Annotated in this window: 111 protein-coding genes (2 of these 111 only partly in view); 55 read left to right on the top strand and 56 right to left on the bottom strand. The window is 60.0% G+C overall.

Annotated elements, in window-relative coordinates:
• On the top strand, positions 1-140 hold the 3' end of the coding sequence (gene dinB / locus FFH90_RS24525; RefSeq protein ID WP_138866238.1) for a DNA polymerase IV. Its footprint begins 922 nt before the window's first position; the window shows 140 of its 1,062 coding nt (coding positions 923-1,062); its start codon lies off the left edge, out of view; the stop codon is at positions 138-140.
• A 97-nt stretch (positions 141-237) separates the two neighbouring features.
• Here the strand turns inward: dinB and FFH90_RS24520 are convergent, their stop codons facing one another.
• The 4 genes from FFH90_RS24520 to FFH90_RS24505 form a co-directional block, all read right to left on the bottom strand.
• Positions 238-1,191 carry a hypothetical protein gene (locus tag FFH90_RS24520; protein WP_018926941.1) on the bottom strand — a complete coding sequence of 318 codons (954 nt, stop codon included), beginning with the start codon at positions 1,189-1,191 and terminating at the stop codon, positions 238-240.
• A gap of 17 nt (positions 1,192-1,208) precedes the next feature.
• Positions 1,209-2,924 (bottom strand): proline--tRNA ligase, encoded by a 1,716-nt coding sequence (locus tag FFH90_RS24515; RefSeq protein ID WP_018926940.1) that lies wholly within the window; start codon positions 2,922-2,924, stop codon positions 1,209-1,211.
• 130 nt (positions 2,925-3,054) lie between these two features.
• Complete coding sequence (locus tag FFH90_RS24510; protein WP_018926939.1) at positions 3,055-4,623, bottom strand: AmpG family muropeptide MFS transporter; 1,569 nt, start codon at positions 4,621-4,623, stop codon at positions 3,055-3,057.
• 44 nt (positions 4,624-4,667) lie between these two features.
• Positions 4,668-5,048, bottom strand: coding sequence for an MGMT family protein (locus tag FFH90_RS24505; protein ID WP_219731186.1), 381 nt, complete (start codon positions 5,046-5,048; stop codon positions 4,668-4,670).
• Positions 5,049-5,186: 138 nt separating this feature from the next.
• On the opposite strand from FFH90_RS24505, the gene FFH90_RS24500 reads away from it, so the two are divergent.
• On the top strand, positions 5,187-6,194 hold the full coding sequence (locus FFH90_RS24500) for a DUF481 domain-containing protein (RefSeq protein ID WP_138866237.1): 1,008 nt from the start codon (positions 5,187-5,189) through the stop codon (positions 6,192-6,194).
• Between the two features lie 150 nt (positions 6,195-6,344).
• On the opposite strand, the gene FFH90_RS24495 is transcribed toward FFH90_RS24500, so the two are convergent.
• Entirely contained in the window at positions 6,345-6,554 is a 210-nt protein-coding gene (locus FFH90_RS24495) for a cold-shock protein (protein WP_002554837.1), read from the bottom strand.
• Between the two features lie 354 nt (positions 6,555-6,908).
• Here FFH90_RS24495 and dcd point away from each other — a divergent pair, with 354 nt between their 5' ends.
• Together dcd and FFH90_RS24485 are read left to right on the top strand one after the other, a co-directional pair.
• A complete protein-coding gene (dcd, locus tag FFH90_RS24490) occupies positions 6,909-7,475 on the top strand; it encodes a dCTP deaminase (RefSeq protein ID WP_007904652.1) in 567 nt (188 codons plus the stop codon).
• A gap of 107 nt (positions 7,476-7,582) precedes the next feature.
• A complete protein-coding gene (locus tag FFH90_RS24485; RefSeq protein ID WP_019580966.1) occupies positions 7,583-7,792 on the top strand; it encodes a hypothetical protein in 210 nt (69 codons plus the stop codon).
• A 52-nt stretch (positions 7,793-7,844) separates the two neighbouring features.
• Here the strand turns inward: FFH90_RS24485 and FFH90_RS24480 are convergent, their stop codons facing one another.
• The 8 genes from FFH90_RS24480 to FFH90_RS24445 form a co-directional block, all read right to left on the bottom strand.
• Positions 7,845-8,609 carry an ABC transporter ATP-binding protein gene (locus tag FFH90_RS24480; RefSeq protein ID WP_018926934.1) on the bottom strand — a complete coding sequence of 255 codons (765 nt, stop codon included), beginning with the start codon at positions 8,607-8,609 and terminating at the stop codon, positions 7,845-7,847.
• A 13-nt stretch (positions 8,610-8,622) separates the two neighbouring features.
• Positions 8,623-9,741 carry a succinylglutamate desuccinylase/aspartoacylase family protein gene (locus tag FFH90_RS24475; protein ID WP_138866236.1) on the bottom strand — a complete coding sequence of 373 codons (1,119 nt, stop codon included), beginning with the start codon at positions 9,739-9,741 and terminating at the stop codon, positions 8,623-8,625.
• A 12-nt stretch (positions 9,742-9,753) separates the two neighbouring features.
• Complete coding sequence (locus tag FFH90_RS24470; protein ID WP_018926932.1) at positions 9,754-10,464, bottom strand: ABC transporter permease; 711 nt, start codon at positions 10,462-10,464, stop codon at positions 9,754-9,756.
• On the bottom strand, positions 10,461-11,189 hold the full coding sequence (locus FFH90_RS24465; protein WP_018926931.1) for an ABC transporter permease: 729 nt from the start codon (positions 11,187-11,189) through the stop codon (positions 10,461-10,463). Before FFH90_RS24465 ends, FFH90_RS24470 begins: the two co-directional genes overlap by 4 nt.
• A gap of 56 nt (positions 11,190-11,245) precedes the next feature.
• On the bottom strand, positions 11,246-12,028 hold the full coding sequence (locus FFH90_RS24460; protein ID WP_018926930.1) for a transporter substrate-binding domain-containing protein: 783 nt from the start codon (positions 12,026-12,028) through the stop codon (positions 11,246-11,248).
• A 396-nt stretch (positions 12,029-12,424) separates the two neighbouring features.
• The gene (locus FFH90_RS24455; RefSeq protein ID WP_138866235.1) at positions 12,425-14,113 is read right to left on the bottom strand and encodes an ATP-dependent DNA ligase; all 1,689 of its coding nucleotides are present in this window, start codon (positions 14,111-14,113) and stop codon (positions 12,425-12,427) included.
• A complete protein-coding gene (locus FFH90_RS24450) occupies positions 14,110-15,141 on the bottom strand; it encodes a ligase-associated DNA damage response exonuclease (protein ID WP_138866234.1) in 1,032 nt (343 codons plus the stop codon). Before FFH90_RS24450 ends, FFH90_RS24455 begins: the two co-directional genes overlap by 4 nt.
• A gap of 165 nt (positions 15,142-15,306) precedes the next feature.
• A complete protein-coding gene (locus tag FFH90_RS24445; protein ID WP_138866233.1) occupies positions 15,307-17,757 on the bottom strand; it encodes a penicillin acylase family protein in 2,451 nt (816 codons plus the stop codon).
• A gap of 201 nt (positions 17,758-17,958) precedes the next feature.
• On the opposite strand from FFH90_RS24445, the gene FFH90_RS24440 reads away from it, so the two are divergent.
• Positions 17,959-18,516, top strand: coding sequence for a cysteine hydrolase family protein (locus FFH90_RS24440; protein ID WP_018926925.1), 558 nt, complete (start codon positions 17,959-17,961; stop codon positions 18,514-18,516).
• Between the two features lie 193 nt (positions 18,517-18,709).
• Here the strand turns inward: FFH90_RS24440 and FFH90_RS24430 are convergent, their stop codons facing one another.
• The 4 genes from FFH90_RS24430 to FFH90_RS24415 all read right to left on the bottom strand — a co-directional run bounded on the left by FFH90_RS24430 (position 18,710) and on the right by FFH90_RS24415 (position 20,480).
• Positions 18,710-18,919 carry an SEC-C metal-binding domain-containing protein gene (locus FFH90_RS24430; protein ID WP_007906737.1) on the bottom strand — a complete coding sequence of 70 codons (210 nt, stop codon included), beginning with the start codon at positions 18,917-18,919 and terminating at the stop codon, positions 18,710-18,712.
• A 5-nt stretch (positions 18,920-18,924) separates the two neighbouring features.
• Complete coding sequence (locus FFH90_RS24425; protein ID WP_064619955.1) at positions 18,925-19,413, bottom strand: LEA type 2 family protein; 489 nt, start codon at positions 19,411-19,413, stop codon at positions 18,925-18,927.
• A gap of 88 nt (positions 19,414-19,501) precedes the next feature.
• Complete coding sequence (locus FFH90_RS24420; protein ID WP_018926923.1) at positions 19,502-19,978, bottom strand: YchJ family protein; 477 nt, start codon at positions 19,976-19,978, stop codon at positions 19,502-19,504.
• Positions 19,979-19,982: 4 nt separating this feature from the next.
• Positions 19,983-20,480: a DUF6231 family protein gene (locus tag FFH90_RS24415; protein ID WP_064619952.1), complete on the bottom strand. Its 498-nt coding sequence runs from the start codon at positions 20,478-20,480 to the stop codon at positions 19,983-19,985.
• A gap of 179 nt (positions 20,481-20,659) precedes the next feature.
• Between FFH90_RS24415 and FFH90_RS24410 the strand changes: the two genes are divergently transcribed.
• The 4 genes from FFH90_RS24410 to FFH90_RS24395 all read left to right on the top strand — a co-directional run bounded on the left by FFH90_RS24410 (position 20,660) and on the right by FFH90_RS24395 (position 23,351).
• On the top strand, positions 20,660-21,355 hold the full coding sequence (locus FFH90_RS24410) for an OmpA family protein (RefSeq protein WP_026286483.1): 696 nt from the start codon (positions 20,660-20,662) through the stop codon (positions 21,353-21,355).
• A gap of 90 nt (positions 21,356-21,445) precedes the next feature.
• Positions 21,446-22,159: an OmpA family protein gene (locus FFH90_RS24405; RefSeq protein WP_138866232.1), complete on the top strand. Its 714-nt coding sequence runs from the start codon at positions 21,446-21,448 to the stop codon at positions 22,157-22,159.
• 162 nt (positions 22,160-22,321) lie between these two features.
• The gene (locus tag FFH90_RS24400; protein WP_138866231.1) at positions 22,322-22,600 is read left to right on the top strand and encodes a DUF1145 domain-containing protein; all 279 of its coding nucleotides are present in this window, start codon (positions 22,322-22,324) and stop codon (positions 22,598-22,600) included.
• Complete coding sequence (locus tag FFH90_RS24395; RefSeq protein ID WP_064619944.1) at positions 22,593-23,351, top strand: collagen-like protein; 759 nt, start codon at positions 22,593-22,595, stop codon at positions 23,349-23,351. The genes FFH90_RS24400 and FFH90_RS24395 overlap by 8 nt, the downstream gene beginning before the upstream one ends.
• 163 nt (positions 23,352-23,514) lie before the next feature.
• On the opposite strand, the gene FFH90_RS24390 is transcribed toward FFH90_RS24395, so the two are convergent.
• Positions 23,515-23,979, bottom strand: a complete 465-nt coding sequence (locus FFH90_RS24390; RefSeq protein WP_064619942.1) for a CopD family protein — start codon at positions 23,977-23,979, stop codon at positions 23,515-23,517.
• Positions 23,980-24,078: 99 nt separating this feature from the next.
• Here FFH90_RS24390 and dinG point away from each other — a divergent pair, with 99 nt between their 5' ends.
• The 5 genes from dinG (at position 24,079) to pdxH (ending at position 32,012) form a co-directional block, all read left to right on the top strand.
• Complete coding sequence (gene dinG, locus FFH90_RS24385) at positions 24,079-26,223, top strand: ATP-dependent DNA helicase DinG (protein ID WP_007935913.1); 2,145 nt, start codon at positions 24,079-24,081, stop codon at positions 26,221-26,223.
• Between the two features lie 96 nt (positions 26,224-26,319).
• Positions 26,320-28,824, top strand: coding sequence for a beta-galactosidase (locus FFH90_RS24380; protein WP_111455052.1), 2,505 nt, complete (start codon positions 26,320-26,322; stop codon positions 28,822-28,824).
• Between the two features lie 264 nt (positions 28,825-29,088).
• Positions 29,089-30,234 (top strand): serine hydrolase domain-containing protein, encoded by a 1,146-nt coding sequence (locus FFH90_RS24375; RefSeq protein WP_138866230.1) that lies wholly within the window; start codon positions 29,089-29,091, stop codon positions 30,232-30,234.
• A gap of 113 nt (positions 30,235-30,347) precedes the next feature.
• Positions 30,348-31,340, top strand: coding sequence for an OmpA family protein (locus FFH90_RS24370; protein ID WP_138866229.1), 993 nt, complete (start codon positions 30,348-30,350; stop codon positions 31,338-31,340).
• 24 nt (positions 31,341-31,364) lie between these two features.
• A complete protein-coding gene (gene pdxH / locus FFH90_RS24365) occupies positions 31,365-32,012 on the top strand; it encodes a pyridoxamine 5'-phosphate oxidase (RefSeq protein WP_018926913.1) in 648 nt (215 codons plus the stop codon).
• Positions 32,013-32,017: 5 nt separating this feature from the next.
• Here the strand turns inward: pdxH and FFH90_RS24360 are convergent, their stop codons facing one another.
• Positions 32,018-32,254 carry a hypothetical protein gene (locus FFH90_RS24360; protein WP_064619929.1) on the bottom strand — a complete coding sequence of 79 codons (237 nt, stop codon included), beginning with the start codon at positions 32,252-32,254 and terminating at the stop codon, positions 32,018-32,020.
• Positions 32,255-32,422: 168 nt separating this feature from the next.
• Here FFH90_RS24360 and FFH90_RS24355 point away from each other — a divergent pair, with 168 nt between their 5' ends.
• On the top strand, positions 32,423-32,887 hold the full coding sequence (locus tag FFH90_RS24355; RefSeq protein WP_018926911.1) for a glycine zipper 2TM domain-containing protein: 465 nt from the start codon (positions 32,423-32,425) through the stop codon (positions 32,885-32,887).
• 83 nt (positions 32,888-32,970) lie between these two features.
• On the opposite strand, the gene FFH90_RS24350 is transcribed toward FFH90_RS24355, so the two are convergent.
• The 3 genes from FFH90_RS24350 to nhaA all read right to left on the bottom strand — a co-directional run bounded on the left by FFH90_RS24350 (position 32,971) and on the right by nhaA (position 35,694).
• Complete coding sequence (locus tag FFH90_RS24350; protein ID WP_018926910.1) at positions 32,971-33,207, bottom strand: hypothetical protein; 237 nt, start codon at positions 33,205-33,207, stop codon at positions 32,971-32,973.
• Complete coding sequence (locus FFH90_RS24345; RefSeq protein WP_138866228.1) at positions 33,204-34,385, bottom strand: S-type pyocin domain-containing protein; 1,182 nt, start codon at positions 34,383-34,385, stop codon at positions 33,204-33,206. The genes FFH90_RS24350 and FFH90_RS24345 overlap by 4 nt, the downstream gene beginning before the upstream one ends.
• Positions 34,386-34,506: 121 nt before the next feature.
• Complete coding sequence (gene nhaA / locus FFH90_RS24340; protein WP_138866227.1) at positions 34,507-35,694, bottom strand: Na+/H+ antiporter NhaA; 1,188 nt, start codon at positions 35,692-35,694, stop codon at positions 34,507-34,509.
• A gap of 247 nt (positions 35,695-35,941) precedes the next feature.
• On the opposite strand from nhaA, the gene FFH90_RS24335 reads away from it, so the two are divergent.
• A complete protein-coding gene (locus tag FFH90_RS24335; RefSeq protein ID WP_173861174.1) occupies positions 35,942-37,039 on the top strand; it encodes a PLP-dependent cysteine synthase family protein in 1,098 nt (365 codons plus the stop codon).
• A gap of 45 nt (positions 37,040-37,084) precedes the next feature.
• Here the strand turns inward: FFH90_RS24335 and FFH90_RS24330 are convergent, their stop codons facing one another.
• From FFH90_RS24330 to FFH90_RS24320, 3 genes are all read right to left on the bottom strand, one after another.
• Entirely contained in the window at positions 37,085-38,698 is a 1,614-nt protein-coding gene (locus tag FFH90_RS24330) for an NAD(P)/FAD-dependent oxidoreductase (RefSeq protein ID WP_018926906.1), read from the bottom strand.
• 95 nt (positions 38,699-38,793) lie between these two features.
• Entirely contained in the window at positions 38,794-39,459 is a 666-nt protein-coding gene (locus FFH90_RS24325; RefSeq protein ID WP_018926905.1) for a COG3650 family protein, read from the bottom strand.
• 92 nt (positions 39,460-39,551) lie between these two features.
• A complete protein-coding gene (locus FFH90_RS24320) occupies positions 39,552-40,151 on the bottom strand; it encodes a short chain dehydrogenase (protein ID WP_018926904.1) in 600 nt (199 codons plus the stop codon).
• A gap of 106 nt (positions 40,152-40,257) precedes the next feature.
• On the opposite strand from FFH90_RS24320, the gene FFH90_RS24315 reads away from it, so the two are divergent.
• Complete coding sequence (locus FFH90_RS24315; protein ID WP_064619915.1) at positions 40,258-41,172, top strand: LysR family transcriptional regulator; 915 nt, start codon at positions 40,258-40,260, stop codon at positions 41,170-41,172.
• Between the two features lie 41 nt (positions 41,173-41,213).
• Here the strand turns inward: FFH90_RS24315 and FFH90_RS24310 are convergent, their stop codons facing one another.
• From FFH90_RS24310 to FFH90_RS24260, 11 genes are all read right to left on the bottom strand, one after another.
• Entirely contained in the window at positions 41,214-41,699 is a 486-nt protein-coding gene (locus tag FFH90_RS24310) for a DoxX family protein (RefSeq protein ID WP_138866226.1), read from the bottom strand.
• The gene (locus tag FFH90_RS24305) at positions 41,696-42,457 is read right to left on the bottom strand and encodes a DUF2063 domain-containing protein (protein WP_138866225.1); all 762 of its coding nucleotides are present in this window, start codon (positions 42,455-42,457) and stop codon (positions 41,696-41,698) included. The genes FFH90_RS24310 and FFH90_RS24305 overlap by 4 nt, the downstream gene beginning before the upstream one ends.
• Positions 42,454-43,308, bottom strand: a complete 855-nt coding sequence (locus FFH90_RS24300) for a DUF692 domain-containing protein (RefSeq protein WP_138866224.1) — start codon at positions 43,306-43,308, stop codon at positions 42,454-42,456. Before FFH90_RS24300 ends, FFH90_RS24305 begins: the two co-directional genes overlap by 4 nt.
• A gap of 26 nt (positions 43,309-43,334) precedes the next feature.
• On the bottom strand, positions 43,335-43,640 hold the full coding sequence (locus FFH90_RS24295) for a DUF2282 domain-containing protein (protein WP_018926899.1): 306 nt from the start codon (positions 43,638-43,640) through the stop codon (positions 43,335-43,337).
• A gap of 155 nt (positions 43,641-43,795) precedes the next feature.
• The gene (locus tag FFH90_RS24290) at positions 43,796-44,488 is read right to left on the bottom strand and encodes an RES family NAD+ phosphorylase (RefSeq protein WP_138866223.1); all 693 of its coding nucleotides are present in this window, start codon (positions 44,486-44,488) and stop codon (positions 43,796-43,798) included.
• The gene (locus FFH90_RS24285) at positions 44,482-44,886 is read right to left on the bottom strand and encodes an antitoxin Xre-like helix-turn-helix domain-containing protein (RefSeq protein ID WP_019647893.1); all 405 of its coding nucleotides are present in this window, start codon (positions 44,884-44,886) and stop codon (positions 44,482-44,484) included. The genes FFH90_RS24290 and FFH90_RS24285 overlap by 7 nt, the downstream gene beginning before the upstream one ends.
• 214 nt (positions 44,887-45,100) lie before the next feature.
• Positions 45,101-45,802, bottom strand: coding sequence for an ABC transporter ATP-binding protein (locus tag FFH90_RS24280; RefSeq protein WP_018926896.1), 702 nt, complete (start codon positions 45,800-45,802; stop codon positions 45,101-45,103).
• Positions 45,803-46,570, bottom strand: coding sequence for a high-affinity branched-chain amino acid ABC transporter ATP-binding protein LivG (gene livG, locus FFH90_RS24275; RefSeq protein ID WP_138866222.1), 768 nt, complete (start codon positions 46,568-46,570; stop codon positions 45,803-45,805).
• Positions 46,567-47,823: a high-affinity branched-chain amino acid ABC transporter permease LivM gene (locus tag FFH90_RS24270; protein ID WP_064619898.1), complete on the bottom strand. Its 1,257-nt coding sequence runs from the start codon at positions 47,821-47,823 to the stop codon at positions 46,567-46,569. The genes livG and FFH90_RS24270 overlap by 4 nt, the downstream gene beginning before the upstream one ends.
• Positions 47,820-48,743: a high-affinity branched-chain amino acid ABC transporter permease LivH gene (gene livH / locus FFH90_RS24265; protein WP_018926893.1), complete on the bottom strand. Its 924-nt coding sequence runs from the start codon at positions 48,741-48,743 to the stop codon at positions 47,820-47,822. The genes FFH90_RS24270 and livH overlap by 4 nt, the downstream gene beginning before the upstream one ends.
• A 227-nt stretch (positions 48,744-48,970) precedes the next feature.
• The gene (locus tag FFH90_RS24260) at positions 48,971-50,098 is read right to left on the bottom strand and encodes a branched-chain amino acid ABC transporter substrate-binding protein (protein WP_019580926.1); all 1,128 of its coding nucleotides are present in this window, start codon (positions 50,096-50,098) and stop codon (positions 48,971-48,973) included.
• Between the two features lie 350 nt (positions 50,099-50,448).
• On the opposite strand from FFH90_RS24260, the gene FFH90_RS24255 reads away from it, so the two are divergent.
• Entirely contained in the window at positions 50,449-50,754 is a 306-nt protein-coding gene (locus tag FFH90_RS24255; RefSeq protein WP_064621344.1) for a DUF2288 domain-containing protein, read from the top strand.
• A gap of 274 nt (positions 50,755-51,028) precedes the next feature.
• Here the strand turns inward: FFH90_RS24255 and FFH90_RS24250 are convergent, their stop codons facing one another.
• Complete coding sequence (locus FFH90_RS24250) at positions 51,029-53,227, bottom strand: hypothetical protein (protein WP_019647896.1); 2,199 nt, start codon at positions 53,225-53,227, stop codon at positions 51,029-51,031.
• Positions 53,228-53,424: 197 nt separating this feature from the next.
• Between FFH90_RS24250 and FFH90_RS24245 the strand changes: the two genes are divergently transcribed.
• Positions 53,425-54,321, top strand: a complete 897-nt coding sequence (locus FFH90_RS24245) for an NAD(P)-dependent oxidoreductase (protein ID WP_168206183.1) — start codon at positions 53,425-53,427, stop codon at positions 54,319-54,321.
• Here the strand turns inward: FFH90_RS24245 and FFH90_RS24240 are convergent.
• Together FFH90_RS24240 and FFH90_RS24235 are read right to left on the bottom strand one after the other, a co-directional pair.
• On the bottom strand, positions 54,212-56,488 hold the full coding sequence (locus FFH90_RS24240) for a bifunctional diguanylate cyclase/phosphodiesterase (protein WP_138866221.1): 2,277 nt from the start codon (positions 56,486-56,488) through the stop codon (positions 54,212-54,214). The two genes, FFH90_RS24245 and FFH90_RS24240, sit on opposite strands and share 110 nt — an antisense overlap.
• 148 nt (positions 56,489-56,636) lie before the next feature.
• Positions 56,637-57,002, bottom strand: coding sequence for a YkgJ family cysteine cluster protein (locus FFH90_RS24235; protein WP_018926887.1), 366 nt, complete (start codon positions 57,000-57,002; stop codon positions 56,637-56,639).
• 262 nt (positions 57,003-57,264) lie between these two features.
• Here FFH90_RS24235 and FFH90_RS24230 point away from each other — a divergent pair, with 262 nt between their 5' ends.
• Entirely contained in the window at positions 57,265-58,632 is a 1,368-nt protein-coding gene (locus tag FFH90_RS24230; RefSeq protein ID WP_256663708.1) for an MFS transporter, read from the top strand.
• 112 nt (positions 58,633-58,744) lie between these two features.
• On the opposite strand, the gene rapA is transcribed toward FFH90_RS24230, so the two are convergent.
• Complete coding sequence (gene rapA, locus FFH90_RS24225; protein WP_138866219.1) at positions 58,745-61,591, bottom strand: RNA polymerase-associated protein RapA; 2,847 nt, start codon at positions 61,589-61,591, stop codon at positions 58,745-58,747.
• A gap of 229 nt (positions 61,592-61,820) precedes the next feature.
• Here rapA and FFH90_RS24220 point away from each other — a divergent pair, with 229 nt between their 5' ends.
• From FFH90_RS24220 to ccoM, 3 genes are all read left to right on the top strand, one after another.
• A complete protein-coding gene (locus FFH90_RS24220) occupies positions 61,821-62,162 on the top strand; it encodes an aspartate-semialdehyde dehydrogenase (RefSeq protein ID WP_138866218.1) in 342 nt (113 codons plus the stop codon).
• 104 nt (positions 62,163-62,266) lie between these two features.
• Positions 62,267-62,428, top strand: a complete 162-nt coding sequence (locus tag FFH90_RS30065) for a hypothetical protein (RefSeq protein WP_007935839.1) — start codon at positions 62,267-62,269, stop codon at positions 62,426-62,428.
• A 144-nt stretch (positions 62,429-62,572) separates the two neighbouring features.
• Positions 62,573-62,689 carry a cytochrome c oxidase subunit CcoM gene (ccoM, locus tag FFH90_RS30535; RefSeq protein WP_018926882.1) on the top strand — a complete coding sequence of 39 codons (117 nt, stop codon included), beginning with the start codon at positions 62,573-62,575 and terminating at the stop codon, positions 62,687-62,689.
• A gap of 192 nt (positions 62,690-62,881) precedes the next feature.
• On the opposite strand, the gene FFH90_RS24215 is transcribed toward ccoM, so the two are convergent.
• Together FFH90_RS24215 and FFH90_RS24210 are read right to left on the bottom strand one after the other, a co-directional pair.
• Positions 62,882-64,357, bottom strand: coding sequence for an inorganic phosphate transporter (locus FFH90_RS24215; protein ID WP_018926881.1), 1,476 nt, complete (start codon positions 64,355-64,357; stop codon positions 62,882-62,884).
• A gap of 377 nt (positions 64,358-64,734) precedes the next feature.
• Positions 64,735-64,935: a hypothetical protein gene (locus tag FFH90_RS24210; RefSeq protein WP_018926880.1), complete on the bottom strand. Its 201-nt coding sequence runs from the start codon at positions 64,933-64,935 to the stop codon at positions 64,735-64,737.
• Positions 64,936-65,145: 210 nt separating this feature from the next.
• Here FFH90_RS24210 and FFH90_RS24205 point away from each other — a divergent pair, with 210 nt between their 5' ends.
• The 12 genes from FFH90_RS24205 (at position 65,146) to pcaC (ending at position 76,609) form a co-directional block, all read left to right on the top strand.
• The gene (locus tag FFH90_RS24205) at positions 65,146-65,331 is read left to right on the top strand and encodes a hypothetical protein (protein ID WP_138866217.1); all 186 of its coding nucleotides are present in this window, start codon (positions 65,146-65,148) and stop codon (positions 65,329-65,331) included.
• A gap of 261 nt (positions 65,332-65,592) precedes the next feature.
• Positions 65,593-66,435 (top strand): pca regulon transcriptional regulator PcaR, encoded by an 843-nt coding sequence (gene pcaR, locus FFH90_RS24200; protein WP_007935836.1) that lies wholly within the window; start codon positions 65,593-65,595, stop codon positions 66,433-66,435.
• A 288-nt stretch (positions 66,436-66,723) separates the two neighbouring features.
• Positions 66,724-68,070, top strand: a complete 1,347-nt coding sequence (locus FFH90_RS24195) for an MFS transporter (protein WP_019647901.1) — start codon at positions 66,724-66,726, stop codon at positions 68,068-68,070.
• 220 nt (positions 68,071-68,290) lie between these two features.
• Entirely contained in the window at positions 68,291-69,148 is an 858-nt protein-coding gene (locus FFH90_RS24190) for a CoA transferase subunit A (protein WP_111455064.1), read from the top strand.
• The gene (locus FFH90_RS24185) at positions 69,148-69,927 is read left to right on the top strand and encodes a CoA-transferase subunit beta (RefSeq protein ID WP_018926876.1); all 780 of its coding nucleotides are present in this window, start codon (positions 69,148-69,150) and stop codon (positions 69,925-69,927) included. Before FFH90_RS24190 ends, FFH90_RS24185 begins: the two co-directional genes overlap by 1 nt.
• Complete coding sequence (pcaF, locus tag FFH90_RS24180) at positions 69,924-71,129, top strand: 3-oxoadipyl-CoA thiolase (protein WP_178114264.1); 1,206 nt, start codon at positions 69,924-69,926, stop codon at positions 71,127-71,129. The genes FFH90_RS24185 and pcaF overlap by 4 nt, the downstream gene beginning before the upstream one ends.
• A gap of 37 nt (positions 71,130-71,166) precedes the next feature.
• A complete protein-coding gene (pcaH, locus tag FFH90_RS24175; RefSeq protein WP_111455066.1) occupies positions 71,167-71,871 on the top strand; it encodes a protocatechuate 3,4-dioxygenase subunit beta in 705 nt (234 codons plus the stop codon).
• 1 nt (position 71,872) lies between these two features.
• Positions 71,873-72,439 (top strand): protocatechuate 3,4-dioxygenase subunit alpha, encoded by a 567-nt coding sequence (pcaG, locus tag FFH90_RS24170; protein ID WP_018926873.1) that lies wholly within the window; start codon positions 71,873-71,875, stop codon positions 72,437-72,439.
• A 243-nt stretch (positions 72,440-72,682) separates the two neighbouring features.
• Positions 72,683-73,978, top strand: coding sequence for an MFS family transporter (locus tag FFH90_RS24165; protein WP_018926872.1), 1,296 nt, complete (start codon positions 72,683-72,685; stop codon positions 73,976-73,978).
• Between the two features lie 45 nt (positions 73,979-74,023).
• Positions 74,024-75,388 carry a 3-carboxy-cis,cis-muconate cycloisomerase gene (locus tag FFH90_RS24160; protein ID WP_086944796.1) on the top strand — a complete coding sequence of 455 codons (1,365 nt, stop codon included), beginning with the start codon at positions 74,024-74,026 and terminating at the stop codon, positions 75,386-75,388.
• 11 nt (positions 75,389-75,399) lie between these two features.
• Complete coding sequence (pcaD, locus tag FFH90_RS24155) at positions 75,400-76,206, top strand: 3-oxoadipate enol-lactonase (RefSeq protein WP_111455067.1); 807 nt, start codon at positions 75,400-75,402, stop codon at positions 76,204-76,206.
• 10 nt (positions 76,207-76,216) lie between these two features.
• Positions 76,217-76,609, top strand: coding sequence for a 4-carboxymuconolactone decarboxylase (gene pcaC, locus FFH90_RS24150; protein WP_018926869.1), 393 nt, complete (start codon positions 76,217-76,219; stop codon positions 76,607-76,609).
• A gap of 108 nt (positions 76,610-76,717) precedes the next feature.
• Here the strand turns inward: pcaC and FFH90_RS24145 are convergent, their stop codons facing one another.
• Positions 76,718-77,977: an OprD family porin gene (locus FFH90_RS24145; protein WP_064619875.1), complete on the bottom strand. Its 1,260-nt coding sequence runs from the start codon at positions 77,975-77,977 to the stop codon at positions 76,718-76,720.
• 620 nt (positions 77,978-78,597) lie between these two features.
• Here FFH90_RS24145 and FFH90_RS24140 point away from each other — a divergent pair.
• The 4 genes from FFH90_RS24140 (at position 78,598) to FFH90_RS24125 (ending at position 82,611) form a co-directional block, all read left to right on the top strand.
• Positions 78,598-78,861, top strand: a complete 264-nt coding sequence (locus FFH90_RS24140; protein ID WP_018926867.1) for an Os1348 family RiPP precursor — start codon at positions 78,598-78,600, stop codon at positions 78,859-78,861.
• Between the two features lie 111 nt (positions 78,862-78,972).
• Positions 78,973-79,449 carry a GNAT family N-acetyltransferase gene (locus FFH90_RS24135; RefSeq protein ID WP_026286480.1) on the top strand — a complete coding sequence of 159 codons (477 nt, stop codon included), beginning with the start codon at positions 78,973-78,975 and terminating at the stop codon, positions 79,447-79,449.
• Positions 79,450-79,463: 14 nt separating this feature from the next.
• Positions 79,464-80,624, top strand: coding sequence for an HEXXH motif-containing putative peptide modification protein (locus tag FFH90_RS24130; protein WP_019580907.1), 1,161 nt, complete (start codon positions 79,464-79,466; stop codon positions 80,622-80,624).
• Between the two features lie 16 nt (positions 80,625-80,640).
• Positions 80,641-82,611 carry a DUF692 family multinuclear iron-containing protein gene (locus FFH90_RS24125; protein ID WP_138866215.1) on the top strand — a complete coding sequence of 657 codons (1,971 nt, stop codon included), beginning with the start codon at positions 80,641-80,643 and terminating at the stop codon, positions 82,609-82,611.
• Positions 82,612-82,683: 72 nt separating this feature from the next.
• Here FFH90_RS24125 and emhC read toward each other — a convergent pair whose 3' ends face one another.
• From emhC to FFH90_RS24110, 3 genes are read right to left on the bottom strand one after another with little or no spacing between them, the layout of a single operon-like run.
• Complete coding sequence (emhC, locus tag FFH90_RS24120; RefSeq protein WP_018926863.1) at positions 82,684-84,144, bottom strand: efflux RND transporter outer membrane subunit EmhC; 1,461 nt, start codon at positions 84,142-84,144, stop codon at positions 82,684-82,686.
• Positions 84,144-87,305 (bottom strand): efflux RND transporter permease subunit EmhB, encoded by a 3,162-nt coding sequence (gene emhB, locus FFH90_RS24115; RefSeq protein ID WP_018926862.1) that lies wholly within the window; start codon positions 87,303-87,305, stop codon positions 84,144-84,146. Before emhB ends, emhC begins: the two co-directional genes overlap by 1 nt.
• A gap of 3 nt (positions 87,306-87,308) precedes the next feature.
• Positions 87,309-88,466, bottom strand: a complete 1,158-nt coding sequence (locus FFH90_RS24110) for an efflux RND transporter periplasmic adaptor subunit (protein ID WP_018926861.1) — start codon at positions 88,464-88,466, stop codon at positions 87,309-87,311.
• Positions 88,467-88,730: 264 nt separating this feature from the next.
• Between FFH90_RS24110 and emhR the strand changes: the two genes are divergently transcribed.
• On the top strand, positions 88,731-89,363 hold the full coding sequence (gene emhR / locus FFH90_RS24105) for an efflux system transcriptional repressor EmhR (RefSeq protein WP_018926860.1): 633 nt from the start codon (positions 88,731-88,733) through the stop codon (positions 89,361-89,363).
• Between the two features lie 300 nt (positions 89,364-89,663).
• Here the strand turns inward: emhR and FFH90_RS24100 are convergent, their stop codons facing one another.
• From FFH90_RS24100 to FFH90_RS24090, 3 genes are read right to left on the bottom strand one after another with little or no spacing between them, the layout of a single operon-like run.
• Positions 89,664-90,713 carry an alkene reductase gene (locus tag FFH90_RS24100; RefSeq protein WP_018926859.1) on the bottom strand — a complete coding sequence of 350 codons (1,050 nt, stop codon included), beginning with the start codon at positions 90,711-90,713 and terminating at the stop codon, positions 89,664-89,666.
• Between the two features lie 21 nt (positions 90,714-90,734).
• Complete coding sequence (locus FFH90_RS24095) at positions 90,735-91,901, bottom strand: MFS transporter (protein ID WP_138866214.1); 1,167 nt, start codon at positions 91,899-91,901, stop codon at positions 90,735-90,737.
• A gap of 25 nt (positions 91,902-91,926) precedes the next feature.
• Positions 91,927-92,229: a helix-turn-helix transcriptional regulator gene (locus FFH90_RS24090; protein WP_018926857.1), complete on the bottom strand. Its 303-nt coding sequence runs from the start codon at positions 92,227-92,229 to the stop codon at positions 91,927-91,929.
• A 155-nt stretch (positions 92,230-92,384) separates the two neighbouring features.
• Between FFH90_RS24090 and FFH90_RS24085 the strand changes: the two genes are divergently transcribed.
• Positions 92,385-92,963, top strand: a complete 579-nt coding sequence (locus FFH90_RS24085) for an ACP phosphodiesterase (RefSeq protein ID WP_138866213.1) — start codon at positions 92,385-92,387, stop codon at positions 92,961-92,963.
• Positions 92,964-93,008: 45 nt separating this feature from the next.
• Here FFH90_RS24085 and FFH90_RS24080 read toward each other — a convergent pair whose 3' ends face one another.
• A complete protein-coding gene (locus tag FFH90_RS24080) occupies positions 93,009-93,800 on the bottom strand; it encodes a 1-acyl-sn-glycerol-3-phosphate acyltransferase (protein ID WP_064619861.1) in 792 nt (263 codons plus the stop codon).
• On the bottom strand, positions 93,800-94,555 hold the full coding sequence (gene olsB / locus FFH90_RS24075) for an L-ornithine N(alpha)-acyltransferase (protein ID WP_019580897.1): 756 nt from the start codon (positions 94,553-94,555) through the stop codon (positions 93,800-93,802). The genes FFH90_RS24080 and olsB overlap by 1 nt, the downstream gene beginning before the upstream one ends.
• 154 nt (positions 94,556-94,709) lie before the next feature.
• Between olsB and FFH90_RS24070 the strand changes: the two genes are divergently transcribed.
• The 5 genes from FFH90_RS24070 (at position 94,710) to FFH90_RS24050 (ending at position 99,065) form a co-directional block, all read left to right on the top strand.
• Entirely contained in the window at positions 94,710-95,597 is an 888-nt protein-coding gene (locus FFH90_RS24070) for an acyl-CoA dehydrogenase family protein (protein ID WP_138866212.1), read from the top strand.
• Between the two features lie 65 nt (positions 95,598-95,662).
• On the top strand, positions 95,663-96,757 hold the full coding sequence (locus FFH90_RS24065; RefSeq protein WP_138866211.1) for a serine hydrolase: 1,095 nt from the start codon (positions 95,663-95,665) through the stop codon (positions 96,755-96,757).
• Positions 96,754-97,083 (top strand): amidase, encoded by a 330-nt coding sequence (locus tag FFH90_RS24060; protein ID WP_138866210.1) that lies wholly within the window; start codon positions 96,754-96,756, stop codon positions 97,081-97,083. Before FFH90_RS24065 ends, FFH90_RS24060 begins: the two co-directional genes overlap by 4 nt.
• Before the next feature lie 232 nt (positions 97,084-97,315).
• A complete protein-coding gene (locus tag FFH90_RS24055) occupies positions 97,316-97,906 on the top strand; it encodes a YceI family protein (protein WP_096479639.1) in 591 nt (196 codons plus the stop codon).
• Position 97,907: 1 nt separating this feature from the next.
• A complete protein-coding gene (locus FFH90_RS24050) occupies positions 97,908-99,065 on the top strand; it encodes a phosphatidylserine/phosphatidylglycerophosphate/cardiolipin synthase family protein (RefSeq protein WP_018926849.1) in 1,158 nt (385 codons plus the stop codon).
• Between the two features lie 57 nt (positions 99,066-99,122).
• On the opposite strand, the gene bglX is transcribed toward FFH90_RS24050, so the two are convergent.
• Positions 99,123-101,414 carry a beta-glucosidase BglX gene (gene bglX, locus FFH90_RS24045; protein ID WP_018926848.1) on the bottom strand — a complete coding sequence of 764 codons (2,292 nt, stop codon included), beginning with the start codon at positions 101,412-101,414 and terminating at the stop codon, positions 99,123-99,125.
• Between the two features lie 247 nt (positions 101,415-101,661).
• Between bglX and FFH90_RS24040 the strand changes: the two genes are divergently transcribed.
• The 4 genes from FFH90_RS24040 (at position 101,662) to FFH90_RS24025 (ending at position 105,224) form a co-directional block, all read left to right on the top strand.
• Positions 101,662-102,273, top strand: a complete 612-nt coding sequence (locus FFH90_RS24040; RefSeq protein ID WP_138866209.1) for a LemA family protein — start codon at positions 101,662-101,664, stop codon at positions 102,271-102,273.
• A 43-nt stretch (positions 102,274-102,316) separates the two neighbouring features.
• Entirely contained in the window at positions 102,317-103,057 is a 741-nt protein-coding gene (locus tag FFH90_RS24035; protein WP_019580890.1) for a YgcG family protein, read from the top strand.
• 48 nt (positions 103,058-103,105) lie between these two features.
• On the top strand, positions 103,106-103,723 hold the full coding sequence (locus FFH90_RS24030) for a TPM domain-containing protein (RefSeq protein WP_018926845.1): 618 nt from the start codon (positions 103,106-103,108) through the stop codon (positions 103,721-103,723).
• A gap of 274 nt (positions 103,724-103,997) precedes the next feature.
• Entirely contained in the window at positions 103,998-105,224 is a 1,227-nt protein-coding gene (locus FFH90_RS24025) for an SAM-dependent methyltransferase (protein ID WP_064619840.1), read from the top strand.
• Here the strand turns inward: FFH90_RS24025 and FFH90_RS24020 are convergent.
• Positions 105,214-106,128: a DMT family transporter gene (locus FFH90_RS24020; RefSeq protein WP_111455081.1), complete on the bottom strand. Its 915-nt coding sequence runs from the start codon at positions 106,126-106,128 to the stop codon at positions 105,214-105,216. The two genes, FFH90_RS24025 and FFH90_RS24020, sit on opposite strands and share 11 nt — an antisense overlap.
• Positions 106,129-106,492: 364 nt before the next feature.
• On the opposite strand from FFH90_RS24020, the gene FFH90_RS24010 reads away from it, so the two are divergent.
• The 3 genes from FFH90_RS24010 (at position 106,493) to FFH90_RS24000 (ending at position 107,831) form a co-directional block, all read left to right on the top strand.
• Positions 106,493-107,074, top strand: coding sequence for a DJ-1/PfpI family protein (locus FFH90_RS24010; RefSeq protein WP_007935757.1), 582 nt, complete (start codon positions 106,493-106,495; stop codon positions 107,072-107,074).
• Positions 107,075-107,088: 14 nt separating this feature from the next.
• Positions 107,089-107,394, top strand: a complete 306-nt coding sequence (locus FFH90_RS24005) for a ribbon-helix-helix domain-containing protein (RefSeq protein WP_019580887.1) — start codon at positions 107,089-107,091, stop codon at positions 107,392-107,394.
• A gap of 92 nt (positions 107,395-107,486) precedes the next feature.
• A complete protein-coding gene (locus FFH90_RS24000) occupies positions 107,487-107,831 on the top strand; it encodes a YegP family protein (protein ID WP_064619834.1) in 345 nt (114 codons plus the stop codon).
• Positions 107,832-107,903: 72 nt separating this feature from the next.
• On the opposite strand, the gene FFH90_RS23995 is transcribed toward FFH90_RS24000, so the two are convergent.
• Positions 107,904-108,791 (bottom strand): dihydrodipicolinate synthase family protein, encoded by an 888-nt coding sequence (locus FFH90_RS23995; protein WP_018926839.1) that lies wholly within the window; start codon positions 108,789-108,791, stop codon positions 107,904-107,906.
• Between the two features lie 29 nt (positions 108,792-108,820).
• Positions 108,821-109,603 carry an aldolase gene (locus FFH90_RS23990; protein ID WP_064619831.1) on the bottom strand — a complete coding sequence of 261 codons (783 nt, stop codon included), beginning with the start codon at positions 109,601-109,603 and terminating at the stop codon, positions 108,821-108,823.
• Between the two features lie 109 nt (positions 109,604-109,712).
• On the opposite strand from FFH90_RS23990, the gene FFH90_RS23985 reads away from it, so the two are divergent.
• Entirely contained in the window at positions 109,713-110,255 is a 543-nt protein-coding gene (locus tag FFH90_RS23985) for a helix-turn-helix domain-containing protein (protein ID WP_111454816.1), read from the top strand.
• Between the two features lie 46 nt (positions 110,256-110,301).
• Here the strand turns inward: FFH90_RS23985 and FFH90_RS23980 are convergent, their stop codons facing one another.
• A complete protein-coding gene (locus FFH90_RS23980) occupies positions 110,302-111,321 on the bottom strand; it encodes a DUF4917 family protein (RefSeq protein WP_019647931.1) in 1,020 nt (339 codons plus the stop codon).
• A gap of 156 nt (positions 111,322-111,477) precedes the next feature.
• Between FFH90_RS23980 and yiaY the strand changes: the two genes are divergently transcribed.
• Positions 111,478-111,857, top strand: partial view of an L-threonine dehydrogenase gene (gene yiaY, locus FFH90_RS23975; protein ID WP_138866208.1) — the beginning only. 769 nt of this gene lie beyond the right edge of the window; only the first 380 of its 1,149 coding nucleotides appear in the window; its start codon is at positions 111,478-111,480; the stop codon falls past the right edge of the window.

The following is a 111,857-nucleotide window of genomic DNA, read 5'->3' as shown; positions in this document are numbered from 1 at the left end:
GGCGGGATCTGGGGAGTTATCAGCTGTTGCTGACCCAGGCCTTCAATCGCGGCGGGAAACCGGTGCGGTTGTTGGGGATTGGGGTGAGGCTGGAGGATTTGCGGGGCGGGTTCGATCAGTTGGAGTTGTTTGAGCGGTGAGATTTTAAAATCAAAAGATCGCAGCCTTCGGCAGCTCCTACAGGGTGTACTCCATCCAATATAGGAGCCGCCGAAGGCTGCGATCTTTTAATAGGCCTTAATTCGGCCCCGGATCCGCCACCAGTCGCCCGGCATCCTTGGTCAGTGACTTGAGGAACTCAGCCTGCAACTCGGGATCGTTGCGGGTCAGTTCGATCAGGCTCTGTTCCAATTCGCTGGCTTCTTCTTCCAGACCCAGTTCCGACAGGCGCTTGACCCGGTGCACCCACTGGCTCACTTCGTCGTCTTCGAGATCGTCGTAAATCAGCCCATGGGCTTCGAGCAGCTTGCCGCGCAAGTTGTTGCTGATCGCCAGTGACGAGTCGGTGTGCACATCGTCCTTGTTGTCCTCGACACTGATCTGCAGCTTGCCCAGATGATTGAGGTCATGTTCGGCGAACGGGCTGTCCAGCAGGTTCAGGCGCAACACACCGTTGCGGTCGGTGCTCAGCTCGAACGTGTCCTTGCCGGCCTTCACCTGCACCGGACGCTCGCTCCAGGGCAGACTCGAGTATTCCGTGCGCTTGTCACGCTGGACTTCGTCGATGCCCGCCAGGTTCTGCTGCGCGCGACCGTGAGACTGCACGTTCATGAACGGGTTGAGCCCGGCAAAACCATAGCTGAGCCAATCCTTCGTCACGCTGTCCGGCAGATTACCGAGGGCGAACACGTTGACCACGTTCGCACCGATGCCGGCCACTACGGCCACCGCCCCCAGTGGGATCTCATAGATCTCCCTCCAGGGTTGGTAAGGCGTGTAGCGGTCATAGTGGCGTGTGACTTCGAACTCGGTGACTTCGAAGGTCTTCTGCTCGTGGATTTTCACCCGGCGTTGCGGCAGCTCCAGCACTTTGGGCTCGCCGACATCGATCTGCAGGCTGTGATCGAGCAACTTACGCTCGACCCGCTCCTCGTGCTCGCTGCGTTGTGACATGTGATTGGCACAGCCGCTGACCAGCAGGGTGCCGCACAGGGCGGCACCACCGAGGCCTAAGGTGTTTCGCTTGAACATGACGTCTCTATCTGGTGTCAGCGGCGGATGCGGGCCTGGAGGAAAGACAGCACGTCAGCAACCGGCAGCGCTTGCGCCTCGGCTTCGGTACGGCTCTTGTATTCCAGATTGCCGTCGGCGAGGCCGCGGTCACTGACCACGATCCGGTGTGGAATGCCGATCAGCTCCATGTCCGCGAACTTGATGCCCGGGCTGGTTTTCTTGTCGCGGTCGTCCAGCAGCACGTCGAAGCCGGCGGCAGTCAGTTCTGCGTAAAGCTTGTCGGTGGCTTCGCGAACCTGTTCGGTTTCGTAGCGCAGCGGTACCAGAGCAATCTGGAACGGGGCCAGAGCGTCGCTCCAGATGATCCCGTTCTCGTCGTTGTTCTGTTCGATGGCGGCAGCTACTACGCGGGATACACCAATGCCGTAGCAGCCCATTTCCAGGGTGACCGGTTTGCCGTTCTCGCCCAGCACTTCGCACTTCATCGCTTTGCTGTACTTGTTGCCCAGCTGGAAGATGTGCCCGACTTCGATGCCGCGCTTGATTTCCAACGTGCCTTTGCCGTCAGGGCTTGGGTCGCCGGAGACAACGTTGCGCAGGTCGGCAACGGTCGGAACCGGCAGATCGCGCTCCCAGTTCACGCCGAAGTAGTGCTTGTCGTCGATGTTGGCACCAATGCCGAAGTCGCTCATCAGTTCGACGGAACGGTCGATGATGATCGGCAGTGGCAGGTTCAGCGGGCCGAGGGAACCGGCGCCGGCGCCAATGGCGTCGCGCAGTTCGGCTTCGGAAGCCATGACCAGCGGGCTGGCAACGCCAGGCTGGTTGGCGGCCTTGATTTCGTTCAGTTCGTGGTCGCCACGGATGATCAGGGCAATCAGCTTGCCTTTCTCTTCAGCGTGCACTACCAGGGTCTTGATGGTTTTTTCGATCGGCAGGTTGAAGCCTTCGACCAGTTGTGCAATGGTCTTGGCGTTCGGCGTGTCGACCAGACGCAGCTCTTCGGCAGGCAGTGGACGAGAGGTTTCCCGCGGTACGGCTTCGGCTTTCTCGATGTTCGCGGCGTAGTCGGAACCGTTGCTGAAGACGATGTCGTCTTCGCCGGACTCGGCCAGTACGTGGAACTCGTGGGAACCGGCGCCACCGATGGAGCCGTTGTCGGCTTCAACCGGACGGAATTTCAGGCCCAGGCGGGTGAACACGTTGCAGTACGCCTGGTGCATGCGGTCGTAGGTGACCTGCAGCGATGCCTGGTCGGCGTGGAACGAGTAGGCGTCCTTCATGATGAATTCGCGGCCACGCATCAAACCGAAGCGTGGGCGGATTTCGTCACGGAACTTGGTCTGGATCTGATACAGGTTGATCGGCAGCTGTTTGTAGCTGCTCAACTCGTTGCGCATCAGGTCGGTGATGACCTCTTCGTGAGTCGGGCCGGCGCAGAAGTCGCGACCGTGGCGATCCTTGAAGCGCAGCAATTCAGGGCCGTATTCTTCCCAGCGACCCGATTCCTGCCACAGCTCAGCCGGTTGAGTGCTCGGCATCAACACTTCGAGAGAACCGGCGGCGTTCATTTCTTCACGCACGATGGCTTCGACCTTGCGCATCACTCGCAAGCCCATCGGCAGCCAGGTGTACAGGCCCGAGGCGAGTTTGCGGATCATGCCGGCGCGCAGCATCAGCTGATGGCTGATGACGACCGCGTCGGAAGGTGTTTCTTTCTGTGTGGCGAGCAAAAATTGACTGGTGCGCATGGTTGGCCGTTGTCGGTTGCTGATAACGAGAAGTAATGGGGCATTGTACGGGCGAGATCTGCTGGCGTACAGGCGTGCGGCCGGCTGTGTGGCTGGAGGGCGAGAATCTGCTCGCCCTCTGCGACCTGTATCAAAGAGGCTGCGATTCTTCCGTGACCGGGGTCTGAGCCGGTTCAGGCGTCGGGGTCGGACCGGCACGGCGGTTTTCCTGGAACCAGTGCAAGGCGATCAACAGCAGCGTCGGAACGCCCAGCAGGGCAGTGATCAGGAAGAAGTTGTGGTAGCCGAATTTTTCCACCATGACCCCTGAATAGCCGCCGATCAGGCGAGGCAACAAGAGCATGATCGAGCTGAGCAGGGCGTACTGGGTCGCGGAGAATTTGAGGTTGGTCAGGCTCGACAGGTAAGCGACGAACGCCGAAGTCGCCAGGCCCGAGCTGAAGTTGTCCAGGGAAATGGTGACGATCAGCATCCGCAGATTGGCGCCCATGTCCGTGAGCATCAGGAACAGCAGGTTAGTGGCCGCCGATGCGGCACCGCCGATGAACAGAATGGGCAGAATGCCGAAGCGCACGATGAGCAGGCCGCCCATGCCGGCGCCGACCAATGTCATGATCAGGCCGAAAATCTTGCTGACACTGGCAATCTGATCCTTGGTGAACCCTTGGTCGATGTAGAACACGTTGGCCATCACGCCCATGACCGTATCGGACATCCGGTAGGTGGCGATCAGCCCAAGCAGCAGCAGGGCTTGCCAGCGGTAACGCAGAATGAAGTCGTTGACCGGCGTCAGCACCGGCGCCAGGCCACGGCGGCCCATGGCCGACAAGCACAGGGCGGTGAGCGTGGTATAGAGGATTGCCCGCAGGAATGCGCGGTCTTCGAGCAACAGGTCGAGCAGGCTGACGCCGTTGAATAGCACGCTGGCGAAGTCGGTGTTGTAGAACTGGGTGAACATGGCCGGTACGGACACCAGCAGTACGATCAGCACGAACACCGACGCCAGCTGGTGCACGAAGCTGTAGCGTCCGGCCTGAAGCTGAGTGCGCAGTGGCACCGGCGGTTCGCGCATGAAGAAGGAGGTCAGCAGCGCCGGGATCATCAAGATGCCGAACAGCAGATAGGTGCCAGTCCACGCCGCATGTTTGTAGTTGAAACCGGTGGAGCCGAAGCCTTCGGCAAAAAACAGCGCGCCCGCCGTTGCCAGCAGGGCCGCGACCCGATAACCGGCCATGTAGCTGGCCGCCAGTGCAGCCTGGCGGGTATCGTCGACGATTTCCAGGCGATAGGCGTCGATGGCAATGTCTTGCGTTGCCGAAGCAAAGGCGACTACCACAGCGATGGCGATCAGCCAGGACAGGTGTTTTTGCGGGTCGCAGAAACCCATGCCGATCAGGCCGAGGATCACCAGTGCCTGGGCCAGCACCAGCCAGGAGCGTCGTCGGCCCAGCTTGCCGAGCAGGGGGAGGCGCCACTGGTCGAGCAGCGGGGACCAGACCCATTTAAAGGCGTAGGCCAGGCCGATCAGGCTTGCATAGCCGATGGTTTCGCGGGCAACACCGGCCTCGCGCAGCCAGACTGAAAGCGTCGAAAACACCAGCATGTAGGGCAGGCCGGCGGCGAAACCAAGCAGCAACAGCACGAGCGTCGAGGGGCTGGCATAGGCGGCGAGCGCGGCGCGCCAGGTTTTACGGGGCATGGGCTGGAGTCTGCCTCAAGAATTACGGAAACAAAGCGCGCACTCTAACCGCTGTGCTCTACCGGGCGCCAGCCATGGCGCTGAATATCAACACGATTGTTCAGAACACTGATGCCTTCCATGCGCAATCGGGCCCGCTGTTCATCCCCTGAAGGGCTGCCTGCAGGCAGGCTGATCCGACCGCCGGCACCCAGCACGCGATGCCAGGGCAATTTAGTGTCACCGGGCAGTTGGCTCAATGTTCGCCCGACCCAGCGGGCGGCGCGACCCAGTCCCGCCAGTTCGGCGAGCTGACCGTAACTCACGACTTTGCCCTCGGGCACTTGTGCCAGGGTCAGGTAGAGCGCCGTGCGTCGGATTTGCGCTGCGCTTTCGGTTTCAGCGGTTGAGTCGGTCACGTCCGGGTTCCTGAAAAAAATACGCATTGACCGTCTGTAGAGTAAATCCTGGATTGTCAGTTGAGAAATGAACTCAATAGAAATAGCCGGGTCAGTCCTTGCCAGGGCCTTATTTCCAAGAATAATGCCGATTTTTTTTCGCAAAGTTGAGCTTTTGATTCGCTTATGTTGCCCAGAACCTTACTGTGCCTCGCTGTCGTCAGTGCATCCACTCCCTTGCTCGCCGATACGGTCTGGTTGAAGAACGGTGACAAGCTGAGCGGCAAGATTACGCTCTTCGATGGCGGCAAGCTGTTGATCCAGACCCCGTATGCCGGTGCGGTTCCGATTGACTGGAAAGAGGTCAAAACCCTGGAAAGCGATCAGCAAATGTTGGTCAAACAGGATGCTTACACTGGCGAGAAGGCCAAGTCGCTGCATGCGGCGGAGGACGGCAAGGTCATCCTGGCCAACGGCGATGGCCCCAAGACTGTGGAGTTGGCCAGCATTCAGCAGATGCTCAAGCCCAAGCCGGTGGTCGAGGATTTGGTGTGGAAGGGTAATGTCGACATGGCCCTGGATTATCGGCGGGCCGAAAAAGATACCGATGATTATGATGTCGGCTTCAAAACCAGCGCGCGTCATGGTCGGTGGCGTCATACGGCGGAAGGTGAGTACAACCGCGAGTTCCAGGATAGCGTCGTTACCACTGATAACTGGCGTGCCGAGTATTCTCTGGACCGATTCCTTACCGATAAGTGGTTCTGGCAAGGTCGTTTGAATTACAAGCGCGACAAGGTCGAAGAGCTGTCCCGGCAGCGCACCATCGGTACCGGCCCCGGTTATCAGTTCTGGGATGACGAACTGGGCGCCTTCTCCCTAGGGTCGCTCTTGAATAACGCCGACTATGAGTATTCCAATGGCCGCAAGGAAAATTTCTATTCCTTGGCGATGAAGTGGGACTACAACCGTTATCTGGTCGGCAAGAAGGTTGAGTTCTTCACCAAGGGTGAGGTGGGTAAGCCTTTGTCGGGTGTCGCGGATTACGCCCTCGATGCCGAGGTCGGTCTGCGCTACAAAGTCACTGATTGGGCATCGCTGAATCTGAAGGCTGAGAGAGACATTATCAGCGGCAGCGATGAGGCTGACCTGAGCAAGACCCGATATACCGCAGGGTTTGGCGTGGCCTGGTAACACGCTGGAAGATCAAAAGATCGCAGTCTTCGGCAGCTCCACACTTGTGGGTGCCGCCGAAGGGTGCGATTTTTTGTTGCCTCACAAAACACACAGGCACAAAAAAGCCCCGCTTTTAAGGGCGGGGCCTTTTACTAAAGCAAGTACAAGTTAGATAACTTGAACTTCTTCAGCTTGCATGCCTTTCTGACCGCGGGTAGCGATGAAAGAAACCTGTTGGCCTTCTTTCAGGCTTTTGAAGCCGTCGGATTGGATAGCTTTGAAGTGAACGAACAGGTCGTCACCGGATTGTGGAGTGATGAAGCCGAAGCCTTTTTCATCGTTGAACCACTTAACGGTACCGGTTTGGCGATTAGACATGGTGTAACTCCTTGAACAAAGATAACTGCGACTCAGGAAGAACCCTGGCCGAGACTGAGTGCAAAGAGCAGGAAAAATTCTTGTAGATGGTTGGATCGAAATTCAACATATCGTGTAGAGATTCTCAGTGACACAAGCAGCACAGTGGCGCCACCTTAACCCTTTTTCCGGAACGTGCCAATGGTTCTTGCGAAGGTTTCTCTTTTTTAATGACTGACGGTTAATAACATGGCGGTGAGGCCCCGGAATTCACGGGGGAACGGCGAGAATTGTCGCCCAGACTTTGAACCCGGAGCGCCTGCCCGGTAAGATGCCGGACAGAATTTTTCCACCTCGCTATTCAGGACACCCGCCATGAGCATCAAATCGGACAAGTGGATTCGCCGCATGGCGCAAGAGCACGGCATGATCGAGCCCTTCGTGGAACGTCAGGTGCGCGGCAGTGACGACAGTCGTGTGATCTCCTATGGTGTGTCGAGCTACGGGTACGATGTGCGTTGCACCAATCATTTCAAGGTATTCACCAACATTAATTCGGCCATCGTCGATCCGAAAAACTTCGACGCTGGCAGCTTCGTCGACATCCACAGCGACGTGTGCATCATCCCACCAAACTCCTTCGCCCTGGCCAGTACCGTCGAATACTTCCGCATTCCGCGCAACGTATTGACCATCTGTCTGGGCAAGAGCACCTACGCCCGCTGCGGCATCATCGTCAACGTGACTCCGCTCGAGCCCGAGTGGGAAGGCCATGTGACCCTGGAGTTCTCGAACACCACCAACCTGCCGGCGAAGATCTATGCCAACGAAGGCGTGGCGCAGATGCTGTTCCTCGAGTCCGACGAGGAATGTGAAGTGTCCTACAAGGACCGTGGTGGCAAGTATCAGGGCCAGCGTGGCGTGACCCTGCCGCGTACCTGAGTCAACCGTCTGACAAACCGTTGGAATTCCTGGGCGGGCGTACACTCTATGGGGTGTACTGCTCCGATTCGCGCAAGGCGGATCGGGCCATCGCTCAGGAGTGCTTCATGAAGATCGATCCGCGAATAAGTGCCGAACTGGCAAGGCTCGAGCCCAATCAGGTTGGTGTGCTGGCCTGGTCCTTGTTGGCGCATCCGCCAGTCAGTATGGCAGGGGGCATCCCCCATCAGCCTGATCCCGACACCCCCAATGAAGATCCGACAGAACCCGGAGAGCCCACCCTGCCGGATGAGCCACCTCCCGCACCTGTGGTCTGATACCCGCTTTTGTGGGAGCGAGCATCGCTCGCTCCCACGGGAAGGTGGCGTTTTACTTGAGGTTGCCGCTCAAGAACTGCTTCAAGCGCTCACTCTTCGGATTGCCCAGCACGTCTTCCGGCGCGCCTTCTTCTTCCACCAGCCCCTGATGCAGGAACAGCACCTGGCTCGACACTTTGCGGGCGAAGCTCATTTCATGGGTGACCATGATCATGGTACGGCCTTCCTCGGCCAGGCCCTGAATTACCTTGAGCACTTCGCCTACCAGTTCCGGGTCGAGTGCTGAGGTTGGTTCGTCGAACAGCATGACTTCAGGTTCCATGGCCAGCGCACGGGCAATGGCTACCCGTTGTTGCTGACCGCCTGACAGGAACGCCGGGTACTGATCCGCCACACGCGGCGCCAGGCCAACCTTGTCGAGGTAACGTCGGGCACGGTCCTCGGCTTCTGCCTTGGTGCAACCGAGCACCCGCCGCGGGGCCATGGTGATGTTTTCCAGCACCGTCATGTGGCTCCACAGGTTGAAGTGCTGGAACACCATGGCCAGGCGGGTGCGGATCCGTTGCAGCTCATCGGGGTCGGCCACATGGATTCCGTGACGGTCCTTGGCCATGCGGATGTTCTGGCCGTCCATGCTCATGGTGCCGTCGTTGGGTTGCTCTAGAAAGTTGATGCAGCGCAAAAAGGTGCTTTTGCCCGAGCCGCTGGCGCCGATCAGGCTGATAACGTCGCCGGTTTTGGCCTTGAGCGAAACGCCTTTGAGCACCTGATGATCGCCATAGCTTTTATGCAGGCCTTCGATGGTCAGTTTGTACATGGGGCATGCATCCTCAAGGCGAAAGTAGATAGCCGCTGCGATAGGCTTCGGTGCCCGCGACGTGGGCGATTACCATGCCGGCAGTGGCCATGCGCCGCAGCGAACGGGCGTACATCAGCCCGGCGACGGTGCAATGAACAGGGGTGACGCAATCATTGATCGGGTCGATGACTTCGGCGATCAGTTGCCCGGCCTCCAGGTATTCCCCGGGCAGGACTGTAAACACCAGCAGTCCGCCCACGGGTGTCGCGACCGGTTCGACGCCGGCCAGCGGCGTGGCCGGGTAGGGCAGTTCCGGTAAGGGCGCCGGCTCACCGGCAATCGCGCCGAAGTGAATCAGATAATCGATCAGCGCTTGGCAGTCGAGGCTGGCCAACGGGTGATTAACGTCGCCCTGACCGCGCAATTCGACGGTGACCGAAAAGCTGCCCAGCGGAATATCGAAATGCTCGCCGAAGCGTTCTTTCAACTGCCACCAGAGCAGGGTGAAGCATTCATCGAATGACTGGCCACCAGAGTCGGTGGCCAACAGGCTGGCTTCGGCACCGATGTAACGCGCCAGCGGCTCGACCTGAGGCCAGGCTTCGGGCGTGGTGTAGAGGTGTGCGACGGCTTCGAAATCGCAATGCAGGTCCAGCACCATGTCCGCATCGCAAGCCAGTCGTTGCAGGGTCAGGCGTTGGGATTGCAGTTGCGTGCTGGCGGTATGGCGCGCCAATACGTCGCGCAGGCTGCTGCGGATCAGTTCGAGGTTGCGTTGTGGATTGTCGCCCAGCAAGCCTTCGATCTCGTTGCCGACTTCTTCACTCAAGTCGACGAACCAGCGATTGAAGTTCTGCCCGCTTTCCAGCTCGTAACGGCCCAATGGAACGTCCATCAACACTTGTTCCAGGCCGACCGGGTTGGCCACGGGCACCAGCACGATTTCGCTGCGCAGCCGGCCGGCGGCTTCCAGCTCCGCCAGACGCTGTTTGAGGTGCCAGGCCACCAGCATGCCGGGCAGTTCATCGGCGTGCAGGGAGGACTGGATGTAGATCTTGCCTTTGGCCGCCTGGGGGCCGAAGTGAAAGCTGTGGATCTGTCGCACGGTCCCCGGCAGTGGGGCCAGCAGGTCATGAATCTGGTGGCGCATGTACGAATTGTCCTAGTGAGTCGGCCCGAGGAAGGCCAGCCATCGGCGTTCGGCGAGGCGGAACAGGCCGACCAGCGCAAAGGTAACGGTCAGGTAGATCAGCGCGGCGATGCCGAACGACTGGAAGGTCAGGAAGGTCGCCGAGTTGGCGTCGCGCGCGACTTTCAGGACATCCGGGATGGTCGCGGTGAACGCCACGGTGGTCGAGTGCAGCATCAGGATCACTTCGTTGCTGTAGTAAGGCAGCGAGCGACGCAGCGCCGACGGCATGATCACGTAGGTGTACAGCTTCCAGCCGGTCAGCCCGTAGGCTTTGGCCGCTTCGACTTCACCGTGGTTCATGCTGCGAATCGCCCCGGCGAAGATTTCCGTGGTGTAGGCACAGGTGTTCAGGGCAAAAGCCAGGATCGTGCAGTTCATCGCATCGCGAAAGAACGCATCGAGGACGGGCTGCGCGCGCACGGCCGCCAGGCTGTAGATGCCGGTGTAACAGATCAGCAGCTGAATATAGAGCGGCGTACCCCGAAACAGATAGGTGTAGAACTGCACCGGCCAGCGCAGGTAGAGCTTGGGGGAAACCCGAGCAATGGATAGCGGGATCGACACCAGAAAGCCGATGAAGATCGACGCACTGAGCAGCCACATGGTCATGGCCAGGCCGGTGATGTTGTAGCCGTCGGTATAAAGGAAGGGTTTCCAGTATTCCTGCAAGAGTTCGATCATCGTACGGCCTCCCGGGCACCGGCGGCGTAGCGGCGTTCGAGCCAGCGCAGGACGACGTTGGAGGCACTGGTGATCAGCAAGTAGATCAATGCGGCCAGCACCAGGAAATAGAACAGTTGATAGGTGCTTTTACCGGCGTCCTGCGCAGCCTTGACCAGGTCGGCCAAGCCGATGATCGAGACCAGCGCGGTGGCCTTGAGCATCACCATCCAGTTGTTGCCGATGCCCGGTAGGGCGAAGCGCATCATTTGCGGGAACACTACGAAACGGAAACGCTGGCCACGTTTGAGGCCATAGGCGGTGGCGGCTTCGACCTGGCCCCGTGGCACGGCGAGGATCGCCCCGCGGAACGTTTCGGTGAAGTACGCGCCATAAATGAAGCCCAGGGTGATGACCCCGGCGCTGAACGGGTTGATCTCGATGTATTCCCATTCCATGAGGTCGGTTAACGAGGTCAGCCAGGTTTGCAGGCTGTAGAAGATCAGCAGCATCAGCACCAGGTCTGGTACCCCGCGAATCAGCGTGGTGTAGATCTGCGCCGGCACGCGCAGCAGTTTGACTTTTGACAGCTTGGCACTGGCGCCCAGCAGGCCGAGCAACACGGCCACCAACAGCGACAACACCGATAATTTGATGGTCATCCAAGTGCCTTCCAACAGCAACGGACCGAAGCCCTGAAGGCTGAAGGCTGAGAGCCCCAGGTTTTGTAATAGGTTTTCAAACATAAATCAGCAACCTGATCGGGTGAAAAAAGCGCCCATCGCGAGATGGGCGCCGGGCATTACTTGCCGCTGTACAGATTCAGATCGCCAAAGTGTTTCTTCTGAATGGTGGCGTAGGTGCCATCGTCGTGTAACGCTTTGATACCTTTGTCCAGAAGTGCCTTGAGGTCTTTGTTACCTTTCGAGATACCGACAGCAGTTTTGGCTGGCAGCAATTCGCTGTCGACAGGCTTGCTGACTTCGTAATCGGCGCCTTTTGGCGACTTCAGGAAGCCCAGTTCGGCTTGCAGCATGTCCTGGATCGCGGCGTCGAGACGACCGGAAGTCAGGTCGGAATACACCTGATCCTGGTTGGCGTAGGCCTGGGTTTTCACGCCGGCCTTGTCCAGCACGGCTTTGGCATAGGCTTCCTGAATGGTGCCTTGCTCGTAACCGACGGTTTTACCCTTCAGCGTGGCGACGTCAGTGGTGAGGCCGGAGCCCTTCTTGAACACGTAGGCGGTAGGGCCGGAGAACAGCTCACTGGAGAAGTCGATGACTTTTTCGCGAGCCGGCGTGACGGTCATCGAAGAGATCACACCGTCGAATTTATTGGCCTTGAGGCCTGGAATCATGCCGTCGAAATCGCTTTCGACCCATTTGCACTTGACCTTCAGCTCGGCGCAGATTGCATTGCCCAGGTCGATGTCGAAGCCCACCAGGCTGCCGTCGGCTGCCTTGGATTCGAACGGCGCATAGGAAGGGTCAACACCAAAACGCAATTCTTTGTATTCCTTTGCCAGCGCGGAGCCGGCAGCCATGCACAACGCCAGTGCAGAAAGGGTCAGCAATGCTTTTTTCATTATTCAATCCCTAAGAACCAATATGAGCGCTTGTGGCGCAGAAGTACTGTTACTGAAAAGCGTAAGACCTATTAAAAGTAGCAATTTCCGAACCAGAGTCCCGAACAAGCGTTTTAAAAGGTGGCACAGGAAATGGCAAAGCGCGATTTGTGCACGAAAACGGGCGCTGCCAGATTCTTGCGTCTGGATGGTGCACAGGGAAGCTGATACCCATTAAATCTTGATGCTATTTGTGTAGCAGCTGTCGAGCCTGCGAGGCTGCGTTCGGCTGCGCAGCAGTCGCAAAATCAGAACTTGCGGTGCGTCAGGCGGACCGCATCAGCTGGATGCACGACGGCTGCGCCGCCGAACGCAGGCTTCGCCAGCTGCTACAAAGGCAGGGCCACAAGAGTCGGGTCAAGCCAGTAAATCCCGCAACGTCGCCAGGCTGTCAGCTTCTTCCACCGACTTGTCCTGCCGCCAGCGCAATATCCGCGGAAACCGCACTGCAATCCCGCTCGGGTGCCGTTTCGACGGGGCAATGCTCTCGAATCCCAGCTCAAACACCAGGCTTGGTTTCACACGGATCACAGATCCGGACTTTTCCACCGTGGTCTTGCGCACGAGGCTGTCGATCTGGCGGATTTCTTCGTTGGTCAACCCGGAGTAGGCCTTGGCGAAAGGCACCAGTGTCCGCTCGCAGGCACAGGGTGGGCCGTCCCAAACGGCGAAAGTGTAATCAGTGTAGAGACTGGCCTGGCGGCCATGACCCTGCTGCGCATGGATCAGCACCGCATCGACACTGAACGGGTCGACTTTCCATTTCCACCACACGCCCGTGTCTTTGTTCCGCCCGACGCCATACTGCGCATCGCGGGCCTTGAGCATCATGCCTTCGACCTTCAGTTTGCGAGAGGCTTCCCGTTGGCGGGCGAGGTCGAACCAGTCTTCGCCGATCAACATGGGCGAGGCAAGTAACACCGGGTTTGCACAGGTGGTGACGAGGTGTTCCAACTGAGTGCGGCGCATGGCCTGAGTCTGGTTGCGCAAATCCTGGCCCTGCCATTCGAGCAGGTCAAAGGCCTGAATGACCACGGGCACCTCATCGAGGATTTTCTTGTCCAGCGTGTGACGGCTGCTGCGTTTTTGCAGCAGGGCGAAAGGCTGCACCGCCAGCGACGCAGGCGATTGCCGCTCGCAAGCGTTCCCAGAGCCCGAGGGCGCGGTTTTCCAGGCGACGATTTCACCGTCGATCACCGTGCCGTCGGGCAAGTCGTGAATCAGGCTGCCCAGTTCGGGGAACCGTTCGGTCACCAGTTCTTCGCCTCGCGACCAGACCCACAAGCGCCCATCGCGCTTGACCACTTGGGCGCGGATGCCGTCCCATTTCCACTCCACTTGCCATTGGCTGGCCGGGCCGAGCAGCGCTTCGAACTGCTCAACCGGTTGCGACAACGCATGGGCAAGGAAGAACGGGTAGGGTTGGCCACCCCGTTGGGCGTGTTCATCGGGTGCTTCGGGGGCAATCAGCTTCAGGTAACTGGCGGCATTCGGGCGGTGCGACGGGTCGGTGTAACCCACCAGTCGCTGGGCCACGCGTTTGCCGTCGAGCCCGGCCATTGCTGCCACGGCGCGGGTGACCAGCGATTTGGAGACACCGACACGGAAACTGCCGGTGATCAGTTTGATGCACAGCATCAGGCCCTGGCGATCCAGTTGCGCCCACAGCGCGGGCAGGCGTTCAGCGAGGACCCGCGGGGGCGCGCTGCGCAGTGGCAACAGTTTGTCCTCAATCCACACCGTCAGTCTGTCGGTAGACGTGTGAGGCGTTTCGGGCAGCACCAGCGAAATGGTTTCCGCCAGATCACCCACCGCCTGGTAGCTTTCCTCGAACAACCAGGGCGAGAGCCCGGAACACGCGATTGCCATGTCGCGCAGCACCCGTACCGGCACCCATTGCCGAAGCCGCCCGCCGGCCAGCAAATACACCGCCCAGGCGGCATCTTCGGGCGTGGCCTGGGCGAAGTAATGCTGCATCGCCGCCAGTTTGGCGTCGCTTGAGGTGGTGGCATCGAGTTCGGCATACAGCTCGGCGAAGGCTTTCATGCCTGCACCTCGGCGCTCTCGGGTTCGAAGGTTGCATTGTTCTCGTCGTCGCCGTATTCGGTGCGCAACCCCATGGCATCGAGGCCCTGTTCGCGCAGATGCCGTACCAGCACTCCGATCGATCCATGGGTGACCTTCACCCGTTCGGCCCCGGACTGTTCGATGGCCCAGAGCAGGCCGGGCCAATCGGCGTGATCGGACAACACGAAACCACGATCCACGCCATGCCGCCGCTGCGTGCCGCGCAAACGCATCCAGCCGCTGGCGAGGCCATCGCTGTAGTCGCCGAAGCGCCGTACCCAATTGCCGGTACCCGTTGCAGGCGGCGCGAGGACCAGAGCTTTGCGCATCATCGGGTCCTGCTTTTTTACTTCGCTGGCATAAATCGTTGGCGGTAAATGAATGCCGCTCTGACGATAAAACTGATTGATCGGCTCAACCGCACCATGCACCAGGATGGGGCCCAGGCCGGCATCGAGGCCATGAAGAATCCGCTGAGCCTTGCCGAAAGCATGACAGAGCAGCACGCTGGTTTTATCGACTGCGGCGTTGGACTGCCACCACTGATTGATCTCGGCAAGGATCTGCGCCTGGGGTTGCCAACGGTAAATTGGCAGGCCGTACGTCGATTCTGTGATGAAGGTGTGACAGCGCACCGGTTCGAACGGTGCACAGGTGCCGTCGGGCTCTGTTTTGTAATCACCGGAGGCGACCCAAACCTCACCGCCGCATTCCAGCCGGACCTGGGCTGAGCCGAGCATGTGGCCTGCGGGGTGAAAACTCAGTTTTACGCCATGGTGCAGCAATGGCTCGCCATAGGGTAGCGTTTGCAGGTTGATGTCCTGGCCCAGCTGCGCGCGCAGAATGCCCGCACCCGGTGCCGCCGCCAGATAGTGTTGGTTGCCACGGCGAGCATGGTCGCTATGAGCGTGGGTGATGACTGAGCGCTCGACGGGGTGCCACGGGTCGATATAGAAATCCCCGGGCGGGCAGTACAAACCTTCAGGACGTGCGATAACAAGGTCCATATTGTTACCAGAATGGAGAGGCCTGTTAGCTAGGAGGTTTGCCCGAAACGAGAAGTTCTATTTATTTTCACAGAGATTAATAACAAAAGATCGCAGCCTGCGGCAGCGCTTACAGATGGGTGCGAATCCCCTGTAGGCGCCGCCGCAGGCTGCGATCTTTTGATGTTACTTGCCAGGCGTCAGCGTCAACCGCGTCTTGCCATACACCTTGTCAAAGTTCTGCGGCTGCATCGGCAGGCTCATGTATTGACCTTTGAGCCATGGATCGACGCTGTCGAGATAGTGCGGGCTGGCCGGGTTGCCGGATTGGCCGGTAGCGTTCTGGCCCATCAGCGGTTCGGCCTGGCCGAAGTCGACAATAAAGCGCATGGCCGGGGCCTGCGTGGTGTTGAAGTCCTGACCCCAGGCGAACGAGGCGGTGTTGAGCGTAGTGTGATCGCCGCCGGCCGCCAGCGGACCGCGCACGGTCTGGCCGCTGGCGTTTTTCCACTCGTAGCGGTGCAGTTTGCCCCACTGCCAGGCTTTGTGATCGCCGCCCAACTGGCTGTCGCCCGCGCTGATCGCAGCCGCCAGGCTACGGGCCAGGATCGCCGGTTTGTCTTCTTTCTGCGCGGTGCGCACGTCATCCCAGAACGGACTGTCCTCACGCCCAAGCAGGTGATCGGCCTGGGCCGCGTAGGATAATTTGCCGTTGGCGATAAAGGCTTTCCACGCCGGGCTGCTTTCCGGGCCCAGTTCGTCGAGGAAAATCTGTTTGGTACTTTCCTGCAGGAACAGCTCGTAAATCGCCGCGTCGGCGGAGGTCGGGCTGAGTTTGCCGTCGAAGGCCATCAAGCGGGTATACGCCTCGCGAGCCTTGCCGCGATCGGCCACCGGCAACGCTTCGATGGCCTGCTTGAGTGGCTGGGCCATGCCCGGCGCTTCAAACATCTTCTTCAGCTTGGCGGCGAAGGTGGTGGTCTGGTCGTATTGCATGGCGATCAGGCTGCGGGTGTCGTGTTTGCCCACGCCCGCCAGTTCGGCCATGCGTTCGCCACGCTCCGGCGCCGCCCAGGAATTGGACAGCTGCATGCCGTAGCCATGGGGAATGACCCGCTGGTTGGCGGTGCCGAGCCAGCCCTGCGCCGGGTCCTGGTCATACGGATGGAGCATCGGGTCGGCGTAACCGTCCCAGTCGTAGCGACCTTCCCAGCCCGGCGACGGCAGCAAGCCTTCGCCTTCGCGACGGTTCGGGTAGCGCCCGGTGACTTGCCAGCCGATATTGCTGGCATCGGCAAACACCAGATTCAGGGCGATGGCGCGGATTTCACGGCTAGCGTCCGACGCTCTCTCGGTACTCTGCGCCCGGGACAGGTCGAAAAAGGCGTCCAGGGTTTTGTCATCGGTGAAGTCCGGCGCCTGCAGGGCCAGGCCGAAACCATTCGCCAGCGCCGTGCCCTGAGCGCTGTTGAGCAGTGGCCCATGGCGGGTTTCGTACACCGCTTCGCGAATCGGCCGCTGGCCTTTGACGAAATAGGTTTCGTTGCGCACGATCGCCGGCTGCCATTTGCCGCCCACTTCGTAGGAAAGGCCATTGCCCTGGCGTTTGATTTTTTCCAGGAACACGTCCTGGTTGTCGCCCATGACCGAGGTCATGCTCCACGCCACTTTGCCGTTGAAACCAGCGAGCACCATCGGTAACCCGGCAATGGTTACGCCGGAGGCCTGGTATTTCGGCGCGCGAATCTGCACGTAACTGAACAGCGACGGGACGCCCAACGGTCCATGGCTGTCGCTGGCCAGCAGGCTCTTACCGCTGCGGCTGCGTTGCGGGGCGATCGCCCAGTTGTTCGAGGAGGTAGCGCCCAGCAGATTCAGATCCGACAGTTGACCAGTGGCTTTGCTGATTTCGTTCAGCCCCGGGATTTGTCCGGTGAGTTTGATGCCCTGAAGTTTATCCGCTTCAGCCACCGGCAGTTTTTCGTCGGGAGCGGACGGGGTCAGCCACGCCAGTTTGTCGGTGCTGACAGTCTGGGCCAGCATCAGCGAGGAAATTTCTTCCGGCAGGTTCGCCGACTGGCTGAAGTTCAGCAGGCAGAACATCAGCGCCGAATCTTCCGGTTTCCAGTATTCAGGCTTGTAGCCGGTGGCCGCGAGGTCCGCAGGCAGTTTGTCGCGGTAGCGGAACAGGTAGGCGTTGACCCCGCGGGCATAGACTTCGAAGAAACGCTTGAGGCGTGGCGACGAGGCCTTATACAGCTCATCCGCGCTTTTCTTCAGGTTGACCGCACGCATGTAGCGGTCGGCATCGAGCAGGTCCGCGCCGGACATTTCCGCCAGACGGCCCTGGGCCAACAGGCGCAGAGTGACCATTTGGCTGATGCGGTCGCTGGCGTGCACGTAGCCGAGGGTGAACAGCGCATCGTGGAAGCTGTTGCTCTCGATCAGCGGCATGCCCATGGCATTGCGGCGAACCGAAACGTTTTGCGCCAGGCCCTTCAGCGCTTGCACGCCGGAGGTGGGCGGGAGGGTGTCCTGGGCGTTCCATGTCTGACAACCGGTCAGGCTCAAAACACCGGCCACTGCTGCGGCAACGCCGAACCGGGGAAGAAAATGTGTAAGGGCTGGCGAGGCCATGGCAAAGCTCCTGCGGGGGTAGTGACGCGACAAAGGCGCTACGTTAGTGAGCAGGAGGTGGACGCGCAAGCGGCGGCTGGGTTATTTCTTTTCGGTGATCGCCGGCATCAGGTCGTCCTGTTTGCGTTTGATGGCTTGCCGGTAGCAAGAGGCGATGCTGAAGTGCGGCAAATTCAATAGCCTCGCATGGGAAAAGTCGGCATGGAACTTAAGACAAACGCGGCGCTGATCATCATCGATCAACAAAAAGGCATCCTGCATCCCAAGTTGGGCCGTCGAAACAACCCTCAGGCCGAAGAGCGCATCCTGGAGTTATTGGGGCATTGGCGTCGCACCGGGCGGCCGGTGATTCATGTGCAGCACCTGTCCCGCTCTGTGGATTCGGTGTTCTGGCCGCAGCAGTCGGGGGTGGAGTTTCAGGAGCGCTTCCAGCCATCGATCGGTGAGTGGCTGATACAGAAACAAGTGCCGGATGCGTTTTGCTCGACCGGGCTGGAAGCGAGTTTGCGCGAGGCGGGGATCGATCAGTTGATCATCGTTGGCGTGGCGACGCACAACTCGGTGGAATCCACGGCGCGAACGGCTGGGAATCTGGGGTTTGAGGCGTGGGTTGTGGAGGATGCGTGCTTTACCTTCGACAAGGCGGACTTTTTCGGCAATGCCCATTCAGCTGAAGAAGTGCATGCGATGTCGCTGGGGAATCTGCATGGGGAATATGCGACGGTCGTTAGCGCCGCGAGCATTCTCATGAACGACTGAAACCTTGAACTGACCCCAAAATTAGGATTGGTGTCCAACTTTTGGGGTGCAGATCAACTTGTAGGAGCGAGGCTTGCCCGCGAAGAACGATGACGCGGTTTTTCTGATTGATCGTGGCGCCCTTTTCGCGGGCAAGCCTCGCTCCTACAGGGATTGGCGATTCAACAGGCGAAGAAGTTATTCGCCCGAATCCTCAAGCCCCGTGGCACTTCTTGAATTTCTTGCCGTTGCCGCAGGGGCAAGGGTCGTTGCGACCGACGTCTTTCAGGGCGTTGCGCACCGGTTCCTGGTGGGCGTGGCCGCAGTTTGGGCCGTGGACATGGCCATGGTCGTGATCATGGTGGTCGTGATGGTCATGATCGTGGTTGCAGTCAGGGCCATGGACGTGGGGTTGCTGGGTCATCGGGGTCACTCCGGAATTAAATCGGCGGCGATTATCACGCCATTGCGCGCCAGGTGCACGTAGTGTGCGATGAATAAACCGGTTTCAAGTGTGCCTTCCAGACGATAGGGAATCGGTTGCTCGGGTTTTTTCAGCAGTTTCACCACATCCCGAACCCTGGGCCACAGGTTGGTGCGGATCGGCACCTTGAAGTAGGCACTGTGCTTGGGGCCGACGGTGAACCAATGTTCGTGCTCGCCTTCGGTCAGCAGGACGTCCCCCAGATGAATGCGATATTCCAGGGCGCGCACCGTCAGGTCTTCGTCATTGGGGTTGTCGACGCGAAAATGCAGCAGGAATTTCTGCTCCAGCAACTTGGCCCGGACCACCTCGACCTTGACCAGATGCACTTGCGGGTCTGGCAAGTCGTTGCTGAACCATGAGGCGCAGCCGCCGACTCCTGAAAACAGAAGCAGCAAAGTGAACAGATAGAGCGCGAATCGTCCGGTGATCATGGTCGTGTTTCTCCCTTTGTAGCAGCTGCCTCGCTGTAGCAGCTGCTACGGCCGAACGCAGCTTTCGGCAGCTGCTACAGGGGGCACCTCAAGCGCCGAAATAACTCGCGCAGCACTTCTTGAACTTCTGCCCGCTGGCGCACGGGCACGCATCGTTGCGCCCGGCCTTGAGCGGCACCGTAGGGTCGATGAAGTACCAGCGGCCGGCGTTCTGCACGAATGACGAACGTTCGCGGTGGCTGTGTTCGCCGCTGCCGTCGTGCCAGCGAGCGGTGAAGGTGACGAAGGCGTGCTCCGGCTGGCCGCCGAAGACCTCGGCGCCTTCCACTTCCAGGCCCAGCCAGGTGCTCTGGGCGCTCCAGTCGCTGATCGACTGGCGATCCAGGCCGGCCTGTTGCGCGGGCAGGGTGGTCGCTACCAGATAATCGACCAGCCCCAGCACATAGGCGCTGTAGCGCGAACGCATCAGGACTTCGGCGCTGGGGGCCGGATGGCCGGCATGGTAATGACCGCAGCAGGCATCGAGCAGCGTGCCGCTGCCGCAAGGGCAAATGGATGTACTCATTGCGTTACCACCAGTATTTCCCGAAGTTTTCCGGATTGGCCCAGAAGCGTGAGTTGAGCCAGTCGGGTACCTGTTTGTAGTCAAGCAGATCGTAGGTAAACAACGTCAACACTTGATCGTCGCGCTGGAAGCGTTCGCTGGCTTGCAGGGCCAGGGAGAAAAAATCCGTCTCCTGCCAACCGCTGGCGGGCAAGTCGGCCAACACCGCAATGCGACTGGCATTGAGGTTGCGTATCCCGCCGAGCAGATTCAGGCCGTCGCGCTTGGATAAGTGTTCGAGGCAATCGACCACCAGCGCCAGATCAAACCGCTGCGCCGCCAGTTCGGCCGGCAATGCTCCGGGTGCGGCAAAAGCCACGATGCTGTCCGGGTGCGCGAGTTTGAATGCCTCGAGCGCGGGGAACTCACTGGCGCCAATCAGCAACAGACGCGTCGGGGCGTAACGATCAAGCAATGCGGCCAACGCCTGCTGGGGCGTGCGCGAAGAAATACTTGCAGTCATCGAAGATCCTCAATCAGAACGCCAAGATTAACGTGTCTTGTCGAGCGTGTTTAAGCAAAAAGCGCCGATCTTCCGTGAACATAAGGCAAAACAGCAATGGCCTATTGCTGGCGGAGATTAAAAGTCCGGTCTTTACTCCTTGAAATCGGTTATTAGCCGATCCCTCAGGAGAAAACTAGATGAGCATAGTTCGGACAGCATTACCTTTGGTTCTGCTAACCAGTGTGTTGACTGGTTGCGCAGGTTTGCAGAAAACCGACTGGCCGACCTGTGCGGCGGTCGGTGGTGTCGTCGGTGCAGGGCTCGGTGCGACAGAGAGCTCTTCATGGGCGGGGTATGGCGCGCTGCTGGTCGGCGGCACGGCAGCGGCTTATTGCTGGGTGCATGGCGATGGCGACGAAGACGGCGATGGTGTGCCGGACAGCCGCGACAAGTGCCCTCACACACCGAGAGGCGTGCGAGTCGATGCCGACGGCTGTCCTCCACCCGCGCCTGCGCCGGTGGTCGAAGAGAAGGCGGTGGTCAAGGAAGAAGTCATCGTTATCCGTGATGTTCACTTCCAGTTCGACTCGTCCAAGCTCACTCCTTCCGATAAAGAGGTACTCAACACCGTTGCTACGCGCCTGAAACAGGAGCCCGCCAGCGCCCGGTTGACCGTGACCGGTCATACCGACAGCGTCGGCAGCGATAAATACAACCAGAAACTGTCGGACAAACGCGCCCATTCGGTGGTGGAGTACCTGATTTCGCAAGGCGTGCCACGCAGCAGTTTCGTGTCTGTGACCGGTGCCGGTGAAAGCCAGCCGGTGGCCGATAACAAAACCGCTGAAGGCCGTGCGCTGAACCGGCGTACGGAAATCAAAATCGACCGCTAACCCCCTTGTATTCCGCGGCTTGTGCAGTCGCGGATGCGGGTCTTTACTCCTGTGTGACCGGTATGGGCCGGTGACACAGGAGCATTCACAATGAGCGTTCTCACAAGGACCGTCTTGCCGGTTCTACTGCTTGGTAGTCTTCTGACCGGCTGCGCGACTCACAGCGATGGCACCGCCCCCTTGAATCAACGTACCTGGCCGATCTGCAGTGTCATTGGCGGACTGGTTGGCGGCGGTCTGGGCGCGATCGAAAGTGGCGGTTGGGCGGCAGGTGGAGCGGCGCTCGGTATCTTGACCGGTGGCTTGGTCTGTTACGCCCAGGATGGCGACGAGGACGGTGATGGTGTTTTCGATCGACGCGATCGTTGCCCCGATACGCCTGCCAATACACCTGTCGATCATCACGGTTGCCCGCTACCGCAATATCCGGCCAGCGTAAAAACTGCTGAACCGCCGGTATCCGAAGTCATCACGCTGAGCAGTAATGTGTTGTTCGCGTACAACAAATCCGACCTGACGCCCGAGGCACGCAGCGAGCTGGATTCGTTGATGCCCAAATTGCAGAGTGCCGATGTGGTGAGCGTCAAGGTCGTCGGCCATACCGACAGTCAGGGTTCGGACGCCTATAACCAGAAGCTGTCGGAACGTCGTGCCAGCAGCGTGGCGGCCTACCTGTTGAGCCGGGGGCTGGCGCCGAACAAACTCACCAGCGAAGGACGGGGTGAAACCCAGCCGGTGGCTGACAATGATACGGAAGAAGGGCGGGCAAAAAACCGTCGTGTGGAGTTGCACATCAATCGCTAGGCTCCGTGATCAAGAGGCCCGTGATAGAGCCGTCGGATGGCCGTCAAGGTTGCCCCGGCGGCCATTCGATGCCTTTCGGAAGAATTTTCCGTTGCCCTCTGGCTTATCCCGCGTGTAAGCCGTTATGGTGCGTGCAAATAATAATTCTCGACGGGGGAGCGTATGAAGGTGTTTTGGGGGCTGGGGAAGTTGTTGACCCTGCTGTTCTGGTTGGTGGTGCTGGTCAATCTGCTCATACCGTTTGTTCGTCCACTGCACCTGTTGGTCGATCTGGCTGGCAGCCTGTTGGCGCTGGCTCATCTTCTGGAGCTGGTGTTCTGCAATCGCAGCCTCACAGGTCGAGCCCACCCCTGGCGTGATCGCCTGAAGATTGTCTTTTTCGGCGTTTTCCACCTGCAAACCATTCCGGCCCCGGCCACTGCGAAGGCTTCCCATGCGTAAACTCTGTCTGCTCGCCGCACTCATCAGCCCATTGGCCTGCGCTCAGGTGGTGAGTGTTGAAACCAACTCGCTGATGCGCTTGCCCAACACCGCCAGCTCCCTGCAACTGGAACGACTGGAAGTCGCCGATTACGGCACCTTGCTGATTCCCTCGAACGTGACCGAAGTGACGGTCGGCGAGCTGCACCTGGGACGCGAAGCGCGGATCGCCATTGTGCCGAGCGAACAGGCTCTGGCGTTGAAGGTCAGCCGGGCCGAGTTGGCCGAAGGCAGCCAGATCACCGCGCGGGGCGCCCCCGGGACTTATCTCAAGGCTGCCCGCTCCGGGCGCAATCTGAATTTGCAGATCAAAGCGCTGAAGGCGCCGCAATTGTCGGTAGACGCTCGCGGTGGCGCGGGCGCCCCGGGTTTTGTCGGTCTTGACGGGGCCAACGGCCAAGCACCGGGTTGCACCTGGGGCCAGGCCGGTCGCGGCTTCGATGGCAGTGACGGCAGCGACGGCCAACCCGGTGCGCCGGGGGCGCTGGTTCGACTGGAAGTGCCGCGTGACTATCCGGCGGAGCAGATCAAGGTCGAGGTGGCGGGCGGAGTCGGTGGCGCGGCCGGACCGGGTGGCAAACCGGGGGCGGGCGGCAAGGCCAAGGGCTGCATTGTCTATAAAGCCGATGGCGGCAAGAGCGGTCGCCCCGGTGCCGATGGCCAGCCTGGGCCTGCCGGGGCGGCAGGCTCGGTGAGCATTCAGCGGTTGTAAGAACGACCGAGAACCCCTGTGGCGAGGGAGCTTGCTCCCGCTGGGTCGCGAAGCGGCCCCAAAGCCGGCGACCCTGTTTTTTCAGAACGTGCGCAGTGATCGATTACGACTGCTACGCAGCCGAGCGGGAGCAAGCTCCCTCGCCACAGAGACTATGCATTGCTCAGAACATCGGCCGAGCCGCAGCAATCGCCACCAGCACCAACCCGACCATCAGGTTAATCCCCACCAACCGGCGAATCTTGCCCAGCGTCGCCGCGCCCGTCGGCCAATCCTCAGCCGCTACCGCCGTGCGCAGTTCCGGCAGCAGCAACGCCTGAATCCGGATAAACAACGCGGTCATCACCACATACAATCCCATCATCGCCTGCACATACCGCGGTGCCGCTTCAAACCCGGTGAACTGCAAATGAATCATGCCCACACCGCTGATCGGCAAAAGCACCACCGCGACCCAGACCCAGCGGAAAAAACCTTGAAACACTTCCACCCACAGCTTCAGCCGGGCAGGGCCTTCCAGCGCCTTCATCGCAGCGGGGCGAAGGACCATCCAGGCGAAAAACATGCCGCCGACCCAGACCAGGGCGGCCAGGACATGCAGGGTATAAACGATGCCAAAAGGTGTCATTGGGGTACTCCGTTCTGCGCGGGATTAATTAGCGGGGTATGATAGCGGCCGATCCGAACCACTGAAAATTTATCCAGCGTTTTTTGCGCCCGACAATCAATGATCAGCACTGAACTCAAAACCACGATCCAGGGCGCCTACTCGCGTTTTCTCGAAGCCAAGAGCCTCAAGCCACGCTACGGCCAACGCCTGATGATCGCCGAAATCGCCAAAGTCCTCGGTGACATCGACACCGACGACGAAGGCCGGCGCAGTGGCGACCCCGCGATTGTCGCGGTGGAAGCCGGCACCGGTACCGGCAAAACCGTGGCCTACAGCCTGGCAGCGATCCCCGCCGCCAAGGCCGCTGGCAAGCGTCTGGTGATCGCCACGGCCACCGTGGCCCTGCAAGAACAGATCGTCTACAAGGATTTGCCCGACCTGATGCGCAATAGCGGGCTGAATTTCAGCTTCGCCCTGGCCAAGGGGCGGGGGCGCTACATGTGCCTGTCCAAGCTCGACATGTTGCTCCAGGAAGGTCACGCGCAAACCGCTACCGCACAGCTGTTCGAAGAAGAAGGCTTCAAGATCGAGGTCGATGAGGCCAGTCAGAAGCTGTTCACCAGCATGATCGAGAAACTTGCCGGCAATAAGTGGGACGGCGACCGCGACAGTTGGTCCACCGCGCTCGAAGACGCCGACTGGGCGCGCCTGACCACCGATCACAGCCAGTGCACCAACCGCCATTGCCCCAACTTCGGCCAGTGCGCCTTCTACAAGGCCCGCGAAGGCATGGGCAAGGTCGACGTGATCGTCACCAACCACGACATGGTCCTGGCCGACCTGGCCCTGGGCGGCGGCGCGGTTCTGCCGGACCCGCGCGACACGATCTACGTGTTCGACGAAGGCCATCACCTGCCAGACAAGGCCATCGGCCACTTCGCCCATTACACACGCTTGCGCTCCACCGCCGACTGGCTGGAGACCACCGCCAAGAACCTCACCAAATTGCTCGCCCAACACCCGCTGCCGGGGGATCTGGGCAAGTTGATCGAACAGGTGCCGGAACTGGCCCGGGAGATCAAGACCCAGCAGCAGTTCATGTTCAGTGCCTGTGAGCAAGTCGCCGACTTCAAGCCCGGCGAAGACGTCGAAGGTCGCGAGCGGCCGCGTCACCGTTTCGTCGGCGGGGTGATTCCCGAACATATGCGTGAGATGGGCATCGAGTTGAAGAAGGGCTTTGCCCGACTGACCGACCTGTTCACCCGGCTTACCGAACTGCTCAAGGAAGGCATGGACGGCGAGGTCAACATTGGCATCGCCAGCAACCAGGCCGAAGAGTGGTATCCGCTGTTCGGTAGCCTGCTGTCGCGCTCTTCGGGAAACTGGGAGTTGTGGACCGCCTTCACCGTCGAAGACCCGGAAGATAACCCGCCCATGGCCCGTTGGCTGACGCTGGCCGAAAGCGGTTCGTTGTTCGACATCGAGGTCAATGCCAGCCCGATCCTCGCGGCGGAAATGCTCCGGCGCAACTTGTGGAACGTGGCTTACGGGGCGCTGGTGACCTCGGCGACCCTGACCGCTCTCGGCACCTTCGACCGTTTCCGCATGCGCGCCGGCCTGCCGAAAACCGCCGTGACCGCCGTGGTCCCGAGCCCGTTCCATCATGCCGACGCCGGCGTATTACGGGTGCCGGACCTGAAAGCCGACCCGCGCGATGCACCGGCCCATACGGCGGCGATCATTCGCGACTTGCCGGAACTGGTCGAGGGCTCCCGTGGCACCCTGGTGCTGTTCTCCTCGCGCAAACAGATGCAGGACGTGTTCGACGGGCTGGATCGCGACTGGCGCAAGCAAGTGTTCATTCAAGGCAACCTGTCGAAGCAGGAAACCCTGAACAAGCACAAGGCGCGGGTCGATGGCGGGGATTCCAGCGTGCTGTTCGGCCTGGCGAGCTTTGCCGAAGGCGTGGATTTGCCCGGTGCCTACTGCGAGCACGTGGTGATCGCCAAGATCCCGTTCTCGGTGCCCGACGATCCGGTCGAAGCCGCGCTGGCTGAGTGGATCGAAGCCCGTGGCGGCAATCCGTTCATGGAAATCTCCGTGCCGGACGCCTCGTTGAAACTGGTCCAGGCCTGCGGTCGCCTGCTGCGAACCGAAGAAGACCGCGGCACCATCACCTTGCTTGACCGTCGTTTGGTCACACAGCGCTACGGCAAAGCTATTCTCAATGCGTTGCCGCCATTTCGTCGTGAAATTTCCTGATGCGCCGGTGGGCAAATTTGCCCACCGCGTTGTCTACCTCACTGCCACTGCCTTTCCACTGGCCCATTGATGGTCGTTAGGGAGAACCACGTTCTTATGATTCGCCGTTCGTTGCCCGCCGTTTTTGCCTTGATGTTCGCAGCCCCTTTGCTGGCGGCCCCCGCCGGCCAGCAGACGCTGTTCAACTTTGTGCGTCCCGCCGACGTGGTTCAGGTGGCGACCCAGGACGCCAGCCTGCCGCAATCCAATGCGGAGCAAACGGCCGAAGGTGAAGTGTTGCGTCGCGTGACCTTCAACCCGGCTGCCCAGCCGACCTTGCGCCTGACACCGCAGACCGGTGCCTGGGACTGGTCGCAGTCGGGCGTCATGAGCCTGCGGATCCAGAGCGCGATGAACTGGGCCGTGACCTTGTACGTGAAAATCCAGAGTAACGACGGCAAGACTCTGGTCAGCCGTGTCGATCTGCCGGCCGGCCCGGCGCAGACCTTACTGGTACCGCTGCAGCCGAGTTCACCGCTGAGCCAGGGCATGAAAGCCGGCCCGCCGATGCCGATCAATTTCGAAGGGCAGCGTGTATTGCTGGCCAGCAGTACCGGTGAGCTGGACCGCAGCCAGGTGGTGTCGGTGACCTTGTCGATGGATCAGCCGAAAGTCGCCCAAAGCATTTTGCTCGAGCGCTTCGGCGTGCAGGACGGCGAGGCCGTGACCAAAGCCGCTTATGGCGGCCTGGTGGACGCTTACGGTCAATCGACCCGGGCCAAATGGCCGGAGAAGATCAGCAGCGACGAACAACTGAAATCCGCCGCTGGCAAAGAGCAGCAACAACTGAAAACCTGGCTGGCGGAGCGCGAGAAGGCGCCTCTGGACAAGTTCGGCGGCTTGAACAAAGGCCCAGAGTTCAAGGCCAGCGGCTTTTTCCGCACCGAAAAGCGTGATGGCCGCTGGTACCTGGTGACTCCGGAAGGGCATCCGTTCTATTCCCTCGGCGTCAACACCGTGACCCCGAGCGTCAACCAGACCTACGTCGCCGGGCGCGAGTGGATGTTCGAGTCCCTGCCTAAACCCGACGAACCCTTGGCCAGTCACTATGGCGAAGGCGATAACCGTGGCGGCAACGGTGTTGATCAGGGCCGAGCCTACAACGCCGGTCGTTGGTACGATTTCTATGGCGCCAACCTGCAGCGGCTGTACGGCAAACCTTGCGCACCGGGCGGAGACATTAAGGCTGGTGTTGCCGAAGCAGCCAAGGCCGAGGCGGTAGAGGCGACGGCTGAAAAGGCCGCCGAGCAATCAGCCGCGCCTGCGCCTACCGAGTCTGGAGCCGGTGTTGCCGAGGCGGCCAAGACCGGGGCTGTTGAAGCGACGGTCGAAAAGGCGGCCGCCGAACCCTGCAAAGTAACTGTCGACGAACAACGCTGGGCCAGTCATACCCTCGATCGCCTGCAAGCCTGGGGTTTCAACACCCTCGGCAACTGGAGCGCACCGGTGTTGGGTAACGCTGACCGTGTGCCGTACACCTTGCCGCTATCGATCGTCGGCGATTACGCCAGCATCAGCACTGGCACCGATTGGTGGGGCGGCATGCCTGACCCGTTCGATCCGCGTTTCGCCATGGCCACCGAACGCGCCGTGGCCATCGCCGCCCGCGACCATCGCGACGATCCGTGGCTGATCGGTTACTTCGCCGACAACGAACTGGCCTGGGCCGGTCCCGGCGATGACCCGAAGGCCCGCTATGCGCTGGCCTACGGCACCTTGAAAATGACCACCGACGTGCCGGCCAAACGCGCCTTCCTCAAGCAACTGCGCGACAAGTACCGCAACCAGGCGGGGTTGTCGAAAGCCTGGGGCATTGATCTGCCTGCCTGGGAGTTGATGGAAGACCCAGGCTTCGTGCCGCCGGAGCCGAGCGCCGAACACCCGGAAATCGAAGCCGACTTCAAATACTTCCAGAAGGTCTTCGCCGACACCTACTTCAAGACCGTTTCCGATTCGCTCAAATGGCACGCGCCGAACCAGTTGTTGCTGGGTGGTCGCTTTGCCGTCAGTTCCCCGGAGGCAGTCGAGTCCTGTGCACAATACTGCGACGTGTTGAGCTTCAACATGTACACCCTGCAACCCCAGGACGGTTACGACTTCGCCAAACTGCGCAGTCTGGACAAACCGGTGCTGATCACCGAATTCAACTTCGGCTCGGCAGATCGCGGCCCGTTCTGGGGTGGCGTGACGCAATTGGCGAAGGAGGAAGACCGCGGCACGGCTTACGCTCACTTCCTCAAACAGGCAATGAGCGAACCGTCGATTGTCGGGGTGCACTGGTTCCAGTACCTCGACCAGCCGGTGACCGGTCGTCTGCTGGATGGCGAGAACGGGCACTTCGGTCTGGTGGGCATTACTGATTTGCCGTTCCAGGGCTTTGTCGACAGTGTGCGTAAAAGCAATGTGCAGATCATCGATCAGCTTGGCAAAGAGGCGGAGAAGGCCAGCGCTGAGGCGGATAAAGCCAGTCACGATGTCGAGGGTGGCAGGAAGGGCGAGGCAGGCAAAGGCCCGGGCAAGGGCGCAGGGCATGCGGGTGGGCATTCGGGCAATGGCCATTGATTCCTGATACACCTGTGGCGAGGGGGCTTGCCCCCGTTGGGCCGTGAAGCGGCCCCCATGCCTACAGATGCACCGCAAATACAGGTTTTTGCGACCGCTTCGCAGTCGAACGGGGGCAAGCCCCCTCGCCACAGGGATCGCATCGTTGATGTCTGCGGCATTTCCATAACCGGGCGACCATCCGACCCGATCCTGTTCCCAAATCCCTCAAGGGCTGGAACAATGCGGGCCACTTTGTAGAGCGTTTATCCGGGAGAGTTGCGGGTGCAGATTCAGGGTCATTACGAGCTTAAGTTCGAAGCGGTGCGTGAAGCGTTTGCAGCGCTGTTCGACGATCCTCAGGAACGCGGCGCGGCGTTATGCATCCGGATCGGTGGTGAAACCGTCCTCGACCTTTGGGCCGGTACCGCCGACAAGGACGGCCATGAGGCTTGGCACAGCGATACCATCGCCAACCTGTTCTCCTGCACCAAAACCTTCACCGCCGTGACGGCGCTGCAATTGGTGGCTGAAGGCAAGCTGCAACTCGATGCCCCGGTCGCCCGCTACTGGCCCGAATTTGCCGCCGCCGGTAAAGAATCCGTGACGCTGCGCCACTTGCTCTGCCATCAGGCGGGTCTGCCGGCCTTGCGCGAGTTGCTGCCTCCTGAGGCACTTTACGACTGGCAGACCATGGTCAATGCTTTGGCCGCCGAAGCACCCTGGTGGACGCCGGGCCAAGGTCACGGTTATGCGGCAATCACCTATGGCTGGCTGGTCGGTGAATTGCTGCGGCGCGCCGACGGTCGTGGGCCGGGCGAGTCCATCGTGGCGCGGGTTGCCAAGCCCTTGGGACTGGATTTCCACGTCGGCCTGGCCGATTCAGAGTTCCATCGCGTGGCGCACATCGCCCGCAGCAAGGGCAACGTCGGCGATGTCGCGGCCCAGCGCTTGCTGCAGGTGACCATGCGCGAACCGACGGCCATGACCACCCGGGCCTTCACCAACCCGCCGTCGATCATGACCAGCACCAACAAGCCGGAATGGCGGCGCATGCAGCAGCCGGCCGCCAATGGCCACGGCAACGCCCGCAGCCTGGCCGGTTTCTACGCCGGACTGCTCGATGGCAGCCTGCTGGAAAGCGAAATGCTCGACGAGCTGACCCGCGAACACAGCGTTGGCGAAGACAAGACTTTATTGACCCGGACCCGCTTCGGTCTGGGTTGCATGCTCGATCAACCGGACGTACCCAACGCCACCTACGGCCTCGGCCCACGGGCGTTCGGTCACCCGGGTGCTGGCGGCTCCATCGGTTTTGCTGATCCGGAACATGATGTGGCCTTCGGTTTTGTGACAAATACGCTGGGGCCGTACGTCTTGATGGATCCACGAGCGCAAAAGCTTGTGCGAGTACTGGCCACTTGTCTGTAAATCACGCTTAAGGGGGCCAGGGCTGGAACCCGAAAGCCTTTGTGGTTTCAAAGCGTCTGTTTAGCCGGGGGCGCCCCGGCTGACTTTTCATTACCTCATTTTGTGGATACCCAATGTCGTCCAATAAAACCCTCGCCCTGGCCCTGTGCTTCGCTATCACCGGTTGTGCACAAACCCCACAAAATGATGCCGCAGGTGGCAGCAGTTGGTGGCCGTTCGGTTCATCCGACAAGGTCGCGACTAAAGAACCCGCCCCGTCCCCGGCACCCCTGAAACCTGCTGCCGCAGTACCCGTCGCCAAGGCTGAAGCCGATGCCGGAGGCAAATGGTGGTGGCCGTTCGGCGGTAAGGAGCAGAGCACCAGCACTGCCAAAGCAGCCGTGCCGATGCCCGATCCGAAAATCACCCAAGCCTGGCTTGACGACTATGAGCCGCGCCTGCGCGAGGCGGTCAAGGGCAGCAACCTGCAACTCGAGCGCCGTGAAAATGTGCTGGTCGTCACGGCTCCGGTGGAAGGCTCGTTCAACCCGGACCGCCCGGCCATGCTGCTGCCGGTGACCCTCGCTCCGTTCACCCGTGTCGCGAAAATCCTCGAAGCCGATCCAAAGACTGCCGTGCTGGTACTCGGCCACAGTGATACGTCGGGTGCCGCACCGGCCAACGTGAAACTGAGCCAGGAACGCGCCCAGGCGGTGGCAGCGATCTTCCGTCTCAGCGGTCTGCAGCGTGATCGCCTGATGTTGCGCGGCATGGGCGGTGACGCACCGCGCGCCGCCAACGACAGTGCTGAAGGTCGCGCCTTGAACCGTCGCGTCGAGCTGTTGTTGACGCCGCAAGACACCATGGCCGCGCTGCTGAGCAAGTACAATATGCCGGCTCCGGCACCAGTAACCAAAGTCGTCGCGCAAGACGTCAAGCCAGTGGCCAAGCCTGTGACCCCGGAACCGGCTGCGAAAAAAACCGCTGCCTCGTCGAAGAAAAAGGCACCGGTCAAGAAAGCGGCCGCCAAGGCTCCAGCCAAAAAGGCACCCGCGAAAAAGACCGCTCCGGCTAAAGCCGCTGTCGATTCGAAGAGCGCCACCGCCACCGATGCCACAAAGCAGTGATTCATTAACCAAAAGGAATGCGCCATGACCCGGCCCTTGGCAGATATGCGTCGCGATTACACCCGAGATGGCTTGACCGAGGCGCAAGCCCCGGCCGAGCCGTTCGCACTGTTCCATCAGTGGTTTGCCGATGCGGTGAAAACCGAGCAGGTACCGGTGGAGGCGAATGCCATGACGTTGGCCACCGTCGATCAGGACGGTCGGCCGCATTGCCGCATTCTGCTGCTCAAGGGCCTGGACGAGCAGGGCTTCACCTTCTTCACCAACTACGAGAGCGACAAGGGGCAGCAATTGGCAGCCAATCCATTTGCAGCCATGACGTTCTTCTGGCCGGCCCTGGAGCGCCAGGTGCGCATCGAAGGGCGGGTGGTGAAGGTCACGCCTGAAGAGTCCGACGCCTACTACCAGGTTCGCCCTCTGGGCAGTCGTCTTGGTGCCTGGGCGTCGCCCCAGAGCCGGGTGATCGCCGATCGCGGCGAACTGGAGGCGCTGCTCAAGGACACGGAGCAGCGTTTCAGCGATAGCCAACCGCACTGCCCCGAGCATTGGGGGGGGTATCGCTTGCTACCCGAGCGCATCGAATTCTGGCAGGGCCGTCCGAGCCGTCTGCACGATCGCCTCAACTACCGCTTGCAGGGTGCTGACTGGGTTCGTGAGCGCCTGGCCCCGTAAACGGTCTACCGATCGGGATACCCTGCCGCAGCGGCCTCTAGCCACTGTGGCAGGTCCCGACGCTTGATCTTCTGCGCTTGAGCGTTCGCCAGTTGCTGGAGCATGAAGGCTCTTTTTTGTTCGTCTTTACCCGCCAGTGACAACGCCAGATCGCGGTCCCCCCAGCGTTTTATCCGCACGTACAACCACCAATGGAAGTACAAACCGGCGATGGTCGTGACGACAATGATGAAGTAATCCATGATATTCCTTGGGTCAGCGGCGCAGATTTCGTAATGTGACGCTACTGTATGGTGAGTTCGCAAAGTGCCTGTACCAGGCCTGAATGAAACCAATTTTATCCGGGCGATGCCGTGACAGGCGTCAAGCTGCGGGTTTTAATGGATACCTGTCCTATGGAGTTTGATGCTATGCGTAAGTCTGTTTTGCTGGTTGCTTCCTTTTCCACGATGGCGATGTTGCTCTCCGGTTGCCAATCGAGCCTGACCGGTGACTCCTACTCCCGTGACGAAGCGCGTCGCGTGCAGACGATTCGCATGGGCACCATCGAATCCCTGCGTCCGGTGAAAATCGAAGGCACCAAGACCCCGATCGGCAGCGCTGCGGGCGCAGTCGTGGGTGGCGTCGGCGGTAGCGCCGTCGGCGGTGGTCGCGGCAGCATCGTTGCAGCGGTCATCGGCGCTGTAGCGGGTGGCCTGGTGGGGTCGGCTGCCGAAGAAGGCCTGACCCGCACTCAAGGCGTTGAAATCACCGTACGCGAAGACGATGGCAGCATGCGCGCCTACGTGCAGGAAGTTCAGCCAAACGAAGTGTTCCGTGTGGGTGAGCGTGTGCGGATCTCCACTGTGGGTGGGACCAGCCGCGTTTCGCACTAAGCGGGAATGTAGGGTAAAAGAAAACCCCGATCAGGTGAGCTGGTCGGGGTTTTCTTTTGGGCTGTGGAGTTGAACCAGAGCATTTACTTGCTTGCATAACAACCGAGCTGAAAATCGTATTGTGGATCGTAAAATGATCGACCGACTAATGTTTCCAGTTTTGTTATCTGCTGGGAATCAAGGTCATAGCCATAGATTTCTTCTTCAGCCTCAGTCCAACTCATTATCGCCCTCAGCTGTGCAATGCCGTCTGCCGGGACAGGCACTTCGAATACCAGCGCTTCTGTTTCTTTATCAAAAGCATAAATTACGTGGTTCACGGTTCTATCCTTCTTTTCGGATCCGCCGGCTTGTTTTGATTACCTGTTTCAGCGTCAAACTCACCCAGATGGCGACCTCGTTTGTCATACATTTCTACTGCTCCATGCTGATAATCCCATTCTAGAATTCGCCCTTCAGCCGTTCTCCAGCGCATTCGGGTGCCTCTACCTTTGACCCGAGTCTTCTGTTTTGCCGGTGTGGCATCAGGAAAAGCGGTAAGCCCGTTTGGCGCCGGATGATATTTGTGGTCCGCAACACTCACCACAATATAAACCGGCAACACCCCCGAATCCGCCGGAAACACAAGAATGAAATCCTTGTACTCCGGCGGATAAACCGGATTCACGATGATGCTGTCAGCTGCCTTCGTCGGCGGGTAAACCCAGATGTGCGGTGCTTGTGGCGCAGCTTCCAAAGCGGGGATGCCGAGGGTGCTTGAACCGTTCTCGGCCGGCGTCCAGATCAGCTCAATGCCGTCCCCGAGATCAGCCACCTGCTGACTGCCGCGCAAGGTGAACTGCACGACATCGACCATTTCCCAATCGCGGTTTTTGCCAGTGTAAAAACCGTATCCCTTGAGACGGCCATCAGCCTGTTGCTCTACCCGCAGACGCACGCGAGTGCGCGCCTGTTTGAGGGATCGCAATTGATCTTCGGTGTAGAGCGAGCTGTCGCCAAGGCTCGACGGCATGACCAGGGCCACCAGACCTGCCAGGGTGGCCGCAGCGGTGCTGACTGCGACGGCGGGTAATGCGGCGAACGCTGAGCCACTCAGGGCGAAGCTGCCGAAACCCACCGGAATGGCCGTACCACTGATTTTCTTCAGCGGCACGACACCGCTTTCATCGGCCTCGCGAGCGCCGAGCAGAACCAGTTCGCCGTAGTCTTTCAGGCTGTCGGTCGGAACAACGCCGGAGGGATTCGTGTAGTCGATGATTGCATCGGGCAGTTTGCAGGACTTGGCGAACACGCATCCCGAGCGGGCAACGTTGTCCTTTTTCGCTGCGACTTGAAGGCTGTCTTCGAAGGCTTGCTGCCTCGCGAGCATGGCGTCGTAGGCGTCTTGTCTGGCATCACGCTCGGCCAATTCGGTGGCCGTCATGAATCGGTGAGTGACGTGATGCCCGTCACCTGACGGTGGGTTTTGTACCCGGGGGATGTCCTTGTGGCCAGCCACTGATTGTCCTTTCGCTCGTCCATCGGCAACCCCCAAAGAGGGGGCTGCGCGACGTTAACGAACGTGGCTAATCATGGCTGTAGGACGGGTCCTCAATGTTGCTAAGAGTGTTCTCTATCGTTCAGGAAGGCAGCGCAGCACTCTTGCGGCTCGCCGCCGCCGTCACCGCATAACCGATCAATGCCGCCAGGATCGAGCCGGTCAGAATCCCCATGCGGTCCATCCCGGCATATTCACTGGCGCCCGGAACGAAGGCCAGGGAACCGACGAACAGGCTCATGGTGAAGCCGATGCCGCAAAGGATCGCCACCCCCAAAATCTGGCCCCAGTTGGCGCCTTGGGGCAGGGCGGCGATGCCGATTTTTACCGCCAGCCAGGTCAGGCCGAAAACACCGACGGTCTTGCCCAACAGCAGGCCGACGGCGATGCCCATCGGTACATGATGGGTGAAGCTTTCGACGGTCACGCCGGCCAGGGACAAGCCAGCGTTGGCGAAGGCAAACAGCGGCAGGATGCCGTAGGCCACCCACGGATGCAGGGCATGCTCCAGGGTCAGCAGCGGCGAAGGCTCGGCGTTTTTCGTGCGCAGTGGAATGCAGAAGGCCAGGGTCACACCCGCCAGCGTCGCGTGCACGCCACTCTTGAGTACGCAGACCCAAAGGATCAGCCCGATGATCATGTACGGCCCGAGTTTCACCACACCAAGTCGGTTCATTCCGATCAAGGCCGCGATGCAGGCCGCGGCCAGCGCCAGGGACAGGGTCGACAGAGCGCCGGAATAGAAGATCGCAATGATGATGATTGCGCCAAGGTCATCGATGATCGCCAGGGTCATCAGGAACAGTTTCAGCGACACTGGCACGCGTTTACTCAGCAGGGCCAGCACGCCAAGGGCGAAGGCAATGTCGGTAGCCGTCGGGATGGCCCAGCCGCTCAGGGCGGACGGGTTATCGCGGTTGAGGAACCAGTAGATCAGCGCCGGCACCACCATGCCGCCAATTGCGGCCGCGCCGGGCAGGACGATCTGAGACGGTTTCGACAGTTGGCCGTCGAGGACTTCGCGCTTCACTTCCAGGCCGATCAACAGAAAGAACAGGGCCATCAGGCCGTCGTTGATCCACAGCAGCAATGGCTTGGCGATTTTCAGCGCGCCGATCTGAGCCACCACGGGGGTGTCCAGCAGGCCGTTATAGAGCCACGACAGCGATGAATTGTTGATGATCAGGGCCAGGACAGCTGCGGCGATCAATAGCAGACCGCTGGCAGCTTCCAACTGAAAGAAACGCGTGAACGTGCTACGCAGAGGCAAGGTCGCTCTCCATCGATGAATTCAAAAGGTGGCACACCCTAACCCGTACCGTTGGTTGTTAAAACAAAAGTTATATTCTTTTTTGTTATATACCGTTACAACGTGCCCGGTCAGCAAAGGCCTGAGCCTAGCAGTTGCCGGACGTATTGAACCCCAGCTGTATCTGTGCGTGATGTAGGTTTTTTCCTAAGCTTGTGGACTGAGCCTTGCGACAAGGCCGACTCTTGCCTGATTCAACGAGAAAACCATCATGAGCGACAACCGACAGTGGGCCCGCGAAGCCATCCGGATCATCGAAGCCGACTTCCAGCGCAGCGCCGACACCCACCTGATCCCCTTGCCGCTGCCGGGGTTGCCGGGCATCGAGTTGTACTTCAAGGATGAATCGAGTCATCCCACCGGCAGCCTGAAACATCGGTTGGCCCGCTCATTGTTCCTCTATGCGCTGTGTAACGGCTGGCTCAAGCCCGGTGCGCCGGTGATCGAAGCGTCCAGCGGTTCGACGGCGATTTCCGAGGCGTACTTCGCCCGGCTGCTGGGTTTGCCGTTCATTGCGGTGATGCCCGCGAGCACGTCCAAGGAAAAGATCGCGCAAATCGCTTTCTACGGTGGCAAGAGCCATCTGGTGGACGATCCGACGCAGATTTACGCTGAGTCCGAGCGCCTGGCTCACGAACACGACGGGCATTTCATCGACCAGTTCACCTACGCCGAACGCGCCACCGACTGGCGAGCGAACAACAACATCGCCGAATCGATCTTCCATCAGATGCGCTTCGAGCAGCACCCGGAACCGAGCTGGCTGATTTCCAGCCCTGGCACCGGCGGCACCACCGCGACGCTGGGCCGTTACGTGCGCTATCGCCAGCATTGCACCCGTGTGCTGTGCGCCGATGCCGAGCGTTCGGTGTTTTTCGATTACTACAAGACCGGCGACGCCAGCCTGCGCCTCGATCACGGGTCACGGATTGAAGGCATTGGACGGCCGCGTGTCGAGGCGTCGTTCCTGCCTAAGGTCATCGATGCAATGGTCAAGGTGCCGGACGCCTTGTCACTGGCAGCCATGCATTATCTGGCACAACGTTTGGGGCGACGGGTGGGCGGTTCGAGCGGGACCAACCTGATCGGCGCCTTGATGGCGGCCCAGCAGATGGCGACGGCGGGGGAGTCGGGGTCGATCGTGGCGATTCTGTGCGATGGCGGCGAGCGCTATGCCGACACCTATTACGATCAGGCCTGGCTGAAGGCCCAGGGGTATGAGTTGAGTGGTCTGATGGATGCCGTGGCGGCCAGCGTTGAGCGCGGAGAGCCGCTGCCGGCCAGCGTGTTGCGCGCCAATATCTGAGATATTTGATCGTTCCCACGCTCTGCGTGGGAACGATCATCTGGGTCAGGCTTCTAGGCCGAGGATATCCCGGGCCACTGCTTCAGCAATCCGAATCCCGTCGACACCCGCCGACAGAATCCCGCCCGCATAACCCGCGCCTTCACCCGCCGGGAACAACCCCTTCACGTTCAGGCTCTGCATCGACTCGTTACGGGTAATGCGCAGCGGCGATGAGGTGCGCGTCTCGATCCCGGTCAACACGGCGTCGTGCAGCGAGTAGCCACGAATCTGCTTCTCGAACGCTGGCAAGGCTTCGCGAATCGCTTCGATGGCGAACGCCGGCAGGGCCAGGGCCAAGTCACCCAAGGCAACGCCCGGTTTGTAGGACGGCTCGACGCTGCCCAATTCGGTGGACGGCTTGCCGGCAATGAAGTCGCCGACCAGTTGCGCCGGTGCTTCGTAGTTGCTGCCGCCCAGCACAAAGGCGTGGGATTCCAGGCGTTCCTGCAACTCGATGCCGGCCAGCGGGCCGCCCGGATAATCGACTTCCGGGGTGATGCCGACGACGATCCCGGAGTTGGCGTTGCGCTCGTTACGCGAGTATTGGCTCATGCCGTTGGTGACCACGCGGTTCGGCTCGGAGGTCGCCGCCACTACGGTGCCGCCCGGGCACATGCAGAAGCTGTAGACCGATCGACCGTTTTTGGCGTGGTGCACCAGTTTGTAGTCGGCAGCGCCGAGTTTCGGGTGGCCGGCGTATTTGCCAAGGCGCGCGCGGTCGATCAGCGACTGCGGGTGTTCGATGCGGAACCCCACCGAGAACGGCTTGGCTTCCATGTACACACCACGGCCGTGCAGCATGCGGAAGGTGTCCCGGGCGCTGTGGCCGAGGGCCAGAATCACGTGCTTCGAATGGATCTGTTCGCCGCCATGGAGTTCGACGCCCACCAGTTGGCCGTCGTCGATCAGCACATCGGTAACCCGCTGCTGGAAGCGCACTTCGCCGCCCAGGGCGCGAATCTGCTCACGCATGTTTTCCACCACACCGGTCAGACGGAACGTCCCGATGTGCGGCTTGCTGACGTAGAGGATTTCTTCCGGCGCACCGGCCTTGACGAACTCATGCAGAACCTTGCGACCGAGGAATTTAGGGTCTTTGATCTGGCTGTAGAGCTTGCCGTCGGAGAACGTTCCCGCGCCGCCTTCACCGAATTGCACGTTGGATTCGGGGTTGAGCACACTTTTACGCCACAGGCCCCAGGTGTCCTTGGTGCGCTGGCGCACTTCGGTACCGCGTTCGAGGATGATCGGCTTGAAGCCCATCTGCGCGAGCACCAGGCCGGCGAAGATCCCGCACGGGCCGAACCCGACCACGATCGGACGCTGGCTCAGGTCGGCCGGCGCCTGGCCGACCACTTTGTAGCTGACATCCGGCGCCACGTTGACGTTACGGTCATCGGCGAACGTGCGCAGCACCGCCGCCTCATCGCGAACGTTGAGGTCGATGGTGTAGATGAAACACAGTTCGGAGGACTTTTTGCGCGCATCGTAGCTGCGCTTGAACAAGGTGAAGTCGAGCAGGTCATCACTGGCGATGCCCAGGCGCTGCACGATGGCAGGGCGCAGGTCTTCTTCGGGATGGTCGATCGGCAACTTGAGTTCGGTGATTCGTAACATGGCGGGATCCGGTTCGCGGGGCGCACAACTGCGCCAAGGCGTTTGAAGCCCGCGATTATAAGCCTCAAAGGATGATTCCCGTGAGGCTAAAACGATCAGTCGTTACGCGATCCGCCAAAATACCCGCAGCCGCGTTGCACCTGGCCGTCGATACGCAACTCGGCGCTCATGTGCTGCACGCTGCCGGTGCTGCTGTCGACGCAACGTCGCGGCGCGACCCAGAGCTCGATGCGCTGATTATTGGCTTCGGTACTGAGGTTGAAGCGGCCATCGCCCAGTTGTTCTTCAACGTACGGCAGGGCCAGGGGCGGCTGACCAGCGCGGTCGACGATCATGCCCTTGCCACTGACCTTGACGTTCCACTCCGGGCCATGGCCGGCGGCGCGCAGGATCAGCTGCTTGAAATTGGGATCGTCGCACGCCGTGCCCGAGCGTTCGACGCGGTACAGCTGCGTAAGGTCGAGTTGGCTGTCAGCACCACTGGCAACGATCCGGCCGCGCACATCGGCGAACAGCTTGCCCTGATCATCGGCCAGGGTCGCGGCCTCTTGCAGGATGCTGGTGCCACCGATGTCATTGACTACGAAACTGCGTTGCTCATTACATGGCTGGAACAGCAGCTTGCCGTCGGCCGCCGTCAATTGGCCCTGCATGCGGGTCTGGCCCACATGGGAAGCACTTTGCCGTGGGCCATCGAGCAGTTGGCAAGCGGCGAACAACGGAAGCAGGGCAACAAGTACCAGGGAACGGGCAACACGCATCTTTGAGTCTCCAGACAAGTGTCGCCACGTTACTCAGCCTGACCGTTCATCACAACCCTGCGATGTTCTCGGTTGCCTCTACGGGGGGTGGTTTAGCCGACGCGATAGGTCTGGCCGGTCTGCAGGCCTTCCACGCTTTTGGCGTAGGCCAGCGCCACCTCGGCGGCGGGAACCGGTTTGAAACCACGGAAGTACGGCGCATAGCTGCCCATGGCTTCGACCAGCACGTTCGGGCTGACCGAGTTGATGCGCAGACCGCGTGGCAGTTCGATCGCTGCCGCTCGGACGAAGGCGTCAAGGGCGCCGTTGACCAGGGACGCGGAGCTGCCGGTACGAATCGGATCGTGGCTGAGGATGCCGGTGGTGAAGGTGAAAGACGCACCGTCATTGGCGAATTCCCGGCCGATCAGCAGCAGGTTGACCTGGCCCATCAGCTTGTCCCGCAAGCCGAGTTCGAAGTCTTGTGCGGTCATGGTGGCCAGCGGCACGAAGTTGACACTGCCGGCGGCGCAGATCAGTGCATCGAAGTTGCCGGTCTGTTCGAACAGTTTGCGGATCGAGGCGCTGTCACTGATGTCGACCTGGAAATCACCGCTTTTACGGCCGATACGGACGATTTTGTGGCGCTGGGACAGTTCATGGTCAATGGCCGAACCGACGGTGCCGGAGGCGCCAATCAACAGAATTTTCATCGTGCAGTTCCTCAAGTGGGTTGGATTTAAAGTTAAGTCTAGTGTGGTTTTTTTTATAAATAAGCGTGCTAATGGGCAACCTTTGGTTTTCAAATGGAAACAATCCATGAGTGAAATGGACGATCTGGCGGCGTTCGCGGTATTGATCGAGGCGGGCAGTTTCACCCTGGCCGCCCAGCAACTGGGGTGCAGCAAGGGGCAACTCTCCAAGCGCATCAGCCTGCTGGAAACGCGCTTTGGCGTGGTGTTGCTGCAACGCACCACACGTCGCTTGAGCCTGACGGCGGCGGGTGCGGCGTTGTTGCCGCAAGCCCAGGCGCTGGTGGTGCAAGTGGAGCGTGCGCGTCAGGCGTTGGCACGGCTGAAAGACGACATGGCCGGCCCTGTGCGGATGACGGTGCCGGTTTCGTTGGGGGAAACGTTCTTTGACGGCGCACTGCTGGAATTTTCCCGGCAGTACCCCGAGGTGCAGATCGAGCTGGAGCTCAACAACAACTACCGCGACTTGTCCCGGGACGGGTTTGACTTGGCGATCCGCTCGGAAGTGGCCAACGACGAACGCCTGGTCGCCCGACCGCTGCTGGCCTGGCACGAAATGACCTGTGCCAGCCCCGCGTATCTTGAGCGATTCGGTGAGCCGCTGACGCCTCAGGCACTGGCCGAACACCGCTGCCTGCTCAACAGCCATTACAGCGGTCGCGAAGAATGGCTCTATCACCAACAGCACGAATTAACGCGGGTGCGAGTGTCGGGTCCGTTCGCCAGCAACCATTACAACCTCTTGAAGAAAGCTGCACTGACCGGTGCGGGCATTGCGCGTTTGCCGTCGTATCTGTTGCAAGAGGAATTGGCTGATGGACGTTTACGCTGGCTCCTGCGTGATTATCAAACCCGCAGCATGCCGATGTATCTGGTGCATCCGTATCAGGGCGGTTTGCCGAAGCGTACCCAAGTGCTGGCGGACTATTTGATCGGTTGGTTCAAGCGCAGTGGTGAGGCGTTGGATCGGCTTCAACGATAACGTCTCACCACACAACCTTTATGGGAGTTCTGAGGTTGGTATCAGCGGGCGTAACGCCGGGCAAGCAGGTGATCGATCGACAACTTGCCAGGTCCAGTCGCCATCAAGTACAGCAACACCGCCGCCCAGGTGCCGTGGGTCGGATACGCATCGGGGTACACGAACAGTTGAATGGTCAGGGTCATACCCAGCAGCGCCAGGGCCGAAAAGCGTGTGGCGAAGCCGATCAGGATCAGTATCGGAAAGAAATGCTCGGCGAAGGCCGCCAGGTGCGCCGCCAGTTCCGGGGAGAGCAACGGCAGGTGATATTCGCTCTGGAATAACGGAATGGTCGAGTCCGCCAGCCTTGGCACACCGAGTTCAACGGTGCCGTCGATCAAGTCGATGGCCAGGCCTTCCACCTTGGTTTGCCCGGACTTCCAGAACACCGCGGCAATGGAAAAACGCGCGATAAAGGCGATCAGGCTGTGGGGGATTTTTTCCAGCAGCCCGATGGCGCGGGCGATGGGGTTGTGCTGAATGTTCATAGCGATACCTGGTTGTGGTGTAAATGAGTGATGGCGTTGTGGCTGATCAGCAGTGCCAGGGTTTGGCTGAGATCGAAGGCCGGCGCGCGTTCCAGCGCTTGGCTCAGGGGCTGGCCGAGTCGCAGGCTCTGAATGAAGGTGCTGGCGCCGTGGTCGATGGCGAAGACCTCAACCTCCAGTTCGTTACGCAGCACCAGCGCGTTTTGCCCGTGGCCGAGGTCGATCCCGGCCAGCGTCGCGTCCTGCTGATGCGCCGCCCAGATGGCGACCACGGCGAAGGCTGAAGTCAGCAGATTGAGGGAGGGATGAAGCCCAAGCGTCAGCTCGCTCAATGCCTGTGGGTCCGACAGCACGGCGGCGATTTGCTCATGGCCCAAAGGCTGCGCATCAGCGGCGTGATAGGCCTGAACGCGCAAGCGCTCCAGCCGCGCCACATCGGCCAGATAAGGCACGCTGGCTGCCGGTTCAAAACTGTCGATGAACTCAGCGAAGTCCTTGCCGTAGTCGTTGATGAGCGGGCTTTGCGGTGGGCAACTTTGCACATGCAACCCTGCCATTGCCCGGAAAAATTCATCACCGACCAACTGCATAACCACCGGATAGCTATCGGCCAAGGCGTTGATCAGCGAGCTCTGCACATTGTTGCGATACACCGCGAAACGGCTGGCCGGATCGGCACCGTTGGTACTGAACACGCCCTCGGGGCAGGGCCGTTGAGGATCGAGCAGGGCGGCGGAAAAAGCGGCTTGAGTGCTCATGGCCGGCTCCCTGCGCGGTGCAGCAACTCATCGGCATGACGGGCTTCGGCGTGCAACACACTGAAGGCCGGTAACCGGTTGTCGCGTTCGATCAACGTGGCGATCGGGCCGACCCGCTCCAGCACCTGCGAGTACAGCGCCCACACCGCGTTATCGACGGGCGCACCGTGATCGTCGATCAGTAGTCGGTCACCAAGGCTGTCGGTGTCTTCGGCAAACCCCGCCAGATGAATCTCTCCCACAGCGTGCAGTGGCAGGGCGTCGATGTAGGCCCGCGGATCTCTTTGGTGATTGATGCAGGAAACGTAAACGTTGTTGACGTCCAGCAGCAGGCCGCAGCCGGTGCGGTGAATGACTTCACCGATGAAGTCGGCTTCATCGATTGTCGAGTTCTGGAACGCCAGGTATGTCGCCGGGTTTTCCAGCAGCATCGGGCGTTTGAGGGTGTTCTGTACCTGATCGATGTGCTCGCAGACACGGTTCAGCGTCGGCGCATCGTAGGCCAGGGGCAGCAGGTCATTGAGAAACACCGGGCCATGGCTGGACCAGGCCAGGTGTTCGGAATAGGAGTGGGGTTGATAGCGCTCGATCAGCGCGGCCAGCCTTTGCAGGTGCTGACCATCCAGCGGACCTTCGGCACCGATGGACAGGCCAACACCGTGCAGCGACAGCGGATACTGCTCACGGATCAATCCCAGAAAATGATGAAACGGGCCGCCGGCCACCATGTAGTTTTCGGCGTGGACTTCGAAGAAACCGATGTCCGGTTGTGCACCGAGCACTTCACGAAAGTGCTCGGTCTTGAGCCCCAGCCCGGAGCGGGGCGGGAGCCCGGAGAATGAATGGTTCATGGTCGACACTCTGGCTGGGGGACTGATTACGACTTGGCTTTGTAGGCTTCCATCTGGCCGAAACCGGTTGGCGAGGTCTTGCTCATTGTGGTGGCGCAGGTGCCCTTGGGGACGAGCTTCCAGGCGTTGGCCTGGTAGTCGGTTTTGGCGGTGCCAGCGCAAGTGGTACCAGCACCAGCGGCGCAATCGTTATGACCTTTCATGGCCACGCCGAAGCATTTTTCCATGTTGGCGTCAGCGGCATGGGCCGTGGAGACAGCGGCGATGCTCAGGGCAGAACCAAGTGCCAGAACCAGGGCGGTGGCGGACAGGGTGCGGGTGGTAGCAGTCATGATGTTTCTCCGAAATTGAGCTTGGTATGGCAAGCGTTTGTGCTTGCTTACCGCTCTAGAGAAACGACAGGGCGGGGTGTTACAGCTGACTGCAGATTTTTTTCAAAAATCCTCAAAACACCATCAATCCCCTGTGGGAGGCGCCGATAAGACAGTCATGCAATGCTGATTTTATTAACGCTAGTGATCTGACCGTTCCAGATCATCTCGTAGTGGGCTGTTTGAATGACTGATGAGACTGGTCTGGGAGTCATCAGCGCCCAGCAGTAGTTGCCATGCATACGCACGGAGTTGTATCGCAGGCCAAGGCACCCTGCATCCTTGACTGCCTTACCCAAGCGATGTGAGTGCGTGTAGTCGACGGGATCGTAGATAGGATCGTGCATCGGAATGGATACGGCATCCCTCATTGCTTCGTCAACGAAAGTGCAGGATAACCCCCGGAAAACAAACCTCTCGTAATTGAGACTCTGGACATTCGACCAATACTGATTTTGGTGATGCTGTACCTCAGCCAGAGCAGTTTCCATCGAGGCAGCCAAGTACAACACGCCGAAACTGCCATCGCTGAAACGCGAGCCAGTTGGGTTGACGTGGGTGAAAGGGGCTGTCGCATAAGAGCATCCAGGGATGCCAAAGGGAATTTCCGCACGCGGTATCAGCTCAAGCCGACCTACCTCATTTTGCAGCCTCGGATTTGTGAGGGCCTGTATCTGATACAGAACATCAAATTCGTTCGCGTCCGCCACGTCGTCAAACAACGCAATGGGCGGAAACTTTGAATTGATCAACCGGTAGGCCTGCAACTGCTCACCGGCCAATACTGGCAACTGGCTCACCATTACCATTGTGCGCCTCGCAGCACGTCGATCCGCCGAAACGTCTCGTACAAGGAAATCATATCCCCCTGGGACATGATTTCGAGCGGGGTACGCCCGTTGAAGAACTCGTTTTCGTTCGCCATCGTCGGAAAACCATAGACGTTCTCAGGGTTATCAAAGACAAGACGCAGAGCGGCATGGATGTTGAGAATAAAACTGATGCGCTGCATCTGGTCTGAATCCAGGTTTACGGACCAATCGGGATCGCGTTGCTTTGCCCGTGAGTACGTACTGCGGGAAATGCGCAGGATTCGACAGGCCTGATCGCCCGATGCCTGCCACTTTTCGAGTATGCCTACAGCTGCTCGCAAACCAGTCACGCACTGGTCTTTGGTGAATCCTTGTGCCTGGGAGGTTGCTGTCATGTTGATCACTTCTTGTTTATCTGTAGATACAAATATATGCAAGATGACTCTATAGATCAATGACGTTTATGAGGCGGGGCTCCTCCGACAGGGCTTCTTCTTTATCATTCAGGTTGTGCTAAAGATACACAGCCCCGTAGGAGCGGCCTTCGGTGAGGTTTGTGCCAGGCACAAAAAAACGGCCCGAAGGCCGTTTTTTGTTTACCGCAAAGGCTTAACCGCCGAGGTACGCTTCGCGTACTTTCGGGTCGGTCAACAGCGCTTCACCGGTCCCGCTCATCACCACCCGGCCGTTTTCCAGCACGTAGGCACGGTCGGCGATTTTCAGGGCCTGGTTGGCGTTCTGCTCCACCAGGAACACCGTCACACCGTCCTTACGCAGTTGTTCGATGATGTCGAAGATCTGCTGGATGATGATCGGTGCCAGGCCCAGCGATGGCTCGTCGAGCAGCAGCAGCTTGGGCTTGCTCATCAGCGCGCGGCCGATGGCGAGCATTTGCTGTTCGCCGCCGGACATGGTGCCGCCGCGTTGGGCAAAGCGTTCTTTCAGGCGTGGGAAAAGTCCCAGAACCTTGTCCATCTGTTCCTGATAATCGCCCTTGTCGGTGAAGAACCCGCCCATGGCGAGGTTTTCTTCCACGGTCAGGCGGGCAAACACCCGACGGCCTTCCGGAACCACGGCGATGCTTTTACGCATGATCTGCGACGAGTCCTGGCCGACGAGCTCTTCGCCCATGTAGCGGATGCTGCCGCTGTGGGCTTGCGGCGAACCGCAGAGGGTCATCAGCAGGGTCGACTTGCCGGCACCGTTGGCGCCGATCAGGGTCACGATCTCGCCCTGGCGGACTTCGACGTTGACGCTGTGCAGCGCCTGGATCTTGCCGTAGAAGGTGGAAACGTTTTCGAACTGCAGCATTTACGCTTCCCCCAGGTAGGCTTTGATCACTTCAGGATTGTCGCGGATCTGCTCCGGCGTGCCGTTGGCCAACGGTGTGCCCTGGTTGATTACGAAGATATGGTCGGAAATGCTCATGACCAGTTTCATGTCGTGTTCGATCAACAGCACCGTCACATTATGCTCTTCACGCAGGGTGCCGATCAGCGCCTTGAGGTCGTCGGTTTCCCGCGGGTTGAGGCCGGCGGCCGGTTCGTCGAGCATGAGGATGCTTGGACGGGTCATCATGCAGCGGGCAATTTCCAGGCGGCGCTGCTGACCATAAGCCAGGGTGCCGGCCGGGCGGTTGGCGAACTCCTTGAGGTTGACCTTTTCCAGCCAGAACTCGGCGTATTCCATCGCCTCGCGTTCGCTGCGGCGAAACGCCGGGGTCTTGAACAGGCCTGCCAGGAAGTTGGTGTTCAGGTGCCGGTGCTGAGCAATCAGCAGGTTTTCCACGGCGGTCATGTCCTTGAACAGCCGCACGTTCTGGAAAGTCCGCACCACGCCTTTGCCGGCGATCTTGTGGCCGGACAGGCCTTCGATCGCTTCACCGTTGAGCTGGATAGTGCCGGCGGTGGGTTTGTAGAACCCGGTCAGGCAGTTGAATACAGTGGTCTTGCCGGCGCCGTTGGGGCCGATCATCGAGACCACTTGTTTCTCTTTGACGCTCAAGGCTACGCCATTGACCGCCAACAGGCCGCCGAAGCGCATGCTCAGGCCATCTACTTTCAGGATCTCTCTGCTCATTTACGCAGCTCCATGTGAGGACGTTGCATGGGCAGCAGACCTTGAGGACGCCAGATCATCATCAGCACCATCAAGGCGCCGAACATCAACATGCGGTATTCGCTGAAGTCACGCATCAGTTCGGGCAACAGGATCATCACGACAGCCGCGAGAACCACGCCCAACTGCGAGCCCATGCCGCCCAACACCACGATGGCGAGGATGGTGGCCGACTCGATGAAGGTGAACGACTCCGGCGTGACCAGCCCTTGGCGCGCGGCGAAGAAGCTACCGGCGAAACCAGCGAAGCAGGCACCCAGGGTGAAGGCCGACAGCTTGATCACGGTCGGGTTCAGGCCCAGGGCACGGCAGGCGATTTCGTCTTCGCGCAAGGCTTCCCAGGCACGGCCGATCGGCATGCGCAGCAGGCGGTTGATCACGAACAGCGCGAACAGTGCCAGCAACAGCGCCACCAGGTAGAGGAAAACCACCTTGCTGACCGGGTTGTACGTCAGGCCGAAGAACTCGTGGAAGGTCTGCATGCCTTCGGTGGCCGTTCTTTCGAAGGTCAGGCCGAACAGCGACGGTTTGGGAATGTTGCTGATGCCGTTCGGTCCGCCGGTGAGGCCCGTCAGGTTACGCAGGAACAGACGGATGATCTCACCGAAGCCCAGGGTCACGATCGCCAGATAGTCACCGCGCAGGCGCAGCACCGGGAAACCGAGCAGGAAGCCGAATGTGGCCGCCATCAGGCCGGCGATCGGCAGGCAGATCCAGAAGCTCAGCCCGTAGTAGTGCGACAGCAGCGCATAGCTGTAGGCACCCACGGCGTAGAAGCCGACGTAACCGAGGTCGAGCAGGCCGGCCAGACCGACCACGATGTTCAGGCCCAGGCCGAGCAGCACGTAGATCAGGATCAGCGTGGCGATGTCCACCGCACCGCGTGAACCGAAGAACGGCCATACCAGTGCCACGACGATCAACGCCATGATGATCCAGCGCTGGGTGGTCGGCAGGGTCAGGAAGTGGCTCGCGCTGGCCGGGATCAGTTTGCCCTTGGGCACGGAGCTCATGGCCGCCGAGTATTCGCGGTCGAACAGCACACGCAGGAACATCAGCACCGAGCAGGTGGCGATGATGATCAGCGTGGAGGTGCTGGCGCCTTCCACTTCGAGGTTGATCCCGGCGATGGACAGTTTCAGGCCGAGTACCGGATAGGCCACGGCCCATACCAGCAGGGCGCTGAACAGCGCCTGTTTAAGATTCCTAGTCATACTTTCTCAACCTCCGGACGACCCAGCAGGCCGGTTGGCCGGAATAACAGCACCAGGACCAGAAGGCCGAAAGCCACCACGTCCTTGTACTGGTCACCGAATATATCGGCGCCGAATGCTTCGGCTACCCCCAGCACCAGACCACCGAGCATGGCGCCCGGAATGCTGCCGATGCCACCCAGCACCGCCGCGGTAAAGGCTTTGAGGCCTACCAGGAATCCGGCGTTAGGGTTGATCACGCCGTACTGCATGCTCAACAGTACTGCCGCCACGGCCGCCAGGGCGGCACCGATGACGAAGGTCAGGGCGATGATGTTGTTGGTGTTGATGCCCAGCAGGTTGGCCATCTTGATGTCTTCGGCACAGGCCCGACAGGCGCGTCCCAGACGTGAACGCGAGATGAACTGGGTGAGACAGAGCATCACCACCAGGGTCACCACGAACACCAGGATCTGCATGTAGGAGATCAGCACTTCCTGTGCGCCGCCTGGACCGAAGCTGAAGCTGCCCGGAATCAGGTTAGGGATCGATTTGTCCTTGGAGTCCTGCGAGAGCAGTACGGAGTTCTGCAGGAAGATCGACATGCCGATGGCGGAGATCAGCGGGATCAGACGGTTACTGCCCCGCAGAGGGCGGTAGGCGATCCGTTCGATACTGTAGCCGTAGGCACTGGTCACGACGATGGTCGCCAGGAAAGCGGCGGTCATCAACAACGGCAGAGAATGGATACCCAGCATGGCCAGTCCGGCAAGGACGATGAAGGCCACGTAGGAACCGATCATGTAGACCTCGCCATGGGCGAAGTTAATCATTCCAATAATGCCGTAAACCATTGTGTAGCCAATGGCTATAAGGGCATAGGTGCTGCCAATGGTCATCCCATTAACCAGCTGTTGGAAGAAGTGATAGATCTCAGGCATTACAGCGCTCCTAAAAACCTGATACGCATTTCACTGGTGGAGTCATGTTCCGGCCCGGGCTGTGTGGTCTGTGGCCACCTTCGCACGAGCGTTTGCCAGCGAACCGCTGGTGACGGTTTTAAGATTTTCAGGTAAGCCAACTCCCGGATCGCGGGACTCTGACTCATTAATCTCGTAAAACAAAGCCCACTGCTTGCGCAGTGGGCTTTATTAATCATGGCGCTAGCTTACTGAGGGGAAACTTCGGTTTTTGGTTTGCCGAAGTGCCACTCATAGACCACGAATTTGAAGTCTTTCAGGTCGCCCTTGCTGTCGAACGACAGATCACCGGTCGGGGTCTTGAAGGTGCCTTTGTGAATGGCTTCAGCCACCTTGGCGGTGTCTTCGCTCTTGGCAGCCTTGATACCTTCGGCAATCACTTCGACAGCCGAGTAGGCCGGGAACACGAACGGACCGCTTGGGTCCTGCTTCTTGTCGGCAAAGGCTTGTACCAGGGCTTTGTTGGCTGGGTCCTGGTCGAAGGATTTCGGCAGGGTGACCAACAGGCCTTCGGAAGCATTCTGGGCAATTTGCGAGATGGAGTCGTTGCCGACGCCTTCAGGCCCCATGAACTTGGCTTTCAAGCCTTTTTCCTGGGACTGACGCAGGATCAGGCCCAGCTCCGGGTGGTAGCCGCCGTAGTAGACGAAGTCGACGTTGGCTTGCTTGAGCTTCTGGATGATCGAGGAGAAGTCCTTGTCACCGGCGTTGAGGCCTTCGAACACGGCAACCTTAACGCCTTTCTTCTCAAGGGTCTGTTTCACGGCGGTGGCGATGCCTTCACCGTATTGCTGTTTGTCGTGCAGCACGGCAACGATTTTCGGTTTTACGTGATCGGCAATGTAGTTACCGGCGGCAGGGCCCTGGGCGCTGTCCAGGCCGATGGTGCGGAACACCAGCTTGTAACCACGGGTGGTGATGTCCGGGTTGGTGGCGGCCGGGGTGATCATGATCACGCCTTCGTCTTCGTAGATGTCCGAAGCTGGCTGGGTGGAGCTGGAGCACAGGTGGCCGACCACGAATTTCACACCATCGTTGACCACTTTGTTGGCGACGGCCACGGCTTGTTTAGGGTCGCACGCGTCGTCGTATTCCTTGGCTTCGAGCATCTTGCCGTCGACGCCGCCCTTCGCGTTGATCTGCTCGATGGCCATCTTGGCGCCGATGAACTGCATGTCACCGTATTGAGTGACCGGGCCGGTTTTAGGGCCGGCGATGCCGATCTTGATGGTGTCGGCGGCGAACGAATGGCTGGCAACCCCGGCCAGAACCATAGCGGCAAACAGTTTTGAAATCTGCTTAGTAGCCTTAGTCATAGTGCTCCACTCTTACTGTTGTAGTTTTTATAGTCCTGGCGCCGTAGCAGCAGAACCGGGTCAGATATCGTCGATATCCTCCGGAAAATGCCCCCGGCAACTGTACCGGTACAGTGTAGAGCGCCGATTGTTAGCCTGGGAAGCTGGCGCCAGGGGGCAAAACCTGAGGGTGTCGCTTTGTTGAAAGAAAAAGACAGAATCGCGGCAGGATGTTAGCTGGCTAATACTTGAAGCAGCAGCATTCCCTGGCTTTCCCGGGTTTTTCAATCGGTAACGCAATTGCATCCGGGTTTTTCTGGCGCAACACCGACGTTATCATTCACATCGATTTCTTTTGCGGACAGGAACCCATGACTCAAGAACCTAGCACCCTCTATGCCAAGCTGCTTGGTGAAACCGCATCTATTACCTGGAAAGAGTTGGAGCCGTTCTTCGCCAAGGGTGCCCTATTGTGGGTCGACCCAAGCCTGGATTTGATTGCTGCGGCGGAGGCGGTGGCGACCGATGAAGGCGAGAAAGTCGCTGCCTGGCTGGCCGCCGACAAGGTCGCCAAGCTGTCTGAAACGCGGGCGCTGGATCTTTTCGAGCGTGATCCGGAGCTGTGGGCCGTGGTTGTTTCGCCGTGGATTATGATCCAGGAAAGGGCGAAGGCTTGAATGCTTGCACCGATTCGGTGCTTGGTTTTGTCGGGCAAAAGTGTGTAGCCGAGTAGCGTGATGGCACGTTGCCGTGGAGAAAGGCCACAGAAAGGCCGGTATAACGGTGACGTAAACGTAACGGGAACAGTTTATTGAGCAGCCGATGGGCTGCTCAATTGTTTCTGGATCTTGGAAAAAAGATCAAAGAATCAGATCAAAAGATCGCAGCCTGCGGCAGCTCCTACAGAGGCATTGCATACACCCCGTAGGAGCTGCCGAAGGTTGCGATCCCTCAATAAGCCGTCTTGCCCGTATGGTTATTCAGCGAAATAACCTTGGTCTTGCCAATCCGGTGACGGTAGATCTCGCGCAGGTACTTGATCGCCTTCTTCACGCAATCGCGCGACAAACGAATGTCATTGATCGAGACGAACTTGTCCTTGTCGTTGATCAGCTCGCGGTACTTCTTCTCGTACATCGGTTTGATCGCGTACCAGTTGGTGTCGAGGATCTTCGCCGGGTTTTCGAATTCGTTGAGCAGATCGTCGATCCGGTCTTCGTCGAAGTCTTCATGGATGATGAAGTCCAGGATCGAGTTATCCAGTGTTTCGTCGAAACGATACGGATTTTTTGCGAAGCAACGCTTGATGAACGCCACGATCAGCGTCAGGAAGTCGTCCGACAGGCACGGGCTCTTGGCGATCAGGGTGGTCAGCGACAGGTTGGCCGAGGCGCCGATCACCAGTGCATAACGCTTGAGCGTGGTGTTGGGGAACAGGCTGTTGAGGTGGGTCTTCAACCGGTTCAGGTCCATGTAGGACAGTTTGTAGTCTTTAGGCAGGGACACGATCGACACCACCGACGAGCAGTTCTTGAAGAAGTGCAGGTCGTGCAAGGCGGCCGCGTCATAGCCCGAATTCTTGTACTGCTCGAGCGAGGCGCGGTAGCGCTTGGACTCGATTGGCAACAGGCTGATGCCTTCAATCGCCTGGGTGACTTTGTTGAAGTGCGGCAGGTCGATGGAACGGAAGAACAGATCGTCGATGTTCAGGCGCTGCGGCTCTTTGTCGAACACCTTGAATTTGTCGCTGCTCGGCGGCGGGGTTTCCGGCACCACGGACTCGGCGTAGGCAATTGCCACCGGGCCGGCCAGGCTCATGAACAGGTCGTTGGCGTCCAGGCGAATGGTTTCGCCGATGTCGATGCCTGCGCGACGGAAATAGTTCTGGTCGTAGTCGGTGGTGACCGCCTGCGCCGTCAGAATGTTGAAGATCTGCTGTGAGATGTACTGGTTGGCGTGCTTTTCCATCGCGTTGACGTCGATGTTCTGGATGTTGCCGTCATCGCTTTCTTCGGCATAACGCATGATGTCGTTGGAGATCAGCATCATCGCGTTCCATGGACGGATACGGCCCATGACGCTGGCTTCGCTGCTGTCTTCGTTGGCGAAGTTGTAGGAGAAGTCCCACTCTTCCGACAGGTATTTGCACAGCAGGCGACCGGCGTTGATGTGCAGCGCTTCGGACATTTCACTGCGGTGATCGGAAATGTTCGGCAGTACGCAGATGCCGCTGGTGAAGATCGGCTCGAAGACGAAGGAATGGCCGCTCTTGCCGTCGTGTTCGTCCATCGGCTTGGTGTCGAACGTCTTGTTCATGTACGAGTGCTGCTGGGCCAGGCCGAATTCCGAGGCCATGCCCGAACCGGTACCGCCACCGGCACTGAAGATCGAGAAGTACAGGCGCGACTGGTTGGCCTTGATCCCGCAGCTGTCGATCAGGTACGAGTGAATCATCTTCCAGTCGGGGCTGGAGAAGCGCTGGGTGTCCTTGTTCAGGATGATCTTGGCCAGGTACTGGCCGAGGATCGGCGCGTTACCGGCGCCACCGGCGTGGACTTCCGACAAGTCCATGATTTTCATTTTGCTGTAGTCGCGCAAAAAGCCGCTTTTTTCGCCCTTGCGCGAGAAACGGATGCGACCGGCGATGTCCTTGTCCAGGTCGCCGAGCATCACCAGCGGTTCCACCAGGAATACCGGTTTGGTGGCCTTGTTCGGCCCCAGGCGCAGGTTATTGCGAATCCACTGCGCCGGGCTGTAGCCCTTTTCGGCGTAGCGTTTATCCGGCGACAGACGGTCTTCGTTGTTGAATTCGTTGAGGTAGAACTTGCGGGCGTTGTACACCAGCTCCGCCACGTCCAGCGCGATGTTCGAACCGCAGCGGCCCAGGCCGATCAGGCACACCGAGGGGAATTCCTGGTCGTTGTGCTGTTCGTTGTCGCCTTCCAGATGGGGCGGGCGCGGGAACACCAAGTCGCGCAGGCCGTCGAGGTTGTCGAGGATGCGGTCGGTATTGGTTTCGGTGAAGTACAGGTATTGCTGAGTCGACAGCGGACGCGACGGGGGCAATGGCTTCGACGATGAGGGGCTGTTCGCCGCGGGGCTCAGGGTCAGGTCGGATACCGCGGTGGCCGGATTGTTTTTAGAAGTCATTGTGCGCCATATACCTGGACTGGTCGGCTCGGCGACAAGTGTCATCGAGTCATCACGGAATGGGATCTCGCGTCTTTTTTTAGCGCGAATGTAGCCCAAGCGTCAGGGCCTTGGCCTGAACATCGCTCGGGGGAATCCTTTCCTTAACCATGATGAATCGGCCAATATTCGATGATCTTTAATCAAGGGGAGGCTAAATGATGGCAACGTTGCCTGCGCTGGGGTTCGCCGGAATCGGCCTGATGGGTTTGCCGATGTGCCGACGCCTGTTGGCGGCCGGTTACCCGCTGACGGTGTGGAACCGCAACCCGGCCAAGTGTGCAGCGCTGGTCGAGGCTGGTGCGCGGCAAGTGGCGACACCGGCCGAGCTGTGTCAGCACGCCGACGTGGTGATGTTGTGCCTGGCCGATACCGCGGTGGTTCGTGAGGTGGTGTTTGGCGCGGCTGGCGTTGCCGAGGGGGCGAAAAGCGGCCAGTTGCTGGTGGATTTTTCCAGCCTGGAGCCCACCGCAACGCGGGAAATGGCCACAGCACTGGCCAATAAAACCGGGATGGGTTGGCTCGATGCGCCAGTGTCCGGCGGGGTGGTCGGCGCCGAGGCCGGCAGCCTGGCGATCATGGTTGGTGGCGAGGCGGCAGACCTGGCGCGCGTGCGGCCGGTGTTGCTGACCCTTGGCCAGCGCGTGACCCACATGGGCGCGGTCGGCGCGGGGCAGGTGACCAAGGCCTGCAATCAGATGATCGTCGCCTGCAATGCCTTGGTCATTGCTGAAGTGGTGAGCCTGGCCGAGCGCTCCGGGGTCGATGCCAGCCTCATTGCCGAGGCGCTGGCCGGTGGTTTCGCCGATTCAAAACCGTTGCAGATTCTCGCGCCGCAAATGGCCGAAAGCCGTTTCGAGCCCGTGAAATGGCACGTACGTACGTTGCTGAAGGATCTCGATACCGCCGTGAAGTTTTCCCGCGAACAGGGTTCGGCCACGCCGATCAGCGGATTGGCCGCACAACTGATGCGCCTCCATGGGGGGCAGGGGTTCCTGGAAAAGGATCCTTCGACGTTAGTGCAGTTGTACCGTGAGCCAGACTCAACGGATTGACGGCATGCGTGTGCTGGTTGATTTCGGCCAGTACCGGCCGCAACTCAGCCAGCGGCACCGGATGGCTAAGCAGGTAGCCCTGGACGAAATCGCAGCCGTGGCGTTGGAGAAAGTCATATTGCTCGAGGGTCTCGACACCTTCGGTGACGACCTGCAAATGCAGGGTATGGGCCATGACGATAATGGCCTGGACGATTTCCATGTCCTGGGTCGTCTTGGGAATGTCCTGAATGAACGAGCGGTCGATCTTCAGCGTGTTTAATGGCAGGCGCCTGAGGTAGGCCAGGGATGAATAGCCGGTGCCGAAGTCGTCGATCGACAATGAAACACCGAGGGCGCGAATCTGCCGCAGCAACACCAGGGTGTTGGAAATATTGCCCATCAGCGCATTCTCGGTCACCTCCAGCTCCAGTCGCTGGGGCGTCACCCCGTAGATGCGCAGGGCGTGTTCGATTTCATCGGCCAGTTCTTCTCGCGCCAGGTTCAGGGGCGAGCAATTCACTGCGATCTTGAGGTCTTCGCAATCGTGGCGGGACAGTTCGCCCAGGTCTGCGCAGGCTTTGCGCAATACCCAATTGTCCAGTTCGGCGATCAGGCCGTTGGCCTCGGCGATGGCGATGAACCGGTCCGGCGTCAGCAATCCGTGAACCGGGTGTTGCCAGCGGACCAGCGCTTCCAGTTTGGTGACTCGGCCGATTCTCAGGTCATAGATCGGCTGGTAATACAGCATCAACCCGGAGTCTTCGCGCAGGGCGTGACGCAGTTCTTCTTCGAGTTGCAACTCCAGGGTGGCGCGGGCTTTCAGGTTGGAACTGAAAAAGTGCAACCCGTTACGACCGCTGCCCTTGGACTGATACAGCGCCAGGTCGGCGTTCTTCAGCAGTTCTTCGCAGGTTTTGCCGTCTTCCGGAAACAGGCTGATGCCGATGCTGGTGGTCATGACCATGCGCCGTCCGGACAACTCGATGGGGTCCTTCATTTTCAGCATGATGCGCTGGGCCATATGCCGCGCTTCTTCACGGTCGTACAGGTTGATGAGGAGGCAGAATTCGTCGCCTCCGAAACGCGCCACCACGTCTTCGTGGCTGCGCACCGAGGCCTTGATATGACTGGCGAGGACTTTGAGCAGTTCGTCGCCGGCATCATGGCCAAGGCTGTCGTTAATCCGCTTGAAGTGGTCGATGTCGAGGAATATCACCGCGAGCATGCCGCCCTCGTTGGTTTTTTCGATGAGTTTTTCGGCGAAGAGCTGGTTGAAGCCCCGGCGGTTGAGCAGGTTGGTCAAGGGGTCGTAATGCGCCACCTGTTGCAGCGACATGCGTGCCTGATCCAGTTGACCGAGCAGGGCGTTGACCCGCTGCAGGTCGGACTCCTTGCGTTGCAGCTTCTTGTCCGCCAGTGCGGCACTGATGCTGCTGCCGATGATCAACAGCGCCATCACTGCCACTGTCAGCCCCAGTTGCAGGTGATTGTTGTCGCCGGGCAGCGGTTGAAGGCTGTCGTCGGGCAGCACCAGGTTGAGCGATGCCATGCCGGTGAAATGCATGCTGACAATGCCGGCCCCGAGCACCAGGCTGGCGGTGTATTTGAGCAGTAGATGATACGCACCGGTGTCATCGCGCAAGTGACTGGAAATCAACAGGGCAGCCAGGCTGGCACCGATGGCGATCACGACGGAGAGCACGAACAGGGCGGGTTGGTAATAGACCAGCGCATTCGATCGCAGTGCGGCCATGCCCACATAGTGCATGGTTGCGATGCCCAGGCCGATCCACACCGCGGCCCGCAGGTATTGCCAGAAATTCAGTTGGGGATGGCTCAGGGTGTACATGGCCAGCCACGAGGCGGTCAGGGCGAACAACAGCGAGATCAGGGTAGTGGGCAGGTGGTAATGGATTTCGATCGGCACCTGGAACGCCAGCATGCTGATGAAGTGCATGGACCAGATACCGCCCGCCAGACACCCGGCGCCGACCCAGCGCCAGAGTCGTTGAGAGGCGGACTTTTCCACATGACCCACCCGCTCGGTCATGTCCAGCGTGGCGAAACCGGCCGTGCAGGCGACCAGATAGGCCAGCAACACCAGAAACGGGTTATGGGTGCAATTGAGTATGACCTGCCCGCTGTCCGGCAGCCCGGTCATGAAATGCAAACCAAGCCACTCCATAGCATGTCCCGTCTGTGAGTCATCTTGGCCTGCGTCATGCGCGCTGGCGAATGCTGGCAGTATAGAGGGCTTACACGGAGCGCAAGGGATGATAGCGCAATGATGTCAAATATTTTTCGAATGGCTTGATTGCGGTCGCTGCCAAGCCTTAGGCGATCTGCTCAAAAGGCGTTTCGAATTCAGGCTGCAGGGCGGGCAGCCCGAACGCGGCCCTTGCCGCATCGCAATCCACGTTCGCCTCGCCATTGGCCCAAGAGGCGTCGAACTCCCGACAAGTGCTGGAGCGCTGATCATAAATCGAGCACTGCACGGTGCTGCCCACTTCACCCACCAGACCGACACAGCGAACAGGTTTGCAGTCTGTGCCCAGCATGGCCACCCGGCTGGGGCTGATGGACGTGACCAGTTCGTCAGGCACCGTGCCCCCGGCCGAGGTGCATTCACCCCAGAAAAAAGACACGCGGAAATGAGAACAGCAGGCACCGCAATTCAGACACGGACTGGCTTCGGACATGGGCAATGATCAAAGGAGGAATGGGAACGGGGTGGGCAGACAAGGCCGCTATTCTAGGCTTCGCCATGCCGTTGGGAAGGGGGGCGCAGAGGTATTTTTCCAGTCTGCGACTGATGGTGAAAAACCTGGCTTCCTGACAGCACTGATCCCACAGGTTGTGCGTGGCGCCATGGGCTGATATCAGCCTTGCGAATAATGACAGACAGCCCTGACGGGCCTGACTAGATTGGAGGTTCCGGGGACAGTGACGGCCCCAACAACAATAAAAAGAGACGGACCCATGCAGAACTCGACCCAAGCGGCGAATGCCTGGCGCATTCTGTTCCTGTTGTTCCTGGCCAACCTGTTCAACTTCTTCGATCGCACCATTCCGGCGATCATCATCGAGCCGATCCGCATGGAATGGCACCTCAGCGACTTTCAGCTGGGGATCATCGGGACTGCATTCACCATCGTCTACGCTATTGCCGGCCTGCCTCTGGGGCGATTGGCCGATACTGGCTCGCGCAGCAAACTGATGGGCTGGGGCCTGGCGGCATGGAGCGGGCTGACCGCGGTCAACGGGTTGGTGGGCAGTTTCTGGAGTTTCCTGATCGTGCGCATGGGCATCGGCATCGGTGAAGCCAGTTACGCGCCGGCTGCCAACTCGTTGATAGGCGACTTGTTCCCGGCGCATCGTCGGGCGCGGGCCATGGGCATTTTCATGCTCGGCTTGCCGCTGGGCCTGCTGCTGGCGTTCTTCACCATTGGTGCGATGGTGAAGGCGTTCGACAGCTGGCGTGCGCCGTTCTTTATCGCGGCGGTGCCGGGGTTGATCCTGGCGGTCTTCATGTTCTTCATCAAAGAGCCGAAACGTGGCGCGGCGGAAAGCGTGCAGGTTTCACAGGAGCGTGTGGACCGGCCGATCCGTCGAGTGCTGGCGGTGCCGACTTTTCTGTGGTTGGTGATGGCAGGGCTTTGTTTCAACTTCGCCACCTATGCCTGCAACTCGTTTCTGGTGCCGATGCTGCAGCGTTATTTTCTGATGCCGTTACAGGACGCGGCGGTGGCGACCGGGGTGATCGTCGGAGTGACCGGGTTGTTCGGCCTGACATTAGGCGGATGGATTGCCGACAAGATTCACCAGCGGGTGGCCAACGGGCGACTGCTGTTCGCCGCATTCAGCCTGGTCGTTTCGACGTTGTGCACGGCTTGGGCGCTGCATGCCGGGCGGATCGAGATCGGGGTATTTGTCGCGGTATTCAGCCTGGGGTGGTTATTCGCCTACAACTTCTACACCTGCGTGTACACGGCGATTCAGGACGTGGTCGAACCACGCCTGCGGGCGACGGCGATGGCGTTGTTCTTTGCCGGGTTGTATCTGTTGGGCGGTGGTTTGGGGCCGGTGGTGGTGGGCGGTCTGTCCGATCACTTCGCCCATACCGCGATGCTCTCGGCGGGTGCCGAGCAGATGACCGAGGCATTCAAGGCTGTCGGCCTGCATGACGCGATGTACCTGATCCCGGTGGCGCTGTTTTTCACCATGGTGTTTCTGTTTTTGGCATCGCGGTGTTTTGTGCGGGATGCCAAGCGGATGAAAGAAGGGTTGGTGGCGGTGGTTGAGCCAAAGGGTGCTGCGGTCACGGCCTGAGGATTGATCGTTCCCACGCTCTGCGTGGGAATGATCGGCGGGCGGGACAAGGCAAACAAAAAGGCCCGCATCGCTGCGGGCCTTTTCATTTTTGGCGATGGAGCAGGGCGGTTTAGCCCGCTACCAACACCCGAATCGCTTCCAGTCGCAATGCCGCTTTGTCGAGCATGGCCAGGCCTTGCTCGCGCTGCTTGCGCAGGGCAACCAGTTCGCTGTCGCGCACGGTCGGGTTGACCGCTTGCAAGGCGGTCAGGCGCGCCAGTTCTTCGTCGGTATCGGCCGCCAGGCGACGTTGTGCCTCGGCCACGCGCTCGGCGTGACGCGGGGTGATCTTCTCTTCGCCGGCGTTGATCCGTGGCGTCAGCTGGTCGCGCTGGGCCTGGATGAACTTGTTGGCGCTGGCGCGGGGCACGCTTTCCAGTTGATCGTTCAGGGTTTCGAACGACACCCGGGCCGACAGGTCATTGCCATTGGCATCGAGCAGGCAGCGCAGGGCGGCCGGCGGCAGGTAACGGCCCAGTTGCAGCGAACGCGGGGCAACCACTTCGCTGACATAGAGCAGTTCCAGCAACACGGTGCCCGGTTTCAGCGCCTTGTTCTTGATCAGCGCCACGGCGGTGTTGCCCATCGAGCCGGACAGGACCAGGTCCATGCCGCCCTGAACCATCGGGTGCTCCCAGGTAATGAACTGCATGTCTTCACGAGACAGCGCCTGGTTGCGGTCGTAGGTGATGGTCACGCCTTCGTCGTCGCCCAGCGGGAAGCTGGCGTCGAGCATTTTTTCGCTGGGCTTGAGGATCAGAGCATTTTCCGAATGGTCTTCGCTGTCGATGCCGAAGGCGTCGAACAGGGTTTCCATGTAGATCGGCAGGGCGAACTGATCGTCCTGTTCGAGAATCGCTTCGACCAGCGCATCACCTTCACCCGCGCCGCCGGAGTTGAGTTCCAGCAAGCGGTCGCGGCCGGTGTGCAGTTCGTCTTCCAGACGCTCACGCTCGGCGCGGGCCTCGTCGATCAGCGCTTTCCACTCGCCATCGTCGGTCTCTTCCAGCAGCGGCAGCAGGCGCGGGCCGAACTGATGCTGCAAGGCGTTGCCGGTCGGGCAGGTGTTGAGGAATGCGTTCAGCGCTTCGTGGTACCACTGGAACAGCCGCTCTTGCGGGCTGGTTTCCAGGTACGGCACGTGCAGTTCGATGACGTGCTTCTGGCCGATCCGGTCGAGACGACCGATACGTTGCTCCAGCAGGTCCGGGTGCGACGGCAGGTCGAACAGCACCAGATGGTGCGAGAACTGGAAGTTACGGCCTTCACTGCCGATTTCCGAGCAGATCAGCACCTGGGCGCCGAATTCTTCGTCCGCGAAGTAGGCGGCGGCGCGGTCACGCTCAAGGATGTTCATGCCTTCGTGGAACACCGTGGCCGGAATGCCGGAACGCACGCGCAGGGCGTCTTCCAGGTCCATGGCTGTTTCGGCGTGGGCACAGATCACCAGCACTTTGGTGCGCTTGAGCATTTTCAGGGTGTCGATCAGCCACTCGACGCGCGGGTCGAATTTCCACCAGCGTTCTTCTTCGTTGGCGTCCGGCTGGGACTGGAAGCTGACTTCCGGGTACAGCTCGATGTGATCGCCCAGCGGCAGTTCGAGGTATTCGGCCGGGCACGGCAGCGGGTATGGGTGCAGTTTGCGCTCCGGGAAACCCTGCACGGCGGCGCGGGTATTACGGAACAGCACGCGGCCAGTGCCATGGCGGTCCAGCAGTTCACGGACCAGACGGGCGCTGGCTTCGGTATCGCCATCGTTAACGGCGGTCAGCAGAGCTTCGCCTTCGTTACCGAGGAAGCCGTGAATGGTCTTGTGCGCTTCAGGCGACAGGCGCCCTTTATCCAGCAGCTCCTGAACGGCTTCGGCCACCGGGCGATAGTTTTCGCTCTCGGCGCGGAAGGCGTGCAGGTCATGGAAACGGTTCGGGTCGAGCAGGCGCAGACGGGCGAAGTGGCTGTCCTGGCCCAGTTGTTCCGGGGTCGCGGTCAGCAGCAATACGCCGGGAATGACTTCAGCCAGTTGCTCCACCAGGGAGTACTCAGGGCTAACCTGGTCTTCGTGCCACACCAGGTGGTGCGCTTCGTCGACCACCAGCAAATCCCAGCCGGCGGCGAACAGCGCGTCTTGGGCTTTCTCGTCTTCCACCAACCATTCGAGTGCAACCAGGGCGAGCTGGGTGTCTTCGAACGGGTTGGCGGCATCGCTTTCGATGAAGCGTTCTTCGTCGAACAGCGCAACTTGCAGGTTGAAGCGGCGGCGCATCTCCACCAGCCACTGGTGCTGGAGGTTTTCCGGCACCAGGATCAGCACGCGGTTGGCGCGGCCCGAGAGCAGTTGGCGATGGATCACCAGACCGGCTTCGATGGTCTTGCCCAGGCCCACTTCGTCGGCCAGCAGAACCCGCGGCGCGATACGGTCGGCGACTTCACGGGCGATGTGCAACTGGTGCGCGATCGGTTGCGCGCGCACGCCGCCCAGGCCCCAGAGCGACGACTGCAACTGGCGGCTGGTGTGTTCCAGGGTGTGATAACGCAGGGAGAACCAGGCCAGCGGGTCGATCTGGCCGGCGAACAGACGGTCGCTCGCCAGTCGGAACTGAATGAAGTTCGACAGCTGGGTTTCCGGCAGGGTGACCACTTCGTTCTGCCCATTGAGGCCGTGGTAGACCAGCAGGCCGTCGATGTCGTCGACTTCCTGTACGGTCAGTTTCCAGCCTTCGAAGTGAGTAATCGAGTCACCCGGCGAAAACCGCACGCGGGTGAGGGGCGCATTCCGTAGCGCGTACTGGCGAGTGTCGCCAGTGGCCGGGTAGAGCACGGTCAACAAGCGGCCGTCCTGTGCCAGAACGGTGCCTAAACCCAGCTCGGCTTCGCTGTCACTGATCCAGCGTTGCCCCGGTTGATACTGCTGCGCCATGCTGCCTGACTCCCACCTTGAAAAAGCGGGCTATCTTAACGGAATGAGCCTTAAGGGCCAAAGGATTACTCAGTAGGAGCTACCGAAGGCTGCGATCTTTTGATCTTCAAGCCCTGAAAAGATCGCAGCCTTCGGCAGCTCCTGTCTGTGCGTTGGGTCACAAGTTTTCGACCGATGGCTCAAGTCGCCATCCCCGCAGCCGACAGCCTGCCGACAGGAGACTAATAATATGCTGCCACCGATGCTCCCCTTGAGCGCCGTGCCGATCACTTCACAGCAGGATCCGATCCGCCAGCGCCCGGATATTCCCCCCGTGGTGCCGGTGCAGGAAAGCTCCAATGAAAGCACCATCGACCTGCAAAACCGCGACCCGGAAGAGGCGGGCCTGCAGCTGCGCGAGGAGCAGCGTCGGCAACAGGAACGGGAGCGGCGCCGTCGCGAGGCCGATGAAGATCCTGAAGAGCATCTGGCGATCCCCGGTAATGAGCTCAATGCCGACAACACCGTGCCAGTGGTGCCGTTGATGGAGAATCAGCCACGTCAGGGGTTGTGGGTCGATATTGAGATCTGAAGTGTCGGAGACTGGTCAGCGCCCGCGCCAGACCGCATTATTGGCGCAATCCTGTCGCCTTTAGCCGGCAGCTGAATTCATTTCCAAGCGATGCACTGAACGCCATGAGCCAAGATGACAAGCTGATCGACCTCAATTCTGAACGTGCCAAACGGGTTCATGACCTTAATGAAAAGCGCCTGAACGAAGTGCGCCAGGCATTTGAGCAGGCCATGCCGTTGGGTAAAGCGAAGAAAAAGCCGAAGAACAAACCGAAAAAGCGTTGAAACACCCTGCATCCGTTGATGCAGGTCAGTTATTTCCCTTCCTTTACGCCCAGTCTCGGGCGGCATTGATCCCGGTCAATTTTCTCTCCTGCCCGATTGGTTAACTTAGCCCCATCGCAACAGGGCAAGTCCAGGAGGCCAGTCATGTTTTTCGATAACGTGGTGATCGCCGGAGTGCTGACAGTCGGCCTCATGGTTCTGTTTTTTGCAGGGTTTGGATTTTTTATCTGGAAGGATTCGCATAAGCGGAGAAAACCGTAGTTCTTTCTGGAGCAATGAGCACGCAAGGCATTTTGGGCGACTTCGGTCGCCCTTTTTTTTGTGCGATCGAAAGGGACGCGGAGCGTCCCGGGCTGCATTCCCACGCAGAGTGTGGGAACGATCTAATACCGAAATGCGGGCAATAAAAAAGGCGCGAACCTCACGGAACGCGCCTTTTTCAGTAGCGGTGTATCAGCTACCCAGTGCCTTGGAGGCCAGCCAGAACAGGCCGGCCGACAGGGCTACGGTGGCTGGCAGGGTCAGGACCCAGGCCAGCAGGATGGTTCTGACAGTACCACCTTGCAGGCCGCTTTTGTTCGCGACCATGGTGCCGGCCACGCCTGAGGACAGGACGTGGGTAGTGGAGACGGGCAGGCTGAAGATGTTGGCCAGGCCGATCATGCTTGCGGTGGTGATCTGCGCCGACATGCCTTGGGCATAGGTCATGCCTTGTTTGCCGATTTTCTCGCCGATGGTCAGTACCACGCGCTTCCAGCCGACCATGGTACCCAGGCCGAGGGCCAGTGCGACCGCCAGAATCACCCAGAACGGGGCGTATTCAGTGGTGGTGGTCAGGTCCTTGCGCAGTTTGTCCAGGTCAGCCTTCTCACGGGCAGCGAGGCCAGGCAGCTTGCTGACTTTCTTCGCCGTGTCGTCCAGGCAGAGCAGGTAACGACGCACTTCGATGCGGCTTTCCGCCGGCAGCGAGTGGTAGTCAGCTACACCCTTGAGGGTGTCGAGCAGGGCGGCGATGGTCGGTTCGGTCTGTTGCGGGTTGCAACGGAATTTCTCCGGCAGATCACCTTCCACGCTTTTGCCCAGGGCCAGGAATTCACCCAGCGTATCGGCATTGCGCTTGTAGAACTGGCTCAGGTGCAGGGTCGCATCGCGCGTCCGTTCGATCTGGTAGGTGGTGCTGCCCAGGTCGAGTACGAACTGCGCCGGGACGATACCGATCAGCACCAGCATGATCAGGCCGATACCTTTCTGGCCATCGTTCGAGCCGTGCACGAAGCTGACCGCCATGGCCGAAATCACCAGTACCAGACGGTTCCAGAACGGCGGGTGTTTCTTGTCGTCGATCTTGCGGCGCTGTTCCGGTGTCTTGTGCATCTTGGACAGCGGACGCCACCATTTAAGGCCGATCAGCACCAGGGCGGCAACGAGGAAGCCGGCCATCGGCGAGAACACCAGGGACGCGCCGATGTCGATCGCTTTCTGCCAGTTCACGCCGTCGGCCAACGGAATGTCGTTGATCAGGGCATTGGCCAGGCCGACACCGAGGATCGAACCGATTAGCGTATGGGAACTGGAGGCCGGGATACCGAAGTACCAGGTGCCCAGGTTCCAAGTGATGGCCGCGGCGAGTAACGAGAACACCATGGCCAGCCCGTGACCGGTGTTCACATTGATCAACAGTTCTACCGGCAGCAGATGGACGATGGCATACGCCACCCCCACACCGCCCAGCAGCACGCCGAGGAAGTTGAACACACCGGAAAAGAACACCGCCAGATGAGGCGGCATGGCTTTGGTGTAGATAACAGTGGCCACCGCGTTTGCGGTGTCATGAAAGCCGTTGATGAACTCGAAGGCGAGGACAAAGGCCAGGGCGAGCAAGAGGCTCACAAGCACCCAAGCATCCAGTCCGCTGAATAAATCGATCATGAAGGTTTTCTGACCCGTTCGTAAGGGGGCGCGATTATGCCAGAAAAGACTGATAATCGATGCACTTGCTGCTCATCGGTTACATTCTTCAATGAATTAGTGGGTGGCAATCCCCTGAATCCCAGGGTTTTTCAGGGGCCTACAAGTCATTGAATTCGCTTGGAAAGGCAGCTGCCACAAGGGTTTCTCTCGTTGGGACGAGAGGCTTGAACGCTTGTGTGAAATATCTGAGAAGAAGGTCAGGCAAGAGCCGTTTGCCTCATCGAATGGATGAGGAAGCCGCTGCCCGCTTGTAGCGGGCGCGAAAAGCACCATCGATACAACCCGTTTTTAACGGGTGCAGACGCAGGCTCTTGAAAGGATTCAAGTCGAGGCGGTCATGGCTCTTCGGCTTTGAGTTCCTTTTCCATCTTCTGCAATTCCTGGGTGAAGGCCTGATCCTGAACGGTGGCGCGTTTACGCCAGGGTTTGCGTTCGGGTTCGGGCTGAGCGGCGTAGGTGGTGATTTCCCCGCCGTAAACTTCCTTGTAACGTTGTTCCTGGCGCTCAAGTTCCGCGCGCAGTTCGTCTTTCGTCACAGTGCTACCTAATTGAGTTGAGATTAATTCTGGTGAAACGCGCTGCATCGATCTATTGACCATGCTCGTCGAAAGGACAATGCCTGATACGACATCGTTCCCACGGCACAATCAATACTTCAATGTTGCAGGCGGCCACGGCACCAGAGAAAAACAGCTGACGCAGCATCAGTCTCCTGTTTCAGCGAGCGCGTTGGCGGAACATATTAAATGAGCGTCAAGCGCTTGCTGCGGACAGCGGCGATGGATATCGCGCTGCCGGCGGGCGGAATCGGTACAAAAAAACCGGTCGCCTCTGAAATGCATTATAGCGGTCGATTCGAAGAACACTATCTCTTGGCAGTTAAAAGTAGTTCCTCATGTGTGATTGTTTTGTTGCTCGCAACTTGCCGGTAACTACGGTGGACTGATGCCAGTTGCAGTGGTGACTTTCTGGCGCCATTAAGCCGGACAAATTATTACATCGTTCTCCTTTAAACCAGTGACCGAAAATAACAACCGTATTGTGGGTGAGTGAAAGCAGGATGGCTGAATGCACGCGGCACGATTGCGATTATCGGTCTGTGGTTCGATAATCGCCCAATCCTGGCAACCGCTGGCTTGTGTGTCAGACCGGGGCCGCTTGTAATAGTCGCTGATCCGTGTGGGGAACCTGATATGAACGATCAAATGCGCAATTCCTTCGCTTCAGTGGCGCCGCCGATCGTCGCCTCGCCCGCCAAGCGAATCCAGGCCCTGACCGGTGACCCGGATTTCATGACTTCCCTGGCCCGTGGCCTGGCGGTGGTGCAAGCGTTCCAGGAGCGCAAGCGGCACCTGACCATTGCACAGATCAGCCACCGCACGGAAATTCCCCGCGCCGCTGTGCGACGTTGCCTGCATACGCTGATCAAGCTCGGCTACGCCACCACCGACGGGCGCACCTATTCGCTGCTGCCCAAAGTCTTGACCCTGGGCCATGCCTATCTGTCGTCGACTCCACTGGCGGTGTCTGCCCAGCCGTACCTGGACCGCATGAGCGAGCAACTGCACGAGGCCTGCAACATGGCCACGCTGGAGGGCGATGACATTTTGTACATTGCGCGCTCGGCGACTACCCAGCGGCTGATTTCCGTCGACCTCTCGGTGGGTGGGCGCTTGCCGGCCTATTGCACCTCCATGGGCCGGATTCTGCTCGCCGCGCTGGACGACACGTCGCTGCGCGAATACCTCGACCATGCAGACTTGCAAGCCAAGACCAGTCGCACCCTGCATACCCCCGAAGCCTTGCTCGAATGCCTTCAAGAAGTACGGCGACAAGGCTGGTGCATCGTCGATCAGGAGCTGGAGCAAGGTCTGCGCTCGATTGCCGTGCCGGTGTATGACGCTTCTGGCCAGGTAGTGGCGGCGCTGAACGTCAGCACCCATGCCGGCCGGGTCAGCCGCAGCGAGCTGGAGCAACGTTTCCTGCCAGGTCTGTTGAGTGCCAGCCGCGACTTGAGTGCGCAGCTGTTCGCCTAAGCTGTTCGATAAACGCACAGAGTCGCGTTTATCGAATTGACGCTGTTTCTCTCGGATCATTAATGTCGCGGCAGCGTCATCCGGCGCTGCTGGCCTTCAGCCGGTTACCGGACGACGACCCAATAATAATGAGAAGAGGCATCGTCATGTGCACGTTTCCCCACTGTCGCTGTTCCCACCGGCTTAGCTGCCGAAACCGGATCGCCTGATCCCGACCTTCTTTTCTTGTGACAGCGTCAGCCTCGGCTGGCACTTGTTCGACTGCGTTCTTTGCGTGGAATAAAAATAATGAACCAGCCTCAGTCTGCTGTAGGGAACTGCCTCGACGTGCAGTCCTTCATCAACGCTCAACCCATTTCGCGCTACCAATGGCGGGTGGTGATCCTGTGTTTCCTGATTGTCTTCCTCGATGGCCTCGACACCGCGGCCATGGGGTTTATCGCGCCGGCATTGTCCCAGGACTGGGGCATCGATCGCGCCAGCCTCGGCCCGGTGATGAGTGCGGCACTGATCGGCATGGTCTTTGGCGCCTTGGGTTCCGGGCCGTTGGCTGACCGCTTCGGGCGAAAAGTCGTACTGGTAGGTGCGGTGTTGCTGTTCGGTGCGTTCAGCCTGGCATCGGCTTACAGCACCAATGTCGATCAACTGCTGGTGCTGCGTTTCCTCACCGGCCTGGGCCTGGGCGCCGGCATGCCGAACGCGACCACGCTGCTGTCCGAATACACCCCGGAACGCAAGAAATCCCTGCTGGTGACCAGCATGTTCTGCGGCTTCAACCTCGGCATGGCCGGGGGCGGTTTCATCTCGGCCAAACTGATCCCGGCCTTCGGCTGGCACAGCCTGTTGATGATCGGCGGGATTCTGCCGCTGATGCTCACCGTCGTTTTGCTGTTGTGGTTGCCAGAATCGGCGCGTTATCTGGTGGTGCGCAATCGCGGTACCGACAAAGTGCGCAAGGCCCTGGCACCGATCGACCCAGCGCTGGTGGCCCAGGCTTCGAGCTTCAGCGTGCCGGAACAGAAAACCGTGAAGGCACGCAATGTGTTCGCGGTGATCTTCTCCGGCACTTACAGCACCGGCACATTGTTGCTTTGGCTGACGTACTTCATGGGGCTGGTGATTGTTTATCTGCTGACCAGTTGGTTGCCGACGCTGATGCGTGACAGCGGCGCGAGCATGGAGCAGGCCGCATTCATTGGTGCGCTGTTCCAGCTCGGTGGGGTGTTGAGCGCAGTGGGCGTGGGTTGGGCGATGGACCGGTTCAATCCGCACAAGGTCATCGGCACTTTCTACCTATTGGCCGGGGTGTTTGCCTACGCGGTAGGGCAGAGCCTGGGCAACATCGCCGTGCTGGCGACCTTGGTGCTGGTGGCCGGGATGTGTGTCAACGGCGCGCAATCGGCAATGCCGTCGCTGGCGGCGCGTTTTTACCCGACGCAAGGGCGGGCGACCGGTGTGTCGTGGATGCTTGGGATTGGCCGCTTCGGCGCGATCCTCGGGGCGTGGATGGGCGCGACGTTGCTGGGCCTGGGCTGGAACTTCGAGCAGGTGTTGACGGCTCTGGTGATTCCGGCCGCGTTGGCGACCACGGCGGTGGTGATCAAGGGCATGGTCAGCCATGCGGATGCGACCTGATCCGGCTTGAGAGTGATCGTTCCCACGCCGAGCGTGGGAACGATCTGAAATGCTTTTTTGGGATCGGTAGTGAGGTAACAATCTGTTCGATAAACGAACACTCAGTCGATTATCGGATTGTTTGGGTTGTTCCAGGGGCTTAATCTTCAGTCATTCCGGCGCTGCGCATCGGCGCCTTTTTCCCACACTGTCGGTTCATAACAAAACGGGAGCCTGCCCCATGGCTGAAATCCTTTCGCTGCATGACGCGGTGAAGCAGTTCGTCAACGACGGCGATACCGTCGCGCTCGAAGGCTTCACTCACCTGATTCCTACGGCGGCCGGTCACGAAATCATTCGCCAGGGCAGGAAAGATCTGACCCTGGTGCGGATGACGCCTGACCTGATCTACGACCAGTTGATCGGTGCCGGTTGTGCTCGCAAACTGATTTTCTCCTGGGGCGGCAACCCTGGCGTCGGTTCGCTGCACCGTCTGCGCGACGCAGTCGAGCGGCAGTGGCCGCATGCGCTGGAAATCGAAGAGCACAGCCACGCCGACCTGGCCAATGCCTACGTCGCGGGCGCTTCGGGCTTACCGTTCGCGGTGCTGCGAGCCTACGCCGGTTCCGACCTGCCGAAGGTCAACCCGCTGATCAAGACCGTCACGTGCCCGTTCACCGGCGAAGTGCTGGCGGCGGTGCCGTCGGTGCGCCCGGACATCACCGTGATTCACGCGCAGAAAGCCGACCGCCAAGGCAACGTGCTGCTCTGGGGCATTCTCGGGGTGCAGAAAGAAGCGGCGCTGGCGGCCAAGCGTTGCATCGTCACCGTCGAAGAAATCGTCGATGACCTCAATGCACCGATGAACGCTTGCGTGCTGCCGACCTGGGCTCTGAGCGCGGTCTGCCACGTACCGGGCGGCGCGCATCCGTCCTACGCCCACGGTTACACCGAGCGTGACAACCGCTTCTACCAGGCCTGGGACCCGATTGCCCGCGACCGTGAAACCTTCACCGCGTGGATCAACGAGTACATCCACGGCTGCGCTGACTTCAGCGAGTTCCAGGCCAAGCTGGCCGCTGCTTCGGAGGCCAAGTAATGACTTACACCACCAATGAAATGATGACCGTCGCCGCCGCCCGCCGCCTGAAAAACGGTTCGGTGTGCTTCGTTGGTATCGGCCTGCCGTCGAAAGCCGCCAACCTGGCGCGACTGACGTCCTCGCCCGATGTAGTCCTGATCTACGAATCGGGTCCGATCGGTGCCAAGCCAAGCGTACTGCCATTGTCGATCGGTGACGGTGAGCTGGCGGAAACCGCCGACACCGTCGTCCCGACCGGCGAGATTTTTCGCTACTGGCTGCAGGGCGGGCGCATTGACGTCGGCTTCCTCGGCGCCGCGCAAGTCGATCGCTTCGGCAACATCAACACCACGGTAGTCGGCGACTACCATCAGCCAAAAGTTCGCCTGCCGGGTGCAGGTGGCGCGCCGGAGATCGCCGGTTCCGCCAAGAGCGTGCTGATCATCCTCAAGCAGTCGGCGCGTTCGTTCGTCGACAAGCTCGACTTCATTACCTCGGTTGGTCATGGCGAGGGCGGTGATTCGCGCAAACGTCTCGGCCTGCCGGGCGCCGGTCCTGTCGGCATTATTACCGACCTGTGCATCATGGAACCCGAAGCCGGCACCCATGAATTCGTGGTCACCGCGCTGCACCCAGGGGTGACCCGCGAGCAAGTGATCGCGGCCACCGGTTGGCCGATTCGTTTTGCCGACGCCGTTGAAAACACTGCCGAGCCAACCGAAGTCGAGTTGACCGCGCTGCGTGATCTGGAAGCCCGCACTGCGGCGGCCCACGGCCAAGCACCCGGAGAAGCCTGATGCGCGACGTTTATATCTGTGACGCGATTCGTACCCCCATCGGCCGTTTCGGCGGTGGCCTGTCGGCGGTTCGCGCCGATGACCTGGCCGCCGTGCCGATCAAGGCGCTGATGGCGCGCAACCCGTCGGTGGACTGGAACGCGGTGGACGAGGTGTTCCTCGGCTGCGCCAACCAGGCCGGCGAAGACAACCGCAACGTGGCTCGCATGGCGTTGCTGCTGGCGGGGCTGCCGGAAACCATTCCTGGCGTCACCCTCAATCGCCTCTGCGCTTCGGGCATGGACGCTATCGGCACTGCGTTTCGGGCCATCGCCAGCGGTGAGATGGAGTTGGCGATTGCCGGTGGCGTCGAATCGATGTCCCGCGCGCCATTCGTGATGGGCAAGGCGGACGCGGCGTTTTCGCGCAACATGAAGCTGGAAGACACCACCATCGGCTGGCGATTCATTAACCCGCTGATGAAAGCCCAGTACGGCGTCGATGCAATGCCGCAAACCGCCGATAACGTGGCCGACGATTACCAGGTTTCCCGCGAGGATCAGGACGCTTTCGCACTGCGCAGTCAGCAACGGACAGCCGTCGCGCAAGCCGCAGGATTTTTCGCCGAAGAAATCGTTGAAGTGCGCATTGCCCACAAGAAGGGTGAAACAGTGGTCAGCCAGGACGAACATCCTCGCGCCGATACCACACTCGAGACCCTGGCCAAACTCAAACCGGTCAACGGCCCCGACAAAACCGTCACCGCCGGCAATGCCTCCGGTGTGAACGACGGTGCTGCAGCGCTGATCCTGGCTTCGGCCGAAGCCGTGAAAAAACACGGCCTGACCGCCCGCGCCAAAGTGCTCGGCATGGCCAGCGCCGGTGTCGCGCCACGGGTGATGGGTATCGGCCCGGTGCCGGCGGTGCGTAAATTGACTGAGCGCCTGGGCTTGGCGGTCAACGATTTCGACGTGATCGAACTCAACGAAGCCTTCGCCAGCCAGGGTCTGGCGGTGCTGCGTGAACTCGGATTGGCGGATGATGCGGCCCAGGTTAACCCGAACGGTGGCGCCATTGCCTTGGGCCATCCGCTGGGCATGAGCGGTGCGCGTCTGGTACTGACTGCACTGCATCAACTGGAAAAGACGGGCGGCAAGAAAGGCTTGGCGACCATGTGTGTCGGTGTCGGTCAGGGCCTGGCCCTGGCGATCGAACGGGTCTGACGCACAGAAGCGACTAATAAGAATTGAGGAAAGCGCAATGACTGACAAACCAGGTTACCGTCGCCCGCAGGCGGGCACTCAGCCGGAATACCTGCACCCTCCTTATCAATCCACCAACCTTCGCTCGCCGTCCAAGCCGTTGGTGTTTTTGCCTCATTCGCTGTCGGAAATCACCGGCCCGACCATCGGCGCCGAGCGTATTCAGGAGCGGGACAACGACCTGACCGCCCAGCACTCGGGCGAGCCATTGGGTGAACGGATCATCATCCACGGCCGTGTGCTGGATGAAGACGGTCTGCCGGTGCCGGGCATTCTGGTGGAGATCTGGCAGGCCAACGCCGCTGGTCGTTACAACCATGCCCGCGATCTGCACGACGCACCGATGGACCCGAACTTCACCGGTACCGGCCGCACCGTGACCGACGCCGATGGCTGGTATCAATTCCAGACCATCAAGCCTGGCGCCTACCCGTGGGGTAACCACCACAATGCCTGGCGTCCGGCGCACATCCATTTCTCCCTGTTCGGGCCGAGCATTCTGACGCGCCTGGTGACCCAGATGTATTTCCCGGGTGACCCGTTGCTGGCCTACGACCCGATCTACAACTGCGTGCCCGATACCAGCGCCAAAGAGCGTCTGATCGCCAGTTTCGATCTGGAAAAAACCATCCCTTCCTATGCCCTCGCTTATCGTTGGGACATCGTTTTGCGCGGCCGCGACGCCACGCCGATGGAGAAATAAGATGACGCTGAACGCGACCACGTCCCACACCGTCGGACCGTACTACCACATCGGCCTGACCTGGCTGAACCGTGAAGACCTGACCGTTGAACAGACTCTTGGCGAGCGTGTGGCGATCACCGGGCAAGTCGTCGACGGCAATGGCGACTTCGTCAACGACGCCATGCTCGAAGTCTGGCAAGCCAACGCCGCTGGCAAGTACGACCACCCCGAAGACGATCAGGACAAGCCCCTGGACCCGAACTTCGAAGGGTTTGGCCGGGTGCCGGTGGATGCGCAAGGGCGCTTTCGCTTTACCACGATCAAGCCGGGCACGGTGGAAGGCCTGAAGGGCACGACCCAGGCGCCGCACCTGGTGGTGCTGGTGTTTGCTCGCGGGTTGGTGAAGCACTTGCTGACGCGGATTTACTTCGATGGTGAGCCAGCCAACGTGGCGGACCCACTGCTCGAATGCGTGCCCGCCGAACGTCGTGGCACCTTGTTGGCGAAGCAGGATGCTGCGGGTGTTTATCAGTGGAATGTGATTCTGCAGGGGACGGATGCGGAAACGGTGTTCTTCGATTATTGAGTGATCGTTGTTCTTGTGGCGAGGGAGCAAGCTCCCGCTGGCTTGCGAAGCAAGCCCAAACCCGGCTGACATGATGTATCAGGCAAACCGCGCCAACCGGTTTTACGACTGCTTCGCAGCCGAGCGGGAGCAAGCTCCCTCGCCACAGAGATTGCATTGCTCTCAGGTTATGCATCCATCTGCGGAACGGGACTATTGCGAAATATGTCTAGACTCTCACGGTCCCCACAGAGTGAAAAAACAATGACAACCTCCACAGCTGTCTACACCGGTGAAGAACGCAGCAAAAGAATCTTTGCGATTGTCGGCGCCTCGTCCGGCAATCTGGTCGAGTGGTTCGACTTCTACGTCTACGCCTTCTGTGCGATCTACTTTGCCCCGGCCTTTTTCCCGTCCGATAACCCCACGGTGCAGTTGGTCAATACCGCGGGCGTGTTTGCCGCCGGGTTTCTGATGCGCCCCATCGGCGGCTGGATTTTCGGTCGGCTGGCGGACAAGCACGGGCGCAAGAATTCGATGCTGATCTCGATTCTGATGATGTGCTTCGGCTCGCTGCTCATCGCTTGCCTGCCGACCTACAACAGTATCGGTGTCTGGGCGCCGATCCTGTTGCTGTTCGCGCGCTTGCTGCAGGGCTTGTCGGTGGGCGGCGAATACGGCACCACCGCGACTTACATGAGCGAAGTCGCCCTCAAGGGCCAGCGCGGGTTCTTCGCGTCGTTCCAGTACGTGACGCTGATTGGCGGACAGTTGCTGGCGGTGTCGCTGGTGGTGATCCTGCAGCAGTTCCTCAACGAGGATGAGTTGCGTGCCTATGGCTGGCGGATTCCGTTCGTGGTCGGTGCGGTGGCTGCGTTGATTTCATTGTTCCTGCGTCGTGCGCTCAAGGAAACCAGCAGTAAGGAAATGCGCGAAAGCAAGGATGCCGGCAGCATTGGTGCGCTGTTCCGCGATCACAAGGCAGCCTTCATCACCGTGCTGGGTTACACCGCCGGCGGTTCGCTGATTTTCTACACATTCACCACGTACATGCAGAAGTACCTGGTGAACACCGCTGGCATGCACGCCAAGACCGCCAGCTACATCATGACCGGTGCACTGTTCCTTTATATGTGCATGCAGCCGCTGTTCGGCATGCTCGCCGACAAGATTGGCCGGCGCAATTCGATGCTCTGGTTCGGCGCCCTCGGGACGTTGTTCACCGTACCGATCCTGTTGAGCCTGAAAAGTGTCAGCAGTCCGTTCCTGGCGTTTGTGCTGATTACCGTGGCGCTGGCGATCGTCAGTTTCTACACCTCGATCAGCGGTCTGGTGAAAGCCGAAATGTTCCCGCCAGAAGTGCGCGCCTTGGGTGTAGGCCTGGCGTATGCGGTGGCCAACGCGATCTTCGGCGGTTCGGCGGAATATGTAGCGCTGAGCCTTAAAGCCGGGGGCATGGAAAACTCGTTCTACTGGTACGTGACGGTGATGATGGCGGTGGCGTTCCTGTTCAGCCTGCGTCTGCCGAAACAGCCGAAGTATCTGGAAAACGACCTTTGATCTTTCCGCGGGGGCCGTACTGGCCCTCGCCTGCAAGGACTGTTTATGAATCAGCGACCGGGCAATCAATTGTTCGATGCCTACTTCACCGCACGCGACATGCGCGAGGTGTTCTGCGATCAGGGCCGGGTTCAGGCCATGCTGGATTTCGAAGCCGCATTGGCCCGGGCCGAAGCGCGGGTTGGCCTGATTCCGCAAGCGGCTGTCGCGTCTATTGAAGCGGCCTGTAAAGCCGAGCATTACGATTTCGCCGCGCTCGGTGAGGCGATTGCCACGGCGGGCAATTCGGCGATCCCTTTGGTCAAGGCGCTGGGCAAGCAGATCGCCAAAAGCGATGCCGAAGCCGAGCGCTACGTGCATCTGGGCGCGACCAGCCAGGACGTGATGGACACTGGCCTGGTGTTGCAATTGCGCCGCGCGCTGCAACTGATCGAAGCTGATCTGGCGCAGCTGGGGGAAACCCTTGCGACCCAGGCCAAGCGATACGTCGCCACGCCGCTGGCCGGGCGCACCTGGTTGCAACACGCGACACCGGTCACCCTTGGCATGAAGATCGCCGGTTGGCTGGGCGCGGTAACCCGCAGCCGCCAGCGTCTGCTGGAACTCAAGCCGCGCCTGCTGGTGCTGCAATTCGGTGGCGCCTCCGGCACCCTCGCAGCCCTTGGCGATCAGGCGATGCCGATTGCCGAAGTCTTGGCCGCGGAACTGCAACTGACCTTGCCGGAACAACCCTGGCACACCCAGCGTGATCGTCTGGTGGAGTTCGGCGCGGTGCTTGGCTTGATCGCCGGCAGCCTCGGCAAACTCGGTCGCGACATCAGCCTGTTGATGCAGACCGAAGCTGGCGAAGTGTTCGAACCGTCGGCGCCGGGCAAGGGCGGTTCCTCGACCATGCCGCACAAACGCAACCCGGTGGGCGCGGCGGTGCTGATCGGTGCGGCGACGCGGGTGCCGGGTTTGCTTTCGACCTTGTTCAGCGCGATGCCCCAGGAACACGAGCGCAGCCTGGGCCTGTGGCATGCCGAATGGGAAACCCTGCCGGAGATCTGCTGCTTGGTGTCGGGCAGCCTGCAACAAGCACTGTTGGTGGCCGACGGACTGGAAGTGGACGCGATGCGCATGACCCGCAACCTCGACCTGACCCAGGGCCTGGTGCTCGCCGAAGCCGTGAGCATCGTCCTGGCGCAACGGGTCGGTCGCGACACCGCGCATCATCTGCTGGAGCAATGCTGCAAGCGTGCTGTGGCCGAGCAGCGTCATCTGCGCGCGGTACTCGGCGATGAGCCGCAAGTGACCGCCGAGTTGTCGGACGCTGAACTCGATCATCTGCTGGACCCCGCCCATTACCTCGGTCAGGCCCATACCTGGGTCGAGCGAGCGGTGGCTGAACATTTTGCGTTGACTGCCTGAAGGAGACTGCTGTGGCATTCGTACAACTCGCCGATGGCGAACTGCACTACCAAATTCAAGGGCCGCAACTCGATGGACCGGTGGATGCGCCGGTACTGGTGCTGTCCAACTCACTGGGCACCGACCTGCACATGTGGGACGCGCAGATCCCGGCGTTCACCGAGCATTTTCGGGTGCTGCGTTTTGACACCCGTGGTCACGGCAAGTCATTGGTGACGCCAGGGCCGTACAGCATCGAGCAACTGGGCCGCGACGTGCTGGCGCTGCTGGATGCGTTGCACATCGAGCGCGCGCATTTCTGCGGTCTGTCCATGGGCGGGTTGATCGGCCAATGGCTGGGGATCAATGCCGGTCAGCGTTTGAACAAACTGATCGTGTGCAATACCGCGGCGAAAATCGGCGATCCATCGGTGTGGAACCCTCGGATCGAAACCGTGCTGCGCGACGGCGCGGCGGCGATGGTCGCCCTGCGCGATGCGTCGATTGCGCGCTGGTTCACTCCGGATTTTTCCGCCGCCAATCCGGCAGCGGCGAAGCAGATCACCGACATGCTCGCGGCTACCTCGCCTGAAGGTTACGCGGCCAATTGCGCGGCGGTGCGCGATGCCGATTTCCGTGATCAGTTGTCCTCGATCAAGGTGCCGCTACTGGTGATCGCCGGTACTGAAGACGCGGTAACGCCACCGTCCGGCGGGCATTTCATTCAGGAACATGTGCGGGGCGCCGAGTACGCCGAGTTCTACGCCGCGCACCTGTCCAACGTCCAGGCCGGCGCTGCGTTCAGCGAGCGGGTGCTGGCGTTTCTTTCAGGTCATTGAGGAATTTTTTGTGGACGAGAAACAACGTTACGACGAGGGCATGAAAGTCCGTCGCGCAGTGCTCGGTGACGCCCACGTCGACCGCAGCCTGAGCGCGCTGACCGAGTTCAACTCGGAGTTCCAGGAGATGATCACCCGCCACGCCTGGGGCGACATCTGGACCCGTCCGGGCCTGCCGCGCCACACCCGCAGCCTGATCACCATCGCCATGCTGATCGGCATGAACCGCAACGAAGAACTCAAACTGCACCTGCGCGCCGCCGCCAACAATGGCGTAACCCGTGGCGAGATCAAGGAAGTGATCATGCAGAGCGCGATCTATTGCGGCATTCCGGCGGCCAACGCGACGTTCCACCTGGCCGAGTCGGTGTGGGATGAGTTGGGGGTTGAGTCGCGGGAGTGATCCGCGAAAGTTGTGTTGCTTGAGCTGACGTCTTCGCGGGCAAGCCTCGCTCCTACAGGTGGTGTGATCTGTAGGAGCGAGGCTTGCCCGCGAAGGCGTTTTAGAGTCTTACAGCAGGCTGATCGGATAGCTGACGATCAACCGGTTCTCATCGAACTCGTTGTTGCTGAAGTCACGGCGGATGGTGGAGTTGCGCCATTTGACGTTGAGGTCTTTGAGTGCGCCGCTTTGTACGGTGTAACCCAGTTCGCTTTCGCGGCCCCACTCCTTGCCGTCGCTGGTGGTGGCGGTGTGGACGTTGTCGCCACTGATGTAGCGGTTCATCAGGGTCAGGCCCGGCACGCCCAGAGCGGCGAAGTTGTAGTCGTGGCGCACTTGCCAGGATTTTTCCCTGGCGTTGTCATAGCTGGAGTTGTAGCTGTCGTTGGCCAGGGTGCCGCCGCTGGTGCCGTTGACCCGCATCCATGCGTTGTCGCCGGTGAGTTTTTGCAGGCCGACGTAAAAGGTGTTGCCACCGTATTTGGCCGAGAACAGACCCGACCAGGTCTTGTTGTCCAGCTCGCCCGCCCGGGCGCTGCCGTCATCCTTGCCGTAGAAGAACCCGAGATTGGCGCCCAGCGTCCAGTCACCCAGCGGTTGGGTGTGGATCAGGTTGACGTATTGCTGGCTGTAGATGTCCTTGAGTTCAGCATTCCACAGGCCGATCTGAGTACGCTTGTCGTTGAAGACGTATTCACCGCCCTGGAAGTTGAAGCGGTCTGAGGTGAACGCCGCTTTGCCGGTCATCGACATGTCATTCATGCTGCTATCGTCGCGCGGGCTGTTGGCGCGGAACTGGCCGCCGTAGAGCGTCAGGCCGTCGATTTCCTTCGAGGTGATCTGGCCGCCACGGAAGGTTTGCGGCAGCGAGCGACCGTCGTCCGAACGCAGGATCGGCAGCACCGGCATCCATTCGCCGACCTTCACTTCGGTCTGGGACAGCTTCGCCTTGAACGCCACGTTGGCGCGACCGAAGTTGTCCGCCGGGCGGCCATCGTGATCCAGCGGCAGCAATTGCGTCCCGCCGGTGCCTTTACCGCCGTCGAGCTTGACCGAATACAACCCCAGCACGTCCATGCCGAACCCGACGGTGCCCTGGGTGAACCCTGATTTGGCGTCGAGGATAAAGCTTTGCGTCCACTCTTCAGCCTTGCCCTGGCTCTTGGTCGGATTGGTGAAGTTACGGTTGATGTAGAAGTTACGCAGGTTCAGGTTGACCTTGGCACCTTCGACAAAGCCTGCTTCCTCGGCCAAGGCGGGCAGGGCCGCGCCGGCCAGTGCGATGGCGATCAGACTGGGGAACAAATACTGCGTGGTGGAGGAAGTCATGGACTCGGGTCTCTCTAATTGTCAGGGATAAGGCAGTACACAGCCGCAACCAAGGGGTCGCAGACAAAAAATCGAATTCGGATAAGGGGGCGGGCGAGATCAGCCGGAGCGCAGAGGGCGCGTAGTCATGGTGTCGGACCTTGTTGTTATTGATTTTTGCAGGTGCGGACAATGGTGCGAGGGATGGGCGGGGGGATTCAATTGGGGGGGATGGGGTTTTGGGCGATTAACGAACACTAATCGACGTCAGCGTGGGCGCGGACGGTATGAGGCATTCCTAATAAAATCCCATAGTTATTCGGGTTGATAAGGGGCATCCGCAGGTGTGTTCTATTAATGGCGCCTTGTTGTTTTGTTGATGTTAGATGGAAGTGTTTATTGCTTTAGTTGTAAGACGTTTCCTACAGTGTTGGCTGTCATTAAAGGTAGATCAATAGTCGCCGGTTAAACTTAAGAATTGGTGTTGTCGGTTATCGTAAAAAGATTTAAAGAGAGCCATGGGCTTGGCTGGAAAAGAAAAGAGGCCTTGCTATATTCAAATTCCTCAGGCGGGCAAAAGAAACTCTCTTGCTTCGTCAGGGGATGTTTTTCGTCATGCCGAAATAACAAGGAGAAGTACCATGGGTAATAAAGTCAATCAGGAACGTTTGGCCTCGGTTCTGGGACGGGCCGTGCTGGACGAAAAATTTGCCAACGCCTTACACAGTGATCCGGCAGGGGCGGCTAAAAATATTGGCGTGCACTTAAGTACTGACGAGATCGCGGCGGTTAAAGGTATTGATGCTGCAAAACTGACGGCAGCTTCCTCCAGCATTCGGAGCAACCTGGGGATACGCGCGGTATTCGATACACAGAACCAGCAGCAACAAGCGCGCATGGATTAACGGTGGGTGATGCCATTTGGCGTGCCACGAAAGGTGGGCTTTTACGGTGGTACGCCGAATGGCCTTATCAGACCCATGACCTGAAGCACTCGGGCACGGAGTGAATGACGCATGTCTGTCACCTTGGCTCCAATGAATGACGCGGACTTTGCTACGTTCGCCGACAGAGCCCTTGCTGAATATGGCGACGGGATGGTCGCCGCCGGCGAGTGGGGCCAGGAGGAGGCGTCGCAAAGGGCACGAAGCGTCTTCGAGCAATTGTTGCCGCAAGGGCGATTGACTGAAAAGAATCAACTCTGGGTAATCCAGGATCAAGCGCGGCGCATCGGTGAATTATGGGTTGCCGAACGACACGCTGGCGCCGGTCGGATCGCCTTCATTCTGGATATTTACATTGACCCCGGCGAGCGCCGCCAGGGTTATGCAAAACAATCGCTGCTGGCCCTGGAATCATGGGCGAGCCAGGCGGGATGCAAGGAAGTGCGGTTGCATGTCTTTGGTCGCAACGATGCGGCGCGTCGTCTTTATGAACAACTGGGTTATGGCATTGCCAGTCTGACAATGGCGAAGCCGTTGCCGCCAACCTAAGGGAAGGTTGAGAAATGGACATCGGTAACAGTGGTCAACGTGAGCTCTCGGTCGAGGATTTATTTCAGGGCACGACCTTCCTTGCGGATTCGGAGCCTTCGCGATTTGAAGTCTTGCTGGAGCGTGTCAGTCGAAATCGATACACCAGCTTTGTTGCGCTGTACACCGAACTTTTTCAGTTGTTTCCCAACGCGCCACATCTGGCAGAGTTTTTTGAACAGGCATTTAATCTTATCGTCCCTCCGACCCGTGAACAGCGCTTGATTATTAATGATCCGGTGTTTCAAGTGTGGAATGTACTGACCGCTCATTATGCCAATCTGGTCATCACGAAAAAGACCGAGGACAGGAGTGAGCTGGAAAAAATGCTGTTTGAATTTCCAGAGATGTTAGTGCGTGTCAAAGCATCCGACAGTTCCCGCGTGAATCATTATTGCCCCCCTGTGCATCGGTTTGATGTCGATCCGCTGGTAGCGATAGTGATGCCGCCCAGCTATGAGTTTCCGGAGGATGAAGCCGTCCGCAAACAGTTGGAGCGTAGCGGTTACTCCGTACGTTTTTTTTGCGACGTGGTGAATATTGCCCTGTTGCGCATAGAGCACACATGGCCCGCCTGCCGTGAGCAAATCAAAAAACTGGTCAAGTCGATTTTCTATTTACCCGATGGTTCATTTCGAAGCTGTTCGGCGTCCCGTTTCACCGGAATCATCCTGTTGTCGAGCCGGGATGATTCGATACTCGATCTGGAAGAGTCCCTGGTGCATGAGGCCACCCATCAGTTGCTCTATCACATTGTCGAGGCGTGCCCGGTCGTTAAGGAAGAGACCTCGCGGGAGCCTTTGTACACCTTGCCGTGGTCGGGACAGAAGCGTGACTTTTATGGCTACTTCCACGCGTTTTACGTGTACATCGCGTTGGTCAAATACCTGGGGCGGGTTCGTTCGCGTTCGACCGATGAGCTGCAACGGGCGCAAAACCGTCTTCTGTACATTCTGCGAGGCTTGATCAAGGCATTGCCGGACTTTGAGGCCAGCACTGAATTCACCCCACAAGGACGTCAACTTCTGGAAAACCTCGCCAAAGAGGTCAGAGCGCAGGAAAACCAATATGCCGGGCTGTTGGCGATATCGGGGACTGATACTGAGCAACAACGCTTGCTGGGTCTGACCGCCTGAAGCCGGGGAGGCTCACATGGGGATGTTTGATGCCTCGTCCTATCCCGAGGCCGGAGTAGGGCTGGAATACCATTTGCCACGGCGCAGGGCACAGGATGACCGGTCGGAGGATGGACTTGACCCGACGGTCGAGCGAATTCTCGCTGAGGGTTTGCCGCATTTCGATTACGTCGAGTTTCAGCCGACCCACTGCATCCTGCAGCCTCGTTTACTTGACGTCAGCGCTCGAGTACCGAGCCTGCTGCACTCGTCCAGTTTGTCCCTGGGCAGCGTGGGCATCGCGATGGATCGCGAGTTTCTGCACATGACGCGGCGACTGTGCGACAAAACCCGCTCGCCGTGGCTGGCCGAGCATATTTCCTGGTCGCGTTTCCACGGTGGCGACACGCAGCATTTCATTTTGCCGACCCTGGCCCAAGAGGTGGCTGACACGGTGGTGGCCAATGCCATCGAATTGCGCGAGCTCACGGCCACACTGCTGGTGCTGGAAAACGCGCCGCGGTTGTTTTCATTGCCGGGTGGAGAAGAACTGCCCGAAGGTGAATTCATCTCCAGTGTGGTGGAGCGCAGCGGGGCGGGTTTCCTGCTGGATCTGGACAGCGCGATGGCGACCGCCAGAACCCAGGGGTATGACCTGAACGACTATTTGCGTTCGTTGCCGCTGGACCGATTGATTGAGGTTCACACCGGCCATCCGCAGCGGGATTGGGAGATCTTGCGCCAACTGTTCGCCTCATCCCCGGTGAAAGCGATCACCCTGGAGTGGGATATTTCCCGCAGAACCGATGACGCGGAGCTGCTGACGTTGATCAAAGCCATCAAATCCTTGAAGCCCAAGGCCCTGTTCTGGCGGGGCCGTGATCAACAGGGCGCGCAAGAGGCCCTGGCGGAGGATGCGCAGACTCCTTTGCGACTCAGGGAGAGCACCTGGCTCAGCATCGGGACGGAGTCGTTTTTTATTCGGGATCGGCAACGAGACCTGAGCCTGGAGTTTGGCGTGACGTTGCTGCCGTTACTGCGCCATTTCCTGAGCCCGCAAACGCTGGAAAGTGCCTTGTTGCTGCCGGGTGTTTTGCAAAGTCCTGCACAGGACGACAACCTGGCGTTTCTGAGGACACTGATCAGCCATGGTGTTTTGCTGCCCGTGGCGAATCAATCGGGTTCGGTCACCTGTAACGAAGGTAAGCATCCGCTCAACCTTTGGACCCGTTGGGATGCAGCGCTGGAGTTTTACCTGAGTACCCGGACCGGCTCGCACACGCCCTACATCAGCGTTGCCGAGCTGGAAACGGAGCTGGAGCAAAAGGCCTCGGCGCAACCTCAGCCGTCGGCGTTCAAGGACTACTGGTCCCATCCGTTCATCGCCCTGGAAAACCCGCTGCTGCCTGCCTGTGCGATTGCTCAGCCGACGCTGCTGGACTCGCTGTGCAATCGCCGCACGTCGCGAACCTTCAGTGATCAGCCGTTGAGTTCGGAACAACTGTCTTTGTTGCTCTACTACACCTGGGGCGCGACCGTCGTGCAGCACAACCGCATGGGTGACTATTTCCTGAAGAAAACCTCGCCGGCCGGCGGTTCGCTGCAGGGCACCGAGGTGTATGCGGTGCTGATGAACGTGCAGGGGTTCGAGCGGGGGCTTTACCACTATTCGGTACGCCGTCATGGGCTTGAGCTGCTTTCCCTGGAAGATCCGCGAGCCTGGATCAGCGAGGCTTGTGGTGGACAGGCGTGGATCAAGGATGCGGCAGCGGTGTTCGTTTCCACGGCGCGGGTCGAGCGAATGGCCTGGAAATACGAATTCAGCCGCGCATTGCGGGTGGCGCTGATGGATGCCGGGCATCTGAGTCAGACCTTTTCCCTGCTGGCCACCGCGCTGGGCCTGGGCAGTTTCACGACCGCAGCGTTACGCGACGAAATGTTCGAAAACCGCTTGGGGCTCGATTATCTGGAAGAGCCGGTGTTTCTGGTCAATGGAGTCGGAGGGTGAAGCGAACAGGCTGGTTTTTTTCACGACCAACAAAAAGCCCACCAAACGGTGGGCTTCGTGTTTACGGCGCTATCAGAACAACTTCATCTTCGGCGCTTCTTCTTTCAACGGCTCGTTCTTCGCCGTCTGTTCATTCCAGCCACCGCCCAACGCCTTGTACAGGTTGACCGCGCTGGTCAGCTGCGCCAGGCGGTCGGTGATCAGCGCCTGTTGGGCACTGAACAGCTGGCGCTGGGCGTCGAGGAAGGTCAGGTTGCTGTCGACCCCGATGCGATAACGACGCTCGGCCAGACGGTAGTAGTCCTGGTTGGCGCTGACGAAATCACGCTGAGCCTGCAACTGCTCGGTGTAGGTCTGGCGTGCGGCCAGGCCATCGGCGACTTCCTGGAAGGCCGTTTGAATGGACTTCTCGTAGTTCGCCACGCTGATGTCTTTCTGGATCTTGGAGTAATCCAGGCTGGCACGCAGGCTGCCGGCGTTGAAGATCGGCAGGTTGATTTGCGGCTGGAACAACCAGGTGCCCGAACCACCCTTGAACAGACCGGACAGGTCCGGGCTCAGGGAGCCGGCATTGGCGGTCAGGCTGATGCTCGGGAAGAATGCAGCCCGCGCCGCGCCGATGTTGGCGTTGGCGGCCTTGAGGTTGTATTCGGCCTGGAGGATGTCCGGGCGACGTTGCAGCAAGTCCGACGGCAGGCCGGCCGGCACGTCGCTCAGCAGGTCGTCCGACAGTGGCTTGGCTGCTTGCAGATTGGCCGGGATGCCGGTGCCGAGCAGCAACACCAGGCTGTTTTCATCCTGGGCGACCTGACGGGTGTATTTGGCCTGTTGCGCACGGGCGTTTTCCACCGAGGTACGTGACTGGGCCAGATCCAGCGCCGAGGCTACGCCCACTTCGTTGCTGCGCGAGGTGAGCTTGTAGCTCTCCTCGAAGGCACCGAGGGTTTCCTGGGTCAGTTTCAGCAGTTCCTTGTCGGCCTGCCAGGTCAGATAGGCATTGGCCACGCTGGCCACCAGACTGATCTGCGTGCTGCGCCGTGCTTCTTCAGTGGCGAAGTACTTCTGCAGGGCCTCTTCGCTCAGGCTGCGCACCCGACCGAACAGGTCGAGTTCGTAGGCGCTGATGCCGACGGTGGCCGAGTAGGAACTGTTGATGTTCGCTTCGCCGGTTTGCGAGGCCCGTGCCGGAACCCGCTGACGACTGCCGCTGCCGGTGGCCGAAACCGCCGGGAACAGGTCGGCGCGCTGGATGCGGTATTGAGCCGCATAAGCGTCGATGTTCAGCGCCGCGACACGCAGGTCACGGTTGTTCTCCAGCGCGGTCTGAATCACCTGCTGCAGCGCAGGGTCGTGGAAAAACTGCTTCCAGCCCTGTTCGGCGGCGGCCTGGTTGGGCGCCTGGGCCGGCGAATACGCCGGGCCTTGCGGGTATTGGCCCGCCACCGGTGCTTCAGGCCGCTGATAATCGGGTATCAGCGAGCAGCCACTCAGCACGAAAGCGGTGACTGCCAGGGAGAGTAGCGACTTGCTCATTAGCCAGCCTCTTGAGGAGTTTCAATGGCGTCATCCTGGTCGGCGACTTTGCGCTGGCCCATGGACGACACGGTGACGAAGAACAACGGAACCCAGAAGATCGCCAGGATCGTGGCCGTGAGCATACCGCCAATCACCCCGGTACCGATCGCATGTTGGCTACCCGAACCTGCGCCCGTGGAAATGGCCAGCGGTACCACGCCGAGCACGAATGCGAGCGAGGTCATGATGATCGGTCGCAGACGCATCCGGCAGGCTTCGATCGCTGCATCGCGCAGGCTACGCCCTTGCTCATGCAGTTCCTTGGCGAACTCGACGATCAGAATGGCGTTTTTCGCCGCCAGACCGATGGTGGTCAACAGCCCCACCTGGAAGTACACGTCGTTGGACAGGCCGCGCAGGCTGGTCGCCATCAGCGCACCGATGATCCCCAGCGGCACGACCAGCATGACCGCGATCGGGATCGACCAGCTTTCATACAACGCCGCCAGACACAGGAACACCATCAATAGCGACAAGGCGTACAGCGCTGGTGCTTGCGAGCCGGACAGACGTTCCTCGTACGACAGACCGGTCCAGGAAATACCGACACCGGCCGGCAGTTTCTTGGCCAGGGCTTCGACTTCGGCCATGGCCTCACCGGTGGAATAGCCGGGCGCCGGGGCACCGAGGATTTCTATCGCTTCCACGCCGTTGTAACGGGCCAGTTTCGGTGAACCGTAGATCCATTCACCCCTGGCGAACGCCGAGAACGGAACCATGGTGCCGGCGCTGTTGCGCACGTACCACTTCTTCAGGTCTTCAGGACTCATGCGAGCGCCGGGCAGGCCTTGCACGTAAACCTTCTTCACACGACCGCGGTCGATGAAGTCGTTCACATAGCTACTGCCCAGGGCAATCGACAGGGTGTTGTTGATGTCGGTGAGGGTCACGCCCAGGGCGCTGGCCTTCTCATCGTCGATTTCCAGCTGGTACTGCGGCTCGTCATTCAGGCCGTTCGGACGGACTTGCGACAGGACCTTGCTTTGCGCCGCCATGCCGAGGAACTGGTTACGGGCTTCCATCAGCTTGTTGTGACCGATGCCGGCACGGTCCTGAAGGAATACGTCGAAACCGGTGGCGTTACCCAGTTCCAGTACCGCTGGTGGCGCAAAGGCAAACACCATGGCGTCGCGGAAGGTAAAGAAGTGCTGTTGGGCACGGGCCGCCAGTTTGAACACGCTGTTGTCGGCGTTACGTTCGTCCCATGGTTTGAGCATGATGAACGCCATGCCCGAACTCTGGCCACGGCCGGCGAAGTTGAAGCCGGTCACGGTAAACACCGAGGCCACTGCATCGCCTTCGCCGCCATCCTTGCTCGGACGCAGCAGGAACTCGCGCATTTCATCCACGACCACTTGCGTGCGCTGGGAGCTGGAACCGGCCGGGGTTTGCACCTGGGCAAACAGTACGCCCTGGTCTTCTTCCGGCAGGAACGCCGTTGGAATGCGGGTGAACAGCCAGATCATGCCGACCACGATAATCAGGTACGCCAGCAGGTACGGAGCCTTGTACGCGAGCATGTTGCCGACGCCGCGCTCGTAGCTTTTGACGCCACGGTCGAAGTTGCGGTTGAACCAGCCGAAGAAGCCGCGTTTCGGCGTGCCGTGCTCGCCTTTCGGAATCGCCTTGAGCATGGTGGCGCAAAGCGCCGGGGTGAAGATCAATGCAACCAGCACCGACAAGGCCATGGCCGAAACGATGGTGATCGAGAACTGCTTGTAGATCACACCGGTGGAGCCACTGAAGAACGCCATCGGCAGCAGTACCGCGGACAGCACCAGAGCAATACCGACCAGCGCACCCTGGATCTGCCCCATGGATTTCTTGGTGGCCTCCTTGGGTGACAGGCCTTCTTCGCTCATGACCCGTTCGACGTTTTCCACCACGACGATGGCATCGTCCACCAGCAAGCCGATGGCCAGCACCATGCCGAACATGGTCAGGGTGTTGATGCTGAAGCCGAATGCCGCGAGGATCCCGAATGTACCCAGCAATACCACCGGCACGGTCATCGTGGTGATGACGGTGGCGCGGAAGTTCTGCAGGAACAGGAACATCACCAGGAACACCAGCACGATCGCTTCGACCAGGGTTTCAACCACTCCTTTGATCGACTCGGTCACCACCGGGGTGGTGTCGTACGGGAACACCACTTCCATCCCTTGCGGGAAGAACGGCTTCAGGTCATCGATGGTTTTGCGCAGGGCCTTGGCGGTATCGAGGGCGTTGGCACCGTTGGCCAGTTTCACTGCCAGACCAGAGGCCGGGCTGCCGTTGAACTGTGCGCTGACGCTGTAGTTCTCGCCCCCCAGGCCTACTTCGGCGACGTCTTTGAGGCGAACCTGCGAGCCGTCCTTGTTGACCTTGAGCAGGATTTCCTTGAACTGCTCGGCAGTCTGCAGGCGGGTCTTGCCGATGATCGTAGCGTTCAGTTGCTGGCCGGGCAGGGCGGGCAAGCCGCCGAGTTGACCGGACGATATCTGGACGTTCTGCGCCGCGATGGCGGTTTTCACGTCCACCGGGGTCAGGTTGAAGTTGTTCAACTTGGCCGGGTCGAGCCAGATCCGCATCGCGTACTGGGCGCCGAAGACCTGGAAGTCACCGACACCGGCGGTCCGCGAGATCGGGTCCTGCATGTTCGACACGATGTAGTTGGACAGGTCGTCCTTGGTCATGCTGCCGTCACGCGACACCACACCGATGACCATCAGGAAGTTTTTCACCGACTTGGTCACGCGGATACCCTGCTGCTGCACTTCTTGCGGCAGCAGCGGGGTGGCCAGGTTCAGTTTGTTCTGGACCTGAACCTGCGCGGTATCGGAGCTGGTGCCCTGCTCGAAGGTCGCGGTAATGGTCATGCTGCCGTCGGAGTTACTTTCCGACGAGACATAACGCAGGTTGTCGATACCGTTGAGCTGTTGCTCGATCACCTGCACCACGGTGTCCTGCACGGTTTGTGCAGAGGCGCCGGGGTAAGTCACGGAGATCGCAATGGCCGGAGGCGCAATGCTCGGGTATTGGTTGATCGGCAGCTTGAGGATCGATAAAGCCCCGACCAGCATGATCACCAGGGCAATTACCCAGGCGAAAATCGGACGGTCGATAAAAAATTTCGACATGGTTTACTCCCCTTTGCCGCCGACAGCGACTTTGGCTGCCTGTGCGGGGACCGGGCTCTTGGCGTTGACGTTGGTGGCTTCAGTGGCCTTGACTTCAACACCAGGTCTGACGAATTGCAGCCCTTCAGTGATCAGGCGATCGCCTGCCTTCAAGCCGTCTTCAATCAACCATTGGTTGCCGACAGTACGGCTGGCCTTGAGCTGACGCAGTTCGACCTTGTTGTCCGGACCCACGACCAGCGCGGTCGGGGTGCCTTTGAGGTCGCGGGTCACGCCTTGTTGCGGCGCCAGAATCGCCGCGCTGTTCACGCCGGATTGCAACTGAGCGTGAACGAACATGCCCGGCAGCAGGGTGTGATCAGGGTTCGGGAACACCGCGCGCAGAGTCACGGAACCAGTGGTCTGGTCTACCGAGACTTCAGAGAACTCGAGCTTGCCGTCCACGGCGTACTGGCTGCCGTCTTCCAGGGTCAGCTTGACCGCGGCGGCATTGTCGCCCGCCTTTTGCAGACGACCGCTTTCCAGTTCGCGGCGCAGCTCAAGCAGCTCCACCGAGGACTGGGTCACGTCGACATAGATCGGGTCCAGTTGCTGGATGACCGCCATGGCGTCGCTCTGGCCACTGCTGACCAGCGCGCCTTCCGTCACCGACGAACGGCCGATTCGACCGGAGATCGGTGCGTAGACCTTGGTGTAGCGCACGTTGATCTGGGCGGTCTGCAGGGAGGCTTCCGATTGCAGGCGGTTGGCCAGTGCCGTGTCGTACTCCTGACGGCTGACGGCCTGTTCGTCGACCAGTTGCTTGTAGCGATCGGAGATCGACTTGGTCGAACGCAGGTTGGCTTCGGCGCTTTTCAGGGTCGCGTCATAGACCGACGGGTCGATCTGATACAGCTGCTGTCCGGCCTTGACGTCGCCGCCTTCCTTGAACAGTCGTTTGAGAATGATGCCGTTGACCTGTGGGCGAACTTCGGCAATGCGGAACGCACTGGTGCGCCCCGGAAGTTCGGACGTCAGGGTGAAGGCTTGTGGTTGCAGGGTTACGACGCCGACCTGAGGGGTGGGTGCGGCAGGTGCCGCCTCTTCCTTTTTACATCCACTGAGCAGCGATGCCAGGGCGAGGGCAGTAACCAGAGCGGTAACAGCTGGCTTGAATTGCATGAAGATCCTCGGGTCAGGCGCGCAAGTTGCGCACAAGAAAGGTGGAAGGTTAAAAAATTTTACCGGGTGGATAAGTAGCTTGCTAAGGAATATACTTACATTCATGCTTGTTTGTAAATACCTTGGCGGCGTACCCACACCGTTACAAAAGCCGTCCAAAGATTTGAATTGTAGGCCTGAGACGAAGCCCGAAAGCGCTCGCCTCACTTCTATTCAGCGGATGCTCAGACATCGCTGAGGCACCCTGATTGAGGTTTTACTGCCATGGTCCGTCGCACCAAAGAGGAAGCTCAAGAAACCCGAAGCCAGATACTCGAAGCGGCAGAAAAAGCCTTTTTCGAGCGGGGCGTGGCACGCACGACGCTGGCGGATATCGCTACCCTGGCCGGGGTGACTCGCGGGGCTATCTACTGGCATTTCAGTAACAAGGCGGATCTGCTGCAGGCGATGCTCGATACCCTGCACGAGCCGCTGAATGAAATGGCCAAGGCCAGTGAAAGCCAAGACGAACTCGACCCGCTGGGCTGCATGCGCAAACTGCTGATTCATTTGTTTCATCAAGTTGCACTGGACCCGAAAACCCGACGCATCAACGAGATTCTGTTTCATAAGTGCGAATTCACCGATGAAATGTGCGACCTGCGCCAGCAGCGCCGAACGGTCAGCCTCGATTGCAATGTGCGAATCGCGCTGGCCCTGAGTAATGCGGTGAATCGCGGGCAGTTACCGGAAAACCTCGACGCTGCCCGCGCGGCCATCAGCTTGCATGCCTACATCGATGGCATCCTGTATCAGTGGCTGTTGGCTCCCGACAGTTTTCAACTGCACATCGAAGCCGAGCGTTGGGTCGACACAGGTTTGGATATGCTGCGCTTGAGTCCCAGCCTGCGCAATTGAAACAAAATGCGTAATTGGATCCGTTTTTGTCAAGGCATGACGCGGGGAATGTCCCTGCTTCGCGCGCCTTTTTGCAATGGGATGCTTTTATATACGTACGTTCGCCAGGTTGATAGGTAGCGAGCTACGTATTTTGTAGGGATTTTGTGTCGAGTATGTGAATGAGTGTGAACGCCCCGGCTACAAGGGCGCCGAATAGCCGACCAAAGGCATCGCATTTGCCTCAGTGACCTTTGATCTTCCTTACGCAAAAGCCCCGGCTCTTTCGAGTCGGGGCTTTTGCATTTCAACGGTCGAGGCTTACAGCGTCGGATAGTCGATATAACCGACCGGGCCCTTGCCGTAGAACAGTTCCGGACGCGGCTCGTTCAGCGGTGCATCGGCCTTCAAGCGCGCTGGCAGGTCCGGGTTGGCGATGAACGGCACACCAAACGCCACCGCGTCGGCCTTGCCGCTGGCCAGCCACTCGTTGGCGCTGTCCTTGGTGAAGCGTTCGTTGGCGATGTACGGGCCGCCGAAGGCTTCTTTCAATTGCGGGCCGAGGCTGTCGGCGCCTTCTTTTTCGCGCGAGCAGATGAACGCGATGCCGCGTTTTCCCAGTTCGCGAGCGACGTAGGTGAAGGTCTCGGACAGGTTGTCGTCGCCCATGTCATGGGAGTCGGCGCGCGGTGCCAGGTGCATGCCGACGCGGCCAGCGCCCCAGACTTCGATCACGGCGTCAGTCACTTCCAGCAACAGGCGCGCACGGTTTTCCAGGGAGCCACCATAGTTGTCGGTGCGCTGGTTGGTGCTGCTTTGCAGGAACTGGTCGAGCAGGTAACCGTTGGCACCGTGGATTTCCACGCCGTCGAAACCGGCGGCCTTGGCATTCTCGGCCCCCACGCGGTAAGCGTCGACGATGTCGGCGATTTCAGCGGTTTCCAGGGCGCGCGGAGTTGGGTAGTCGGCCAATGGACGAACCAGGCTGACATGGCCTTTAGGCTGGATGGCACTCGGTGCGACCGGTGCTTCGCCGTTCAGGTACGAAGGGTGGGAAACCCGACCCACGTGCCACAGTTGCAGGAAGATTTTGCCGCCCGCGCCGTGAATCGCTTTGGTCACGTTGCTCCAGCCGCGCACCTGGTCGTTGGACCAGATGCCGGGAGTGTCCGGGTAACCGACGCCCATCGGCGTGACCGACGTGGCCTCGCTGAGGATCAGGCCGGCAGAGGCGCGCTGCACGTAATACTCGGCCATCAGCGCGTTCGGCACACGGCCTTCGTCGGCGCGGCAGCGGGTCAACGGTGCCATGATGATGCGGTTGGCCAACTCGAGGTCGCCCAGTTTGATCGGATCGAAAATTGTCGTCATTTAATAGCTCTCTTTTAGCGATTAATGGGTAGCGGGGGCCAGCTCGGCATCGCCGCTCTGACGGAAAGTAATCAGGGTCACCAGCAGGGCGAGCACCGCCAGTGCGGCTGCCGCGAGTGGCACGCGGGTCAGGCCGAAGCCGTGGGCGATGACGCTGCCGCCGACCCAGGCACCGAGTGCGTTGCCGACGTTGAAGGCGCCGATGTTCAGGGTCGACACCAGGTTCGGTGCAGCCTTGCCGAAGGTCACCACGTTGACTTGCAGTGCCGGCACGGCGGCAAAGCACGCGGTGGCCCAGAGGAACAGGGTGATTTCGGTCGGGATCAGGGCCTCGCTGGTCCAGGTCAGCACGGTGGAGACCACCGCCATGGTGATGAACACGCCGATCAGCGTCGCCGCCATGCCTTTGTCAGCCAGCTTGCCGCCGATGATGTTGCCGACTGTCAGGCCCAGGCCGATGAGCACCAGGGTCCAGGTCACGCCACGCGGGGAAACACCAGTGACTTCGCCCAACAGCGGCGCGACATAGGTGAACAAGGTGAAGACCGACGCGGCGAACAAGGCGGTCATGCTCAGGGATAACCAGATACCGGCCCCCTTGAGGGCGCGCAGTTCGGCGCGCATGTCGAGTTTCTCTTCATCACGCTTGGCCGGCAGGAAGCGGATCAGGCCGATCAGCGCAATCACACCGATCACGGTCACTGCCCAGAAGGTCGAACGCCAGCCAGCTTCCTGGCCGAGCGCGGTGCCCAGCGGTACGCCGAGGACGTTGGCCAGTGTCAGGCCGGTGAACATCAGGGCCACGGCCGACGCACGTTTGTTGGCCGGCACCAGGCCTGCCGCCACCACCGAACCGATGCCGAAGAACGCGCCATGGCACAAGGCGGTGACCACACGGGCAAACATCAGGACGTTGTAGTCACTGGCCAGGGCGCAGAGCAGGTTGCCGATGATGAAAATCCCCATCAACGCTACCAGCGCGGCCTTGCGCGGCAGCCTGGCGGTGGCCAGTGCCATGAACGGCGCGCCGATGGCCACGCCCAGGGCGTAACCGGTCACGAGCCAGCCGGCGCCGGGGATCGACACGCCGAGGTCCGCCGCCACATCGGGCAGCAAGCCCATGATGACGAACTCGGTGGTGCCGATGGCGAAGGCGCTCAAGGCCAGAATGAGTAGCGAGAGGGGCATGATTGATTCCTTATCGGCCAAAGGGTCAGAGCTCTTTGCTGAAGGTGCGAAGGAACTCCTGGATGGTTTCCTCGTTGCGTTTGAAAAAATGCCACTGGCCGACTTTGCGGCTGCTGATCAGGCCGGCGCGTTGCAGGGTCGCCAGGTGTGCGGACACCGTGGACTGCGACAAACCGCAACGTTGATCGATCTGCCCGGCGCAGACGCCGTGCTCGTTGCTGTGGGTCTGGTCGGGAAATTCGACGGCCGGGTCTTTGAGCCAGTGCAGGATTTCTCGCCGTACCGGGTGTGCCAGGGCTTTTATTATTTCGTCGAGGTCGAGGTTCATGGCTTGGGGCTCGTGATGAGTAAAACGTTATATCGCGATGGGGCGAACTTTAAATCGGTATTTCGCGATATACCAATATGATTTCGGTCTGATGACTGCGTAAATCGGTATATCGGGTTATAACGATATTGGTGAGGCAGTGCTAAGCTGCGCCCATGAACTATCTCGCACATCTGCACCTCGGTGGCCAACGCCCCGGTCAAATGCTCGGCAGTCTGTATGGCGACTTCGTCAAAGGGCAGCTGCAAGGGCAGTTCGATCCGGAGATCGAGGCGGCCATCCAGCTGCACCGCAGCATCGATGTCTTCACCGACCGTCATCCGTTGGTGGATGTCTCGTTGTCACGGTTTTCCATGACGCGTCGACGTTATGCGGGGATCGTGCTCGATGTGTTTTTCGACCATTGCCTGGCCCGGGACTGGACGCATTACGCGGAACAGCCGCTGGCGCAGTTCACCTCCGACGTTTACCGGGTGCTGTTGGCCGAGCCACAGTTGCCGGAGCGCCTGGCGAAGATTGCGCCGCACATGGTGGCCAATGACTGGTTGGGGGCTTATCAGGAGTTCGAAGTGCTTGAGCAGGTGCTGCGGGGGATTTCACGCAGACTGACGCGACCCGAGGAGCTGGCCGCGGCAATGCAAGAGTTGCGGCGGTTGTATGAACCGTTGAGCGAGGATTTTCGGTTGTTTTATCCGCAGCTTCAGGATTTTGTGCAGAGTCAGCCGGCGACATAAAACCACTGTGGGAGAGAGCAAGCCCGCTCCCACAGAAAAGTGTGTTTAAGCGGCGATGGCGGGGCGAATCGGGACTTGCCGGGGTTCCGGAATCGCCCCAAACAACGCCTTCTGCACCGCCTGCTGCGCCTCGAACGCCAGCGCCGCGCGTTCCCGGTCCTGGCACTCGATCGGCTTGAGCAGATGAATCTCCACCTCACCCCGATCATTGGCGAACAAGCGCATCAGGTGCGACAGCAAATCATCATCGCCAATGAACGGTGCCAGGGTATCCAGCTCGCCGTTGCGCAGATAACGAATCGCCACCGGTTGCAGCGCCACTTCGGAATCGATCGCCGCTGACAGCAAACGACCATGAAACGTGCGCAGCGAACGCCCATCGGTGGTGGTGCCTTCCGGGAACATCAGCAGCGGGTGTTCCTGTTCCAGATGGCGAGTCATCTGTTTGCGGATCAACTGACTGTCGCCTGAACCACGGCGAATGAACAGGCTGCCAGCCTTGGCCGCCAACCAGCCCGCCACCGGCCAGGTGCGCACTTCAGCCTTGGACAGGAACGACAGCGGCGTGAGCATGCCCAGCAGCGGAATGTCGGTCCAGGACACATGGTTGCTGACCCAGAGCATCGGCGCCTTCGGCAATTGACCATGGACGGTGACATGAAAGGGCAGGGCATTGCTCAGCCGCGCCATGAAAAACCGCGACCAGCGCTGGCGACGGACCATCGAATGGGCAATCCCCAGTCGTTCGAACGCGCCGAACACACTGGCCATGGTCAAGCCCAGCGCCACCACCATCAGCACTCGCGCAATTCGCGCGTACACCCGCAAGCGGCTCATTACACAGCCGCCTTGAAGTGCTTGGCGTAACGCGGGCAGAGCTCGTCGCGCTTGAGCAGGATGAACACGTCGGCCACCTGGAAGTCTTCGTCCCAGCACGGCTCGCCGCAGATCTTTGCGCCCAGGCGCATGTAGGCCTTGAGCAGCGGCGGCATTTCGGCGATGACGTTCGATGGAATGTCCAGCGTCGGCAATGGCTTCTTCGGCTCGGCCCGCAGGTGTTCGGTGCACAGGTAACGTTCGCGCAGGCGTTGCATGATCGCGTGGGCCTGGATGCCGCCGTCCTGCATCGGAATGCTCGCGCAACCCATCAGATAGCTGTAGCCGCCCTGGTTCAGCACTTCGGCCAGTTCACCCCAGAGCACGGCGATGGTGCCGCCGTTGCGGTAGGCCGGGTCGACGCAGGTGCGACCGATTTCCAGGATCGGGCCTTTGAGATGGACCAGGCCATGTAGGCTGAATTCTTCTTCGCTGTAGAACTTGCCCAGGCTGCTGGCGGCGGTGTGGTCGAGCAAACGAGTGGTTGCCACCAGACGCCCGGTATTCAAGTCACGTACGCCGATGTGGGCGCAGTGAACATCATAGTCATCCATGTCCAGACCCAGCTCCGCGCCTTTCAGCCTGGCGTTGAATTCGCCACTGAACACGTTGAAGCGCAAGGCCTGGGCTTCCTGCAGCGCCTCGGCGCCCACCAGGCGTTCGGCTTGCAGGCGGCGTTCATTGCCGGTGTCGCTGATGCGGGCGATCTGAGTCATTGCGAATCTCCGTACGGGCTGGCCACCCGTCTTGGGTTGCAGCCGATCGACTTTCTTTATGCAGCCGTGTTGTGCAAAGTCAGGCTATGTAGCCCCGGTGTCATCGCCATGAAGCTTTGGTGATGCTTATATGACAGCCCACAAGGAGCCTCTTATGCCCTGGCAAACCCTGTTGAACCGCAGCGATCGCCTGCCCGCCGACCCCGACCTTGGCGAAGGCTTCGCGACCTTGTTGCACCGCTTGGGCACGGTCACCCCGTTTGAATTGGCGGTGAACGGCGGACGGCTGATGGCGACTCCGGGGTTGGCGTTTCTGGTGGGGTATCAAGCGGCGCTGCGGATGCTCTGGCCGAGCGCGCCGCTGAGCCTCGGTGCGTTGTGCGCGACCGAGCAACGCAGCTTGCGGGTGGCGGACATGCAGACCCGGCTGCGGGATCTGCGTCTGAGCGGACGCAAGGATTTCGTCACCGCCGGCGATGCCGCCGACTGGCTGCTGGTCGCCGCTCGCAGCGAAGAGCCAGGCAGCGACCCGCGCCTGAGTCTGGCGGTGGTTTACCCCGGCGAACCGGGCGTGCGTCTGGAGAAACTCGCGCCGTTGCCGTTGATGCCCGAGATCAGCCACGGTCGGCTGTTTCTCGATAACGCGCTGTGCGAATTGTTGGCGGGGGACGGCTGGGATGCTTACGTCAAACCGTTCCGCACCCTGGAAGACATTTATGTGCTGAGTGCGATGACCGCGTGGCTGTTCGGCATTGGCCAGGACAACGACTGGCCGCACACCTTGCAACTGCGTTTGCTGGCGCTGCTGGCCGGGTGCGCGGAAGTCAGCCGCCAGGCGCCGAACAATCCGGCCGGGCATGTGTTGCTGGGCGGTTTGTTCGCACAGTTCGACGGGCTCAAGGCTGAAGTGAATCAGGCCATGACCGATGGCCCGCCGCAATGGGCGGCGGTGTGGCAGCGCGATCAGGCCGTAATGGATCTGGCAGCAGGGGCTCGGGGCAAGCGGTTGGCCAAGGCGTTGGCGGGATCTTCGTTAGGGTGACGGGCCTCCCAAAACTGTCATCAACCTCGACTAGGCTCAGCAGGTTCATCCTCCGAGCGTCCTCCATGTTCAAAGGCTTGTCGCTGATTTCCATCCTGCTGTTCAGCTTCACGGCCCAGGCCGAAAACTGGCCGGCCGAGCAATGGTTGCCCGGCCCGACAGTCACCGGTCCGGCCGTTCAAGCCCTGGAAAACTACGCTTTCCCACTCCGCAACGACACCACCCGCGAGGGCATCCGCACCGATGCCTTGTTGGTGATCCATGACGGCCAACTCGTCTACGAGCGCTACGCCGACCCGACCCGTGCCGACACCCCGCACCTGACCTGGTCGATCAGCAAAAGCCTGATGGCCACGGTGCTCGGCGTGGCCTATGGCGAAGGTCTGTTCAAATTGCAGGACCCGGCGGTGCAGTTCTATCCAGCGCTGGAAAAACACCCCGCCATGACCATGGCCGACTTGCTGCATTGGGCCTCGGGCCTGGATTGGCAGGAAGACTATGAGTACGCACCGTTGAAGTCCTCGGTGGTAGCGATGCTCTACACCCGAGGTCATCGCGACATGGCTGCGTTTACCGCCGACCATGACGCGTACGCCAGGCCCGGTCAGGCCTTCCGCTACTCCAGCGGCGACAGCAATCTGCTTTCCGTCGCGTTGAAAGCCATTGTTGGCCCGGCCCGATATCCGGATTATCCGTGGACCGCATTGTTCGAACCCTTGGGCATTCGCGGCGCGGTTTGGGAAGCGGATGCCACGGGGACATTTGTCGCTTCGTCCTATGCCTACCTCACCGCCCGGGACCTGGCACGGGTCGGCCTGTTGATGGCGCGCGACGGTCGCTGGCGCGAGCGGCAGCTGCTGCCCAAGGCGTGGGTCGACTTCAGCCGTGAGCCGTTCGCCCGCTACCGAGCCAACCAGGATGAAGCGGTGCCCGGCGGGCATTGGTGGCTCAATCGAGCGGTGGATGGTGCGGCACAACCCTGGCCCGATGCGCCCGTCGACACCTTCGCCGCGCTGGGCCATTGGGGCCAGGCGATGTACGTGATTCCCAGCGAAAAACTGGTGATCGTCCGCTACGGCGATGATCGCGATGGAAGTTACCGGCATAACGAACTGCTCAAACTCGCGCTCCAGGCGTTTGCCATGAAGGTGCAGCCATGAGCCGTCGCAGTTTCATTCGCCGTCGGCCGTTCAGCACATTGTTGCTGGTGCTGCTGACCGCTTTGCTCGGCTGGGGCTGGCAGGAACGCGTGGCGCTGTGGGCTTTTCCCGACATCATCAGCGCTTACACCGCCAAGGAATACTGCTCGTGCCGGTATGTGATGAACAATCCGGCGGCGTATTGCCAGGGTTATGTGAAGCAGTATTTACCCACCAGCGGTTTCGTCGATGATGCCGCGAGCAAGCGGGTGACGGTCGGCGGATTGGGGCGCAGCAACAGCGCACAGTGGAGCGGCGAGCGCCAGGGCTGCCGCCTGCAACCCTGACGTGGTCGTACTCGTTGTGGCGAGGGAGCTTGCTCCCGCTCGGCTGCGAAGCAGTCGTAATGCCAGCGGCGGAGATCTGATTGGAGGAACTCATTGTCTGATTTCGGGAGCGCTTCGCACTCCAGCGGGAGCAAGCTCCCTCGCCACAAAGATTGGGGCGAAGTCACAGAAAGTTTGCAACCTGCCTCAAGCCAGTTAAGGTTCGCTCAGGTTTATCTGCCCCCGAGTTTCTATGTTCAAGCGGTTCATCTACAAAACCCTCGCTTCCCTGCTGCTGGCCGGTGTCACCGTGTCGGCCCAGGCCAATTGGTATCTGGACGGCGAGTCCTCGCGGCTGTCGTTTGTCAGCACCAAAAACGCCAACATCTCCGAAGTGCAGCGCTTTCTGGTGCTGCATGGCAAGGTCGACCCCAAGGGGCTGGCCGAGGTGGAAGTCGAGCTGGAGTCGGTTAATAGCGGCATTCCGCTGCGTGACGAACGCATGCGCAAGGAACTGTTCCAGATCCAGACGTTTCCCGAGGCGCTGATTACCACGCAAATCGATTTGCGGCCAATCAACGACCTGGCGCCCGGTGCGCAACTGGAACTGCGCTTGCCGGTGACCGTCAACCTGCATGGCAAGCAACACCAATATAACGCCGAACTGCTGGCGACCCGTCTCGATGACCGGCGCTTTCAAGTAGTGACCCTCGAGCCTTTGGTGATCAGCGCCGAAGATTTCGACCTGGCCCCAGGCCTGGAAAGCTTGCGCAAGCTCGCCGGTTTGTCGGCCATCAGTCTGTCGGTACCGGTGGGTGCGGTGCTGATTTTCACGGCGCGCTGAAATGCGTGGTGCAATTTTTCCATGGCGCGAAGGCAATCGCTTCGAACTGCTGATCGACGGCCCGCAGTTTTTCCCGCGCATGCTGGTGGCGATTGCCCGCGCCGAAGAACAAGTCGAGCTGGAGCTGTACCTGGTGGAGGCAGGGGCCTGCGCCGAGGCGATGGTTCAGGCGCTGGTCCAGGCGGCCGAGCGTGGCGTGCGGGTACGCTGTCTGTTCGATGACTATGGCAGCCTGGCCTTCACACTGACTTTGCGTCAGCGCCTGATGGCCGCCGGGGTCGAGTTGCGTTTTTACAATCGGCTGAGCTGGCGACGCTGGGTGGGCAACTTCTATCGCGATCACCGCAAGTTGCTGCTGGTGGATCAATCCCTGGCGGTCGTCGGTGGCACCGGGGTCACCGATGAGTTCTGGTCACCGGGCGAAGACACCTGCGAATGGCACGAAGTGATGGTGGAAATCACCGGTCCCCTGGTCATCGACTGGCAATTGCTGTTCGACCGCCAATGGATCGCCAACCGCTATCGGCGTGCCTGGAAACCCGTTTCACACTTCGGTCTACCGCGCCTGCCGCGAGTGCCGGTGATGGGCGAGGGCATGGGCCGGGTCGCTTATGCCGACGCCCGCCAGCACCGGGACATTCTGCAATCGCTGATTCGCGCGCTGAACAGCGGCAAGCAGCGAATCTGGCTGGCCACGCCCTATTTCCTGCCAACCTGGAAAGTCCGCCGCTCGCTGCGCCGGGCGGCGAATCGTGGCGTCGATGTGCGTCTGCTGCTGACCGGGCCGCGTACCGATCACCCGTCGGTGCGCTACGCCGGGCATCGCTACTACCCGCGACTGCTCAGGGCCGGGGTGAAGATCTTCGAATACCAGCCGTGTTTCCTGCACCTGAAAATGGTGTTGATCGACGATTGGGTGAGTATCGGCTCATGTAATTTCGATCACTGGAATCTGCGCTTCAATCTGGAGGCCAACCTCGAAGCCCTGGACCCAGGGCTGACCCGAGCGGTGGCGGCGAGTTTCGAGAATGACTTTGCCTTGAGCCAGGAAGTCAGTCTTGAGGCGTGGAAGCGCCGACCGTTGTGGCGGCGGGTCAAGCAGAGGGTTTGGGGATGGGTGGATCGGGTGGTGGTGAATCTGCTGGATCGGCGGGGGTAGGTTTTTTAGATCCAGATCATTCCCACGCAGAGCGTGGGAATGATCAATTAAGCGGGGTTACAGCAACTCAAAGCTCTGCTGCGTCACGTCCTGTGAGTCCAGGCCGATCTCCACGTTGAACTTGCCCGGTTCCGCAGCGTACTTGAGCTGGGCGTTGTAGAACTTCAGGTCATCCTCGGTGATGGTGAAGTGCACGACTTTCTGTTCGCCGGCCTTGAGCAGCACTTTCTGGAAGTTCTTCAGTTCCTTGACCGGGCGGATCATCGAGCCGGTCACGTCCTGGATGTACAACTGCACCACGGTTTCGCCGTCACGCTTGCCGGTGTTCTTCACCACGACGCTGGCGTCGAGCTTGCCGGTCTTGTTCAGCGTGGTCGACGACAATGCCATGTCGGTCAGGCTGAACTGGGTGTAGCTCAGGCCGAAGCCGAACGGGAACAGTGGCCCGGTGGTGTCTTCGAAATACTGCGAGGTGTAGTTGCCCGGTTTGCCGGGAGTGAACGGCCGGCCAATGCTCAGGTGGTTGTAGTAGGTCGGAATCTGACCCACCGAGCGCGGAACGGTGATCGGCAGCTTGCCCGACGGGTTGTAGTCGCCGAACAGCACGTCAGCGATAGCGTTACCGCCTTCGGTGCCGCTGAACCAGGTTTCCAGAATCGCGTCAGCCTGCTCTTTCTCTTCGAGAATCGACAGCGGACGGCCATTCATCAACACCAGCACCAGTGGTTTGCCGGTGGCTTTCAACGCCCTGATCAGCTCGCGCTGGTTGCCCGGGATGTTCAGGTCGGTGCGGCTCGACGATTCGTGGGACATGCCACGGGATTCGCCAACCGCAGCCACTACCACATCAGCATCCTTGGCGGCTTTTACCGCTTCGTCGATCAACACGTTGGCCGGGCGCGGATCGTCCACTACTTCCGGGGCATCGAAGTTGAGGAAGTTCAGGTAATCGAGGATTTTCTTGTCGTCGGTGATGTTCGCGCCACGGGCGTAGATCAGCGTCGACTGCGCGCCGAGGGCATTTGTCATGCCGTCGAACAGGGTGACCGATTGCGCAGGTTTACCGGCGGCAGCCCAACTGCCCATCATGTCGATCGGTGCTTTTGCCAAAGGGCCGACCAGGGCGATTTTCGCGGTTTTCTTCAGGGGCAGGGTATCGCCCTGGTTCTTCAGCAACACCAGGCTGCGGCGCGCGACATCACGGGCCTCGGCGCGGTGCAGGCGGCTTTCGGCGTAGGTGTCGGCCGGGTCATCCTCGGCCTTGCCGATGCGCAGGTACGGGTCTTTGAACAGACCCATGTCGTACTTGGCGGCGAGCACTTCGCGCACGGCGTTGTCGATGTCTTTCTGTTCGATCTCGCCGGATTTGAGCAGTCCCGGCAGCTCTTTGCCGTAGAGCGTGTCGTTCATGCTCATGTCGATGCCGGCCTTGATCGCCAGCTTCGCCGCTTCACGACCGTCGCGGGCGACGCCGTGTTTGATCAGCTCGAAAATCGCCCCGTGGTCGCTGACTGCCAGGCCCTTGAAGCCCCATTCCTTGCGCAGCAGGTCGTTCATCAGCCAGGTGTTGGCGGTGGCCGGTACGCCGTTGATCGAGTTCAGCGCAACCATCACCCCGCCGGCACCGGCGTCGATGGCGGCGCGGTAGGGCGGCAGGTAATCCTGGTACATCTTGACCGGGCTCATGTCGACGACGTTGTAGTCGCGACCGCCCTCGACCGCGCCGTACAAGGCAAAATGCTTGACGCTGGCCATGATGCTGTCAGCTGCGTTCGCACCGCTGCCCTGCAAGGCCTTGACCATCACACCGGCAATTCGCGAAACCAGGTAGGTGTCTTCGCCGAAGCCTTCGGAGGTGCGGCCCCAGCGTGGGTCGCGGGAGATGTCGACCATCGGCGCGAAAGTGATGTCGAGGCTGTCAGCCGCGGCTTCCTGGGCGGCGATGCGCCCGGACCGGCCAATGGCGTCCATGTCCCAGCTCGAGGCCAGGGCCAGGGGAATCGGGAAAATCGTGCGGTGGCCGTGGATCACGTCATAGGCGAAGAACATCGGGATCTTCAACCGGCTGCGCATGGCCGCGTCCTGCATCGGACGGTTTTCGGCGCGGGTGATCGAGTTGAAGGTGCCACCGATATTACCGGCCGCGATTTCCTTGCGGATCAGCTCCCGAGGCATTTCCGGGCCGATGCTGATCAGGCGCAACTGGCCGATTTTTTCATCGAGGGTCATTTGTTTCATCAGATGGCTGATGAAGGCGTCCTTGTTCTCTATCGGTGCGGGCGTCGTGGCGGCCAATACGGTATGACTGGCCAGGCTGACGAACAGGCCCAGCAAACACAGCTTCTTCATGAATGTTCTTCTCAAAAGGCCCAAGCGGCAGTGAATACGCGCCGGTCAGCCAAAATTTGGGGAGCGACTATTGTTGTTTGGGTATTGCTCAGAAAAATGCAGCACACTTCTTACTGCTTTTTCGCTGGGCATCTTTTAGCCCATTGGCTCGATGCAATCCAGTAGCGGCGCAGATTATGCCCCAAGAGCCGGGGTCAAAGTTCGCCGGTTGTTTTATCAACGCAATGTGCAAGGGAGCATCAACCAGATGAATGTACGACACCCCTATCGGTCGAGCCTGCAGGTTGCAGCCTTGATGTTGCTGACCGCTCTGCTGGCCGGTTGCGGCATCAACACGATCCCGACCCTCGACGAACAGGCCAAGGCCGCGTGGGGCCAGGTGCAGAACCAGTACCAGCGCCGCGCCGACTTGATCCCCAATCTGGTGGAAACCGTCAAGGGTTATGCCCGGCATGAGGAAGAAACCCTGACCGCAGTGGTCGAAGCCCGGGCCAAGGCGACGTCGATCCAGGTGGATGCGAGCACGCTGGACAATCCGGAAAAACTCAAACAGTTCCAGCAGGCGCAGGATCAGCTGACCGGCGCGCTGAGTCGGTTGATGGTGGTGTCCGAGCGTTATCCTGACCTCAAGGCCAACCAGAACTTCCTGGCGCTGCAATCGCAACTTGAAGGCACCGAGAACCGCATCGCCGTGGCGCGTCGCGACTTCATCCTCGCGGTGCAGAAATACAACACCGAGCTTCGCACCTTCCCCGGTCGCTTGTGGCACACCGTGTTGTACAGCGACTTGCCGATCCGCGAAACTTTCGAGGCCACCAGCCCCGGTGCCGAAAAAGCGCCTGAAGTGAAGTTCCAGTAGGCGCCGGACCGGGTTTGAAGTGCCACCAAGGAAGAGGTTGCCAATGCGCGTGATGAAAGTGGGCCTGATGCTGTTGTTCTGGGTCTTTGCCCTGACGGCCCAGGCCGGGTTGAAGTTTCCGGAACTGACCGGACGGGTGGTGGACAACGCCCAAATGATCGAGCCAGCGGTGCGCGAGCAGCTGGTTCAGCAGCTTAATGCCCACGAGAAGTCCACCGGCGAGCAGTTGGTGGTGGTCACGTTGCCGGACCTGCAGGGCGCCGACATCGCGGATTTCGGTTATCAGCTGGGACGCTACTGGGGCATTGGCCAGAAGGACAAGAACAACGGCGCGCTGCTGATTGTCGCGCGTGCCGAGCGAAAATTGCGGATCGAAGTCGGTTATGGCCTGGAAGATCGCCTGACCGATGCGCAGAGTTCGGTGATCATCAATCAGGTGATCACGCCGGCGTTCAAGGCCGGCAATTTCAGCAAGGGCATCAGCGATGGCGTTTCGGCGATGCTGGTGGTGCTGGGGGGCAATCCGCTGAACGAGCCGTCGACGGTGTATGAGCCGCGTGGCAATCAGGAAAGCGATTTCGTTGCGCGGCATCCGGGGGTATTCGTGTTCCTGGTGCTGCTGTTTATCCTGACGATCTTCGTCGGCCAGATGTTCGGTATTCTGCCAAGTGGAGGGGGTAGAGGCCGGGGTGGTTTCGGTGGCGGAGGTTTTGGCGGCGGTGGCGGGGGCTTCAGTGGCGGCGGGGGCAGTTTCGGCGGCGGTGGTTCGTCGGGCGGCTGGTGATGACACGGCGGGAAACACAACAACAATAGCGAGCAGGCATTCATAAACATGGCATTACTGACTGAACACGAACAACGCAAAGTCGCCGAGGCGATTGCCCGGGTCGAGCGCGACACCGACGCCGAACTGGTGACAGTGCTCGCGGCCCGCGCCGACGACTATGCGTATATCCCGCTGCTCTGGGCCAGCCTGTTGGCGCTGGTGGTGCCGGGTATCGTGCATTACCTGACCGGTTGGCTGACCATGCACAGTCTGTTGCTGGTGCAATGGGTCAGCTTCATCGTGTTGTGCCTGGTGTTCCGGATTCCGAAAGTCACCACGCGCCTGATCCCGCGCTCGGTCCGTCACTGGCGTGCGTCGAACCTGGCGCGTCGGCAGTTCCTGGAGCAGAACCTGCACCACACCGTGGGCGGCACCGGCATGCTGATTTTTGTCTCCGAGGCCGAGCGTTACGTGGAAATTCTGGTGGATGAAGGGATTTCCAAACGGCTGGACAACAAGAATTGGGACGCGATTGTCGCGACGTTTACCCAGCAGGTGAAGCAGGGGCAGACGTTGCAGGGGTTTGTGACGTGCATCGAGGCGTGCGGCGAGTTGCTCAAGGTGCACGTGCCGGTGACCCAGGTGCGCAATGAATTGCCGAATCGGTTGGTGGTGTTGAGCTAAAAACCAGATCCCGGCAATGACGCGTTCTTGTAGCAGCTGGCGCAGCCTGCGTTCGGCTCGGACCGCGTTCGGACGAAGCAGTCGCTAATTCGCCTGAATACGGTCTATCTGATACACCGCGTATTTTGATTTTACGACTGCTGCGCAGCCGAACGCAGGCTGCGCCAGCTGCTACGGATCGCACCGTTTGGTAAATAACTGCGTGTCCCGAACGGCCATCCCCCCTAAAATACCCGCCATTCCCCGATTCGCACCGCCCGAGGCCGTTTTTTCCATGTCTGTCACCGCCACTCCCGCCAGCCTCGCGCCGGATCACCACGCCCAGTTCATCGACCTGCTGCAAACCAGCCTGGACGCCAATGCCTTCATCAAACTGGTGCTGGCCAAGTACGTTGGTGGCGAAGCGGACTTGCAGCGGTTGATCATCAAGCAGCTGACGGTCAAGGATCAGCCGTGCCTGTCCTTCGTCTACCGCTACAAGACCCGCGACATCACCAAGAACCTGCCGATTGCCGAAGGTGTGGCGACCATTGCCGCGCTGTTGCCGGCATCGTTCAAAAATGCGCATTTACTGTCATTGACCGACGAAGCCCAGCTCGAATACAGCAAAAAGGGCAAATCTTCGCTGTTCAAGAGCAAACCTCAGCAATTGCGTGAAGTGCCGTCCGCCGAGCACAACCGCGAGAAGAACCGCTTCCTCGACCTGAACCGGCCGTTCCTCAAAGACCTCGGCGTGACCAACGCCCAGCATGAACTGATCCCGGCGATGTCGCGCAAGTGGAAGCAGATCAACAAGTTCATCGAAGTCTTCAGCCATGCGCTGACCTCCTCGCCGCTGGCGCTGGACAAACCGGTGCGGGTGGCGGATTTCGGCTCGGGCAAGGGTTACCTGACGTTCGCGATCCATGACTACCTGCGCAACACCCTGAAAGCCGAGGGCGAGGTGACCGGTGTCGAGCTGCGTGAAGACATGGTCAAGCTGTGCAACAGCGCGGCGGCGAAGCTGGAACATCCGGGGCTGGTGTTCAAATGCGGTGACGTGCGCAGCGTGGCGCCGAGCGAGCTGGACGTGATGATCGCGTTGCATGCCTGCGACATCGCCACCGACTATGCGATTCACACCGGCATCCGTTCCGGCGCTGCGATCATCATGTGCTCGCCGTGCTGCCACAAGCAGATACGCCTGCAGATCCAGAGCCCGGCATTGCTCAAGCCGATGCTGCAATACGGCCTGCACCTGGGCCAGCAGGCGGAAATGGTCACCGACAGTTTACGTGCGTTGTTTCTGGAAGCCTGCGGCTACGAGACCAAGGTGTTCGAGTTCATCTCACTGGACCACACCAACAAGAACAAGATGATTCTGGCGGTCAAACGCGCCGAGCCGGTGGACCCGGCTCAGCTGTTGGTGAAGATTCAGGAGCTGAAGGATTTCTACCACATCAGCGAACATTGCCTGGAAACCCTGCTGCGGGCTGACGGGTTCCTGGTCGCTAAGGCTTGAGCTGAACTCCCGCCGGTAACGTGCCCGGTTGCGCCGGGCGCACTGCGGTCTTGCGCCCGAGCATCACCGTCACGATCACCCCGGCCGCAAACAGCCAGGTAATCGGCTCGACGTGCTCACCGAAGAACAACGCCGAGAACGCGATGGTGAAGAATATCTGCAGCAACTGGATCTGACTGACCCGGGCGATGCCGCCCATGGCCAGCCCGGCGTACCAGGCAAAGAAGCCGATGAACTGCGAAAACAGCGAGACATAACCGAAGGCCCACCAGGTCCTGGCCGAAATCTCGCCCTGATGTTGCAAACCCAGGTACAGCACCGGCCCGATCAGCAGCGGCGTCGACAATACCAGCGCCCAGCAGATCACCTGCCAGCCGCCCATCTCCCTGGCCAACCGGCCGCCTTCGGCATAGCCCAACCCACCCACGGCAATCGCCCCGAGCATCAGCAAGTCACCGGCCTGAATACTGCCGGCTCCGCTGATCAGCGCATAACCGAGCACCAGAGCACTGCCCAGCGCGGCGCAGGCCCAGAAGGCTTTCGATGGACGCTCATGGGACAGCCACGCGGCATATAGCGCCACGCACAGCGGTTGCAAGCCGTTGACCAGTGCGCCGTGGGAGGCGGGTAACGTCTGCATGGCCCAGGCCGACAGCACCGGGAAGCCGAGGATGACCCCGGCGATCACCAGTGTCAGGCCTTTGACCTGTTTCCAGGTGGGCCATTTTTCCCGGCGCCACAGCAATAACAGCGCAGCCGGAATTGCCGCGAACAGCGCCCGGCCAAGGCCGTTGAGCAGCGGATGGAGTTCTTGCACGACGATTCGTGTGAAGGGCAGGGTCAGGCTGAAGATAACGACGCCGAGCAGGCCGAGGGCCATGCCGGTGTTTTCGCGCGAGGACATGATGGATGACCAGAATTCAGGGTGGCGGGAAGTTTCTTTATCTAGCCATAAACCTGAGGCTTTCCGCTGTTACAGCTGGGTGCAGAGTTATCCGTACAGTTAAGCGCGGTCCCTGTGGCGAGGGAGCTTGTCGGATCGCCGCACCGTCCCGTTCGGCTGCGCAGCAGTCGCAAAACCAGAGACCATCGATTGATTGACGAAGCCGGTAGGGCCGCTTCGCGCCCCAGCGGGAGCAAGCTCCCTCGCCACAAAAAGCCAATCCAGTTCATATCGTCCGTAGTAGTCGGTTATTACCCGACCCGCCGGATAAGGACTACCTTGAATACTCCTGCAGGCCCACGCATTTTCCAGAGGAGTCCTCCCCATGGCTGCTAAAAAAATCCTGATGCTGGTTGGCGATTACGTCGAAGACTACGAAGTGATGGTGCCCTTCCAGGCGCTGCTGATGGTCGGCCACACGGTGCATGCTGTTTGCCCGGATAAAACCGCCGGCCAGACCGTGCGCACGGCGATCCATGACTTTGAAGGCGACCAGACCTACAGCGAAAAACCCGGTCATCTGTTTGCCCTGAACTTCGATTTTGCCAAGGTCGATGCGGCGGACTACGACGCGCTGCTGATCCCGGGCGGTCGTGCGCCGGAGTACCTGCGCCTGAACGAAAAAGTCCTGGCGTTGGTGCAAGCGTTCGACAAGGCTGGCAAACCGATCGCCGCCGTGTGTCACGGCGCGCAATTGCTGGCCGCCGCCGGTATTCTTGAAGGTCGCGAGTGCAGCGCCTACCCGGCCTGTGCCCCGGAAGTGCGCCTGGCTGGCGGCACGTACATCGATATCCCGGTGACGGAAGGCCACGTTCAAGGCAATCTGGCCACAGCCCCGGCCTGGCCGGCGCACCCGAGCTGGCTGGCCGGTTTCCTCGGGTTGCTGGGCACCAAAATCACGCTGTAACGAGGGACCTGTTCATGTGCGAGCTCTACGTCAAGGCCGATCCGATTCTCTACGAATCGCGCTCCCGCTCGCTGCGCATCTGCGGGGTGGTGACCACCCTGCGGCTGGAGAATCAGTTCTGGGACATCCTCAGTGAAATCGCCGAGGTCGACGGCATGACCACCAATCAGTTGATCGCCAAATTGTATGAAGAGGTGATGGACTACCGCGGCGAGGTGGTGAATTTCGCCTCGTTCTTGCGGGTCAGTTGCATGCGCTATTTGAGCCAGCGCCGGGTGCAGGCACCTGAGTTGTCGGTGGTGCGGACGGTGGTGAAGTAGGGCGGTTTTGTTTGGACCTTACCGGCGACAGAAAACCTGGCTTGGTCTTTACTCTGAAGCGCGAAACCTCTCAATCGCCAAGGAGAACAAGCATGTCTGGATGGTACGAAGTGAGCAAAACCAGCAATGGTCAGTTCAAGTTTGTGTTGAAAGCGGCCAACGCCGAAACCATTCTGGTCAGTGAGCTGTACACCACGCGCGGTGCGGTCGATAGCGGAATCGCCTCGGTTCAGGCCAATAGCCCGCTGGACGAACGCTACGAGAAAAAAAACACCAAGGACGGCCATCCTTACTTCAATCTGAAGGCCGGTAACCACGAGATCATTGGCAGCAGCGAGTCTTATTCATCCGATGCCGCGAGGGAAAAAGGCATCGCCAGCGTCAAGGCCAACGGTCCGACCACGGTGATCAAGGACAAGACCTTGCCGGTGTTCTAAACACACCGCATACCCACTGCGGGAGCGAGCCTGACGGCTCGCTCCCGCAGTGGTTTTGTGTGTTCCCGACGATCAGCGCAACGCGTTCAACAAACCCTGCAACTGACTGCGGCCAGTCTCGCCGAGTGCAAACACCGGCAACCGCGGGTCGCCCGCTTCCAGCCCGACCAGGCGCAAACCGGCCTTGATGGTCGCCGGCAGGCCGCCCTTGAGGATGAAGTCCAACAACGGCAACTGGCGATAGAATAGTTCGCGAGCCTTGCTCAGATCATTGGCCAATACCGCTTCGTACAAGTCGAGATTGAGCTGCGGGATCAGGTTCGGCGCCGCTGTGCACCAGCCTTTGGCGCCGGCCGCGAACGCTTCCAGTGCCAAGGGATTGCAGCCGTTATAGAACGGCACCCGGCCTTCGCCCAGCAGTTGCAGTTTGTGCATGCGCTGAATATCGCCGGTGCTTTCCTTGACCATAGTGACGTTGTCGACCGCGTTGAAAATCCGCAGGATCAACTCCACCGACATGTCGGTGCCGCTGGTGGCCGGGTTGTTGTAGAGCATGATCGGCACGCCGATGCTCTCGCCGATGGCGCGGTAGTGGGCGAGGATTTCCGCCTCGCTGAGTTTCCAGTACGACGCCGGCAGCACCATCACCACATCGGCGCCGTGGGCCTCGGCGAAACGCGCGCGGCGCACGGCTTTGGCGGTGGTCAGGTCGGACACGCTGACGATGGTCGGGACGCGTTTGGCGACGTGGCGGATGCTGAATTCGCTGACTTGATCCCATTCCGCGTCGCTCAGGTAAGCGCCTTCGCCGGTGCTGCCCAATGGGGCGATGGCGTGGACACCGCTGTCGATCAGGCGGTCGATGGAACGCCCGAGCGCGTCGAGATCAACGCCTTCGCCCTGGGCGGTGAACGGGGTGATGGTGTAGCCGATGATGCCGTGAATGTTTACGGTCGACATGGCGTCTCTCCTTTCAAGAATGAGTGGGGTCAGTGCAGGCAATCGGCGTGTTGGCGCAGGTTCTGCCGGGCGTAGTAGTTGAATGCGGCAGCGTGGCGCTTGGGCTTGGATATCCAGTCGTGGGCTTCACGGCCCAGCTCGGGAAGAATCGGTTTGATTGCACCGGCGGCCATGGCCAGCAACTGCAACTTCGCTGCGCGTTCGATCAGTTGCGCAATGACACAGGCCTCTTCGATGGTCGCGCCGGTGGACAACTGGCCATGGTGGGAAAGCAGGATCGCCCGCTTGTCGCCCAAGGCCCCGGCAATCAGTTCGCCTTCTTCATTGCCCACGGGCACCCCCGGCCAGCCTTCGAGAAACGCGCAGTCGTCGTAGAGCGGGCAGAGGTCCATGTGGGAAATCTGCAGCGGTACTTCCAGCATCGACAGCGCCGCGACGTGAGTCGGGTGCGTGTGAATAATGCAGTTCACGTCCGGCCGGGCGCGGTACACCCAGCTATGGAAGCGGTTGGCCGGGTTGGGCATGCCGTGGCCTTCAAGCACTTCCAGGTCTTCGTTGACCAGCAACAGATTGCCTGAAGTGATCTCGTCGAAACCCAGGCCCAGTTGCTGGGTGTAATAGGTGCCCGGTTGCGGGCCGCGAGCGGTGATTTGCCCGGCCAGGCCGGAGTCGTGGCCGTTTTCGAAGAGAATGCGGCAGGTCAGGGCCAGCTTTTGCCGGTCGGTCCACGTATTATCCGCCAGGGTGTTTTGCATCTGTGTCAGCGCTTGCTTGACCAGTTGCTCTTTGGGTAGTGCTAATGTCTTGGCCATATCGGTGTCCTTTGGGTGGGGCATGCAAATGACACTAAAGAGGCTATATGACACTTTGTGTCATTGGCAAGGATAAATCGTTGCCTCCTTGATGGGTTAATCGCTCTACATGTCTATCCGTTTGAAATTATTGAGAAAAAAACTTGGCGTGACGCTGGAGGCCCTGGCCGAAAAATCCGGCATGACCAAGAGCTATCTGTCGAAGGTCGAGCGCGGGTTGAATACCCCCTCGATCGCCGCCGCGCTGAAACTGGCCAGGGCGCTGAACGTGAAGGTCGAGGAATTGTTTTCCGAAGACAACGTCAGCCTCGACAGCTACAGCCTGGTGCGTAGCGACGAACGCCAGTCCCTGGCCGCCAACGACCAGAGCCCGGGTTATGCGGTGTTGGCCCATCAGGTCAGTGAGCGCAGTCTGTTGCCGTTCATCATTTACCCGCCGAGCGAGTTCACCGACAAAACGTTCAAGGAACACCTGGGGGAAGAGTTTCTGTTCGTCCACGAAGGGCAGGTGGAAGTGGACTTCATGAATGAGCGGGTGCTGCTCAATCGTGGGGATGCGCTGCACTTCAACGCGCAGAAACCGCATCGCCTCAGGTCAGTGGGCGAGGTGCAGGCGCAGTTGTTGGTGGTGGTGCATAGCAACGAGGAATGAGGTTATCGGGCCTTTGTGGCGAGGGGGCTTGCCCCCTCGCCACAGGTCAGACCTCGACCGGCACGGTCAGCTTAGGGTTACCGAGCGCATGCGTCTTCGAATCAAAAAAACGCAACGCCACACCCGTCCCCTCGAACACCTTCGCGTAATGCCGCTTCTGATGCTGGATGAACGCCTTGCTGCGCGGGTAAATCGAGATCGCTACCACCTTCGGCTTCGCCTGTCGCAGTGCATGAACAATGTGACTGTCCTGCTCGCCAAGGGCATGCCCGAAGATGCACAACCCGTCACCGTGGCCGAGTAACTGGTCGTAGCAGAACGACAGGTAATCCGAACTGCGAATGGTCTTGAGTTTGTCTTGCGCCGGGCCTTCGTTGACGAACAGCGGCACGTCGTCGAGGGTCTTGATCGTATTGTTGATCGCGAAATTACCGAGCAACGTTCCCTCGGTCGACATCAACTTGCGCGCGGTGCCGTCCTGATTGCGCACCAGATGCAGGCCGCCGTGCAGGTACAGCAAACGTGGTTTGTCGGTGGCGCTGGCGCTCAGATCGAAGCCGGGTTCGGCACCCTGGAACAGGTCGGTCACGACGTCCGGCCGATGCTGGATCGCCCAATAGCTGAGCAAGTCGTAGTTGGTGGTGAACACCGTTCGATAGCTGCCCAGTTCCTGATTGATCGTCGCCAGCGTCGAAGGCTTCACCAGCCGCCACGGGATATGCACCGCGTGCACGGTGTTGATCAGCGCTTCCTTGATCGCGTAGTAGCGATTGCGCGGTGCCGCAGAGCTGACGGCCAGGGCCTTGTTGACCCGGCTGGTGGTCTTCAGCGCCCCAAGCACTTGTTCAAAACTGCGCGTCTGCATCGCGTCGAACACGCTCAGCTCGGACTGGCTCAGCGGTTTTTCTTCGACGGTGCGGGCATTTTCGAACAGCGAGTCGTAGCCGAAGTCGTCCCACACGGCGCGGCTGGCGCCGTTACCCACCAGCAGGCCGCCGAATGAGGCGGTGGTGCGCAAGGCGTTCCAGTCTTCAAGTTGGGCATCGACATCCTGGAAATCGGTCATTGCGTTTGTCATCTCGAAGCAAAAGGTCTGATGGACGGCGACTTTATCACGCCCGGGCGTTGAGCCAGATCAACATACCGCGTGACTGATCGGTCGACCCTGTGCGCACCCGCCGAATCGGTATTGCCGATTCGGTTTCAGCCAGGAGACTCGCGCATGAGCAGTACGTTTTTCATCCCCGCCGTGAACATCATGGGCACCGGTTGCCTCGACGAAGCCATGGACGCCATTGGCAAGTATGGTTTTCGCAAGGCGCTGATAGTCACTGACGCCGGGCTGGCCAAGGCTGGCGTGGCATCGAGGATTGCCGAGAAACTGGCGTTGCAGGACATCGACTCGGTGATCTTCGACGGCGCCAAGCCGAATCCGAGCATCGCCAACGTCGAGCACGGCCTGGGCCTGCTCAAGGAAAGTCGCTGTGATTTCGTGGTGTCTCTGGGCGGCGGTTCGCCTCACGACTGCGCCAAGGGTATCGCCTTGTGCGCCACAAACGGTGGGACGATCCGTGACTACGAAGGTGTCGATCGGTCGGCCAA

Origin of the sequence: Pseudomonas sp. ATCC 43928 (genome assembly GCF_005938665.2) — a bacterium.
In the GTDB taxonomy this organism is placed as follows: domain Bacteria; phylum Pseudomonadota; class Gammaproteobacteria; order Pseudomonadales; family Pseudomonadaceae; genus Aquipseudomonas.
The sequence above is the reverse complement of the archived record's forward strand: the minus strand, read 5'-3'. Positions and strand labels throughout refer to the sequence as shown.

Excerpts from the sequence above, each read along its gene's own strand:
- FFH90_RS24195 (WP_019647901.1), top strand. The coding sequence starts at position 66,724 with ATGAACCAGCCTCAGTCTGCTGTAGGGAACTGCCTCGACGTGCAGTCC.
- FFH90_RS24505 (WP_219731186.1), bottom strand. The coding sequence starts at position 5,048 with ATGCGTATTTTTTTCAGGAACCCGGACGTGACCGACTCAACCGCTGAA.
- FFH90_RS24250 (WP_019647896.1), bottom strand. The coding sequence starts at position 53,227 with ATGACTTCTAAAAACAATCCGGCCACCGCGGTATCCGACCTGACCCTG.
- FFH90_RS24480 (WP_018926934.1), bottom strand. The coding sequence starts at position 8,609 with ATGTACAAACTGACCATCGAAGGCCTGCATAAAAGCTATGGCGATCAT.
- FFH90_RS24080 (WP_064619861.1), bottom strand. The coding sequence starts at position 93,800 with ATGAGCCGCTTGCGGGTGTACGCGCGAATTGCGCGAGTGCTGATGGTG.
- FFH90_RS24005 (WP_019580887.1), top strand. The coding sequence starts at position 107,089 with ATGTGCGAGCTCTACGTCAAGGCCGATCCGATTCTCTACGAATCGCGC.
- FFH90_RS23995 (WP_018926839.1), bottom strand. The coding sequence starts at position 108,791 with ATGTCGACCGTAAACATTCACGGCATCATCGGCTACACCATCACCCCG.
- FFH90_RS24220 (WP_138866218.1), top strand. The coding sequence starts at position 61,821 with ATGCTGCCACCGATGCTCCCCTTGAGCGCCGTGCCGATCACTTCACAG.
- FFH90_RS24060 (WP_138866210.1), top strand. The coding sequence starts at position 96,754 with ATGAGCCGTCGCAGTTTCATTCGCCGTCGGCCGTTCAGCACATTGTTG.
- FFH90_RS24070 (WP_138866212.1), top strand. The coding sequence starts at position 94,710 with ATGCCCTGGCAAACCCTGTTGAACCGCAGCGATCGCCTGCCCGCCGAC.
- FFH90_RS24025 (WP_064619840.1), top strand. The coding sequence starts at position 103,998 with ATGTCTGTCACCGCCACTCCCGCCAGCCTCGCGCCGGATCACCACGCC.
- FFH90_RS24395 (WP_064619944.1), top strand. The coding sequence starts at position 22,593 with ATGCGTAAACTCTGTCTGCTCGCCGCACTCATCAGCCCATTGGCCTGC.
- FFH90_RS24405 (WP_138866232.1), top strand. The coding sequence starts at position 21,446 with ATGAGCGTTCTCACAAGGACCGTCTTGCCGGTTCTACTGCTTGGTAGT.
- FFH90_RS24360 (WP_064619929.1), bottom strand. The coding sequence starts at position 32,254 with ATGGATTACTTCATCATTGTCGTCACGACCATCGCCGGTTTGTACTTC.
- FFH90_RS24205 (WP_138866217.1), top strand. The coding sequence starts at position 65,146 with ATGAGCGTCAAGCGCTTGCTGCGGACAGCGGCGATGGATATCGCGCTG.
- FFH90_RS24330 (WP_018926906.1), bottom strand. The coding sequence starts at position 38,698 with ATGTTACGAATCACCGAACTCAAGTTGCCGATCGACCATCCCGAAGAA.
- FFH90_RS30065 (WP_007935839.1), top strand. The coding sequence starts at position 62,267 with ATGAGCCAAGATGACAAGCTGATCGACCTCAATTCTGAACGTGCCAAA.
- FFH90_RS24240 (WP_138866221.1), bottom strand. The coding sequence starts at position 56,488 with ATGGAGTGGCTTGGTTTGCATTTCATGACCGGGCTGCCGGACAGCGGG.
- bglX (WP_018926848.1), bottom strand. The coding sequence starts at position 101,414 with ATGAAGAAGCTGTGTTTGCTGGGCCTGTTCGTCAGCCTGGCCAGTCAT.
- emhB (WP_018926862.1), bottom strand. The coding sequence starts at position 87,305 with ATGTCGAAATTTTTTATCGACCGTCCGATTTTCGCCTGGGTAATTGCC.
- FFH90_RS24290 (WP_138866223.1), bottom strand. The coding sequence starts at position 44,488 with ATGGTAATGGTGAGCCAGTTGCCAGTATTGGCCGGTGAGCAGTTGCAG.
- FFH90_RS23990 (WP_064619831.1), bottom strand. The coding sequence starts at position 109,603 with ATGGCCAAGACATTAGCACTACCCAAAGAGCAACTGGTCAAGCAAGCG.
- livG (WP_138866222.1), bottom strand. The coding sequence starts at position 46,570 with ATGAGCAGAGAGATCCTGAAAGTAGATGGCCTGAGCATGCGCTTCGGC.
- FFH90_RS24390 (WP_064619942.1), bottom strand. The coding sequence starts at position 23,979 with ATGACACCTTTTGGCATCGTTTATACCCTGCATGTCCTGGCCGCCCTG.
- FFH90_RS24325 (WP_018926905.1), bottom strand. The coding sequence starts at position 39,459 with ATGCGTGTTGCCCGTTCCCTGGTACTTGTTGCCCTGCTTCCGTTGTTC.
- FFH90_RS24495 (WP_002554837.1), bottom strand. The coding sequence starts at position 6,554 with ATGTCTAATCGCCAAACCGGTACCGTTAAGTGGTTCAACGATGAAAAA.
- FFH90_RS24010 (WP_007935757.1), top strand. The coding sequence starts at position 106,493 with ATGGCTGCTAAAAAAATCCTGATGCTGGTTGGCGATTACGTCGAAGAC.
- FFH90_RS24500 (WP_138866237.1), top strand. The coding sequence starts at position 5,187 with ATGTTGCCCAGAACCTTACTGTGCCTCGCTGTCGTCAGTGCATCCACT.
- FFH90_RS24050 (WP_018926849.1), top strand. The coding sequence starts at position 97,908 with ATGCGTGGTGCAATTTTTCCATGGCGCGAAGGCAATCGCTTCGAACTG.
- FFH90_RS24185 (WP_018926876.1), top strand. The coding sequence starts at position 69,148 with ATGACTTACACCACCAATGAAATGATGACCGTCGCCGCCGCCCGCCGC.
- FFH90_RS24030 (WP_018926845.1), top strand. The coding sequence starts at position 103,106 with ATGGCATTACTGACTGAACACGAACAACGCAAAGTCGCCGAGGCGATT.
- FFH90_RS24095 (WP_138866214.1), bottom strand. The coding sequence starts at position 91,901 with ATGCCCCTCTCGCTACTCATTCTGGCCTTGAGCGCCTTCGCCATCGGC.
- ccoM (WP_018926882.1), top strand. The coding sequence starts at position 62,573 with ATGTTTTTCGATAACGTGGTGATCGCCGGAGTGCTGACAGTCGGCCTC.
- FFH90_RS24145 (WP_064619875.1), bottom strand. The coding sequence starts at position 77,977 with ATGACTTCCTCCACCACGCAGTATTTGTTCCCCAGTCTGATCGCCATC.
- FFH90_RS24420 (WP_018926923.1), bottom strand. The coding sequence starts at position 19,978 with ATGAGTACATCCATTTGCCCTTGCGGCAGCGGCACGCTGCTCGATGCC.
- FFH90_RS24270 (WP_064619898.1), bottom strand. The coding sequence starts at position 47,823 with ATGACTAGGAATCTTAAACAGGCGCTGTTCAGCGCCCTGCTGGTATGG.
- rapA (WP_138866219.1), bottom strand. The coding sequence starts at position 61,591 with ATGGCGCAGCAGTATCAACCGGGGCAACGCTGGATCAGTGACAGCGAA.
- FFH90_RS24255 (WP_064621344.1), top strand. The coding sequence starts at position 50,449 with ATGACTCAAGAACCTAGCACCCTCTATGCCAAGCTGCTTGGTGAAACC.
- FFH90_RS24415 (WP_064619952.1), bottom strand. The coding sequence starts at position 20,480 with ATGACTGCAAGTATTTCTTCGCGCACGCCCCAGCAGGCGTTGGCCGCA.
- FFH90_RS24055 (WP_096479639.1), top strand. The coding sequence starts at position 97,316 with ATGTTCAAGCGGTTCATCTACAAAACCCTCGCTTCCCTGCTGCTGGCC.
- FFH90_RS24410 (WP_026286483.1), top strand. The coding sequence starts at position 20,660 with ATGAGCATAGTTCGGACAGCATTACCTTTGGTTCTGCTAACCAGTGTG.
- olsB (WP_019580897.1), bottom strand. The coding sequence starts at position 94,555 with ATGACTCAGATCGCCCGCATCAGCGACACCGGCAATGAACGCCGCCTG.
- FFH90_RS24440 (WP_018926925.1), top strand. The coding sequence starts at position 17,959 with ATGGAACTTAAGACAAACGCGGCGCTGATCATCATCGATCAACAAAAA.
- FFH90_RS24475 (WP_138866236.1), bottom strand. The coding sequence starts at position 9,741 with ATGCGCCACCAGATTCATGACCTGCTGGCCCCACTGCCGGGGACCGTG.
- pcaG (WP_018926873.1), top strand. The coding sequence starts at position 71,873 with ATGACGCTGAACGCGACCACGTCCCACACCGTCGGACCGTACTACCAC.
- FFH90_RS24425 (WP_064619955.1), bottom strand. The coding sequence starts at position 19,413 with ATGATCACCGGACGATTCGCGCTCTATCTGTTCACTTTGCTGCTTCTG.
- emhC (WP_018926863.1), bottom strand. The coding sequence starts at position 84,144 with ATGAGCAAGTCGCTACTCTCCCTGGCAGTCACCGCTTTCGTGCTGAGT.
- FFH90_RS24035 (WP_019580890.1), top strand. The coding sequence starts at position 102,317 with ATGCGCGTGATGAAAGTGGGCCTGATGCTGTTGTTCTGGGTCTTTGCC.
- FFH90_RS24520 (WP_018926941.1), bottom strand. The coding sequence starts at position 1,191 with ATGTTCAAGCGAAACACCTTAGGCCTCGGTGGTGCCGCCCTGTGCGGC.
- FFH90_RS24510 (WP_018926939.1), bottom strand. The coding sequence starts at position 4,623 with ATGCCCCGTAAAACCTGGCGCGCCGCGCTCGCCGCCTATGCCAGCCCC.
- FFH90_RS24125 (WP_138866215.1), top strand. The coding sequence starts at position 80,641 with ATGGGGATGTTTGATGCCTCGTCCTATCCCGAGGCCGGAGTAGGGCTG.
- FFH90_RS24460 (WP_018926930.1), bottom strand. The coding sequence starts at position 12,028 with ATGAAAAAAGCATTGCTGACCCTTTCTGCACTGGCGTTGTGCATGGCT.
- FFH90_RS24040 (WP_138866209.1), top strand. The coding sequence starts at position 101,662 with ATGAATGTACGACACCCCTATCGGTCGAGCCTGCAGGTTGCAGCCTTG.
- pcaR (WP_007935836.1), top strand. The coding sequence starts at position 65,593 with ATGAACGATCAAATGCGCAATTCCTTCGCTTCAGTGGCGCCGCCGATC.
- FFH90_RS24135 (WP_026286480.1), top strand. The coding sequence starts at position 78,973 with ATGTCTGTCACCTTGGCTCCAATGAATGACGCGGACTTTGCTACGTTC.
- dinG (WP_007935913.1), top strand. The coding sequence starts at position 24,079 with ATGATCAGCACTGAACTCAAAACCACGATCCAGGGCGCCTACTCGCGT.
- FFH90_RS24260 (WP_019580926.1), bottom strand. The coding sequence starts at position 50,098 with ATGACTAAGGCTACTAAGCAGATTTCAAAACTGTTTGCCGCTATGGTT.
- FFH90_RS24485 (WP_019580966.1), top strand. The coding sequence starts at position 7,583 with ATGAAGATCGATCCGCGAATAAGTGCCGAACTGGCAAGGCTCGAGCCC.
- FFH90_RS24305 (WP_138866225.1), bottom strand. The coding sequence starts at position 42,457 with ATGAGCACTCAAGCCGCTTTTTCCGCCGCCCTGCTCGATCCTCAACGG.
- FFH90_RS23985 (WP_111454816.1), top strand. The coding sequence starts at position 109,713 with ATGTCTATCCGTTTGAAATTATTGAGAAAAAAACTTGGCGTGACGCTG.
- FFH90_RS24430 (WP_007906737.1), bottom strand. The coding sequence starts at position 18,919 with ATGACCCAGCAACCCCACGTCCATGGCCCTGACTGCAACCACGATCAT.
- FFH90_RS24355 (WP_018926911.1), top strand. The coding sequence starts at position 32,423 with ATGCGTAAGTCTGTTTTGCTGGTTGCTTCCTTTTCCACGATGGCGATG.
- FFH90_RS24515 (WP_018926940.1), bottom strand. The coding sequence starts at position 2,924 with ATGCGCACCAGTCAATTTTTGCTCGCCACACAGAAAGAAACACCTTCC.
- FFH90_RS24000 (WP_064619834.1), top strand. The coding sequence starts at position 107,487 with ATGTCTGGATGGTACGAAGTGAGCAAAACCAGCAATGGTCAGTTCAAG.
- FFH90_RS24295 (WP_018926899.1), bottom strand. The coding sequence starts at position 43,640 with ATGACTGCTACCACCCGCACCCTGTCCGCCACCGCCCTGGTTCTGGCA.
- FFH90_RS24285 (WP_019647893.1), bottom strand. The coding sequence starts at position 44,886 with ATGACAGCAACCTCCCAGGCACAAGGATTCACCAAAGACCAGTGCGTG.
- FFH90_RS24310 (WP_138866226.1), bottom strand. The coding sequence starts at position 41,699 with ATGAACATTCAGCACAACCCCATCGCCCGCGCCATCGGGCTGCTGGAA.
- FFH90_RS24090 (WP_018926857.1), bottom strand. The coding sequence starts at position 92,229 with ATGAACCTCGACCTCGACGAAATAATAAAAGCCCTGGCACACCCGGTA.
- FFH90_RS24020 (WP_111455081.1), bottom strand. The coding sequence starts at position 106,128 with ATGTCCTCGCGCGAAAACACCGGCATGGCCCTCGGCCTGCTCGGCGTC.
- FFH90_RS24470 (WP_018926932.1), bottom strand. The coding sequence starts at position 10,464 with ATGATCGAACTCTTGCAGGAATACTGGAAACCCTTCCTTTATACCGAC.
- FFH90_RS24215 (WP_018926881.1), bottom strand. The coding sequence starts at position 64,357 with ATGATCGATTTATTCAGCGGACTGGATGCTTGGGTGCTTGTGAGCCTC.
- FFH90_RS24455 (WP_138866235.1), bottom strand. The coding sequence starts at position 14,113 with ATGAAAGCCTTCGCCGAGCTGTATGCCGAACTCGATGCCACCACCTCA.
- FFH90_RS24065 (WP_138866211.1), top strand. The coding sequence starts at position 95,663 with ATGTTCAAAGGCTTGTCGCTGATTTCCATCCTGCTGTTCAGCTTCACG.
- FFH90_RS24100 (WP_018926859.1), bottom strand. The coding sequence starts at position 90,713 with ATGACGACAATTTTCGATCCGATCAAACTGGGCGACCTCGAGTTGGCC.
- FFH90_RS24400 (WP_138866231.1), top strand. The coding sequence starts at position 22,322 with ATGAAGGTGTTTTGGGGGCTGGGGAAGTTGTTGACCCTGCTGTTCTGG.
- FFH90_RS24140 (WP_018926867.1), top strand. The coding sequence starts at position 78,598 with ATGGGTAATAAAGTCAATCAGGAACGTTTGGCCTCGGTTCTGGGACGG.
- FFH90_RS24300 (WP_138866224.1), bottom strand. The coding sequence starts at position 43,308 with ATGAACCATTCATTCTCCGGGCTCCCGCCCCGCTCCGGGCTGGGGCTC.
- FFH90_RS24190 (WP_111455064.1), top strand. The coding sequence starts at position 68,291 with ATGGCTGAAATCCTTTCGCTGCATGACGCGGTGAAGCAGTTCGTCAAC.
- FFH90_RS24465 (WP_018926931.1), bottom strand. The coding sequence starts at position 11,189 with ATGTTTGAAAACCTATTACAAAACCTGGGGCTCTCAGCCTTCAGCCTT.
- FFH90_RS24110 (WP_018926861.1), bottom strand. The coding sequence starts at position 88,466 with ATGCAATTCAAGCCAGCTGTTACCGCTCTGGTTACTGCCCTCGCCCTG.
- FFH90_RS24445 (WP_138866233.1), bottom strand. The coding sequence starts at position 17,757 with ATGGCCTCGCCAGCCCTTACACATTTTCTTCCCCGGTTCGGCGTTGCC.
- FFH90_RS24450 (WP_138866234.1), bottom strand. The coding sequence starts at position 15,141 with ATGGACCTTGTTATCGCACGTCCTGAAGGTTTGTACTGCCCGCCCGGG.
- FFH90_RS24235 (WP_018926887.1), bottom strand. The coding sequence starts at position 57,002 with ATGTCCGAAGCCAGTCCGTGTCTGAATTGCGGTGCCTGCTGTTCTCAT.
- livH (WP_018926893.1), bottom strand. The coding sequence starts at position 48,743 with ATGCCTGAGATCTATCACTTCTTCCAACAGCTGGTTAATGGGATGACC.
- dcd (WP_007904652.1), top strand. The coding sequence starts at position 6,909 with ATGAGCATCAAATCGGACAAGTGGATTCGCCGCATGGCGCAAGAGCAC.
- FFH90_RS24245 (WP_168206183.1), top strand. The coding sequence starts at position 53,425 with ATGATGGCAACGTTGCCTGCGCTGGGGTTCGCCGGAATCGGCCTGATG.
- FFH90_RS24370 (WP_138866229.1), top strand. The coding sequence starts at position 30,348 with ATGTCGTCCAATAAAACCCTCGCCCTGGCCCTGTGCTTCGCTATCACC.
- pcaH (WP_111455066.1), top strand. The coding sequence starts at position 71,167 with ATGACTGACAAACCAGGTTACCGTCGCCCGCAGGCGGGCACTCAGCCG.
- FFH90_RS24380 (WP_111455052.1), top strand. The coding sequence starts at position 26,320 with ATGATTCGCCGTTCGTTGCCCGCCGTTTTTGCCTTGATGTTCGCAGCC.
- FFH90_RS24085 (WP_138866213.1), top strand. The coding sequence starts at position 92,385 with ATGAACTATCTCGCACATCTGCACCTCGGTGGCCAACGCCCCGGTCAA.
- FFH90_RS24280 (WP_018926896.1), bottom strand. The coding sequence starts at position 45,802 with ATGCTGCAGTTCGAAAACGTTTCCACCTTCTACGGCAAGATCCAGGCG.
- emhR (WP_018926860.1), top strand. The coding sequence starts at position 88,731 with ATGGTCCGTCGCACCAAAGAGGAAGCTCAAGAAACCCGAAGCCAGATA.
- pdxH (WP_018926913.1), top strand. The coding sequence starts at position 31,365 with ATGACCCGGCCCTTGGCAGATATGCGTCGCGATTACACCCGAGATGGC.
- FFH90_RS24160 (WP_086944796.1), top strand. The coding sequence starts at position 74,024 with ATGAATCAGCGACCGGGCAATCAATTGTTCGATGCCTACTTCACCGCA.
- FFH90_RS24320 (WP_018926904.1), bottom strand. The coding sequence starts at position 40,151 with ATGAAAATTCTGTTGATTGGCGCCTCCGGCACCGTCGGTTCGGCCATT.
- FFH90_RS24315 (WP_064619915.1), top strand. The coding sequence starts at position 40,258 with ATGAGTGAAATGGACGATCTGGCGGCGTTCGCGGTATTGATCGAGGCG.
- FFH90_RS23980 (WP_019647931.1), bottom strand. The coding sequence starts at position 111,321 with ATGACCGATTTCCAGGATGTCGATGCCCAACTTGAAGACTGGAACGCC.
- FFH90_RS24130 (WP_019580907.1), top strand. The coding sequence starts at position 79,464 with ATGGACATCGGTAACAGTGGTCAACGTGAGCTCTCGGTCGAGGATTTA.
- FFH90_RS24165 (WP_018926872.1), top strand. The coding sequence starts at position 72,683 with ATGACAACCTCCACAGCTGTCTACACCGGTGAAGAACGCAGCAAAAGA.